The organism is Rhodopirellula baltica SH 1 (assembly GCF_000196115.1).
Lineage (GTDB): Bacteria > Planctomycetota > Planctomycetia > Pirellulales > Pirellulaceae > Rhodopirellula > Rhodopirellula baltica.
In genome coordinates this window covers 2,479,875-2,595,217 of the sequence record NC_005027.1, presented here as the reverse complement: position 1 = coordinate 2,595,217, position 115,343 = coordinate 2,479,875, and the positions used below count along the sequence as shown (strand labels likewise).

Sequence of the window (115,343 nt, the reverse complement as noted above, 5' to 3'; positions counted from 1 at the left end):
GTTGTTTCGTCAATCAAGCGGACCTGCCCGATCGCCCGGAGCAGAACTCGCACGATCAATCCGCCGAACAAGGTGTAAATGAACAACGGAAACGACCCTACGATGCTGGCCAGCGTCAATCGAGAACGCAGTTGAGACTCACCCGCATCGGCAGGTCCGCTGAGTTCCGCCGTGGTCGGTTCGGCGGATTGGGCGACTGAATGCGTGCCAAAAGCCTCCGCGGCCCAGCCCACTCCGGATTGCATCGCAACACCGATGCCCATTGCGAGTGCCAGCCAAATGATTTGCAACAACAACGGATCGATCACGCTTCCATCGATTCGCGCCCGTCCAATTGATGCTGGCTGGGGATTCGTTTCCGCGTGTGGTTCGTCGGACGCTTTTGCGGTTTCGAATGAGTCTGCGGTTTGAGATGCGTCGTTGGGTGAGATCTCGGCGGAACTTTCAACTTGGATCCATCCCAGTCGGACGGCCAATTGGATCCAAATGATGCCTGAAACCAATCCGTAGACCAGTCCACCGGTCGCCATCATGACGCCCAAATCCAACCCCTCGTCCCAGCCGATCGAAGCGTGCTTGAACACGTCGCCCATTGCCGCGGCGGTGCCGTGTCCACCAGCGAAGCCGGTTTCGATCAACATGCCGGCGGAGGATGGTAAATCGAACTGCGGTCCGACCCACAACCACGTGACCCAGAGTCCCACCACGGTTTGACCCAACACGATGATCCAAACCATCAGGCCTTGTTGCATGACGTCTCGAACCAGATGCCGATTGGTCGACGATGGATCTTGGGGGCTTTTACCCAGCAACATCGCGGCGAAAACGACGGCAATCAAGGTTGACGGCCACGGTCCGAGGGCGGACACGATGGGCTGCATCGTGTCACGCTCGTTCCAGTGAAACCACTGGATGACCGCCAATCCGAGAAATCCAGCGATCAAGGATGCGGGAATCAATCCCAAGCGAAACCATGCGACTTGTTGACGCAACCAAACGCCAACGAGCAACAATGCACAAACAAAAACGATGGCGTGAAGCATGGTCCTCAATCCGGTAGTTTCGGGCTCGGTCGACACCGATGCCGCGTGCGTGTGTTTTGCACCGCTGGCCTTCGACCATGGCTCGCACCGAAGGCGTCGCCCCAGTGTCGCCGGTCGTTGAGTGCACGCAAGGTGACGCGAACCGATTGGGGTGCGAGATGGGCAGTGACAAAATCCTGGATTCGCCCTACAACATTCGCTCCGGAGTCCGCCTCGGCGACTGCTTTTCTCCGTCCGCTCCGTCTTTTCGCAACCCAATATGCTCGCAAGAAAACCCCTGTTTCCCGGCGTGATCGAGTTGAACTTCCAAGCCGGTGAAGTGCTTGGGTGCAACGTCTACTTGGTCCATGATTCCGATGAATGGATCCTGATCGACATTGGTTACGAAGAGACCGTCGATGACTTCGTCGAAATCATTCGCGGATTGGACTTTCCGCTCTCGCGTTGCAAAACGCTGGTCGCCACTCACGCCGACGTCGACCACATCCAGGGATTGGCGAAAGCCAAGCAAATTCTGAAGACGACCATCTCGGCGCATCCCAACGCGGTTGAACCGCTGACCACGGGCGACACGCTCAAGACGTTGGCGGTCATCGAGGCGCAAAACCTGAAGATGGCAATGCCTCCCGTTGAGATCGAAAACCAAATCAACGACGGAGACATCATCACCGTCGGCAAAAAAGAAATCGAAGTCTGGCACACGCCCGGGCATACCGACAGTCAACTTGCATTCCGGATCGGCGACGTGTTGTTGTCCGGTGACAATCTTTATCGAGACGGTTGCATCGGCGCGATTGATGCTCACCACGGAAGCGACATTCGCTCGTTCATCAAATCGCTCACCCGCATCCGTGATAGCGATGTGAAGTGGTTGGCACCCAGTCACGGCCCGGTTTTCGCGAAAGACAACGCGATGCTGGACAAAGTCATCGAGCGGGTCAGTGGTTACTTGCACATGGCCGACTTCGGGACGCTCGCGGAAGATTGGCCGCTGATGAACGAATGGGACGACGAGGTCGAGCAAGGCATTTTGCCCGAGGGTTTGCAAACTCCGACGGAGTGATGCCGATGGAGGCGGAACGACCGGATCAGTTTTCTCACGGGACGGTGATTCTGGGTGGCGGTTTATGCGGCCTGATCCTGGCTCACGAGTTGGCCATTTCACTGCAATCTCGACTGGGGTCTGACGCTCCATGCGTATGGGTTGTCGAAGCCCCATGCGATGACGTTCCGCAAAGAGATGAGCAACGACCGATTCGCTGGCTGCGTTTGCTTGGCGGAAAAGCGGACTACCAATATCAAACTCAACCATCGGCCGAGTTGGCTGGTCGGTCCCTTCCTTGGCCACGTGGAAAAGGTTTGGGTGGCAGTGGGCGAATCAACTCGATGATTTGGTTCCCGCCAACTGATGCAGACTTTCAATCGCTAGCCGATTCGCTTGTTGGGGAACAACCACAGAACGCGGATGTCATAGTCGACACGGAGCGACAACTTCGTGTGGCGTTTGAGCGAGCTCGTGAAATCGTTCGTCCCGAGCGTGCTCGTTGGATCAGTCCCACCAGCAGGGCGTTTTTGGATTCCGTTTCGAATGGTTCGGATCAAGACTTTCACGTCTACGATCGGCTGAATCGAAACGGTCGGCGGTGGACGGCCGCGAGTGCAATCTCAGATCTGCAACGTACCGATCCTGAAGCGTCAAAACTGATTCGAATTGTCAGATCCAACGTGTTGTCGGTGCGAATCGAGGGTGACACGGTCACCGGGATTGGTTGGGCTGATGGAGCGACGAGTTCAATTGCAAGCAGCGTCGAAGTCATTTCGGCACTCGGCGCGATCGGATCGCCAACGTTGCTGCATCGAAGTGGAATCGATGATTCAAATATCGGTGGCAACCTGCACGACCATCTGATCATGCCCATGGTTCATTCCCATGATGGCGGTGCGTTCTCCGATGCGGATCCTGAAATGGCGGCTTTGGCAAAGTGGCAACACACCGGTGGTGGTCCGATCGCTTGTAACATTGCCGAGTGTGGTGGCTTAGATGCGGAGCAACGATGGCAATTGCACGTGACACCAACTGACTACCTTCGGTTCCCCAAAGACACTCGGCGCGGGGCGATGACCATCGGTGTCAACGTGACGCGTCCGCTATCGCGAGGCCGCATTCGATGGAGCGATGACGAAACGATTATCGATGCCGGTTATTGGAACGACGACCGTGATCGAGTCGAGTTGCTCGAAGGAGTTCGCTGGGTCCGGGATTTGGTCAAGCAATCGATGCTCGATCAGTGGCTTCGATCCGAAATGATTCCGGGTGCAAAGCGACAAACCGACGATGCCATTTGTGCGGCGATGGCTCGCTATTCACAAACGCTTTATCACCCCGCTGGAACTTGTGCTCTGGGAAGCGTTGTGGACTCCGATTTCTCGGTTCGCGGAATGTCCAACTTGCGAGTTGTGGATGCGTCAGTCTTGGCTGAGCCCACGATCGGTAATCCAACCGCGACGCTAGCGGCGTTGGCGTGCTTCGCCGCGAAACAATTCATCCACCGATAAATTCTGCCAGACGGTGGATCGCTTCGGGTGACGCTGGCGATTTGTATCAGCGAGGTTGTCGACGGTAACGTTTGTTCGATGCGACCAGAGTCACAAACTTGCCTTGCTGCAACGTTCGGCCATCGTCGCTGATCAATTGACGATGCCAAGTGATTTTCGCGGCGCGACGTCCGTGGGCTTCGGTGGATTCGACGGTTGTGACCACGCGAACTCGTTCGCCAAAGAAGACCGGGTTGTCGAAGTTCCAATCGCTGACCGACACCAAAGCCAAAGTCGCGGCACGTGGGTATTCGGTCGACAATCCCGCCAGCACGCTCAATCCCAATAAACCATGTGCTACCGGGCGGCCGAACGGCGACTTCGGCATGAGGCTTTCGCCGTTTTCGTCTTCGTCATGCAGTGGATCAAAGTCGCCGGTCAGTACTGAAAACGCTCGGACATCGTCCGCCGTGATGGTCCGCCAGGGGCTCAGCCACTCATTACCGACTTGCAAATCTTCGCAGTAGAGCGTCTCGGTCGGTTCCGGGGAATCTTTCGCGATGACGACTGGGTCCGGGCGAGTCGCATTCTGCGATGGGATGATCGCATTCTGAATTGGAGTCGAATCGGACATTGGCATCATTCCTTGTTTGAAAGTACTCCACCGTGAACCTCTCGGATCAAAATCCGTCGGTTGGCCCCGCGTCAGCAGCGGCCGGTGCAGATCGTTCAGGCCTCGCAACCATGCGAGTCGAACCCGTGGTTCGCCTAGGCGGCACTTTGGCCGAAAGAATTGCACGAAGCAATTCTGGGACCAGGCATTCGCTTAGAATATGCCAAACGCTGTCCAAGACAATCTGCCTGAGGCGATTGGGCGAACTATGCGGGCACGTTTTGGGTGCGGAAAATCAGTTCGATGACGCCTGTTTGAGGTTTTGGGGCTCGGTCAACCTGCTGCGATTCTGAGCAGCCTCGTGTAGCGGCAATTCTTCAACGATCAAAGAATTCTGACCGCGATAGCCTCGATGGTTGGCGACGGCGTTGCGTTCAATCATACTCTCGTGGATCAAATTTGATCTCCCCCTCCCCTCCCTCCCATTGGATCCCACCTCGATGACAAAATTGCTTTTCGCAAACACCCTGGCGCCCAACAAGTTGACGACGATTGCATTTTGCCTCGCACTGACGTTGGCCAGTGTCGTCTCCGTTCGCGCTGAATCGCCCGTCACGCCACCCGCCGAAAGCGGTTTGACATCGATCTTCAACGGCAAAGATCTGACCGGATGGAGCGGCGATGATCGATTGTGGTCGGTTCGCGATGGCGTCATCCACGGCGAAACCACTCCCGAAAACAAAGCCAATGGCAACACGTTTTTGATTTGGGAAGACGGCAACACAAAGAACTTCGAAGTCCGCTTGTCGTTCCGCTGCAACGCGACGAACAACTCGGGAATTCAGTATCGCTCCAAACACATCACCGACAAATCGGCTCGTAACGAGTGGGTTGTCCGTGGTTACCAGCATGAGCTTCGCAACGAGATGAACTTCCCCAACATCGCGGGATTCATTTACGACGAAGGTGGCCGCCGCGGCCGGATCTGCATGGTCGGCGAAAAGGCAGCTTGGAAAGACGGAAAGAAGCAGGTGCTGGAGAACTTCATGGATGAAGCTGAGTTCCAAAAACTCTTCCAATTGGATGGCTGGAACGAAGTCGTCATCATCGGCAAAGGCAACCACATCCAGCATTTCCTAAACGGAAAGTTGATCCTTGACTTCACCGACGAGCAACCCGAACTGAAATTGCTCGATGGCAAACTTGCGTTGCAACTGCACGCTGGCAAACCGATGTGGGCTGAATTCAAAGACATCCGCTTCAAATCATTGGACTGAAAATGATGACGTTGCAACGCTTTTGCCTCGCAGTTCTCGCTGTGATTTGTAGTGTGCATTCGAACGACTCGAATGCGCAAGAAACGGTCTCTGATTCGATCAATCCAGGAATCAACGATGCTTTCCTGGATCCCGAATTGGACGTCGACGCTTGGTTGCAACGTTTTGAAGTAGAAAGCCGCGAAGTCTACGCGGCCAAAGACCAGATCGTCGCGGCAATGAAATTGAAGCCCGGCGATCAGGTGGCGGACGTCGGCACCGGGACCGGTTTGTTTTTGGAACCGTTCAGCGATGCCGTTGGAAAAGACGGCTGGATTTTCGCGATCGATATTGCTCCGAAATTTATCGAGCGTGTCAGTCGAATTTCCGAGCTCAAACGTCTCGGCAATGTCACGCCCGTCCTCGGATTGCCCGATGACATTTGTCTTCCGCCGAATAGCATCACCGCGGCATTTGTTTGTGATGTCTACCATCACTTTGAGTATCCCGCGAATTCGTTGAAGTCAATCTTCGATGCGATGAAGCCCGGTGGGCAATTGGTTGTGATCGACTTTGAGCGAATCGAAGGCAAGTCCCGTGAATGGACGATGGGTCACGTACGAGCTGGCAAAGAGACATTCCGCAAAGAGATCGAAGCCGCCGGGTTTGTGTTTCGAGAAGAAGTCAAGCTGGATGGCTTTGACGAGAATTACTTTCTGCGATTCGGTCGGCCGTAGTTCGTTCAGAAGCTTTCGGCGTCTCATTTTCGTGCCAGCCCAACACTTCGGATGTCGAAGTGGGGTAAGCTAGACACCTGCGGAAAACGGTGCATCGCACCATCCGCGGTTTGTTGGCACTTTCAATGAGGATGAAGGTTTGACTTCCGAATCGGACCTTCCAAGCGTTACTCAACCTGGCAACACGGGACGTCCATCCGAGACGTCTCAGGTGGACGCAACCATTGCTTCGGGCAAGTCGCTTCCTAAGATCGAAACGCCCGATTGGATTGGGCGTTATCGGGTCGTTCGGCGTATCGGAAGCGGTGGCTTCGGCTCGGTCTTTCATGCGAAGGATGAGTCGCTCAATCGCGACGTCGCAATCAAAGTTCCGCTACGATCATTGGATGACGTCAACGATGAATTTCAGTGGTCGTCCGAAGCTCGGATGGTCGCGAAACTGGATCACCCCAACATCGTTCCGGTTTATGACGTTGGCAAATCGGATCAGTTTCCGTTCTTTGTCGTCTCGCGATTCATCCAAGGCGTCGATCTGCGAGAGCGAATTCTCAAGGGCAAACCGTCGCTTGAGGAAGGGCTGATTTGGACCGCGTCCATTGCCGACGCCTTGGACCACGCACATTCGAATGGCTTGGTCCACCGCGATGTCAAACCGAGCAACATCCTTATCGACACTCAGGATCGAGCCTGGTTGACAGATTTTGGACTGGCGATGAGCGATGACGCGCCGCGTCCAACCCGAGCTGGGTTACTGATTGGAACATATTCCTACATGAGTCCGGAGCAAGCACGCGGGGAAGGCCACCTCGTCGATGGTCGCGCCGATATTTTTGCATTGGGGATCGTGTTGTACGAATTGCTGGTTGGTCGTCGCCCCTTTGGTGGTGGATCCAGCCAGCAGTTGCTGCAGGACATTGTTCGCGCAGAGCCGACGCCGCTTCGCCAGTTCAACCCACAATTGCCGATTGAGCTTGAACGCATTTGTTTGAAAGCGTTGGCCCAACGAGTGTCGGATCGCTATTCGAACGCAGCCGCGATGGCGGCTGATCTACGCACATTTCAATCGAATGAAACCACGGTCGACTACACCGATGATCTATCGGCTGAGTTCGTACCGGTTGCCAATCAGTGGGCACCACCCGGCGTCGAGGCTAACGCGAAGGGAGATGAATCAGAATCACGTGTCATCCCGAAAGGCCTGCGGGCGTTTGATCGCCACGATCGCAGGTTCTTTTTGCAATTGGTTCCAGGAGCCCGAGATGCACACGGAGTTCCTGAAGTCCTGCGTCAGCTCAAAATTCGAATCGATGCTCGCGAAGCCGAAGATGCTTTTCGCGTTGCATTGATTTATGGGCCGTCTGGATCAGGAAAGTCTTCCCTGATGCAGGCAGGATTGGTTCCTCTATTGGATCCAGCGGTCGAAGTCGTTTCGGTGGAAGCGAACGCGAAACACACTGAATCTCGATTGCTTTCGGCACTTCAAAAACTGGATTCGAGCACTGCGGCTGAGTCAACGCTCATCGGTGCGATGTCGTCGCTGCGGAAAAAGGGCGTTAGCGGCGGCAAGAAAGTGCTGGTCATTGTTGATCAGTTCGAACAGTGGTTGCACGCCCACCCAAAAATTCGAGACGAAGTGCTTGTCGATGCAATTCGGCAGTGCGACGGAGCCAACGTGCAATGCTTGCTGCTGATCCGGGACGACTTTTGGATGCCCGCCACGCAGTTCTTTCACGAGCTGGATTTGCGTCTGGTTCAAGATGTCAATTGCATCGCGGTGGATCGTTTCGATTTGCGTCACGCACGCTATGTCTTGACCGAATTTGGGAGAGCGTATGGCTGTTTGCCCAATGATTTGAGTCGTATCACGGACGAGCAAAAGAAGTTCATCGATAGCATCGTTGATGCCGTTCAAGAAAACGGAAAGGTGATCTCGATTCACTTGGCCGTTCTGGCGCAAATGCTGAAGGGACGCGAATGGAACCTGAAGACGCTGGCTGAGTTCGGTGGCACCGAAGGCATCGACATCGGATATCTGCAATCAACGTTTGAAGGATCAAACGCTTCGCCGCACCATCGTCGTCTGCGTGATCCCGCGAAAGCGGTTTTGGCTGAGTTGCTGCCCGAACGCGGCACGAAAATCAAAGGTCAAATGAAAGACGTCGATCGGCTTCAGCAGGTTGCGTCGCTGGATGATGAAAACTTCGAAGAATTGATCGAGGCTCTCGATGGAGAACTTCGGTTGATCACGCCCACGGCGGCGATGGACGGCGTGGAATCCGATTCAACGCTGCGTTGTTATCAACTCACACACGACTTTTTGGTGGAGCCAATCCGTGATTGGTTGACTCAGAGCGATCGTCAAACTGTTCGGGGCCGGGCTCGTCTTCGTTTGAACGATCTCACCGAGTACTGGAAAAGTAATCGCGAGAATCGGTTCTTACCCAGCGGTTTGGAATACATTCGTTTTCTCGCGTTGACCCAGTCGGCACAGCGGACAGAAGACCAGTCCAAGCTGATGGCCGCATCAGCTCGCTATCACGGCACACGATGGGCCTTCGCCGCAATCGTTCTCTTGATCGCGGGACTGGCGGTCACGGCGATTAACAACGACATGTCGAATCGCTTGGCGAAACAACGAACGGATTCAACGGTGTCTCGTTTGTTGGCGGCCGACATGGAAATGATGCCGGACGTGATCAACACCATTCAACTGGTTCGTGACGAGGCACACCCTCGGTTGAAAGCCGTTTTGAATGATGCGTCCAAAACACCTCGGGAAATTTTGGCTGCGAGACTGGCGTTGGTGCAAGACGACTCGACGCAGGTCAAGCCATTGGTGGATGCGATTCCGCAATCGGGGCCGGACACGCTCGGGGTGATTGCCGAGCGACTTCGGTTGCAATCCGATATCGCCAAAAACATGCTCTGGTCACGATATCAATCTCAGGCTTTGGACGAAGATCAACAATTGCGATTCGCTTGGGTGCTGTCTCAGCTGGATGCGGAAAACTCGCTTTGGGAAAGTCATGCTTCGCGATTGGTGGAAGCCATCGTGAATCAAAACCCAACGCGAGTTGGTGAGCTCACACCGGGCTTCACAAAAATTGCCCGACACATTGTTCAGCCCGCATCCAAGTACTTTGACCCGTCAACCGACGCCGACCCATCCGGGCAAGACGGCGATGTTCGATTGAACGCGGCGTTTTTGATCTCGAAATGCATCGAGCCGCTCGATCCCATCCTGAAGGATTTGCTCGTCGTCGCGGAGAAGGACGAGTTTGAGTTGCTGTTGTCAGTGGCGATGGAGAACCCAGGTTACGTCTCGCAATCGCTCAACGATGAGTTGATGTTGGAGGCCGAGCCGAAGTGGATCGACGACAGTCCAGGTGGCTTGTTCAAAGAGGTAGACGCAGGACTGAATGAACAGATTCAATCGCTGGATGGGTTTGTCACCCAAGATTTCGCGATGATTCAGAAATGTCGACTCGATGATTTTGAATCGATCGCTCGTCAGTTGCAGAGCTGTTCCTATCGACCGGCATGCGTCCGCGTTTACGCGATTGGAGACGAGCCGTACTTGGCAGCCGCTTTCAAACGCGATGGGCTGGATTGGAAATTCACTCGCGGCGTTGACCGAGAGTCGATTGATACACTCCAGCAATCAATGCGGGATGATTCGTTCTATCCTTGCGACGTGACTGCCATTCCTGATCATCTGACGTCCAGCGACATCCCAGAATCTGATGCACTGCAGGAGTATGGTGTTCTTTGGACGGAACTCCCCCGCGACACCATTGACGCAAAAATTTACTTGGGGCTTTCTGATTCAGAGCATCAATCAAAGGGGTGGGGGCCGCTCATCGAAGGTGGGTTCGTGCCGAAGTCCAACCTGAAGCGGCGTGATCCCAATGGGAACGATCGTTACAGTTCCGTTCGTCATCGATTGGTGTCACCTCCAATGGCTGAGGACACATGGAATGATAGTCCTTACCATTTTCGATCGCGATTGCAGCTCGAGAAATACCAAACCGACATTCGATTGAATCCACCGGGTGAATTTGACGAAGACACGATCAGCTATTCGGCAGTTTGGTGGAACGGTGGGACCCACGAATCGCGGACACTCAATCGACTGCCTCCGGGCGAGCATTTGGCGGAATCAAAACGTTTAGCGGCAGATGGGTTTCGACTGACCAGTTTGTCTTTGGTGGAGGATAGCGACGAGACCGTCGCGGCGTCTGTTTGGAGCCGTCCGATTGTTTCGGATGAGCAAAAAGACCATGTTGCCAGCCGGAAGGCCAACGCTATTGTCGCGTTGACGCGTCTTGGATCGGCCAATCATCTTTGGAAGGCACTCGAGGACGCGGGCGATCCTCGGTTGCGATCCTTTTTGATCGATCGGATGGCATCTTTGAGTGTGCCGCCGTCTTTGCTGCTGAAACAACTTCGCATTGAATCCAGCATGTCCCGTCGCGTTGCGTTGATTGCCTCGTTGGCTCGGTATCGACCTGAACAGTTGCCAGTTCACGAATTGCGAGCACTCAAGTCGATGATCGAGGAATGGGGAAGCAATGACCCGAACGCATCTCTGCATTCGATTTGTCGTTACCTGGCCAATCGTTGGGGCTGGGATTCGGTCACAAAAAGAATCGATTTCGCGGAATCACCCCAGGTGGATCCCGGATTGCAGCCGGGTGAAGTGAATCTCAGCGATGATGAGTTCTCGCCAATCTGGAACCGGAATGGACAAGGCCAGACCATGGTTCATCTTCGCGGGCCGGTTGATTTTGTGATGGGGTCGCCCGGACACGAATTGTTTCGGGATCACTCGTTGGAAGTTCCCATTCAAACAAAGATTCCACGATCATTTGCGATCTCGGATTCGGAAGTCACCCTGGAGCAATTCCGTCGATTTGATCCCGATGCAAGTTATGCGACCCAGTACACGACCCAGCCCGATTGTCCGATGACCTCAGTTGGATGGTTTGATGCAATTAAATATTGTCGCTGGCTGAGCGAGCAGGAACATGTTCCGGAAGCGGAAATGTGTTACCCATCGATCGAGGAGATCCAGCGAGACTATCAGTCGCCTGGAGGGATCAAGAGACCGAAGAACTTCTTGGAACGCACCGGGTATCGATTGCCAACGGAAGCCGAATGGGAATTTGCATGCCGAGCAGGAACCAACACGCCGCGTTACTACGGGTATGCTCCCGAGCTACTGCCACAATACGCCTGGACGACGGAGAGTTCTGCAAAATCAGCGCAGGTTTTGTTCCGACCGGTCCGGCAACTGCTTCCTAACTCGTTTGGACTTTTCGACACGCTCGGCAATGTGATGGAGTGGTGCGAAACACATGATTCATCACGTCGTCATAACAAACGGATGATTGTCGACAACAGCGATGGTTTGATCGACAACCAATCTGCATATCGAGTCGCTCGAGGCAGTGCGGTTTTCTACATCGCAACGACCATGCGATCGGCCAAACGAGAGCAAGAAAAGCTCTACACGTTCCATCCCTATCTCGGGTTTCGTGTCGCGAGGACATTGAAAATTGACGAAACAGGGGCTAAATGATCACGGCTGAACTTGCTTCAGTTCGTTCCATTCGCCATCCGGTTGTTGCTGATAGACCGTTCCTTTATCGGTGATCACTCGGATCTTGTCATTGATCGTTCTCAGGTCGATCGGTTTCAAATCGTTTTGTGGCAAAGAAACGGTTCGCCAATTGGCTGATTCGGATTCGAATTTGTAGAGCGTTTGATTTTCGGTCAAGACATGTAGGGCGTGGGATTTGACGGCGGCCATCATGCACACCTTTTCATCGTCCAGTGGTGATCGACTCAGATGCGACCAGCTCACACCAGACAGGTCATCGTTCATCTGATAGACGGTCTGATCACGTGCAAGTAGGAATAGGTTCTTGGCGTTGCAAGCCAAACCGTCCACTTTCCACGAAGACGGCGATATGAGCTGGTTGTCTTCGTAGACTTTGCGATCGTTCTTTAGTGAGAAGTGACGCCAGAGAATCGTTGGTGGTGGACCGAATGGATTGGCTGGACCGTCGCTATCTTGTTGAGCCATCCAGGCATCGAAGGGGGCACTTTTCTTGACCTTCAACACGTGGGCTTCTGCGCACCAATTGTTTTGGCCGATTGTCGTGAAGTTGTCGTAGGATGCCCAACAGTATCCCTGGTCTTTCCACTGTGTTCCCCATGAATTCATCAGCAAGAGTGACTTTTTTTGATCGTCATAGCCGACGGCCGTGACGGCGTGGTGGTTCACATCGTCTGACGGATCGTTGGTCCAAAGATAAGGTGAAGACAACGCAGCGTCGTCGCGAAAATCGCCTTTCATTCGAACGACCAAAACAACCGGATAACCCTCGTACAAATACAGCTTGATATCGTTCAAGTTGCGTGCCCGTGCGTTGTCCATCAATTTGAAGGTGTTGGCTTCCACGACGGCGCGGGATGAGATTGGTCCGTTCGGTGTCTCCAGGTTTGCTCGTGATGCACAACCATTCAGCTTTAGAAAGTTGACGGCTTGAAGGATGGTTAGTCCACCTCCGTCGCTGGAGAGATTGTCGTAGACATACTTGGGGCTGAATTGGTCGCTGGCGAACGTTGGTTTGCGTCGACGTTCCTGACCGATTTGGCAGGAGTAGGCCGAATAGGCAACTGCCCAAGCCACACAATCGTTCTGAGATTGTTTGCCCGGCGTTGGAAGATACTCACGCAGGTCGACGCGGTCAGGTAGCTCAATGGAATCGTTCGGTCCCCAATTTTGATCGATCCCCGGTGCTGCGCTATACATCGCATCCGCCGCAGGGACCATCAACACTGAATCGTTGCCCGGCGGGACGTCCGGTAAAGGTGCAACGTTGCTCAGTACGTCGGGCCGGCCAACGGTCTCGGCAGACTCCGTCGTTGGAGCAGAGGGTGCGCGAAGAGCTGCTCTCGTTGGGATTTGGTCGTAAACGTCCTCTGGAATCAGCAGAACACCAGTCTGAGTTTCGGTTTGAGCGGCCAGTTCAACTTGGCAAGAAGAACCGTAGACCAGTGCGAGGCAGAACAACCAGAAACGCAGATGCATAAGTTCACCAAATGGAAGATCGGCGGGAAGAAACGAAAAACGTTGGCCCGTTCTCGCTCAACACATGCTCGGAAACTTGCATGCCGTGTCGAAAAGGAATAGCCTTCCATTCCAGTGGGGCTAACGAACCGTCCATTAGTATCTTATCCGAGGCCAACATCATGAGTAAAAGTCCCGAGCAACTTCGTGCGATGGCTTTGTCAGGCACCATTTCCATTCCGCCTCGGTTTCCTGAGCTCGCCACCATCTCGTTTGAGAAATGCGATGATGGCACTTATCCAATGCTGGTGGTCGCGCATCAAAAGTTGTCGCCGAAGCTTTCAATCAAACGAACATTCTTTCCGAGCGACGTGAAGTCTCTGTTCGTTCCCAAGTCGCCGACGGATGTCGATTTCGATAAGGGAGAGTGGTTCGAAGGCATTCAGCTCGGCCAGAAGGCTCAATTGATGCTGGACCGGACGAAGGTGGAAGGCATTCTCTTCGTTCGAGAAAGCGGGCAATCACTTCTCGAAATGGAAGCTGGCATGACCGCGGCGGAAAGCGCAGAGTTTTACCCGCCGCTTCCGGAGGACCGCTCGGTCAACCACTACAACATGGATCCACCGGGGAATACCGCTGGTTGTCACTGAGGCGGATCGATGAATTCTTTGCCTTCAATCGATCTGGCGTTGCTGACCCGAGACGACGGTCCGCTCCACGATTCGGTTCGCGATGCGATCAACTCGCAGGTCGGTGTTCGATTGAACGTGCACCGCGTCGTTGGGCAGCCTCTCGTTGGCGATGCCAGTCGAATCGCCACGATTGCTCGAACGCGGAATGAGGCGGTCCGTCGATCACGATCTGAGTTTTTGATGTTTTTGGATGACGATGTTGTTCTCGCCAAGGACTGCGTCTCTCGTTTGCACCATGGATTGATTGCGCGATCCAACTACGGAGCGTTTGCGGCTGACTACTTGGGCGAATCATCATCCCATCGACATTCGCGACATGTGGCGATGGGGGCGACCTTGTTTCGCCGATCTGCGTTGCTGCGAGATCCATTTCGATGGGAACCTGGGAAGTGCGAATGTCTTTGCCGGTGCGAAGACATCCGCCGTCGCGGCGCGAGAATCGACTATTTAAGCGGTGCCAGAGCATGGCACTTGTCAGCTCGTCAATCCTGCGGATGCTGCGAGACGGGCAATTTGTCTTCTGTGAAATCTTCAATTGCTTTGGATGATCCCGAAGCGATCAAGAACGCGAAAGTTTTGGTCGCGTTCAATCGCCGCGATATCTACCGTTTCCAGAATGTGTTTCTGCGAACACTTCGAGCTGCTGGCAACAATCAAGAAGTCATCGCGGTCGGATACGGTTTGTACCCGACCGAAATGGATCGAATCCAACGCTTACCGAACGTGCGATTCATTCGCCGGCGGTACAACGGTCAACTTCCTCCCGTCAGACGTCTGGTTGATTTTCGAGACATCGTGTCGGAGCTGCCTGCCGAAACACCAGTGGCATACTGGGATGCGGGCGACGTGTTGTTCCAGGGCCGACTGGATTCGCTTTGGCAGCACACCCAACAGTACCCAGACAAGATTCTGGCGGTCCGAGAGCCTCGCGGTTTTCCTTCTAACAACGCCATTCGCGGATGGACGCGTACGATCGAAAATCCCACGATGCGGCGACGTGCGTTTGAACTGTTTGCTTCCAATCCGTTTCTCAACAGCGGATTCGGCGCCGGAACGGCCCGAACTCTAAGCCGATATTTTGGCGAAGCGATTCTGTTGCGAGACAACGCTCTACGTGGCACCACGGATTGGGGTGACCAAACTGCGTTGAATCTTTATTGCCACAGTGACCCAACACGTTGGATCGAAGTTCCGGAGGACTGGAACTACTGCGTGCACGACCGTCAGCGTGGCGAAGTTCGCGTCATGCCAGATGGCCTTGTCGTCAATCGATCCGGTCATTTGATACCGGTTGTGCACGGGAATGCTCGATCGCTGACACAATTCGCGATTGTTCGATGAGCCGTTTATGAAAAACATTGACGAAGACACACCGACGTTTGTCATCAGCACGCTCGACGAGCAGTCGCGTGACCGTGTCAACCAAGTTGAACAACATTTGCGTCGTGCTGGTTTTCGGAATTCGCAAATCATCCAAGCGAAAACGCCGCAAACGGAAGACTTCGAGCATCGAGGACTTCCGGACGTGTTGCAGGGACGCTGGCGAACGGATTTGCAACATCTTTGGGGAACAGCCGCGTGCACTCTGTCGCACATTCAGTTCTACGATCGAGCCGAACATCAGTTGCCGATCATTATTCTGGAGGACGACGTCACGATTCATCCGGATTTCTTTCGCTTTTTGGATGACGTCGATATCCCCGATGAGATTGAGTGGGACCTTTGTCATCTGTCCTACAACAACCCGCAGTTTTCTAGCCAAGCCAACCTGAATCGGCTTGTCGCTCCGCATCTGCTGATGTGTCCCCCTGACGAAATCACTGGTGCATACAGCTACATCGTCAATCGATCATTTCTTGATCGTTTCTTGCCATCGGTGGAAGAAGTCGATTGGCAATTGGCTCATCAGACCGATGAAATTGCGAGCTATGTCATTGAGCACGATCCTCCACTGACCGCTCCGGATTATCGCTTGGAGAGCGTGCGAATGTCGCTCGATCATGTGTCTTGGCACCAAAACAATCCGACCACCGATTGATCAACCGTTTTCGGCAACGGACTGCGTAGTTTCTCTAACTGCTGCATTTGACGACGTATTTTGCCTCGATTGCCATTTTGAATGCGAAAATTCGCAATGGAATTTCATCTTGGTGCGGTCAAAGGGTTCTGCTAATTTTGGCCTCATCGCCGGTGAGCCAGGAAGGCCCCCGCAAACGGCGATGCGATCTTCACAGAACCGGAAGGGAGTCCGACGTGGAAAACACGCAAAAAACTGGCCTGAGTTCGACTGGGCAGGCCGCACATATCCGCTGGATGATTCGCCGCGATATGCCGGATGTCTTGGGGATTGAGACCAACTGCTTTGAGTTCGCTTGGTCCGAGGATGACTTCATCCGATGTCTCCGCCAACGCAATTGCATCGGCATGGTGGCCGAATGTGATGAACGCGTCGCCGGATTCATGATTTATGAATTGCACAAAAATCGTTTGCACATCCTGAACTTCGCCGTTCACAGCGACTATCGCCGTCGCGGAATCGGCAACACGATGATGCGAAAATTGTTGGGCAAGCTGTCCCAAGAACGTCGCAACCGAATCATGTTGGAAGTTCGTGAGACGAACTTGGAAGCACAGTTGTTCTTCAAGTCGCTTGGCTTCAAAGCCATCTCGGTTTTGCGTGACTTCTATGACGACGCAACCGAAGACGCCTACTTGATGCAGTTCCGCTACCAGCCGACCGCGGAAGAATTGGCAGCACCTCACAATCGAATCACGCGAATGGCGGGCTGATCTCGCTCGAGTTCGCAATTGCTGAATCAATCAAAAGGGTGTTGGCTCGTGAGGGCCAATGCCCTTTTTTATTTCCCGCAGTGAGACTCGCAGCGGATGATATCTGTGTCCGCGATGATCGCAGAGATACGATTTTCTTGCTGGGGCTAAGTCCGAGGTTGAATCGTCCACGCGCGGACGCTTCGAACTCGAACTTCATCGCGACCCTGTTTAATTAGGTCACGATTTTTGGGCGTGGCAACGTTTCTGCCGTAGAGTCCCGCGTCAATGGGAATGCGCTCACCATCGGCACGAAGGTTTTGGTGGTCAGTTGAAAGGCCTGCGCCGGTGTTCGCTTCTCGCGAGAGGATCAAATACATGGGCACGGTTGGTACCAGCTTGGTGTCTCGCACCACGGCTTTCCCGTCGACAAACCAGATCAAGGCCTTTTTGCTCCAGAACAAACCGATTTTGTGCCAGCCTTTGTTGATGTCTGGAACCTCGATCGACGTTTTGCCATCTTCGCGAAGTTCGTTGAATGTTGATGGCGGATCTGTTTTGCCACCGATGCATTTCATCAGCAAAATATTGTTGCGGGGTTCTGCTTCGGGGGATCCCTTCTCGACGACCATTTCGTGTTCGTAGATATCGATCTCCAATCCGTTGGCTGGATCATCGTCGTAAGCCTTGCTCTGCTCTGAAGCTGGCATCAACCAAAACGAATGTCGGTGGGCGAGCGCTTCCATGCCCTCGAAGTTGATTTCGATTTCGAAGAACGTTCCCGGCTGAAATTTGATGTTTGGAGATTCGGTGTCGGTCTTGCCTGGTTGGCCCCAAAATTGGTTCTTGGCGACCAGTTGGTCCGTTCGTTCGACGGGAACTTGTTGGCCGTCCACGCTTTTCAGCGCGAAGGTGTCGAACCAGGAAGTGTGGATTTCGAAGTCCGCAAAGTTCACCTCGCCACGGGCTGCGTCGTTTGGGTCCGGATCGATGTATGCAAAATTTCGCGGTGATTCTCCAGCATCGCGGCTGGAAAAACCATCGATAATCGAGTCAGCAACGTAACCACGTTGGATGAGTACACCATTCTCGACCATCGCAGTCTGTTCCTGATACCGGTCGTACCACGCCGCGTGGCGTCGGCCTTCGCCTTGGCGGTGCTGTCCCGCATTGTTGCTGACGCCCATGTCTTCTCGGCGAAGCAGTCCACCCTCGGGTTTCAAAGCATCTGGTTGAGAGAAATCAACGTTGTAGGTGAGTCGAAACTCGAAGCGTTCACTCGCTCTTTCGTCGTTGATCGTCGGCAGTTCTTCGGCGACCACGGTAGGAAGCAATGAGAACGCGAGGGCGATCGCTCCGAGGGGGCATCGACGCATGGAATGGTTCGCTGTTGGTTCGAAGGTTGTTGATCTGCAATCAGTCGACGAAGGATCGGGTGGCCAAATCACGGCACACTTCAGATCGGTGGATGGAGTCTGAAAGCTCTTTCGTCCCGCGGTTTGATGCCACCCAATGCCGCGTTATCGGGCGGAGGAGACGCGTGTTTTTACTCAGCGATCCGATTGAGATCGAATCTCCGACGACAGTTCTTGGAATGTGTTCAGCCATTTTGCGGTGATCGCTTCTGCGATGCCTCCATCTTCTTTGGCGCGAAGCTCATCCGCGGTTGCTCCCCAGTAGAAACTGATCCAGCCATCGACATGGGGCCGAGATTGACGGACAAAGGTTGTCAATTCATCGATTCCACTTTTCATCGGAAACATCTCTTCAACGACCAGTGGTTTGCCGACTTCGTAAGCCTTCAATGACTTCAATGCATGATCTATTTTCCCTTTTTCGGGATAAAAGTGCACCGATACAAAGTCCAGGTGTTTGCCAACGGTCGGTGAATAGAAGAGTGGCTTTCCCCCGCCAAATGCAAACACCCACGGGATCACGCCGACAGTGATCATCGTGTCGGAGTCCTGTTCGCGGATTGCGTCGACCATTTGGTTGACCCAGGCCTCTGCGATCTGCTCGCGGCTTCTTCCCATGCGGTCCAACGCCAGTCGTTGCACAAAGAACTTGCCACCGAGTTCGCCGGCCAACCAATCTGACTCGGGTTTTTCCCCGGGCAGGATCGGTTCGTTCATCAAGTCGTAACAGAAAACGACGGGGCTTCCTGAACAAACATTTGAAACCTCGGACCAAAACATCGCTTGTGCCTTCCAGCGATCGGCTTCGCTCAGTTCGTTCAACCAGTCGGGAATGTTTGATTTGTGGTAGCAGGCCAAACCGGTGATGTCCAAGTACAGTTGCTTTGAGTCTGCCAGTTTGAGCAGACGTTCGAGTTGCTTGGCTTGAGCTGCTGAAGCTTTCTCGGGTGATTCCATGTAAAGCCCGATTTGCAGATGAATGCGAACGCAATTGGCACCCAGTTGTTTGATCTCTTCAAAGTCCTCAACCACTTTGTCCCACTCATCGATCCAGTACTCGTCTAGCAGACGACCGGACTCGTCGTGGTCGTAGTTCACTCCCCAAATCGCGAAGGGCTTTTCGGAGTCGTCGGTCACAAACATGCGGCCATCGTCGCTGACTCGCAATCGTTTCAGTGGTTCGTCAGCGTGGCTGGAGGCCGTAAACGCCAATGTGATCACCAACGCGATGAGAGCCCTAGAAACGCGTTCGATTTGGCATCGTGAATCATTCATTGGATGAGCCAGTGAGTTGTTGATAGGCGAGAAAGTAACGATGGCCAAATTCGCGATATGCCTCGGCAGAGAAATGGGTTTGGTCGCCTTTATGCCCAAGGCCATCCGAATGGACGAAAACGGTATTGGTCATTCGATCGGGTAAAGTTCGATGCGCTTGGTCGACCAATTTACGGGACTCATCCCAGGGCTTTTCGGTGAATTGCCCGAGTTGCCCAATCACGATGGGGACGTTGGGCGAGCCAAACTCCGTCCGAAATCGTTCAAAGAGTTCGTTAAGTTTGGATTGGTAGGTCTTTGATAGGGCTGGGTTCGAATCCGATTCGCCTTGGTGCCAAAGGATCCCTTTCAATTCGCCCGCCACGATTGCTTGTTGCATCCGCTTCATGCAATCGTCGTAGGGATGCGTGTTGGTTGATTCGTGGAAACCGCCCGGTTGCCAGACGTCCAGCGATGAACCGCCAACAGCGCATGGAATCAAGCCAACCGTCGCCTGCGGATTGTTCTCCGCGTATTCAATTGCGAAAGTCCGGCCGAGTCCCACGCCGGCAATTCTTGGTTTATCAAAATGAAGTGGCGCGATCGCTGGGGCCCATTCACCTGCTTTGTTGAAGACCAGAACTCGTGGGTGAGGTTGTAGGTCTTCGTCGGCGATCTTTCCTCGTCCGGCCATGTTGGACTGACCGGCTAGTAGGAACAGATGAAGTCCCGTTGGTGGAAGCTGTGCCGTTTCGCTGGTATCCGCGCTCGGCGGATTTTCTTCCTGGGCAACTCCGATGGAAGGGAGTGCTAGGGTGGAAAGAAGAGGAAGGCAGAGGACGGAGGCGAGCAGGCGGGGCAAATTGAATGGCATCTTGGGTCCTTTCGAGTGGAAAGGCGATGATACCATTCTCCGTGTCCCACGATGGAATTCGCGAAACGGGGCGAGCTCACCTGGGTCGAACGCTAGATTGCTTCTCCGCCGCGTTCGCCGGTTCGGATCCGGACGCAGTCGTCCATCGGCAGAACGAAGATTTTTCCGTCGCCAATTTCGCCGCTCTCTCCGCTACGTCCGCCTTCCAAGATTGCATCAATGGTCGGTTGAACAAACTCTTCGTTGACCCCGATTTGCAATTGCACTTTGCGTAGCAGGCTGACGCCATAATCGCGGCCTCGCATGGATCCGGTTTGGCCGCGTTGACGTCCAAACCCTTGGCAATCCACGACGGTTAGTCGGTGCACCTCCACGCGAGTCAACGCCTCTTTGATGGCGTCCAATTTGGAAGGCTGAACGATGGCAATGATCAATTTCATGGACGGTACAAACCAGAAGTCGCGTGCGGGCGATTCGAGCAAGCCAATCGAACGGGCAAAGAAGGTGCCCTTTCGGCAATCAGGTCCGCTCCTGATCGCTGACCGAAAGCTGATGGCATCGATCGCCAACCAGTGAATTTAGACGATCGCATGTTTTTCGCGTAGACCGGGTGACAAAGCCACCGTCAGCGCAAAAAAAAGACCCCGATCCGCAACAGGTGAGGCGGACACCTGTCACGGACCATTGGGGCTTCTTCTGGCCCAGGCAAGAGCCGAGAAGTTCAAAAGCACCGCGCTGCGACGCCGCCGGGTGTGTAACGGCACATCCGGCGACATCACTGCGGTGGGTAGAACTAAATCACCGAACCGCCAGCGACGGCGTCCGATGGGTAAGCGTGCATTCCGTGCTCGCTGATGTCCAAGCCTGCTTGTTCTTCTTGGGGCGAGACTCGCAGCATGCCTACAGCTTTGAGAACACCGAAGACGACCGACATCGAGATGAAGGCCCAAGCACAGATCGAAGCGGTTCCGATCAACTGAATCATGAAGTTGGTTGACTCAGATTCGAGGTGAGCGTTTGGCAAGATGCCGAGAGCCATGCAGCCCCAAACACCACAGACGCCGTGGACAGGGAAAGCACCGACTGGATCGTCGATTTTGACTTTGTCCAAAACAACAATGCTGAGCACGACCAAGGCACCGGCAACGGCACCGACGACGATCGACATCGAGTTGCTCATCGCGTCACAGCATGCCGTGATGCCAACCAATCCGCCCAGTGCACCGTTCAGGCCCATGGTCAAGTCTGGTTTGCCGAACAGGCCCCAAGAAACAGCGGTTGCAACGATGACACCTGCAGCTGCGGCGAGTGTTGTGTTCACAGCGATGAAGACGGTTGCGTCAATGTCAGCTGAAGATTGGAAAGCCAGTTGGCTACCAGGGTTGAATCCGTACCACCCCACCCACAGGATGAACACACCCAGAGCAGCGAAAGCGACGTTGTGACCTGGCAATGGAACGCTTTTGCCTTCGGCGGTGTAGCGACCCAGGCGAGGGCCGAGGAAAATCGCACCGGCCAAGCCAGCGAAACCACCGACTGCGTGAACGACGGCCGAACCAGCAAAGTCTTGGAAGCCCATTGCGAAGCTGCCGTCAGCGGCTTGTTCACCGAACTGCATCAACCATCCGCCGCCCCATTTCCAGAAACCGCTAATCGGGTAGATCAAGCCGGTGAGGATGGCGCTGTATATCAAGTAAGCATTGAATTTCATTCGGCCAGCAACAGCACCGGAAACGATTGTTGCGGCGGTGGCGGCAAAGACGGCTTGGAAGAACCAATCGACTTGTGGTGAGAATGTTTGGTCGGGGCTGGAGTCATAGATCCCGGTTCCGCCGAATGCGAAGTACCCGTTCGTGACGTCGCCATAGCTGCCGGGGTACATCAACCCGAAGCCGACGAAGAAGAACAGCAACGCTCCGACGGACAAGTCCATCAAGTTCTTGGAGAGAATGTTGACGGTGTTCTTGGAGGAGTTCAGTCCCACTTCGACCATGGCGAAGCCGGCCTGCATGAAGAGAACCAAAACGGCACAGAGAAACAGGAAGCCATTGTCGAAGGCGTACCCTACTCCCGCGTCCGCCGCGGGTTCCTCTGAATCAGCGTCACCCGCGTCGGCGACTTCTGCAGTATCCGTTGCAGCCGCTGGCTCGTCCTGAGCCGAAGCTACCGACGCGAGTGAACCGCCGATCCCCATCATCCCCACAAGGAGAACCATTGTGAGCCAAGCGAAACGGAACCCTGTCGGCCCGCCGCTAAGCTCTTGTGTTGTAAATGCTGAGATCGAACTCATGTGGTCTTCCTTCTCGTAAGACAGTTGGTGTGACACGACACGTTGCCTTCGGCACCCATTGCCAAAGTGAATCTTTCACCATGCCGAATCGTTTCGAACCAAGTGCTGCGCCGCCGTCCACCGTCCAACTCCTGCCCGGGCCATCCTGAATCGCTCGTGAGTCGTGCGTTGTCCTTTTGGGAAGCACTTCTTTTCGGAGGATGGCTATTGGCACACTTTGGGCCAAAAGCAAAATGGCATTCTTCGAAAAGGTTGTAAGTGACATGTGGGTAACGGTTTAAAAGTTGAAGAAATGTTGGTCCTTTCAATCTGAGCCTCATGCCAAAACTATTCATGCCTAAGTCGCGGGCAGCCGGCAGTGGTCGGAGCCTAGAAAATAAGCAGGCCGTTTGGCCGGTGGAGGGAGGGTGGATGGAAGCGCTTCTGGCGCTTGCGGAAACGGACCCTTCGCTGCACTTGGTTTGGCGACGCTTGGGCGATCCGCCGTCCTGGCGACGCCCCGCGGGATTTGAAACGTTGGCGCGGATCGTCCTCGAGCAGCAGGTTTCGTTGCGCTCAGCAGAGTCCACTCTTCACAAGTTGCAGCAGCTTCTCGAGGGGCCGCTAACACCACGGGGAATCGTCCGTCTTTCGGCTCAGCAAACGCGAGCGTGCGGCGTCAGTCGGCAGAAGCATCGCTATCTGAATCAGTTGGCCGCTGACATCGTGGACGGCCGTTTTGTGCTCGATCGACTTCCTGGTATGTCAGACCAAGAGGCTCGGGATCAGCTGACGGCGCGACTGGGGATCGGCCGTTGGAGTGCGGAGGTTTACCTGATGTCCGCACTGAACCGTCCCGACATTCTTCCTTTTGGCGACCTGGGACTGCTCAAGGGAGTCGAGGAATTGGACGGCGGCCAGTACGACGACTTCGATGCCATTATCCAGAGGGCGGACCGGTGGCGTCCTTACCGGTCAATGGCGACGCGATTGGTTTGGGCTTTGTACCTGGACAACCGTGGACTTCTGAACCTAAACGACGGTTCCAATGTCTAACGAGACGTGGCGATGCCGACCACGGATACGGGCTAAAACCTCCGCCAAGTCGCCTAAGGCACACAAATGACCGAAGCCGTTGCTCTGTGGTGATTGTGACGCCATCTTCACAGCCCCCTCATAATTACGCCTGACAGGGGGCATGCATTCGTTTAAACTATGAACTGTGACGTTGGCATCCAACGTTGCACCCCTCCCGGATGGCTCTCATCCGTCCTCCTCTCTTTTCATCCTACCGATTTGGTTCTCTCCTCATGGAACCTTCCTCCACGCCGGGTCCGGCGCGCAATGCTCGTCGTAGCAATCGCCGTATGCGCCACCCAGACAAAGATGTCGATAAACGTGTTCGCGAATTAGACGCTGAACGCGATCCGCTTTCGTTGCCCGAAGAAATTGTCAGCGAAGTGACGCGTGCTGGCGGTCGAGTCGGCATTCCAGCAAAAGATCAATCGCCCAAGCAAGCGTTGAATATCAACGATTTGCAAAAGCTTGAGCATGACGAGTTGTTGGCTCTTGCCGAAACCGAAGGGCTGCAAGAGATCGCGGCGCTTCCTCGACAAGAGCTCGTCTTCCGTCTGCTGAAAGCGAGAATGAGCGCGAACGGTTTGATGTACGGCGAAGGCACGCTTGAAATCTTGCCCGATGGGTTTGGTTTCTTGCGCAGCGCTCAGTATCACTACCTTTCGTGTCCCGATGACATCTATGTGTCACCCAGCCAAATCCGACGTTTCGGACTGCACACCGGGTCGCATGTCGCCGGGCAGATTCGTCCGCCAAAAGAAAACGAACGCTACTTCGCTCTGCTGCGAATCGAAGCGATCAATCACGCGGATCCGATGCAGCGACAACGGCAGAAACCGTTTGACGATCTGACGCCGCTGCATCCGCGCACTCGCATCGTGACCGAACACGACTCGCAAGAACTCAGCACGCGGGTGGTGGATCTCTTCACGCCGATCGGATTTGGTCAACGTGGTTTGATTGTCAGCCCGCCTCGTGCCGGTAAAACCATGTTGATGCAAAGTCTCGCGCGTGGAGTGCTGAACAACTATCCCGATGCCTATGTCGTGGTTCTGTTGATCGATGAACGTCCCGAAGAGGTGACGGACATGGAACGTGAGATCCAATCGCCGCAGTGCGAAGTGATCAGCAGTACTTTTGACGAGCCTCCGGCGCGACACATTCAAGTCGCTCAGATGGTGGTCGAAAAAGCCAAGCGAATGGTCGAATCGGGAACCGACGTTGTTATCTTCCTGGATTCGATCACCCGCCTTGCGCGAGCTTTCAACAGCGACAGTGATTCCGCAACCGGCAAGCTGCTGACAGGCGGCTTGGACGCGGGAGCAATGCAAAAGCCGAAATCGATTTTCGGCTCCGCACGTAAAGTCGAAGAAGGCGGTTCGCTGACGATTTTGGCAACCGCGTTGGTCGACACCGGCAGCCGCATGGACGATGTGATCTTTGAAGAATTCAAGGGCACCGGCAACTTGGAAATCGTTCTGGATCAAGACTTGGTGGCCCGCCGTGTTTGGCCCGCGATCGACCTGACTCGCAGTGGAACACGTCGCGAAGAGATGTTGCTCGATCAAGAAGAGCATCGCCGGATCGAAACTTTGCGTCGCGATTTGGCGGAGCATTCGCCAGTTGATTCCATGACGGAATTGATCAAACGCATGCGGAAAACTCAAAACAACGCGGAGTTTCTGATGAGCGTTCATCCTCAAGACTGAACGGACGCAGACTCAATTCGCCATCCTCCCAACTCCAATTCTTTCCCAGAGAATTTGAATGCCTTCCATTGATGGAACCACCGGTAACTTGCCCAGCGGACGCGTTGCGATCATCGCAAGCCGCTACAACGCGAACATTTGTGACTCGATGGTGCAGGCGGCTTTGCAATCGCTGAGCGACGCCGGCATCCCTGAAGACAAGCAATGGTTGATTCGTGTACCAGGTGCTTGGGAGTTGTGTTGGGCGGTGGAGCAAGCGTTTCAGCATGCTGACGTGATCGGTGCGATCACGCTCGGTTGCGTGATCAAAGGCGAAACCACTCACGACGAACACATCAATCGCGCCGTCAGTGACACGTTGATGGAGCAAGCGGTTCGAAGCGGTCGTCCGGTGGGCTTTGGTTTGCTGACATGCAATACCGTCGAACAGGCGATCCAGCGCAGCGGCGGAGCGGTGGGCAACAAAGGCCACGAGGCCGCTGATGCGATGCTGGAAATGCTGCGTTTGCAAACCAAAATGCGTTGAAATTCGTGGTTGATTGGAACGTGGGTGTGAGCCACCGCGAATCATACTGCGTTGACTGAAATCAACCGCTGCGATCGGAGCCGTGCATGACTCGTTTGTTCATCCAGTTCTACTGCGGCGTGCTACTGATCTTGATCAGTGCTTGGATCATTCAAGCCTACGTGTTTCGTGGGACTACAGAAGCACAGAATATTTCGGTGATTGAGAGCGCGCTCAGCGGTGGTGCACTGCTGGCTCGCGATGAAATCGCCGCGGGCGGTTTGCAAAACTTAGACGAAACGGTTGCCAAAGTTCAGGCTCGGTTCGATTACCCGGTCGCGGTGGTCGATCGTTCGCAGCGGAAGCTGTCGACGAGATTGTCACAGCGTCTCGACGATGGCGAAGCGGTGTTGTCTGGAGAGAGCATCGAAGTGGCGCTCACTGGAACATCGCTGCTCGTCGAACTTGGTCCGCTCCCGCGTTTTGCCGGCCCTCGACGCAGCGACATTCTTCTCGGTTTGGGAAGTGTGTTTTTGTTGGTCGCCATCGCCATCGCGATTTTAATGCGGCCAATCGCGAGTCAGCTTCGCAGTGTGGAGCGAACGGCGTTGGCCATCGCGGACGGTGACTTCTCCGCGCGGATCAAAGACACGCGTCGTCGTCGAAGTTTTCCGATCGTGGACGCGTTCAACACGATGGCTGAACGAGTCGAATCATTGTTGAGCTCGCAAAAGGAATTGTTGCAGGCAGTTTCGCATGAATTTCGCACACCGCTGGCTCGCATCAAGTTCGCGACCGAATTGGTGCGATCTGCAGATAACGATGAGAAGCGAAATCAGCGAGTTGATTCGATTGATGAAGCCACCGACAAACTGGATGACTTGGTGGCCGAACTGCTCAACTACACTCGCACCGACGAACAATCTCAAGTCGCACCACGCGAGCGTGTCTCAGCTCACAAAATCGCGATGGATGCGATCGGCCAGCATGCTCCATTGCATCCCGACATCATGTTCGATGGGCCGATCGGCTCAAAGGACATTGACTTAGTGACGTACGAAGCTGGGCTGGTTCGGGCGCTGGGGAATCTCATTGGTAATGCTGGCAAATACGCCGTTTCAAAAGTCCGCGTTCGTATCACCAACGAATCCAATCGCGTGCAATTTCTAGTGGAAGACGACGGGCCAGGCATTCCCATTGCCGATCGCAATTTTGTGTTCGATCCTTTTCATCGACTCTCCGGTGATTCCCAGCCTGGCACGGGACTTGGGTTGGCGCTCGTTCGGCGGATTTGTCGCCGCTTGGGCGGCAAGGTCACCATCGAGGACAGTCCCTTGGGCGGAGCCGCGTTTCTGATTGATTTGCCGCAGAGTCTGCTGCCCATGCCAACCAGACCGTTGGACAACTGACAATCCTTTCACGCACATTGTTAAGATGAATGCAGTGGAAGCGAGTTGACGCGACGTGGTTCTCGTCGCAACGAAACGTCCATCAATCCTGAGGCGGTGTCATGAGTACGAAGAAAACCTCATTGCGTCTGCGTCGACGTTTGCTGTTCAGTATCGCGCTGATCGTCTTTGTTGGCGTCCCCGCGTACGTGGAATTCAAGCTTCGTCGACCGGTTGGAGACGGGCCAGCGGGGCCCGCAATTGATGCCGAACCGTTTGCGAGCACTTGGACGGATCATCGAGTTCATTTGTTGGGGATTGGTGACAGTGTCACGCGTGGTCTCGGTGCGAAGTCGAATTCGCATTCCTATTTCGAACGGCTGCGTGTCAACCCAAAGGACGAATGGCCGGACATGGAAGGCAAGCACCTGACCGCGGTTTTGCCGAATCTGTCCGCTTCCAATGTCGCAATCTCCGGTTCGACTTCGCTGGATCACGAACGCATCATCGAGACCGAATTGGAGCCCTTTCCCGACGATGTGTTTGGATTAGTGGTGATGACCTCCGGCGGGAATGATTTGATCCACAGCTATGGTCGCCGCCCGCCGGAAGAAGGAGCCATGTACGGTGCATCGCTTGAACAATCTCAACCGTGGATCGACGCATTCGAATCTCGTTTGAGTCGGATGTTGCGGTCTATCAGCGATCGCTTTCCCGCCGGATGCCAGATCTTTTTGGGCGACATCTATGATCCGACGGACGGTGTTGGTGATGCACCCAGCATTTTCCTCCCCGATTGGCCCGATGGTTTGGCCATTCATGCGGAGTACAACAGCGTCATTGGACGTGTTGCCAATCAGTTCGACCACGTTCACGTCGTTCCGCTACATCAGACATTCCTGGGGCACGGCTCGCATTGCCGCCAATTTTGGCGGAGCACATACGAATGGAACGACCCGACGTATTGGTTTTACACCAACATCGAAGATCCCAACGATCGCGGCTATGACGCGATTCGAAGGGTGTCCTTACGTGCCATTGTCGATCAACGGCATTCGCTAGCTGCCCTGAACGAGCAAACGCCGGAGCAAGGCCTTGAGAAGGACATTGATCCGGCGTCGGTCGATCGCGTGGGGCTGCTTCAGTCAGAGATCGAAACCAAGCTGGTTGGCATGCCTTCGCATTCAAACTTGGCTTCCACTGATTGATCGCTTAGTGAGATCACCCAAATGCTCGCGTCACCTGGGTTGGTCACTGCGATTTGACGTCCACGCGGAAGGAACACGGCGTCGTGATGTCCAAAGTGCCCTTCGATCTGGCTCGGTCCAACCGCGATTGGGGCTCGAGCCTTTGCGTCGGAGTAGTCACCATTTCCATCAGGATCCAAGTCGACCACATAGAGCTGATCGCTTTCCGGTGCTTCTTTGGATTCCGCGAAGCACAATGCGATGGGGCGGCCGCCTGATCCTTTGCCGACGATAGGCGTCTTCAGCGATTGATCGCTGGCCAGTTCCATCGACAATGATTGGACTTTGAGAGTGTCACAAGACGCATCGATGAAACAGAGTTTCGACTGCTCCGCTTTGCCGCTGCTAAAAACAACCGCGTGATCGATCGTCGCGAACGCGCCAGTTCGAAGCGGTTTGCCGTCTGAGTCGGTTCCGATTTCCAAGTGATTCACTGTGATTGAATCTGCCGCATCGTCGACATCCAAATCAGCGCGCACCCAGCACACACCGTCGCTGGGGGCAAAGAAGACTTTGTCGCCGCAATAGGTCGCTCCGTGAAGAATTCCCGTTGGGGATGCGATGCGATAGCCTTTGTCGGCATTCTCCGCTAATCCGACCACATCGACGCGGCCAGCATTCTCGCCTTCTCGGTCGATCCAGGTGCTGTAGGCAACCTTTCCTTCGGCGACCGCCAACGTGATGTGGCCACCACCGCCCTCGTAGAACCGTCCGGCTTCCGTGGGTGACTTCGCATCTCGAACGCTCTTTGAATCCAAAACGGTGAACCCGTTGCGTTGATCGTTCGCCATCACGAACGATGTTCCGTAGCGATACAAATGAGCCGGGTTGCCTTGGCCGCTATTAATCACCTTGGAGTGCACAGATGGTGCTTCGAGAAAACGCCAATGGAAGTGGTCTCCGTGTTCTTCTTGCGTTGCACCAGTTTCGACCGCGACCCATCCGCTGCCGATGTCGCCATTGGCTTCGTCACGCACGCCGACAACGAGCAAGCCGTCGTCGACCTGCATCTGAACCAGTGTTTGGTCATCCGTGTCCAAGTCGGGGAAACCGTTGACGTCTTTTTCAGACAGCGAGTAGCCGTCCTTCGATTTTTGCAAGTCTGCCCACTTCAGCGTGGCGTTGTGGTGATCCTGCCAAAAGAGGCGAGCGATCGTGCGGCCTTCGGCGTGAACGGACGAAGAGCCCATCAGCGAGAGTGCGGCAAAGGTCAAAATGAATGATCGAATGGTCATGATTGTTTGTTTCGGATTTCAGTGTTTGGATACGAGTGATTGAACGGCGCGGCGTGGCAGTTCGATCGTTTGTTGAGGCGATTCGGAGAAAGGTTTGAGTCGAAGCGAGTCGCTGAACTTCTTCATCACAGAAGGATTGAGCATCCAACCGCCGTCGCTGATGGATTCCATCGCGACGACGTAATCCTCCGGTTCAGGACTTGGTAATTCTGTGACGAATGCCAGGCCTCGTTCGTTGGTGATGGCACGAGCGAGCGGCGTTCCGTCGGCGGTTTGCTTCAACAACACCTGCACGTTCGCAAGCGGTTTGCCGTCGTAAAGGATCTTCACATAAGTGTCAGATTCACTTGTTGACGTGGTCGTTGAGGCATCACAGCCAGCAAGAACGACGGCGGCGCACCATGCCGTCCACATGGAGACGCGAGCGATCACGGCCACTGGACAACCTCCCGTCCGTCTCGCGAGAACAACGCGTGATACAAGGTCCGGTCGATTGAATCCGTCATGAAATGAACGCTGCCATCAAGCATCGCGTGCATCGATCCGCCGGTGTGATACGACCGCGACGAATAGAAGCCTCTGCCGTGCATGCCGACGTCGGGGATTCTCGAATTAGGCGTCATGTACCCATTGATCACCGTGGCGTACGGAACGCCTCGAATCCAAGTTGAGCCGCGGTTACCGGTGTACGAGCTGATTTTCGTTGGGAATACCGTCTCCAAATCAGGATTCAGAATCAGCGTTCCGCCATCGAGAAATCCGGGGTTGGGTGCGGTGTTGCCGCTGGTACCGCTCCAATTTGCGATTCGGCGATGTGGACCGGCGGGCGTGGGCTCGGTCAAGCCGCTGGTCTGGTCGCCCATGACCGTTTCGGCCAACAGAACCGTTTGACTGGTACCGTCCAAGCAGTCACGGAATTTCGCCCACGAGTTTTCCCAAACCATTCCGTCGGTTTTATAGCGATCGTCGTAGTTGGTATCTGTGCCGCTGCCGTAGCTGAACATGTAGCTCAGTCCGCCGGAGAATCCAGTTGCCCCGTCGGCAAAGGTGGTGCTGAACTTTGGATCGCCAGCGTCGCTCGCACAAAGAAATGTCGGCACGACGGTTTCAACCGCATCACGGAGATTTGGGTTGAACGCTGCGGCCCACGGAGGCCCGACCAGCAGTGGCTGCTCAAAGTCAATCAGTTCGCTCAGGCCAGCTTGTTCGATGAATGGCAGGACTCGAGCTTGCACGGAATAGCTGCTTGATCCCGTCATGGCAGGGATGCACTTGAACGAGCTCTCATAGTTGTGGGTCGCCAGTGCAATCTGTTTCATCTGGTTGCTGCATGACATTCGTCGTGCCGCTTCGCGGGCGGCCTGAACGGCAGGAAGGAGCAAACCGACCAAGATGCCGATGATGGCGATGACCACCAGCAATTCGACCAGTGTGAACGCACCGCGAGAATGTCTGTCACGCGTGTGGAGTGGTGTGGTTATCATTTGATTCAAATTCAGTGAGTGCGCAGGAAGATTAAAAGGCCCCGCGCGGCGCGCACGTCGATCGACACAGGTTTGGTCGGACCGGGCGCCGCTCGTCGCAAACGCACACGCGGGGCAATGGAAAGCATCGAATTGCGTTTCGAGCCCGCAGTCACACCGAGCAGCAACCACCCTTTTCAGGACGTTGAGCGGTTTCGCATTTGCCAGCATCTGCCCGTCCGCCAAAAGTGATGACGCGACCGAGCAAACAATGGGACGCACCTTCGGTCAGGAAACCGAGGCGCACAGCGAATGCGGAGTGACTGAAACTCAGGCGAGACGCAAAGGCGGGCCACGCAGAGGCGGCCAAGAAATGGACGGATCAACATCCGCCGAATGGCATATCGGCCAAGAAACAAACTCAATCCACTCGCACGCAATGATCGCCTGATCATGATCGATCAAGCCAACGGGAGCGGCGAGTGATTGGCAAATCCAGCATGAATGCGAATCGTGCTGAGATGGGGCGTCTTTGACCAATTCAACCGGAGTTGCGATCGATTCGCCCTGAGGCGAGGCCGGCTGCGTTTCAGTGCAACCATGCAAATGGCAGCATCGTTGATGAGTGTCGTCCGTCGTCGCGAAAGCGTCTGGGTGCTTCGGCGGAAGGAGCTCGCCGTTTCCGGATTCTGCATTCCCGTGAGCTGAATGCCCGTCAGAGACATATCCGTGATCGCAGTGACCATGATGACAGACGTCGTGGTTGCACGTGGCAACATGCAACCAAGCCGGTGCATGGCCAAGCAACAGCGTGACGCTGAGCAAGAAAGTCGTGAATGGTCGGATCGACGGGATCACTGTTCACCCAAACGGGAGACAATTAAATAGGAAATGCAGGTCCGACCAAAGACTCAGATCCGCATACGATACGGAGTTGAGACCGGTTCGACAAGTTCGAAGAATTGCCCCGTGTCCCAATTGGCGAAAGATCATTCGAGGTGAGACCGGTCAGATTGAAGTCCGGATCACGACCATTCTTCGCAAAAGCACCACACCAGGACCAAGCAACAGATCGACGGGCTGAGATTCGGAACTTCCAGGCAGTTGCAACGACTTCGATGCAATCGTCACCGTTGATCAGAGAACCAACGGTTGTAGAGGGCTCACAATGGTAGAGTTGGTTTCGCTTGGGAACGGTCGGGAAACGATTGTCAGGTGTTCTAGCCGGAATCGGCTATGGGACGCTTGGCACAAAATTTACCGGATGCGTCTTTCCCGCTCATTGATTGGGCGAAAAAGGTGACGGTGTACGGCTCTTTCGCCAACGAAGAATGCACAAGGTTTCTACATAACAACGGAGCGGGCGGCAGAGTGGCTCTTTTGTCATTTGCAAAGCCCGTTTCGAGCTATGGACCAGAACACGACAACGCTCGAACAAAGTGTTGAAATGGGCCCCCGTTTCATCGTAGGTTTGCAGAGAACACAATCAGACAAAGCAAAGTCCTTCTTTGGATGCTCATGCAGCTGAGCGTCCATGGTTTGCGCGACTTTTCACTCACAACGAATTTTCGATCGATTTCCACTATGTTCCCTCCCAAACTGTTTCCCGACGTCGAACCTGAGCCCGGCGAGCGTCTCAACACAGAGATGGCGATTTCGGAGTCGTACAGCAGCCGGAACATCACGATCCCTATTCACGTCCGGCGCGGCATCCATGATGGGCCGCGAGTGTTTGTCACCGCGGCACTGCACGGCGATGAACTCAACGGGACCGGAGCAATCCGGCATCTCCTCTCCGACGCTTCGTGGGAACTTCATTCCGGAACGCTGATTCTGGTTCCGGTCCTCAATATCCTTGGGTACGAGCGTCACTCTCGTTATCTACCCGACCGTCGCGATTTGAATCGCTGTTTTCCCGGGTCAAAGACGGGAAGCATGTCCTCGCGGATGGCTCGGACCATCTTTGACCAGCTGATCGAACCGTGCGATTTCGGAATCGACTTGCACACCGCCGCCGTTCGTCGCACCAACTATCCAAATGCTCGAGCGGACTTGTCCAATCCGAAGTGTGCTGAGATGGCAGAGGCATTCGGCGCAGGGATCATCCTGGATGCTCCCGGGCCGGAAGGCTCGCTTCGCCGATCAGCGACTGATCGCGGCGTTCCCACGATCGTCGTCGAAGGCGGTGAAGTTTGGCGAATGGAATCCGCCGTCATCGACTGCATGACGCGTGGTGTCCTCAACGTGCTTCGGAAACTGGAGATGGTCGACGGCGAAATTGATGTGCCGATCAAGCAAACAGTCATCAGCCACACCAAATGGATTCGTGCCGAGCGTGGCGGTCTGATGCAAATGCATGTTGCACCGGGAGAAACGGTCAAGAAAGATCAACCACTGGCAACCAATTGCAGCTTGCTCAACGAGGGCCAGAATCAATTGCTTGCACCATTTTCCGGTGTGGTGTTGGGGGCCAGCACCTTGCCATCAGTCAAGCCTGGTGAGCCCGTCGTCCATATCGGCAAGCTAGGGACTCGGAAGCAGACGAATGCTTATGAAAAACGCTCAGAGAATGATTCCGTTCAACAAGACGCGATTGAACAGTTCTCATCAAGCGTTCATGTCATCGCGCCCGAGTCAATCAACACGGACGAAACGGATTCCTGAATGATCTGCTGTTCGTCGGCATGTTATCGGCAATCCTTTGCGAGACTCGCTTGTGCAAACTCGCGTTGGTCCGAGCCTTGCGAAGTGGCTCACCGCTTCAGTTGGTCAAAGTAGGTTTTCCAGTCCAAATGCTCTCGCCCGGATGCTTGGGCGAAGTGGCTTTCGTTGTCGACCGCACCATTGCGGATTCCTTCGTAAATCCCCGCGATGATTTCCCCAAGGAATTCGCCCAGTTCGGCAGTTCGGTCGGCGCGATATTCGTCGACTGACATCGGACGGTATCTCAGATCAGTTCCGAACGTTTCGTTGAGATATGTCGTCAACTGTTGTTGCGTGATCGCTTCGCCGTGCAGGTTGTAAACCTGCCCGTTGTGCTTTGATTCCGTCAGCATTTTCGCGTAGGCGTCTGCGAGTTCCGACCGCGTCGTGTAGCCGCACTTTCCGTCACCGGCGCAGTTGGCTACTTCGCCGCGTTCTTTGTATTGATCGATGTATTCGACGTCGGGTTCGATGTAGATTCCATTGCGGCCGATCACCCATGCGAGCCCACTGTCACGGACGTCTGACTCCGTTTGGCGATTGCTTTGAACGACGGGTGAGAACGCAGTTCCTTGTTCGGCCCCTTGGATACTGGTGTAAACAATCTTGCTCACACCAGCACGCTTGGCGGCTTCGATCACGTTGCGATGTTGCTGGATGCGTTTCTCGGGAGCGTCCATCCCTGACACCAGTAAGAGATAATCGATACCTTGCAGTGAGTTCTCCAGGTCCGCCGGCGAGTTGTAATCGCCAGGACGGATTTCGATGCCGAGCGAGCTAGCTTTTTCCGGCGTTCGTGCCAATCCGATCACATTGTCGCCGCCGACCAGTTTGACGGAAGCTTCCACAATGGCAGCACCCAGTTGACCGCTGGCGGAAGTGATTGCAATCTTCATCATCGAGTTCCTTGTTGATGCCAGGAGCGTGGTTCACCCGAAGGTTAAGCGATCGTTGGAACGATGCCGCCATCGCTTCGCAGAGCGGCACCGTTGATGGCCGAAGCGAGCGGGCTGGAGACAAACGCGACGAGGCTTGCGATCTCATCGGGATCGATCAGTCGTTGGATCAGCGAGGTGGGACGGTTCTCCGCCATGAATCGCTTTTCGGCTGACTCATACTCTTCGTCTGGAAACAGATCACCGACAAACTTCTGGACGCCCGGTGTCGCTGTCGAACCTGGCAAGACTGAATTCACGGTTACGTTCGTTCCTTGCGTGAGTTGGGCAAGACTTCGCGAAAGAGTGAGTTGGGCGGTTTTCGTCATCGCGTAATGCGCCATTTCTGGTGAAGGCACGATCGCCGATTCGCTGCTGATGAACACGATCCGTCCGGAGTTTTGATCGAGCATACGTTTCAAATAGTGCCGGGCCAATCGCACGCCGCTCATCACGTTGATCTCAAAGATCTCGTTCCATTGATCGTCGGTCAGGTCGAAAAAATCCACCGGCTCAAAGATACCGAGATTGTTGATGAGAATGTCGACGTTGGGATGTTCATCCGTCGTTGTCGCGATGCCTTCCGCGGTTCCGTTGTCGGCGACCAGTCCAACCAACTTCGCATCCGGCAGTTCCTTTTGGATCTCATTGATCGCTTTCTCAACGCTCGATGTGCTGCGAGCGTTGATGATCGTCGTCGCTCCTTCTGCCGCGATTCTTTTGGCAATGGCCATGCCGATTCCGCCGGAGGAAGCCGTGATCAGTGCTGTTTTGTCGTTGAGTCGTAAGTCCATGTGTCATTTGCTTTTGGTTGAATTGCTTCTGAGAGGTGATTCGAATCACCTCGTAGTGTTGGATGTTCATTTCTCATGAGCGTCCGCACGGGGTGCGTCTCGTGACGGGACAGGAGCTATGAACGCGGCAGGAAACGGTAGTCGCTACGATGTTGCCAACTTCCCACACGAACGCCTGTCGCGATTCGAGAGGAAGAATCGTTTCCAAACCCAGCGATGGAATGAGTCTCCGGTTCTGATTGGGGCGACGCTCGTGTTTGCTGTTTCACCCATGAGTGTGCTTGGCCGGTGAGTTCCGGCAGAATTCAAAACAACGGATGAAACTCTCAAAAGGAAGATCCAGAATGAGAAGAAGTCGATGCATCGTGCCAGTGGTGATAGTTGTATCCGCGTGTTGGCTCACCGGTTGTTTTGCCGCTGAAGTGAACAACGCACCTGCCGCATCCGACGAAGGTAACGGAACGGTCCACGACCGCACCGCTTCGCCTCGACCTGCATTCAGTTGGGATCGAGTCCCTTTGTACATGCACATTCGAAAGGCGACCGATTTCACGCCCGAAGAGTTGGACTAATTGAGCGGATTCCCTTTGATCACGTTGGAGAAGACCACGGGGAGTCGGACTCATGGATCCACCGAGGCGGGGTCTCTCGCGGCAGCCAAAGCGATCAAGTCTGTTAACGAGGACACGTGTGTTCTGTACTACCGAAATGTCATGTGCAACTATTCCGGCTACAAGACCAATGACGGGTTGAGGGACATTCCCGGAGCCTTCCTGCAGGGCAAAGACGGCAACCGAAAGCTGCATCGTGGCGTTCGGGAAATCTACGACCTGTCTAATCCTGATGTCCGTCGATGGTGGGTCGATCACTGCGTGGAAATGGCAAGCCACGATGAGATCGACGGGATCTTTTTGGATGGCAACATCAAAGCCCTTGAGCCAGCCTACCTTCGTGCGGAGATCGGAGCCGAGAAGAAGCAGGAAGTTACCGACGGCTACTTCTCGATGATGCAAGATCTGAAGGACCGGATTCCACCCCACAAGATGCTGTTGGCCAATGTCATCCGAGCCAGGCTGACAGATTCTGGCTTGGACACGATGCGGTACTTTGATGGATCTTACTTGGAAGGCATTGAGAGCCAGGCCAATGGCCTGACACGGGTGGAGTATTTGGCGAAAGGGATCGATGCCGTTCAGTCCGCGGCGCGTCAGGGGAAGATCATCGCCATGTCGATTGGCCTGGGTGACGCGGCGCTCACAGGGCTGAAGATTGATGACAGTCGCAAGAAAGTGGCACGGGGCGCCAACATCCAGCCACGTCTGGAGTATTGCTTGGCGCTGTTCTTGATCTGCGCCGAAAAGTACAGCTACTTCCTTCCTCATGATGGATACAGCGTGAACAACAACGACAGCGCCGTGTGACTCACCCGGTTCCCTGAATACGACAAACCCTTGGGGCCACCCAAGGGACCCGCGGTGAAAGATGGCACCGCTTACACGCGAGAGTTTGAATCAGCGAGCGTCTTTCTCGATATCGAAATGCAAACCGCAAAGATCACTTGGAAGGAAAGGAAATGAACTCACGCTCGCACAAAAATTCGCCTGTCTGATCAACCCGTCGGCGATCTCACGTGCCGAATCCTTCGTTCGTTTGAGGTGCATCGAAGAGACGCTGAACAGGGAACGGATCACGAATGGTGGTTGGTTAGATAATGAGGTGCATGGTGATCGTGTCTGGTCTTAGGCGTTGAAGCATGTTTCAACGCTCCCCGATCAAACCGCCGAGCGGTGACACTCGACAGCCTCGGGTTTTCAACCCGAGGGCCCCTGGGCGACCGCAGCACAACAAAGCCGCGGAGCGGCGACAGGTGGTTCGCTCACGCTGTTAATAGCGGTCGCTCCGCCGCCCATCTCCGCTGGTCGAACGAGACGAAGGGGCTACTTTTTTATGCCGATCTTTTGTGGTTGGATTCGGCATCCGCAAACGGCACGCCGTACCAACTTACAAACCCAAGCAAGAAATCGAAACCAAAGTCGCAAGGGAACTCCCCACATCTGAAAATTCGAAACAAGGCCGTCCGAAGTCAGACAGTTTCCGCTTCCGTTTCGGGGCGAAGCAAGAGCGGTCACGGGGCATCTGCCAAGCAACGCCCCCCAGTCTTTTGACGACCCCGTGTCTATTGCTGAATATGATGGTTCCTATAGTGATGCAAACGATTTTCTGCGTGATATGCGTCTCATGAAGAAGTCGCAATTGACGCCGGCGAATGTGTCTCTTCTGAAATGCACGGGATCTTGGTAGACTGGGGGGCAATGAAGTTAGCATGCTGCAACCGCAATGAGCTAAGCACCTCGGCAGGAATGATTGGGTAAAACCTCACGTAGGCGAGTCTCTCTGAGACTCGCAAATGACAGCGTCTCGGAGAGACGCCGCTACGTGATCAAGCCCAATGACTCCCGCTCACGTGCTTAATAGGCAGAAATAGACTGCTTGCAGTAACGAAGCCGAAACTGTCGCCACGCTGAGTGACTGGTGGTGTAACGCAACGGATATAATATGGGCAGAACGCTACAACATACGGGTATTCGCGTGCCACTATTGGTGGCGTACTCACTCGAGGTCGCGGAAGAATGGGATCCAACAAAGAACATCAGGTTCCAGCGGGATGAGGTTCCATACAATAGTAGCTATCGGGCTTGGTGGAGGTGCAGAAAGGATCGCCGGCATTTTTGGCAAGCTAGCGTTGCAACCCGAGCGATTAAGAAACAAGGCTGTCCCTACTGTTCAGGACGGAAGGTGCTTGCCGAGGATTCAATCGTTGCGTTGTTTCCCGACGTTGCTGTTGAATTTCATCCGACCAAGAACGGTGACGCGCGACCGGAGCAGTTCGCGCCGAAGTCGAACAAACGCCTTTGGTGGCGATGTCGGACTGACCCGTCGCATGAGTGGGAATCTGAAGTTGCCAATCGAACCGAAGGCAGCCAATGTCCCCAATGTCGGAAACTCAACAATTCGTTAGCTCGCAAGTCTCCACAATTGGCAGCGGAATGGCATCCAACGAAAAATGGCTCGCTGACGCCAGAAATGTTTTCCAGTTCCAATCCTGAGAGAGTTTGGTGGCAATGTCGTGAAAACCCAGAGCATGAGTGGAGGGCTGCCATCGAAACCCGAAAGCGTGGCAAAGGTAGCTGTCCGGTGTGTCGCTCAGGAACTTTTAGGGCGGCGAATTCATCATCAGGAAAGGTCGCTACACGGCGGGGATTGAACGAAACTGCCCCAGAGCTGTTGGACTACTGGCATCCAACGAAGAACGGGACAACAACACCGGAAAGCGTTTCTCATGGTTCTAAAGAGAAGGTGTGGTGGCAGTGTCCCAAAGATCCTAGCCACGAGTGGCAGGATCCGATCAAAAAGGTTCACGGTCGACAGCGAAAGTGCTTGATGTGTGTTAGCCCAATGAGACAAGGTGTCGTTCGAGCAGAAGAGTCGTTCGGTCACACCTATCCTGAGCTTCTTGCCGAATGGCATCCTACCCTTAATCCTGGCATTGATCCGATGACCGTGTCGCCGGGTAGTTCTAAGAAAATGATGTGGCAATGTTCCAATGAGCCAGAGCATGTCTGGCAAGCTCACGTTTTTCGTCGCACCAAAGGTGCGGGCTGTCCTTTTTGCAGCGGTTTGCGAGCTGATTCAAAAACTTGCTTAGCTGCAGTAGACGCCGAGATTGCTGCGACATGGCATCCGACCCAGAACGGTGACGTGACTCCCGCCGACGTTACTCGTCAGAGCGCAACCAAACGATGGTGGATATGTGATGTCAACTCCGAGCACGTTTGGTTGGAGTCCGTCCAGAATCGCGTTAATCGCCGACAGTGCCCTGAATGCAACAAACTTGCTCGGAAAGGAAAACTTGAAAACGCCCTTGCCCGTGCGATTTCAGAAAACGTAACTTCCTACGCGACCTTCACTGATTCCATCGACAGCTTGTCGCGACTGGCTTTGCTTGAGTCGCCTGACGCGGCGTTGCAGCAGGTTCTGTATCGCCAAGTTTTCGCGGGTGTAGTGGCGTCGATGGAGACATATCTTTCGGATACGTTCATTAACACAGTGGTAGGTTGCAAGGTGTTGCGAAATCGCTTCGCCAGAGCAACTCCTGATTTCGCTGATCGTAAATACAAGCTAGACGAGGTAATTGACTGGGAGATCCACAGCCAAACGGTGGTCAAAAAATATCTCGTCGATCAAGTGTTTCATAACCTGCCAAAAGTTGAGCCACTGTTCAAGAAAGTTCTGAAGGTCAAGTTTCCGACCGGAGACGCATTTGCCGATTTGCAGAGGATCGTGAATGCACGGCATAATATCGTTCATCGCAATGGACGCACAAAGAAGGGGCGGGTTCTTTCGCTTACCGTTCCGGAAATTGATTCCGCAATCTCCAAGGTCCGTAACTTCGTGGAAGATATTGATTCGCAAGTGGCAGAGACGCCATGGAAACCACATCGATCCACAGAGGATCGTTGAGCTGATTGGTAAACAAAAAGCGGAGGTTTTCCGTTTGCGAAATGAGGCGCTTCCGCCGAATCGGTGGGGGGAAACGTCTTGGGACTTGGTTGAAATGGGGGAGCGTGGGTCGACCTCGGCACGGGGCTCAGCAGAATGGGGCCGCCCCTCCCGCCTCGCCTTCGCATCGTCCTGGGCCGGGCCAGTGTCAGGCCGATGCGAAGGCGAGGCGGAAGGGGCTCCAGCAATCACGTCACAAAAAAGATGCATCTTGCCGGACACTGAGCTATTGATGTTGTTGCAACACTTCAGCAACAACCCAGGACCGACAAGATGCAGCTCAAAACTATCCTCAACCGAGCCGAAAAGCAAAAGGGGGTTGTCTACACAAGCATCCGTTGGAGCGAGGACAACCAAGCGATCTGGATCAGCATCAGGCCGCACGCGCGAAGTCGCCCCGTTTGCAGTGGCTGCGGAAAGAAACGCCCCGGATACGACACCCGAGGAGAAAGGCGGTTCGAGTTTGAGCCGCTGTGGGGTTTCCCGGTATTTTTTTGGCTCGGCTCCGCACCCTCGCGTACGCCTGAATGGCTCACACACTCGTTGACACTTGGATGCGTGTTGAGCCCGTTCTGGTCTGTTCGGTTTCATCTCATGGCTTCTGCTCACCTGCTTGATTGCCATGTTGCTGCGTTAGCCAGTTCAAGATGGCTTGGTTGGTTTGCCCTGGTTGTTCTTGCTGGATCCAATGGCCGCAGTCCAGGTTGATCACGTCGGCGTTGGGGACGTATTCGGTCAGTCTTTCGAACTGGGGAATGATGTCTCGGTCGCCATGGATCATCAGTGTGGGCTGCTGAATGATTGGATTGACGTCGGCCAACAATCGCCAGTTTCGATCCAGGTTTCGATACCAGTTGATGCTGCTGGTGAATCCCGTCGATTCAAACGCGGAGATGAAGACGGCCAGTTCATCGTCATTCATCAGCGGCTCGCCTCGTGGCGTTTCTGCTTTGGCAAGGTTGATCATCATCATGCCCGGTTCGGGGGGTGCCGGCGGCACGTTCTTACGGAACAGGTTGCGAAGGAACTGGGACGTGTTTTCGTTCAGCACTGTATCCGCAACCCCGGGACGCCGGTTGAAATGAACGAAGTAGTGGTCGCTCCCGAAGAGTTCTTCCAGAAACTCAATCCAGGGTTTGTCGCCACGCTCTTGGTAAGGCAGCGCGAGGTTGATCACTCGATTCACGCGGCGAGGATGCAACAGAGTCAGCCCCCAAACCACCATCGCGCCCCAGTCGTGACCGACGAAGGTCGCATCGTCGTATCCGAAGTGATCCAGAAGTGCGACAAGGTCTCCCGCCAGATGCTCGAGGTCGTAGGCGGTCACTTCGGTGGGACACGATGAGTTTCCATAGCCGCGCTGGTTGGGCGCGATGACGTGGAATCCGGCTGTGGCGAGCGCGGACATTTGGTGACGCCAAGAGAATGCATGTTCCGGCCAACCGTGACAAAGCACGATTGGGTTTCCGGCGTTTTCTTGACCCGCCTGGAAGACTTCAAGTTCCACACCGTTGATTGAAATCAGAGTGGGTTTGGGAAAAGCGGTCGAGATAGTCATTCCAATACCTGGTTGTTTTGGGGCGGTCATTTCGTTGTGTGTCGCAACTTCGGAATCTGCTTGCGAACACGAGCACGCTTAGCGTAGAACGAAACGGTGCCAAAACGTGTCACCATTGAATGTGGTTTGTGAATTGAGTGCTCGCCCTCGACAAGACGCGATCGTGCGTCTTCTTCGCCGCAACGGAACCATGACGATCGCTGGATTGGTGACAGAGGTTGGGGCATCCCGACGCACTGTGCTGCGTGACATCAGTGCTCTTCGCGACCAAGGTTTTGCCATTCATTCGGAACCGGGACGCGGCGGTGGATTGCAACTCGATCCGCAATCGGTTTTGACCACCGCGAGATTGTCCGTCTCGGAGGTCTTCGCGTTGATCATCAGCGTTTCGGCGATGCGTGCGACCGGGAGTATTCCGTTTCTGGGGCTCGCGGATACCGGGCTCGCGAAAATCGAGAAGGCTTTGCCGACGGACAAGATCCGTGATTTACGCCGACTATTTAAATGTCTGTACGTCGGGACGCTTGCCCCGCAGGTGGACATCTCGAACATGGGGAAGATGACGCCGACGCTGTTGCCCGCATTCGAGACCGCGTTTCTCCGGCGATTGCATCTTCAATTCCAGTACCGAGACGCCAAAGGTGTTGAGACGCGTCGAAAGGTGGAACCGCAAGCCGTGCTGATCTTGCCGCCGCTGTGGTATTTGGTGGCTTGGGATCCTGCTCGTGACGATTTTCGGCACTTCCGAATGGACCGAATCAGCCGCCCGCGATTCGTCGACGGTGAAACCTTTCGGCGACGTCATGTCCCGTTTGAGGATCACGTGCGTCCGGTTCGCGAACCGACGTCGCGTTCATGACAGCCTGGACGCCAGGCTCACTTGGAACGGGGTAAAGAAAAAGCCGAGTTGCGATTGCTCACAACTCGGCTTTTGAAGTGGAGGCGGGGAGGATTGAACTCCCGTCCCGCGATGCATCCACGATGCCGTCTACATGTGTAGTCAAGCTATTTGTGGAATCTCGAAGATTCCTTTTCGCTTCATCGGGCGCTACCTGACAGGCTCCCGAATCCGCTAACTCAAATCTTGTTTAGCGACCCGCGTCTTGAGTAAGACGGGCCACGATCCGACATTGTGACGGACATTCAGGCGACATCGGCGATCCCCATCAGTCCGGGCTACCTGTAATTAGGCGGCCAGTGCAAAGTTTTCTTCTGCAACTAAAAGTTTTTGATCAGCTTTTTACGTGGCCAACTGATCAACCACGACACGCAGGCATACGCTTCTTGACATCCGGTCGATTCCAAGTCGCCCCCTTGCTTCTTCATCAGACGTTCATTCTACCCGAATGGTTCGCTGTTCGTCGTGGGGTTTGTCATGAATTCCAACGCGAATTGTTCACAAAACGTCGGGATACGTCGACAAAATCAACGCTGCAACGCAATATCGACTAATGACGATATTCCGCCACTTTGGCTTTCACGGACGACCAACCGGTCGCCAGCACGCAGTGCGTAGTCCGATTCTGGGCGAACATCGCCGGCACCACGATCCGCGAATTGAACTTCCATGCGATGACCTTCGACCGAATCGGTTGAATGTCGATACAACACCGCTTCCATGCGTCCGAATCGTTTGTCGACCCCGGTTTGCTTGAGCAAGGTGCTGACGAAGACGGATGGGCCCTGTGGGGTCGCACCCGAAGCCGGTGGCAGCGGGAGCACGCGAACGGGCGTTTGGTCGCCGACGATTTGCAACACGATCGAGGAGTTCGCTTTGGCTTCGCGAACTTTGTGATAGACCTCTTCATTGAATGTTCCGGTCGTCATCATTGCCCCGGAACCGACCGTGTCGAAACGCGATTCCGAATCACCGCCACCGGGTGCCAGCCCACTCATTTCGCTGAGTTTGGGTGTTTTGATACTGGGCATTTTCAGTGCGCTGAGTTGCAGCGGAGCACATCCTCCCGCGATGACGGAGAAGGCTGCCACAACACAGGTGAGAAGCAGAGTTCCGCTCAGTTTTTGTTTGGTGGGGCGTGTCATGGTGGGAAGGCTTCGTCAGGCGAAGAATGACCTTGAGGGTCGCGGAAATTAGATCGTCTGGGAAGATAATCGGCCTTCCTTCGAAGTTTCTTGAGCAATCTTTGAACATTTCCTCAACCCGATCAATTTGAAGTCAACGCTCGTGTCGCAGGCCTGGGGCAGGGAAAAGCTGGCCGATTGGTCTGCGATCCATTGATTGAGGCTCGCCTGGACCGCGGTTCGCATCTGCCGACGGCGTGTAACTGGGGTGGCAAACATTCCTGAGGCTCTGGTATCGAAAATCCTCTCGAATCGCTTCCTCCCAGGAGTCTTCTCTTATGTTCGAGTTTTTGAAACGCTTCCCTCTGCGTCGTCGGTCTCCAGTCTCGCCGATTCCTTTGAATCAAGGCGGCGATTCGTCTCGCGATGTGGTCTTGCGGCTGCAGCTTCCACCGGCGGCCGAGGAGCTGGCCACGGCCGTCCAAGCCACTGCCGCTCCGGCATCCATCATGATGCCCAACGCTGTTGAAACTCGAGTGGTTTCCAGCACGATGCCGGCGGATCCCGCACCTGGTTTGGCCACCACTCACCGGCCATCTCGAGTGAGAAGCAGTCACCGTGAACGCATTTTTGCGATGCGGATCGAACATCTGCAGATCTGCAACGAGAAGCGGTGTCGTTTGCTGGCAAAAGTTGGCGTGGTGACTGCGGGCGATTTGGCTTGCTGCAATCCAGACCAGATTTCGCGTCATTACAAATCGCCCGGCCGAGCCCTTCGCTCGATCAAGCGGCTACGGGCTGCGGTCCGTTTGGCCGTTGCCATCGACGGCATGATGCCGCGTGACGCACTAATTCTGGTCGCCATTCATCGCCGCAGCGTCGCATCATTGGCTCGCGAATCGGCGGCTGTGTTGCATCGAGATTTGGAACGATTCTCCCTGAGTAGTCGCGGACAACGATTGGTTGGGCACCGTGGTGTTCCCAGTTTGCGACGAGTGAAGAGTTGGGTTGGACAATGCGAGCAATTGGTCGCTCATTGGATTCAAAACCACCCCGCCGAAACGCAAGTTGCCGCGTAACGGCAATTGGTTTTCGATGCCCTCCGCGTCACTGCATCTTCAGTACCGGCAATCGGCCTCGCGTGTCGATTCGATTGCGAATCGATTCCGGTGTGGCGTCGGCGGGCCGAGGGCGATCGCTTGGTTTCACCTCGGGCGGCACGTAGCGGTCGCCTTGCCGTGAATCACGACGTTCGAATTCGGCTTCGATCTCTCGGCGGATATTTTGTTTGTCGGCGCACCATTTGGGTTCGATCAAATAGTTTGGAGGTGCGTCTCCGCTGACTCGTTCCACAATCACTTCCGGCGGAACGCGTTCCAAGAAGTCGACCACGGTTCGAACGTAGTCTTCGCGTCGCATCATTTCGACTTTGCCGGCCAAGACCTCTTCGCCGAGCGGTGTGCCGCGAACGCTGTACAGGTTGTGAAGCTTGATCGCGTCAAAACCCAATCGCCCAATTTCGACCGCTGATTCCATCATCATCGCGTGGTCTTCGCGGGGAACTCCCAAGATAATGTGAGAACAGCATTCGAAGCCGCGATCACGAGCTCGATCGATCGCGTTGATCATGTCCGCGTGGGTATGAGCACGATTCATCCAAGCCAACGACTCGTCGTGAACGGTTTGCATGCCGAATTCAAGCGACACGTCGTGGTCAACCGCGAGTTCTTGCAAGAGATCGAGAACGCTGTCGGGCACACAATCGGGACGCGTTCCAACGGCCAGACCCACAATTCGATCGTCCGAGTTCAGCGCAAGATCAAAGATCTCACGCAATTGGTCGATGGGGGCGTACGTGTTGGTGGCCGGCTGGAAATAAGCGATGTAGCCGCGGACGTCGCTGTATCTCTTTTGAACTCGTCCAATCTGTTCGGTCAATTGGTCCGCGACCCTCTGCAATCGAATGCGTCGCGATGGGCTGAAAGATCGGTTGTCGCAGAAGTTGCATCCTCCCGTCGTGACCGCACCGTCAACGTTGGGACAAGTGAACCCGGCGTCGATGCTGACCCGCTGAACCCGCCCGCCATGACGTCTGCGCAGAGCCTTCCCGAACGCGTTGAATCGCGCTCCTTCGGCTTGCCATGCCAATCGAGATTGATCGGAAATAGCGGCCGAAACAGGATCTGAACCAGCGGAGTGGTCGGTGGAAGAATGCATTGGCGAATTGTACCGCGGCAACGATCGAAACCAAGCGGCGACGCAGAACTGCAAAGCTGACCACGGTGAGGCAGGTAAGATCGTGGTGTCGACAATTGCGACGCTTTCTCCCGATTTCCGCGATCCTTCCAAACCGAACAAGCGTCAAAATAAGCAGAAAGGGCCACCGATTGTCTTCGAACGCTCCCCGGCGGGGGGTGTGAAGTCTGGTCTGACGCTCACCCCGAGAATACAATGGAGCGTTTCTAGTCATCATCCCCCATCTTTGAAACTCAATGTCACTATGAGTGCTGAAGACGCCCCTCGATTCGCTGGCGCATTCGGACAACTGACGCCTTTGGGCGGCGGCGATCCGATTCCACTGATCAAAGACAAACTGTTGATCGGCCGGCGGCGACACTGTGATATCTGCTTGGACTTCTCGAACGTGTCCAGCCAACATTGCCGAATGACCTTGGAACAGGGTTATTGGTTCATTCGTGACTTGAACAGTCGCAACGGAACGAAGGTTGATGGTCGGGCGATCATGCGGAAGCGTGCCGACCCCAATTGCAAAATCTCGATCGCCAAGCACCATTACACGTTGGAGTACGAACCGCAGTTGTTGGGCGCATATGGCCCGCCACCAGCGGATGATGACTACATCGAAGAGGTCATGAAGAGTTCGTTGATGGATCGTGCCGGCATCAGTCGGCGAGATCCCAAGAAGGGATTCTTCAATCGGAAATCAGAAGACTGATCGGGCGTTCTGATCGCGAACCGCTTGGCGAACGTCGGGCGGTCTGGATCGTTCGGACAACTTCGAAACGAAAAAAGGCACGTGCGAGAGATGCTCGCACGTGCCTTTTTCGATGATTCACTTCATCGTTTGGAACCGGCCTAGCCGGCATTCCAAAACGTTGTCCAGATTAACCGCGACCCAGGGTGGCGGTAACTCGTTTGATCAACGAGCGGACAGGTTGAACGGGTTGGTAGCCGGTCAATTTACGTCGACTCCATCGTCCGTCTTCGGTTTTGCTGTAGAGGATGATTTGCGGAATCATCTTCTCGTTTTCCATCAAAGTCTTGGCCAGTTCTGGTTCCGCGTCGCGGTCGACCAGAGCGACACTGACTCCGTCAAGTTCTCCGCTGTTCTGCATATTCGCGATGGTTGTTTTCTTCAACGTTTCGCAAGCGGGGCACCACGGTGCACCGACCACGACCATCAGAGGCTTGTCTTCCTCCACCGATTTTTTGTAGGCGAGTGTGTAGTTCTGATCTGGCGTCTGAGTCGACGCCTGGTGGGTGGTGTTGGTCGTAACAGAGCCGCTAGGCGCCATTGCGATAGTGAGACCCAAGAACAGTGACAGCATTCCAAGCTTCCTCATACAACGTGTGAAGCGTCGACGGTTGCGGCAACATGCCGGCATTCGAGCTGGGCGACCGATTGACTGACCGCCTCAGAATCCTGAGGGCTGCAGATCATCCGCAAACCACGTCCTAGCTCAAGAAAAGTTCGATGAGTGGTACCGCCGAAACGCTTGTGCTGCGAAGCACGCCAAACCGTTTTCGAGTTCCTCTCGAAGGCTCCAGCGAGTCCGCGTTAAACGCTGAAAGTCGGCTCCAGTCGATAACTTCCTGATCGACGATGGAAATGACCTTGGCCCGAAAGGAAAACGTCTGACGCAGCTGGTTACCCACCAAGGGGGGGTAGCCAAACTGTGCCGATCGCGTTGACCGGACAGGCTGGGCGGGATTCTAGGACTGCAGCAAATGCGTGCAAGTATCCGCACCGTCGTTTTGCAAATTTCGCGTTAAGGCAGGTTCAGGCACCGCTAATCGGTGTCTAAATGGGCCGAATTGCTCGCTGGTGTGTGAAAATAGGCAAGCCTGATCGAGTCTCCGTGAAGATTCGACCAGGCGAACGCGAATTTCTCGCCGGCGAGCAGCCGCTCAGCGGGCATCTGCGGCGCATGCGAATCTGGATTGCTGCGGCTGCTGATTTCACGAATTTGCACGCCACGTTGCCTGCTTTTCGCTTTTCGCGGGTTGAGAAATGAGGGGAATGCTGGCAAGTTCTTCGGCGTTCCTCCCGCCTCTTTCGTTTCCGTGGCTCCGTTCATCGATCGAGCCCGTCCCCATCGCTCGCAAACATGTCCATGCAACCGCCTTCCGTCCCGGCCGTTCCTCCCGATCACCCCGGCCTGGAGGCGTTGCTTCGTCGCATGGGGGAAGCCGTCGGGATCATGGACGACACTGTGTTTGAGAACGACAAGTTCGTCGGCTTCTTTCAATCGTTTCGTCCCGATGGAAATGGTTTGGATGGTGTCTTTGACCAACTCGAATGTGGCGACGAATTGCGGGAACGATTGAGCCATTTGTTCGAGGTCGCCGGAGATGACCGTCGGCCTCAAGGCGGCCGAGATGCTTTTTTCTTGGTTCGTTCGCCCAATCCAATTGATCCAGCCATGGTGGAATCGAAAGCGGTGGATTGGGTGGAACGAGTGACCGAGTTGGCGGAGAAACTTGGGCATCCGGACGCAGCCGAACGTTTGCGTGGGATCACCAAGCATCGAGTTTTGGAAGGCATCCCGCCGAAACATCCCAAGCAGGATCATGAGAAGACCAATTTGCTGAAGGCGTTTCAGGGCGTTGTCGAAAAGTTGGTCACCGACATCGCAATTCCTGATCCGTTTGCGGAAACGCTTCGTGCTCCGTACTACTTTGTCAGTTGCGACGCCGGGGTCCGGGATCACTTGATGTGGCCGCTGTATCGAGATCATGTCGACGTGGAAGAACCGTTCCAGCCCTACTTTGACCTCTGGTCGCACGGTGTGAAATTTCGCGTCTACCAAGAAAATCAGGTTGATTGGTACATGCCACGTCTATAGTGGGCCTGATGTCCTCTTCGCCTTCTCAGCCAAAGTTCTCGAGCACCGATCCCTCGGTACCTGACGCGGTCGTCGTTTCCCATGATGCGACGGAAGCAGACGCGTTTTCAGACGACAACGATCAAGACGGCGACCGCGATCGGATTGGCGAATCGGAACCACCATCCTCCAGTGTTGCTGAGTCTGGATCCGGCGGCGGAGGCTTGGTCACCACGATCGTTTTCGCGGTCGTGATGCTGGCCATGTTCATCAATCCGATTGAACCGAAAACCAGTGCGGAATTCGATCGCGCCACCAGCAGCCTGAACGTGCTGACGCTTGCAAAGCTTGCTCTCGCTGCGGCAGCGACCGGTTTGGGGGGAATCGCGGTGCTGCTCAGTCCGCGAACGCGTCAATTGCTCGGCAGCCTCCCTGGAATCGGCCTGCTCACGCTGGGCGGGCTGTTTTGCGTCACCAGTTTGTTCGCCATCGAAAGCAATGCGATGATCAGTCGCGCATCGGCGATGATCTTTGTCGGCTATTTGTTGTTCACCGCGATGGCTTTGGCAACGCTTGGACCGCGAAAATTGTTGGCGGCCATTGTGGCGGGAACATCGATGTACATGTTGGTGACGTGGGGACTGTTTGTTCTCGTTCCCGAAATGGGCACATTCGAAGAATTCATCAGTGCGACCGAAACGGTGCGTCGGATGGGAGGCACCGGTCACCCCAACAACATTGCGAAAACGGCGATCGCAATTGTGCTGGTTGGTGTGGCGATGTACTTGGGACGCACCGACACGTTGGTCTCGGTCGGAGTTCGTGGTCCGTGGCAGCGACTGGTGCTGATCGCGATCATGATCTTGGCCGCAGCAACCGTTGTTGCGACGCTCAGCCGGACTGCCATGCTTGCCGGGATTGCCGCTGGCGGAATTCTGCTGATTGATCGGCTTTATGGACGGGGTGGATTGGCATTGGGAATCCTAGGGATCGCATCGGCCGCATCGCTCGTGCTCGCGATCTCGTTGTTCACTGGTGAGGGGCCGTTTTCAGAATCCGCGGTCAGCGCGGTCACCAAGAGTGGCGACGTCGAAGAGCTCACATCACTGACCGGTCGAACAACAATTTGGGAAGAAGCAATTGGGTTCATCGTCAAACGGCCACTCACCGGCTACGGCATGGACAGTGCCGCCAGTGTGATGAGCCGTGAAGCAACGGGGACTCACAACTTGTTGCTGCACGTCACATTTTCGGCCGGCGTTGTCGCTTGCTCGGTGATGGTGTTGATGCTGGGATGGTCGCTCGTTTTTGGAGCGACCTCGTCCTATGAATGGATTCGAACCGTGCTGACCTATGTCCTGGTATCAGGACTGGTCGAAGACACGATTATCGAATCGTTCCCGACCACGCTGACGGTTCTTTGGATGGCCGCGTTGTTGGCACCCGCTTTAGCCGGTCGTCCCAAGCCCTGATGCAATCGCGTTGACGCTTAGCAACAAAGCTGGCAACAACGCGTCGGCTTGGGTGTGCTCGCCCATCTTGTTGTAGCTGCGCCAACGTTGCAGCAACGAAATCTGTTGGCGGTGCAGCAAACGCAGCCCTTCACTTCGAAGTGCGATCATTCGCTGAACATTGGGGCGTTGTGATTCCATGGGGCCGCCGTAGACGGCTTCGACCATTTCGCACGCCAGTTTCCATTGAGTTTCGATGTCAGTGACGAAGCGTTCTCGCAAGGCTGGATTTTCGACCAAAGCCGCGTACTGCTTCATGACTTCGATGTCGACCGCCGTGACACTCGTGGCAACGTTGCTGATCAAGTAGTGCAGCGGCGCCCAATCTCGCAGTGCTTCTTTCACCGCGTCGAATTCATCGGGGCACTCCGTTTGAAGTTTCTTCAGTGCCGTTCCAACTCCGTACCAACCTGACAAATAGCAACGCGCTTGGCCCCAGCTGAATACCCATGGGATCGCTCGCAAATCATCCAGTGTTTGCTGGCCGGTTCGGCGAGCCGGACGCGAACCGATGCGACTTTGTTCGATCGCATCGATCGGTGTGGCTTCGCGGAAGAACTCGACGAATCCATCGCTGTGAAGCAGTTCGTGATAAGTGGTCCGAGCCCACGCAGCGAGTTTGACCAACGTTGGTTCGAGTGGGTGATCGGGTTCTTCCGAACGCGAATCGGCGAGTGACTTTCGGGTGACTCCCGCCAAGAACAATTCCAAGTTGTAGATGGCCGTGGGTTCGTGAGCGTACTTCTGCGCGATCGTTTCACCTTGCTCCGTCAATCGCATGTCGCCGGCGATCGTGTGATCAGGAAGGCTTTTGATAAAACGATGTGTCGGGCCTGCACCACGGCTGATTGTGCCGCCGCGACCGTGGAAGAATCTCGCACGAACGCCGTGTGATCGAGCGACTTGGGTCAGCTTTCGTTGAGCGTGTCGCAACCCAACAAGGCTGGCCAAGATGCCGCCGTCCTTGTTGCTGTCGCTGTACCCGATCATGACTTGACCAACCGGAGCGGTCGCTCCTTCACGCTGTGCGATCGCGGTCAAGCTGTTTCGGGTGATCGGGTGTTGAAGGAATCCATCGTAGATTTCCGGTGACCGTTCGAGATCGTCAATCGTTTCGAACAACGGAACAACCGGCAATGGGCAAACGGCACCGGACTCGGTTCGTTGCAACAAGCCAACTTCACGAGCGAGCAGATAAACCGCCAACAAATCGGACGTCTTGCGAGTCATGCTGACGATCAACGCGCCCAATCCATCGGCACCGTGTTTGGATCGATACTGAGTCACAACACGCAAGGCACCCAGCACCGCGTCGGCTTCTTCACCGGCGGAGGAGTCCGGGTGAGTCAACGGACGTGAATTGGCGAGTTCCTCATTGAGGAACTTCATTCGTTTGTCTTCGTCCCAGCTAGCGAACTTCCAATCGGCCATGCCAGCGGCTCGTAGCAATTGTTCAATCGCGGTGTCGTGCTTGGCACTGTTTTGGCGAATGTCCAGCACCGCCAAGTGGAATCCAAACGTCTGAGCGATTCGCATTGTCGGTGCAACGGCGCTCGTGGCGACGTCACCCAAGTCGACCGCGACCAAGCTCTCGTGCAAACAGCGAAGGTCAGCGAGTAATTCTCGCGAACGTTGGTAGGTGTGTTGTTCCTTGCCGCTCATCATGGTTTTCTCGGACGGCAAGCTCGCCAACATCAAGTTGATGAACTGACGCCAAGGCTCGTTCGGGTTGCGAGCGATCGCGGCTGCACCGGCCGGGCCCATCGCGTGAGCTCGCTCCGCAATGCGGGTCAAGAAATCGCTGGTCGGTGGCAACCAGTAAGCGGACACACTGGTCAATCGAGCGAGCTGGATCAGTTCTTCTCGCATCAGTTCGACTGCACCGCGACGCAGTTGCATCAACGTCTCTTCGGTCACCTCGGGAGTGACCAATGGGTGGCCGTCGCGGTCGCCGCCCACCCAGGTTCCAAATGTCAGTCGCGGTAGAGCCAAAGGGTCGGCGATTGCTTTCTCGCTCAAGCCGACTTCTCGCCAAGCCTGACGCAGTCGTTGATCGAGCGGTTGCAGGGCTTTTGGAAAGACCACCGTCAAATAATCCATTACGTTGCGGCGTTCGGATTGCAAATCCGGCTTGTCGAGGTAGATCTCGCCCGTTCGCCACAAAATGCTCAGAACCGATTCGATTGCTTCTTCGTTTTCGGACCGTCGCCATGGTGGAAGATCGGTTTGGTGTCGCAGTTGGAAACGACGGAACAAGCGACGGTGATGGGCCAGAACCGTCGCTCGTTTCGCTTCGGTAGGGTGAGCGGTCAAAACCAGCTCGACACGCATCGAGGGGAGTTCCGCGGCGATCATGTCGGCGGTCCATCCACGATCGATCAATTGCTGCAGGCTCTCGCCCCACAGCGCCGGCAGATCAGCCATCCCTGACTCGGATTCGATTCGATCGCGAAACTGTGCGGCAGAGCTTTGTTCGGCCATGCTCAACAATTGAAACGCGATCGAATACGCCTGTGTGAGCTGAACGGAATCAGCCGGTGCCTTGGCAGGATCGAGTTTGCAGCCGGGGACGGGAAGCAGCTCGGCCAGCTTTTCATCGCCGCCGCGTTGCAGCACGCTTTGCAGTGCCGAGAGCATCCACTGCCAATCACGATTCAGTTGGTCGACGTCGAGAGCGAGAATATTGGCTGATACCATCGTGACAGTTCGTTGAGTTGAAAAGGGAAGAGAGCGGCGGCAATCCAATTGCATGATCGGTGCTCGTACACTCTACGATTTTGCAGACTGAGGGCTGGAGCAACAGTGGCGACGATCGAGTTCTAATGCCTTGGGTTGAATCTTGCCCCCAGGTGAGAAGCTGGGAGCCGAGTGCGCATAAAAAAACGAGCACTGTTCGTGAACAGCACTCGCTCTTGTGTCGGTAAAACGCTGTTTCCAATTCAGATCGGAAACGAACGAATTCCGTTGATTCAGTTGCAGCAAGGATCTGGGCAGCACTTTTTGGCTGCGAAACGAGCCTTGATCTTTGCAAACAAGCCACACTTTGGCTTTGCACATGGGTCGCAGCAAACTGGAGCTGGTTCTGGGCAGCAAACAGGTGCTGGTTCGCAGCAAACTGGAGCTGGAGCAGGTTCGCAGCAAGGTGCTGGAGCTGGAGCTGGTTCGCAGCAAACGACTGGTGCAGGTGCTGGTTCGCAGCAAACTGGTGCTGGAGCTGGCTCGCAGCAAACAGGTTCTGGTGCTTCGCAGCAAACTGGGGCAGGTTCGCAGCAGCTGTTCTTCTTGAAGCAACCGAACAAGCCAGCTTCGGCTTGTGGAGCAACAGCAACGCTGGAAACAGCGAACAGGGCGACAACCATGATCGATCGAATCATCTAAACTCTCCTAGACTAGGTGGAAATGCCTCAAACACGCGCGGAGGCAATTTGGGCAGAGTTTAGGTGTCACGCAGCTTGCGTCAACCATAGCAAATGCACCGTAAAAAACGGTTAAAACGACTTTTCGGGCGGTTTGCTTGCGGTTTTTGAGCGTTTTTACGCGACTGTGCTCCAATCGGGAACACCACCGCGTCAGGATGCCGCACCTGGCACCCTAGGCAATTTGGACGCCCAACTCGCTCGGTTCGGCAAAATTCATGCAGAACGCGTGTCCCGAAGCGGAAATTTTGGTGCCGTCCGGCTGAAATTGCCAGCAGGATCAGGCAGCACGGCAGGTTTAGGCAGCACGGCGGGCCGGCGTTGCATCGCCTTCGCGTTTGGTTGGCTGACCAACACGACGTCGTGGAATCGCGAGCGGTCCACGTTCATCGGCTCCTGCATACGAGTACCAGGCTCGTTCGTCGATCGCATCCAAGATCGAACCGGCAACACGAACAGCTCGAGCCCCCGCGGACCCGTCGACGATCGGTGACGATCCGCTTTCGACGCTGATGACGAAATCATGCAGCTCGTCGAGAATCGCGTTCCGGGGTTGCAGTTCGTTGACTTCGCACTGCAAGTGTTCGCTGAACAGTGTGTCCGCGTACCCGAGTGGATTGTCTGTTTGTTCGTTCAGATCGAACTGGCGAGTCGACAGTGTTTCACTGGCACGCACGGTCGCGAGCGAAGGTTTGCCAAAATCGATTTGTGCAAAACCGGCGGGGCTGAACAGCGTCATGTCGCGGGCGGGCAGTGGGCTGACACGGGATGCTTTCAGGTTGGCCACCATGCCGCATTCAAATTCGATGCGTGCTTCGGCGATGTCTTCGTGATCGCTGACCACGGAAATGCCGCTGGCCGAAATGGATCGTACGGCGGATTGTGTCAGAGATAAAACCAAATCCAAATCATGGATCATCAGGTCCATGACAACGCCGACATCCAAACAACGTCCGGGGAAGCGAGATGCACGAGTCGCTTCGACATATTTCACATCAACGCCAAACTCTTCCAACGCGGTGAAGGCTGGATTGAATCGTTCGACGTGGCCTACTTGAAGCACGACATTGCGTGTCGATGCCATCAATGCCAATCGGCGAGCGTCGTCGGATTCGGCGGCCAATGGCTTTTCAACCATCAAGTGTTTGCCGGCTTTGATCAGCGTCGACGCGATGTCCGCGTGATAGTCGGTGGGAGCCGCGATGATGGCGGCATCGATGTCTTCGATGACATCGCGGTAATCCGAGTGAGCTGCAACGCCGTGCGTGTCGGCGACCGCCTGACACGCGGCTTGCACCGGGTCGCAAACCGCGACGAGGCGAGCACCATCGACTTGTGAAATCAATTTCGCGTGGATTCGGCCCAAGTGACCTGCACCAATGACGGCGACTCGCAATTCCCGGTTCATGCTGCTTTCTTTCTTCTATCTCGGCCTCGGCCGGCACGACCAAGGCAACTGTTGTCTAAACAATCAAACAGGTGCCGCAACACGGGGCGGATTGGACCAGTCGCGAATAATTGATCGCGAGCGGGTTCCACGCCGATACGTTTCCGATACAGCAAACGAAACGCTTGCGTCAACACTGCAATGTCGTCGTCGGTGTAATCGTGACGTTTCAGTCCCACCGTGTTGATGCAGCGAGGACGAGCGTCAGCACCATCGACAATCACAAATGGAGGCACGTCTTGCAAAATGCGAGTCATCGCCCCAACAAAGCTGAGTGTTCCGATCGACACGAATTGGTGAACGCCAGCTCCACCGGCAATCGTGACGTCGTCGGCGATGTGAGCGTGGCCACCGATCATGCAGTTGTTGGCCAGCACAATTCGCGAACCGATGTTGCAGTCGTGAGCGATGTGGGTGCCGGTCATCAAATAGTTGTGGTCGCCAACTCGGGTGACGCCGTCTTCTTTTTCGCTGGCACGGTTGATCGTGACTTGCTCGCGGAACACATTTCCATCGCCGATCTCAACTCTCGTTGGCGTGTTGCGATAGCTGACGTCTTGTGGATTGGTTCCAATCGAAACGTGCGGGAAGATTTGGTTGTCGCAGCCGATCGATGTCACTCCATCGAGCGTGACGTGATCTCCCACTCGCGTGCGGTCGCCCAATTTGACATTGGGGCCGATGACGCAGAAGTGCCCGATTTGGACGCCTTCGCCGATCTGCGCACGAGGATCGACCACGGCGGTTTGAGCGATACTAGCACTCATAGTTGGATCCTTGGTGCGTTATTCTTAGGTTGAGATGCGGTATGGTTTCGAGTCGTTGTTCCGTCGCGATTGATCATGCTGCTCGGTTTCTCCGCTGGCCAGCGAATGGAATCGAGTGGTGCGTCAGTCGTTGCTGGTGAGCCAGTTGTGCGAGTCGGACGGCGACCATTCCGTTGAGCTGATGCCCGCCGCGGACGGAAGAAAACTGTCCTATCAAACCGACGCCCGCGAGCGAAAGATCACCAATTAGATCGAGCGTCTTGTGGCGAGCGCACTCGTTGCGGAATCGGTATTGATTGTCGACCGGGCCGTTGTCGCCGATCACCAAGAGGTCTTGGTGAGTGACGTGCGATGCAACGCCGGAGGCGCGGAGTTGTTGGGCTTGTTCGGCGGTGACAAAGGTTCGAGCCGAAGCGACTTGCCGAGCAAACGTGAGCGGTGTTTGCACGCATCGGAACTTTTGTTCGCGGATGGTGCTGTCGGGACCGTAGTCCAGGCTGTATTCGAAGGTCGATTCGTTGTTGGTGCTGGGCGAAACGTCAACGTATCCGCCGCTGTGTTCGATACGGAACGATTCGCGAATGACCAAGGGCTGCGACGTGGCGGCTTGGATGACCAAGCCCGCTTCTTGCAACGCGTCGACATAGGCCAGTGAGCTCCCGTCCAATCCGGGCAGTTCCTCGGCCGTGATTTCGACTCGACAATTGTCGATTTCGAGTCCGGCCAGAGCCGCCATCAGATGCTCGACCATTTCGAAGGTGGCCGGACCATTGGCAAGGTTCGTTCGGAACGAGATGCCAGTGGCGTATTGGGTGGTGGCGGGGCATTCAGGTTGGCCAGGCAGATCCGCTCGGACGAGCACGATGCCGGTTCCTGCTGGTGCGGGGCAGCATGTGACGCGAACGTCTTTGCCGCTCCAGTAGCCACGTCCGCTGATTTCGCAGCACGACGCGATCGTATGTTCGTTGCGAATCCCCATCACGCTGCGAGCCTCCTTGCACGCGAGCGAAGCCTATCCATCGGCATCGAGATGCTGACAGACCCCATTTTGTTTCTTGGACGACGTCGCGAATCCTTGCGACGCTCAACTGGTGGCTCGAAGCAAGCTCGAGCCACCGTTTGCATGCTTCAGCTGTGATGCTGAACTACTGACGGTTTGGTGTTCCGGCGGGATTCGTAGCGACCAATTTCTTGTCGAGGTAGCCCATCACGGCACCGGTCATGTCGAGTTTTTCGTCGTGATAAACGATGTTTCGCATCACGCCACGAATGACCGATTCACCTTGCTCGAGGTCCATGTCTTCGCTGTTGTAACGCAAAACCAAGTTGATTTTGTGGTACTCGGCGATGGCTTGAACGCCAGCTGAGATGAGTTGGTAGTTGTCGTAGTAGATCTTGGCTTCGCGATCAGCGAGCTCTTTGCGTTTGCGAGCCATGTCCAAACGAAGTTTGGATTCCATGGAGGCAACGCGTTCTTCTTGGGCGGTGTACTCAGGAGAGTTTGGCTGGTAGGTCTTCAGTATTTCAACTGCACCCTTCAGCTCTTCTCGCTTGGAGGTCAGTTCGGTATCAAAGGCCTTCAGGTTGTCTTCGACAGCCTTCACTTGCCGCTTGATACCTTCATTGTTTTTGAAGATGTAGGCGACATCGACGACGGCGATGCGATGCCCTGCGTCTTGGGCCGAAGCTTGCGCCGGTGCCAATACACTGACGGTGGTCATGGCCATGGCGATGGCCGAAAGAACGATGGTTCGCACGTCCGCTACTCCTTGCGTGGTGAATGCGATTGTCTGATTCATGCCCGCTTGAAAGGCTCCGGTTTCCTCACCGAAAACAAGCGTTGCTGCCGGTCATTGTGTCAATCCGCCCCGACCGCTTCAAGACGGATCATGGCGGTTTCAACCGCAGATTGGCATTTTTCTTGGCGTTTTATCTTGCCCGGAGCCGAACGTCCAATTCCATCTCATTTCCGTCTCGCTGGATGGTCAATCGCAGCGAGTCTCCGGGTGACTTCGGTCGAAGTTCGTCCCGCAAATCGTTGATGGTTTGGATCGTTTTGTCTCCGGCCTTGATCAATTGATCGCCCACTTGGATGCCACCTTCCTTCGCAGCACTGGGATCCATCACCGCGGCAACTGCGTTGGTGTCAGGATCCAATTGGATTCCCAAAACCACGGACAATTGACGCCGGATCTGAAAGTCTTTGTTGGTCTGCGTGTACGAAGGTCGCTGCTCCATCGTGGCGACACGATTGGCGGCCTGAGAAACGATATCGGTTATGCGGGTCATCCCGTCCAGGTTTAGTTTCTCAAAATCATCACTTGGACGGTGATAGTCACTGTGCAACCCGGTGAAGAAAAACAAAACCGGCACGCCTGCTTGGTAAAAAGACGCGTGATCGCTGGGCCCATAGCCGGTTGAGACGAGATTGAGTTTGAACGGCCGGGAAGTTTGCTCCATGTCCGAGTTCAAACCTTGAATCAACGATTCGAACCCGTCCGAGGTGCCGGTTCCGTACACCGTCAGCTCGTTGTCCCGAAGCCGTCCGACCATGTCCATGTTCAGCATCGTGACCGTTTTTGACATCGGGAAGCGTGGCTGCGAGCAATAAAATTTGCTGCCCAACAGTCCGCGTTCTTCGCCGGTGAAAGCGATGAAGACGATGCGGCGATGTTCGGACGCATCCGTCAGTTCGCTGACCACTCGTTCGGCAACGGCCAGCATGGTGGCCGTTCCCGAGGCATTGTCGTCGGCTCCGTTGTGGATTTCGATGGTTCCGGGTGCGAGCGAGCCAATGCCGCCCATTCCGACGTGATCGTAATGGGCTCCGATGACGACGGTTTCGTCGGCCAGTCCGCCTTTGCCTTCCAGCACTCCAATCACATTGGGACTGGTGGCGGTCGCGTTGGTCAGTCCAACCCTCAAGCGACCACGCAATCCCGGCGAATCAATCGTCCGCGGTTTGTAGTCCGAGTCGATAGCTGCCTCGACCGCCGCCAAACCGTTTGCGAAAAGAGTTCGTGATTCTTCATTTTCGGATTTGGGTTCTTCGCCGGCGTCAGTGATCGATGCCATTTGCTTTAGCAATCGATCGGCGACCTCTCGAGAAATGGAGGCAACCGGAATCGCGGGACGCGTGGCAGTTTTGCCAGTTTCGGGGTCCGTGATCTTTTCATCGCCTTTTCGAGGTCGCGTGCCCGCTTCCGCAGAACCGAGCAATCCCCAGTTCGCACGGGCCTGCTCACGCTCTCGATTGCTCAGCATTTCCTGAACCTGATCAATCTTCTCGGTGAGTGATGAACGCAGATTTGTCGCCTCGGCGGGCAAGGCATTTCGCTGAGCCAGCAAAGCTTCCAGGCGTCGGTCTTCGGCGGCGTATTGATTGTCGACCGCTTTCAGTGCGAGCTCGACGCTCGCTGGATCGTTGACAAACAGAACGCCAACGGCTCCTTGATCAATCGCGGTGGAGATCTTCGTGTCAAAAAAGGCATGACGAGTGTTCTTAAGGCCATCGAAAGGGCTGTTTGGATCAGCAAAACCAGGTTCCTTGCGAAGCATCATCACAATTTTGCCTTCCACGGATCCCTTGCTATCGGCGGTTATTGCGTCTTGGGATTGCTTCACGGCAGCGTAGTCGTCGTACCCTCGATCGGGAGCTTGGATGCCATAGCCCACCCACACGATGTCCGCTTCGATATCTCCTCGGGTGGCTCCAATCGCGAGCGGCATAAATTGGTCGTCGAGCTGGATCTCGTCTGGTTCCTCCCCCGTGGACCACCATCGCAAACCGTTTTCTTCCGCCGAAGTTGGTTGCGATCCCGTGGCCATTTCAACCGGTTGCATGGGCGAATCGCCGTACAGACGGGTTTCCAAGCCCATTTGGCGGTATCGATCAGCGATGTAGTCCGCCGCTTTCAGGATTTCTGGACCCACGGCACTGCGGCCGGCCAATTCTTCGCTGGTGAGATAACGAAGGTCCTTCGCGATTGAATCCGCTACCAGCAATGCCTGATTTTGGTTCGCGTCGGGTTCGGTCTTCGAGGCGGCTTCGGAGCCTGAAGCTCGGTCCTCGGCAAACGTTTCGACGACATAAAAACAATGTGTCGCGATTCCAACCCCGAGCAACGCGCTTGCCACGCGACTGAGTGAACCTAGCTGGCGAATCGTTTGCGTGAGGCTGTTCCCAAACATGCGGATTGTGTTCCTTCGCGTCATCATTGGCTTCCGGAGGTTGTGGCTGAGATCGTTTCGCGAAAAGGTGTGGGGCACTTCGTTATACATGTTGGCGTCGGTGGATTCTGGACCCGGCCCGGCGGACTTGCGACATGGAATCGAAACTTAGTTTGATGCAACCGAGCATTCTCGTTGCCAAAATGGCCATTCTCTAGATAGAATTGCCGTCTGGCGAAGGCGATGTGATTGCTCCAATGGATCCATTTCCTCCCACCAGTCGCTCACCGGTGGCCGAGACAGCCCTTTGTTTCGGTCACCGGCGCGGGACTGAAGATTTGACACTCCTGTCGTTTCTTCCCCATCCCAATCCAAGAGGTCTTCCTGCGCGTGTCAGCCCAGTCACCGAAATCTTCTCGTGATTCGTCACGAGAATCGCTCTCCTCATCGGCGATGTCATCCCGAGAGGCGGACCCGACCGCTATGGACGCTTCGTCGTCATCCAATCCGGATGATGGCTTACAAGCGATTCGGTTGGTCGATGCCTCGGACGATGAGCCTTACGCCGACGCGGTCGCAAAGATCGAGCGTTGCCAAGAGATATTGGGGTACGACTTTCGTGACCTTGATCTGTTGAGGTCGGCTCTCACACACGCATCCGGTGCATCGCATCGATTGGCCAGCAACGAACGGTTGGAGTTTTTGGGTGATTCGGTGTTGGGCCTGACCGTTTGCGAATGGTTATTCAACGAATACCCAGAGTACAGCGAAGGAGATTTGACCAAAATCAAATCTGCCGTCGTCAGTCGTCGCTCGTGTGGTAAGGTCGCCTGCAAGCTGGGGCTCGATCAATGCTTGATCGTCGGTCGTGGTGTGACCCGCAATCGCAGTTATCCCAAGTCATTGGTCAGTGATGTTTTCGAGGCCGTCATTGCGGCGTTGTACATCGACGGTGGGCCTGAGATCGTTCGTGATCGGTTGAAACTGTGGTTGGCCGAAGAAGTCAACTTGGCCGTCGATACACAGGGATCGGGCAATCACAAATCGGTCCTCCAGCAATTTGCTCAACGCGAATTGTCAGCGACTCCGGTTTACAAGTTGATTCGTGAAACCGGGCCGGACCATCGCAAGATGTTCTTGATGGGTGCGATGGTCGACGACCGCCGTTTTGCTCCCGCTTGGGGAAACAACAAGAAGGACGCCGAGCAACGAGCGGCGGCCAATGCGTTGGCAGAATTGCATAACGCGAAGGTTCCCTATGACAGCGAGCAGCCTCCGGCGTAGTTGGCGGTTTGTCGAGTTGCGGTCCTGAAAGACGCGATGGGGACGAGCGGCGTGCTGTCTGAGTGATCGTAATTCGGGTGAACCGATTGCGTCAGTTCGGTGTCACCGCAGAAGCAGGTTTACGGGTTGCGACATCTTTCTTGCATTGCGACTCTGATGCCGTCTTCATCGCCCTCGCTCCATCGAATTGAGTCATTCCGTGACCACGGAAACCACCGCCGTCAAATCTGTCGCAAAGACCAGTCCGATCCCACTCCAATTTTCGTGGGGAGTGACACTGGCGATCGTGGGAACGTTTCTGTTCGCTCTGAAGTCGATCTTTATCAAGCTCTCCTTCGCCGCGGGAGCTGATGCGACGCTGTTGCTGGCCATTCGGATGGGGATGGCATTCCCGTTCTATGTGATTGTGTTCGCGGTGTTGCTTCGGCGTCGGTGGGCTTTGGTGGCCGGTTCGGATGTCCCAGCTTTTCCTATGCCGATCGTGATCCGTTCACTGTTGCTCGGATTCCTCGGCTACTACCTCGCCTCCTATCTCGATTTGTCGGGACTCGAGTACGTGTCTGCACAACTCGAGAGGCTGACCCTGTTCACCTATCCGGCGATGGTCGCCGCGCTGGCGTGGATGTTTCTGGGGGAACAAATCAACGCAAGAATCTTGATCGCGATCGGTTTGTCCTACGCCGGCGTTTACTTGATGTACGGACAAGAGAAATCGTTCACTCCCGACGCCAACACCGGTTGGGGAGTCTTCTTGGTTTTCCTTGCCGCGCTAAGCTACTCGCTGTACGTGTTGTTCGCCAAACCGGTGATGCAGAAAATCGGTAGCCGTGAATTCACCAGTTTGGCGATGATCGGCTCGACGTTCTTCGTTGCCATCCACTTCCTGATGACGCATTCGATCAATGACTTCTTCGAGGTTCAACCGATCGTTTACGTGTACGGGCTGGTTCTCGCGTTCGTATGCACGGTGATCCCAAGCTTCATGATCAACGAAGCCATTTTGAAGATTGGAGCGACCCGAACGACCGTGATCGGTTCGGTCGGGCCAGTGTTGACGATGTTGCTCGCCGTCATGATTCTTGGCGAACCTTCGTCGTGGAAACACTTCGCCGGAATGGCGATCGCCATTGTCGGCGTCAGTTTGGTTGCCAAGAAGTGAGTTGACCCCGGTCAACTGCACTCGCTCAATTTCAACTGAGTGCAACCACCGTGAATACCAACGCCATGATCGGGACGAGGACAATGGCACCCGCGAGAATCAGGTTGAACAGACCTCGCCATGCGGATCCGAATGATTGAACTTCGGCGATGGTGTTGCACATCAACACGAACGACCATACCGCCAAAACAATCTCGACCAGCGACAGAGCAAGGACCGGAACGATCAATCCTGGGTTCGATTCCAAGCGAGGTGTTTCGCTCGTGAACAATTCCTCTCTCAGGAGCAACAGTTGAGGAATCCAAAGTATCGACGCAACGATGCTGGGGATTGATGCCCAAGTCAAAGCGGTTCGAACCGTTTCACTGGTTCCCTTGCCGCCCATCCATTTGCCGGTAATGGCAACCAGCCAAGCCCCAATCCAAACCCCAATCAGCCCACCGATCGGTCCGAGGATGACGGCGACGGCGATGATCGCAGGCAATGGCAAACGATCGCCAAGGTCACGCATCGAGGCACGGTCCAGCGTCTCGCCAATTCCAGAAAAACATGCCAACAGCACCACGTGCAACGTGGGATCAGTTGAAATAATCTGGCGAACGGTCCTTCGTGGCGAAAGCCAGATGGACTTGAATGGTTTGAAATCACCTTGAGGTTCATATTGGCGGGGAGGCTCGCCAGACTCATTCGCTGTAAACTGAGGTGTTGAATATGGATTTTCGTGCTGACTCAAGGTGCCCTTCTCCAGCTCAAGTAGGTGTTTTTGAATAGCCTACATTGCGAGGAAGGATTGAGTCCATGGCAGCGACTCCCTAAATGACGACCAAGCTGATCAATCAGTTGCCGTCTGAATATTTGGCACCGCAATCTCAACCCAAAACGGACTCGCTTCATCAGGTGAGTTTGCAACTCGTTGAGAGAGCGGCGACAGGACGTTCCATTGCGGGTTGTCCCGTTGAGGATTCACCCGCCGACGATTGTTTCTTAGTGCAATGGTGTGACTGTCTTCGGATCAATAGTCCATGACCTTGTCAGCTTCGATCAGCATCTTTCCGAGCATCGGTAGAGTCGCGATCTGTGCGTTGCGTTTGAGTCCAGGGTCGGTGACATGAGCTGACTTGGCACAATGTGGGCAAACCAAAACTTTGCCACCACCGTCTGCAAACTTCTCGTAGAGTTCCGCCAAAGATGGCGAATCCGGTCCCCAATTGAATTTGAGTTCCTGTTTGCGTTCGGCGATGCGGACTCCCTCCAAATCGACAAACAACGTCACATCGGCGCCGTAGTCTTGCATCAAATTGGCAACCTTCACCGCCATGAAGCAGCGATGCAAATCATCGGTGAAGTGAGACAGGTGCACCACTACCTTTTGCCCGCTTCCATCTACATTGGATGTCTCCTCCGCGTTTGTTGACGGACCAACGGATGCGAGGGCAAGCGAAATAGCGACAAGACCAGTGCGGAACCACTGCTTGGAAAGAGACATGACTGAACTCCTGATGCGAGTTGAAGCGAGGCGAAACAATTCAGTCAAGGATTGGCAAATGACATACCGTCATTGGAAACCCAGGTCGGATCGTTTTGGCAACCTGGAATCTGTGCGTCGGTGGACGCATTGAGTGATCCACGCACACTCGGTTGTGCCAGCACGACCCTGGTTGAAGGTTTGCTTTGTGTGGATCCGTTCGATCAATAGCGACTAGGAGTGATCATGCCGGCTTGGTTTCGTCGATGATTGTGAGCGATTTACCGCTCGCTTTGCGTCAACGCTTCGAAGCCGACGACAACATCCAGCAACTCTTCGGTGATCGCGGTTTGCCGTTGAGTTTTAAAAGCCGTGTTCAGTTCATCAAGTGTTTCTTCGATGTTCTTTTCCGCTGCTTGCATCGCTGCGATCCGACTGGCGTTTTCGCTGGCCAAGGATTCCGCACAAGCTTGGTACAGCGAAACGTAAAGGCTTTCACGTACAAGCCGTGAAAACAACTCTTCACGCTCGCCGCCGAAAGTTGGCAAGCAGGGCGATTCCCATTGCTTGACCGAAAGTTGTTTCAGCCATGCGAAATCGATCGGCAACAGTTGAGTTGTGTTGGGTTGGTACGATCCCGCAGACGATCGCTTGTTTGAGTAGATTCTCAGTTTCGTCAAATTGCGTTGTTCTCGCACCGCTTCCACCGCGGTCAGCAAATCGCTGACGCAGTCCGCGATCTCGGGCACCGTGGTCGGAATCCGAAACGCTTCGTCAATCAACCAACCACTGTCGGTCGATAGAAACGCGACCCTTGCTCCCACAATCCACAATGCCTCGGGAGGCCGCCGGCAGTGCTTGGCATGATGTTCCAAGGCATGCGTTGCGATTTGTTCATTGAATTGACCGCACATGCCTTGGTCGCTTCCAAAGACAATCACGCCATGGTGTGAACCATTTTCGTGCCCACTCGATGGTCGGTTCTGACCGCCCCACTCGCTGGTCTGCAGAGGTTGCAGTCTCTGCTCTCGTAGGATCACTTGCAGTCCTAATTCAATGGTTCGGTTGTAATCCATCAACGCGTCCGCAGCTCGCTGGTATTGGTGTATTCGAACGGCGGCCAACGTTTTCATCGTTGTCACAACTGACTGCAAGTCCGACGCTGTTTCGATCTTTCGACGCAAGAGTTCAAGCGTGGGCATGAACCGCTCCGGCAGCGATGTTGGCGATCTGTCCTACCTGTTGTTTGTCGAGCTTTTTCCCCGACTGCATTTGCGCACACAAATCATTCGCTTGCGACGTCACCGCATCTTGAATCGCACGTTCAATCGTCGGAAGTTGGTCCACGGGAACGCCATCCAATACGCCATTGGTCACCGCTATCAACGAAGCAATCTGTTGCGGCAACGTGAGCGGCTGAAACTGTGTCTGCTTCAATATTTCGCGAATCAATCGTCCGCGATCGAGTGTTGCGCGGGTGTCCTCGTCGAGTTGACTGCTGAAGCGAGCAAATCGTTCCAGTTCTTCGAATTGCGAGTATGTCAATCGCAAGTCACCCGCCACGACTCGGTAGGCGGGCAGTTGAGTTTTGCCACCCACGCGAGACACGCTGCGTCCAACATCGATCGCGGGCAACACGCCCTTTCGAAACAACGTGGGCGAGAGGTAGATTTGGCCGTCCGTGATCGAAATCAGATTTGTCGGTATGTAGGCCGAAACGTTTTGGGCTTCCGTTTCAATGATGGGAAGTGCCGTCAACGAGCCTCCGCCAGCACTTTGGATCAAGTGCGTGGACCGTTCCAGCAACCGTGAGTGAACGTAAAAGATGTCGCCCGGAAATGCCTCTCGACCTGGCGGGCGCCGCAGCAGCAATGACAGGTGGCGGTATGCTCTCGCGTGGGATGTCAGGTCATCGTAGACAATCATGACGTCACGGCCCTGTCGCATGAAGTGCTCACCCATCGTCGTTGCCGCGTATGGAGCAAGGAACTGCAACCCTGGCGGGGCGTCATCAGCACCGATGACCACGATCGTGTGGTCCAAGGCGTCGTGACGACGCAAGTTTTCGATCACGCGAGCGACGCCTGTGCTTCGTTGACCGATGCTGCAATAGATGCAAATCACATCGCGGCCGAGTTGGTTGATGATCGTGTCGATCGCAATTGCAGTCTTGCCCGTTTGGCGATCGCCGAGTAGCAGTTGCCGTTGGCCACGCCCGATCGGAATCATCGCGTCAACAACTTTCAGCCCCGATTGCAACGGAACCGTCACCGGAGCACGTTGCATAATCGGCGGCGCGTCGCGTTCGCAAGGTTCGCGTGGTAGATCATCAAGCGAACGGCCACCGTCCAAAGGCCGACCCACCGGGTCCACCACGCGGCCGAGCAACTGGTCGCCAACGGGTGTGTCCAGCACCGAGTGCATTCGCTCCACCCGCGAACCTGCGGTGATCTGATCGCTGGAATCCAATAACACACAACCGACTTGGTCGGGATCCAAGTTGAACGCGTAACCAAGATGACCACCAGCAAACCGAAGCACTTCATCGACCTGAACGTGTGGCAAACCGTGAACGCGTGCGATCCCGCGCTGGACCTCTTCGACGGTGCCGATTTCGGTGACGGTCAGTTGGCTGGGTTGCGATTTGACCGCTTGATCAAATTGCTGAGCGGCGGTTTCAAGCGTTTCTGAATAGGTGGTCATGATCGATTGGGGGTGCACAGCGGCGAGTCTTGGCGGAAGCGACACGTCATCGTTGAAAGAGTCGATTGTCTCATCCGACTTCGGCACCGTTGCTTACGCCACGTTGGCCTCCATCGTCTTCAGCGTACGTTCGGCGTTCCAAGGCAGACTGTATCCGCCCGCGTCCATCTCGATTCCCGCGATCAACGCAGGCTCAGATTCGAAGCGAACTTCCACCTTGTTTTCAAACACCCGATGGATCGCGTCACGAATTTGATTTTGGTCGCTGCTATCCAGACCTTTGGCAGATCGAACCAAGACCGGGTTCCCTGAATCAGCCAGTTGGGTGGCAATCGCAGCAAGTTGATCCTCGCCCAGCGTCTGCAACTGTTTGACAAATGTTTGGCAAACCCGCTTCTGCAAATCCTCGTCCGCCAGTTGTTGAACCGTTTCTCTCGCCGCCTGAAACCCCATTCGCTGAATGTCACGACGAGTTTGATCGGCCAGGTCTTTTTGGTCTCGTTCAAAGGTGGACGTCCAATGTTCTCGTCGTGTGTCCGCTTCTTTCCGTGCCTCGGCGATCAGTCGTTGACGTTCGTTGTCCGCGTCGGCTTTGGCTTTGGTAAGCAGTTCCTCGCGTCGTTCCTGCAGCAATTGCGTCTGTTTTTCGAGCGACATGCGTTGCTGGTTCGCTTCGACTTTCGCTGTCTCCGCATCAGTCAGACATTGTGTCACTTTCTGTTCCCGTGCTTGCATCGCGCGGACAATGGGTGCGTAAAGGAAGTATCGCAACAACCCAACCAGGACCAGGAAGTTGATGACTTGTGCGGTAAAGGTGAACCAATCAATGCTCATCGCTTTGTATCCCTTCCTACTGCGTCAGCTGGTTCCAGAAGGGGTTTGCGAATAACAAGATCATCGAAACGACAAAGCAGTATATGGCCGTCGACTCGATCATCGCTAAACCCACAAACAGGGTGCGAGTGATCGTGTTGGAGGAATCCGGTTGCTGTGCAATCGAATTGAGAGCCTGTGCCACGGCGCGCCCTTCAGCAAACGCAGGCCCGATCGAACCAATCGCGGTGGTCAGTCCCGCCATGATGATGCTGGCGACGGCGATTGACGTGGTGCTATCCATGGTGTTTTCCTTTGGAATTGAAATGCAAATTCGGTGTTCGGCATGCGAGCGACAGGAGTGCAACCGTTTTGTCGAACACGATCACTTCGCGACTTTGGTTGCCGAAGCGATGTAAACCATTGCCAACACCGCAAAGATGTAAGCTTGGATCATTCCAGTCAGCAGCCCCATCACTTGCATCACGATTGGAACGAAGAGTGGGACGAAGCTGATCAAAATCGCGGCGATCACTGCGCCGCTCATCATGTTCCCGTACAAACGCACAGCCAGTGCCAAAGTCCTGGAAAGTTCGCCAATCAAATTAAAAGGCAGCATCAAAGGAGTTGGTTGCAGGTACCGCTTCAAGTAGTCGCCCACCCCGTGCGAGGCGATGCCGAACACAGGAACAGCCACAAACACACACGTCGCTAGTGCTGCTGTTGTCGACAAAGATCCAGTCGGTGCGACGTAGCCAGGCACGATGCTCAGCAAGTTTGCCACGGCGATGAATAGGAATAGTGTTCCTACGAACGGCATGTACGGCCCCGGATCGTGTCGGCTGACATCTCGGATTTGATCTCGAATGCCGGTGACCAGCACTTCCAAGAGGTTCTGCCAGCGTGGGATTTTGGTATCGCTAGTCAATCGTCGCGTGATCCACCACGAGCCGATGACCAGCAACGCCATCACTAGCCAAGTGAAGGCAAGCGTCACATTGATCTTCACGACCGGCCAAGCTTCCGATTGCCAGAGGATTGATTCGTCCGGTGATATTTGCACGCCGTTCATCGTTCGCTCCCGGGATGCAAAGTTTTTGCGGGCGAAGTTTGTGTTGTCGCAAGTTGAAAGCTAGTGTCACGCTGAGCGATAGTGCACACGCCGACCGTGCGGATGAGCGCGAATCCCATGGCCGCGGCCACCAAGATGCGCCAATCCCCACTTCGTGCCAGCATTGCCAGAACACCCAACACCACCGCCATTCGTAGCAACGCACTGCCGCAAAGCAACAACCACGGCTGGCGAGACGCTGGCAAACGAACTGTGGTCCACCACAACGACGCCACGAAGAACACCGCTGCAGCGGCTCCCGCAAGAAATCCACCTGTCATCGCGACCCATTCATTCATCTTCATTCTCCCGGTTGACCCACCACCAAGCGTTCAAGCAGCCGACCCCGACGCCACCGATCAACAGCATCAACGTCCACGAAAATCGACTCGGCCAATGTTCATCGACCCAGATTCCCATAGCAATCCCAAGCAATGTTGGAATCGCGATGGACCACCCAACCAACCCGAACATGCCCAGTCCAAACCACGCCGAACGATCACCTTGTTGACGCGCGTCGAGCTTGCGAGATTGCTTTGCATCAACGTTGTCTTGAAGCGTTTGTCGTTTGTTCATGGCTTGATTCGTTCCTTACACGACATGATCTTCGGTCAGTGCCATCGTCCGGCGAAGGAAGTCCGCTTCCAACCGCGCGACTGCCGTATGGGCGGCTCGCTGCTGTTCATCCATCTGCGAAAATTCTTCACGCACCAAACGTCGCAGTTCCTCCAATTCCGTTCCATGGGAAGCGGCTTCGGCGGAGACGTAGACATCATTGGCTCGCTTGACCAAGATCCCATTTCCGACGGCTGCAAACGATTCTTTCCCAGTCTCATCAACCCAGCTCAGCAAACCGGGCACCAAAGCGGCCAAGAAGTCGACATGTCGTGGCAGCAAACAAAAACTCCCGTGTGTGCCCTCGGCAACCACTTTGTTGACCGTCAAGTTCAATACGATCTCGTTAGGCGTGTTCAGCGTCAGGTTCATGGCTTGGAACTCGGGATTTTGCCCACCATGTACAGGTCTCGCTCGGGCCGATCTTGAAACTCGTCATTCAGGATTCGTTCGCATCCGTCCAATGTGTCTTCGATACTGACCATGTGTCCCTCGTGACCGGTGAATTGCTGCGTTGTGAAGAAGGGCTGGGTCAAGAACCGTTCCAAGCGTCTGGCCCGATTCACTGTCAAACGATCTTGGCGAGACAGTTCTTCCATGCCCAGCATCGCGATGATGTCTTTCAATTCTTCGTATCCGGCCAACGTTTGACGCACATTGCTGGCGGTTTTGTAGTGCCGATCGCCAACCACACCGGGAAGCATCATCTCTGAGGTCGACTTCAATGGATCGATGGCGGGATACAATCCTTCGCTCGCTCTTTTTCGCGACAAAACGACGGTTGCGGATAGGTGAGCAAAGGTGTGCACCGCTGACGGGTCGGTGAAATCATCGGCCGGAACATAGACGGCTTGCACTGACGTGATCGCCGCATCGGACGTGGTGCAGATTCGTTCTTCGAGCTCCGCTAGGTCGCTTGCGAGCGAAGGCTGATACCCGACACGGGATGGCAATTGGCCCAGCAATCCGGAGACTTCCATCCCGGCCTGCACAAACCGAAAGATGTTGTCAATCAACAGCAGCACATCTTGCTTGGCATCGTCCCGAAAGGACTCCGCCATCGTCAGCGCAGCATGCCCAACCCGAAATCGGGCACCCGGCGGTTCGTTCATCTGTCCAAAAACCATGACCGTGTTGTCGCGAACACCGGCTGCTCCCATTTCGCGGTACAACTCTTCAGCCTCTCGGCACCGCTCACCAATTCCGCAAAACAAACTGATCCCATCGTGACCGCCGACGATGTTGTGGATCAATTCGGTGATCAAAACGGTTTTGCCAACTCCTGCACCACCGAACAGCCCCGCTTTACCACCTCGTTCAAGTGGCGACAACAAATCGATTGCTTTGATACCGGTCGTGAACACTTCCGATTTCGCGATTCGTCGATTGATCGTCGGTGGCGTCTGATGGATGCTGCGGTGTTCGACGGACTTCAAACTTTCACCATCGTCGAGCGTGTTGCCGAACACATCGAGCACTCTGCCCAATAGAGGCTTGCCGACGGGGACTTGCATTGATCGTCCACAACTTCGAACGGGAGTTCCCCGTGACAATCCGCGTGGCGATGTGATCGCGATGGCACGCACGGTGTGTGGGTCGAGTTGGCTGGCGACTTCTGCCACCACATCACCGCTGTCCCCAATCCGCAACTCGCAGTTCATTGCCGGAGGTTCGCCGGGGAAGTGAACGTCAATCACACTGCCGCGAACTGCAACCACATGACCTTGCTTAGGATCACTCGAAGAGAGCGGTTCGTTCTCCATTAAAGCTGTTCCGGTATTGGTGTTGATATCGGACGAAGACGGCAATGGCTGAGTGTGCATATTTGGACATCTCTGGAGTGCTCTCGAGACCAACCCAATGAAAAGCATTCGCCGTGCCGCGATGGAAGGCATTCCAACCGAATGCGAATTGCAACCTCAGATGTCTTTTAATTAGGCAAGTGTGCAGGAATGGTTGGGTTTCATCTTGTGAGCCGTTTGGACGTTAGCCCCGGTTTTGCGTGGGAACGGTGGCTAACGCCAAACGGCTCACATACCCGACGACACCTGCGTACCTGCTTAGTCAGTCAGATAGCTTCGGTCGTTCCACAACCGGATGACTGAATCACTTTGGTCGTGGTGATAGCCAACGATGCTCAACGCCGCCGTACCGAGAAACAGACGTTGACCAGTCTCCGGAGGAAGCCCCACCCAGCAGGCGGCGAAGACTTGCAAAAAGTGCTTGTGAGCGAACAGCAAGCAAGTGTCGTTTCGCTGACGGATTCGCTGGATCACTCGATCGACACGCGTCGCCACGTCCGTCAATGATTCGCCGTTGGGGCAACCATCGCGAAAAAGATTCCAGTCTGGATGCTTTTGGTGAATTTCATTTCTCGTGAGCCCTTCGTATGCACCGCAGTCCCATTCGGCCAGCTCGGTGACGACGCGTGCCCGCTCGCCGTAACCTGCCAGTTCACAGGTTCGTTTGGCTCGCTGCAAAGGACTGGTCCAGACTTCGTTGAAACGGATGCCTTCGAGTCGACCTTGTAGTTGAGTGGCGTTGCGTTCGCCTTTGGGTGTCAGCGGCATGTCTGTCGATCCGGTGTGCTGCCCCGTGATCGTCCACGGCGTTTCGCCATGACGAGCAAGATAAATTTGAGGGAACTGATCGCTCATGACCTGGCGCTCCATTCCCAGTCACGAATCTCGGGCATGTCTTGTCCGTTCTCATTGATGTATCGCCGATGCTCCACTAACTTCTCTTGCATCAAAGCTTTTAGGCGTTGGCCTCGCCCGCCGGTTTCGGGCAAACGATCAATGGCATCCATTACTAAATGAAATCGGTCGAGGTCATTTAGCACGGTCATGTCAAACGGTGTCGTAATCGTGCCTTCTTCCTTGTAACCGCGAACATGAATGTTGGCGTGGTTGGTACGACGATAAGTCAGTCGATGAACCAACCAAGGGTACGCGTGAAAGGCAAAGATCACATGTTTGTTTTTGGTGAACAGAGCATCAAAGTCTGAGTCACTGAGACCATGTGGGTGTTCTGATTTGGGTTGCAGTCGCATCAGGTCGACCACGTTGACGACCCGGATTGTTAGATCGGGCAAATGCTCACGCAAAATGGAAACCGCAGCCAACGTTTCCAATGTGGGGACGTCACCACAACAAGCCATCACGACATCAGGGTCACTCGAGGACTCGTTGCCTGCCCAATCCCAAATTCCAATTCCTTTGGCGCAGTGTTCGGCTGCCTCGCCCATTGTCAGCCACTGCGGCGATGGGTGTTTGCCCGCGACAACGACATTGACATAGTGCTGGCTTCGCAAGCAGTGATCCATAACCGAGAGCAGACAATTGGCGTCCGGTGGTAAGTAGACGCGAACAATTTCGGCCTTCTTGTTGACGACCACGTCGAGGAAACCTGGGTCTTGGTGGGTAAACCCGTTGTGATCTTGTCGCCAGACGTGCGACGCGAGCAAATAGTTCAGCGACGCAATCTTGTGGCGCCATGGCAATTCCGACGTCACCTTCAACCACTTTGCGTGTTGGTTGAACATCGAATCGACGATGTGCACAAACGCTTCGTAGCAATTGAAAAGCCCGTGCCGACCTGTCAGCAGGTAACCTTCCAGCCAGCCTTCGCATTGATGCTCGCTCAACATTTCCAGGACACGACCGGTCGGTGCGAGTGATTCATCATCTTCGACGATCGCGGCGTTCCATTGACGCTGAGTGACATCGAATACAGCTTCCAAGCCATTCGAGATCGTTTCGTCGGGGCCAAAGATGCGAAAGTTTTTGTGCTCTTCGTTCAATCGAACGATGTCGCGAATGAATTTGCCCGTGACGTGCGTGTCACCAATTCCTCGGCAACCGCGTTGGCTAATTTCGACGGCATAGTCCCTGAAGTCGGGCATCTTCAGTCGCCGCAACAAACGTCCGCCGTTGGCATGCGGGTTCGCTCCCATTCGACGATCACCCGTGGGTGCCAAATCCGCGATTTCCTGGCGAAGTCGACCGTTTTCGTCAAGCAGTTCTTCTGGGCGATAGCTGCGGAGCCATTGCTCGATTTGTTTCAGATGCTCGGGGCATTTGGCCGGATCAGACAAAGGCACTTGATGCGAATGAAAGGTCCCTTCATTGCGGACACCATCGACAAACTTGGGACCCGTCCATCCCTTCGGCGATCTCAACACGATCATGGGCCAGCGAGGACGAGATGTGTCGCCAGTTTCGCGAGCATTCTGTTGGATCGATCGGATTTGTCCGATGGCGACGTCCAAGGCTTCCGCCATCGCAGCATGCATTTTCATTGGATCTTTGCCCTCCACAAAAATGGGCGTCCACCCGTAACCTCGCATCAGTTGCTCGAGCTCCTCGTGGTTGATGCGAGCGAGGATGGTAGGGTTCGCGATCTTGAATCCGTTTAAATGCAAGATCGGTAGCACTGCACCGTCAGTCGCTGGATTCAAAAACTTGTTCGAGTGCCATGCCGTTGCCAGCGGACCTGTCTCCGCTTCGCCATCGCCTACCACGCAAGCTACGATCAAATCGGGATTGTCGAATACAGCACCGAAGGAATGACTCAGCGAATATCCAAGTTCACCGCCTTCGTGAATTGAACCGGGACACTCCGGCGACGCGTGACTGGGGATCCCTCCTGGGAACGAGAACTGAACGAACAGCTTTCTCATTCCCGCCTCATCTTGGCTGATATGCGGGTAGATCTCGCTGTAGGAGCCTTCCAAATACGTATTGGCGACGACCGCGGGCCCACCATGTCCCGGACCCGAGACATAGATCATGTTGAGATCATTTTGTTTGATTGTCCGGTTCAAATGGGCGTAGATAAAATTCTGACCCGGCGTCGTTCCCCAGTGACCCAGAAGCATCTTTTTGACGTCCTCAATCCGAAGCGGGCGTTTGAGCAACGGATTGTCGGAAAGGTAGATCTGCCCCACCGACAAGTAATTCGCTGCACGCCAGTAGGCGTCGATCGTTCGCAATGTCTCGTGAGAAACCTGGGTTGACTCAAGTGTTTCAATCATGACGTTGGCTTTCTTGTTGAATGGACGACGTCACTGTTGCTCGGCAATCTTTGTACCACCGCCGTTATGAATCATCTTGCCTGGCAAAAACATCTCCGCTCTTCCGTAGTGAACGATTTACGGAGCACGCGAGACTCTTGCAGCGAACAGCTCTGTGCCAGGTTGTCATTCAACGCACAGTGAATGTGCGTACTGGAGCACTCTTGTGTTGTCAAACGCCGACGAAACGCCCGGGCACGTGAATCGCTTGTGAGTTGTCGCCGTCCGACAGCCACTCATTCAGATTGGCCTTTCACCCACCCGGAAAATCAAATGAGCACTCCAGCGACCACCCACCGGCTTCCCACGGAGCCTGACGCACACGTTCTCTCCCGCCACTTTCGAACTGGAGTACGCATCCTGTTGGCGGCCAGTCTGATCGGGACAATCCTGTCTCTACTTATGTTCCCCGAAGTCGCTTACCTCGCAGCGATTCCGATTCCGTTTCTGTATGCGGTGTTGGCGTTGGCGAACTACTTTGAAGTGCGATCCCGAGCGAGCTCTTTGCGAGAGCGCGATGCGCAACGACTCAGCCAACAAGAGATTCAAGCGGATGTCGAAACCGCAGGTGTGCTTCTGATTTTGAAGGTGCTCGGTGTTCTCGCTGCCGCCGCATTCATCATCGCGGCGGCGTTCTTTGAATGGCAATACGTCGGAATCATCGCGTCCGGGTTGTTCTTTCTGGCGGTGTTGATCAACACCCCCTTCTTACCGCTGTTCTTTGTCGAGGCAGAGCACGATGAGTTGGAACGCCTGAAAGCGAACGATCGAGCGTCAACCTGATTGCCCGCTCAGCTTGGCAGGCCACAACTCAAGCGGTGCTGTCATTGCGTTTGAGCATGATGTCGCAAGCAGCGACGGAGGTCATCGTGGCTGGTGTGATGGATGCTTTGGCGGCGTCGATGAGATTCGCAACTCAGCAGCCCAATGCCGCAGCAACGAACACTCAAACGAGATTGGTGATCACACCGGTTGTGATCTCACGCGTGAGTGGCCGTGAACGCGGGAGGATCGCTGGCAGGGAAACTTTCGTCGCTTGCTTCGTCGATGCAATGGTCAGCGGTGTCATGCGCCACGTCCGATTGCCACTTCACGGCAAGGCGTGCCGCTTCGGCTACTTTCGTGAGCAACTCGGAATATCTTTGGGGCGGTTCGCCGGCCGCAAAATTGTGAGCCTGCGATGCGAAGATCTTTCCTTCGGATTCGTCAGTGGCAAGTGTCCGAGCGCAGCCCTTTACACGTTCACACAGGGACTGCCACTCCGATTGAATAAATGGATCGTTCATTGGATGCCTCACAAGTTGAAAACAGAAACCTGACAAACATGCAAAGTACGAGCCATTCGGCCAATCGGATGCCAATCATCCGCAGACACGTTCATTGACGCCTGATTGCCTGTCGCGACTGAGCACATACGGACGAAAAATGGGCGATAGCACACGCTGTGTGACAGAGAAGAGAATTCATCAGGTTAGCAATCCTCTAAGACTGTTGTTCATCCGGTTTGGTCCTGGGTTTGCTTTCCCTGATTGGCCGTCGGAACACCACGTTCCATTCGAGTCCTCTTCAACAGGAACCCAATCATGTCGCTGGAACTCAACGAGATTGCACAAGGCAGGTATCTTGAAGTTCATGTCTCCGGCAAACTTGACCGCGAAACCTATCAGCAACTCGTACCGCTCGCTGAAGAACAGATCAATCAATACGGCAAGATCCGTGTTTTATTCGCCATGCATGATTTTCATGGATGGGACGCTGGTACTCTGTGGGAAGACATCAAGTTTGATACCAAGCACTTTCGAGATTTCGAACGCATCGCGATCGTTGGCGAACGAAAGTGGGAACGGGGGTTGGCGGTGTTTTGCAAACCGTTCACAACGGCTTCTGTTCGTTACTTCGACGCCAGCGAATTGGAGCAGGCTCGCAAGTGGCTAATGGAAGAGTGAATGGATTTGAATTCGCAACGTCGTGTTTCGCATGTTCGTGAACGCGGTATCTCACCGTCGATTCCAAATCTGGACTCCAATATGAACGCTTGGGAAAAAGCTGAAGGTTCGCCATTCCCACTTGGTGCCAGTTGGATTGCGGAGGAGTCTTCCTTCAATTTCTCACTCTATTCGCGGCATGCCACCGCCGTGCATCTGCTGCTGTACAGGAAGGATGACTTGGTTCATCCAGCTCGAGAGGTGGAGCTGAGCTATTTGTTCAATAAGTCGGGGCCGGTTTGGCATTGCCGTGTCCGCAGTGAACATCCTGATGAGTGGGCATACTATGCCTACCGAGTGGATGGGCCAGCGCCGCAAGGAGGCTACGACCACCACGATTTTGACTTTCAAAAGATTCTGCTGGATCCATTTGCCAGGGGAGTCTTCTTCCCCGAATCGTTTTCTCGCAACGCAGCTCGACGACCCGGTTCCAACTCAGGTCAAGCTCCTCTGGGAATATTGCCGAATCAATTCTGCGAATTCGATTGGAATGAGGATCGCGTATTGCGTCATGGTAGTGACCTGGTGATCTATGAAATGCACGTGCGTGGATTCACAAAGAATCCAAACTCGGGAGTGCCCGAAACGCATCAAGGCACGTTTTTAGGCGTCGTTGACAAAATTCCGTATCTCGTCGAATTGGGAGTGACCGCGGTTGAGTTGATGCCGGTCTTCCAGTTTGATCCGGGCGACGGAGACTATTGGGGATACATGCCCTTGAATTTCTTTGCGCCGCACCATGCTTACGCGACCAACACTACGGCCTGCAATCAAAGAGACGAATTTTGCACGATGGTAAAGGCACTGCATGCGGCAGGCATCGAGGTCATTCTGGATGTTGTATACAACCACACGTGCGAAGGCGGTCATCGCGGACCAACGTATTGTTGGAAAGGAATCGATAGCAGCACGGCCTACATGATGACAGGCAATCCGAACGCTCCATACGCCAACCACAGTGGAACGGGCAACACATTGCACACGGCCAATCGAGCGGTTCGCCGGATGATCGTTGACAGCCTGCGATTCTGGGATTCTCAGATGCACGTGGACGGATTTCGTTTCGATCTCGCATCTGTCTTCACTCGCAACAGTGATGGTTCGATCAATTTGGATGATCCACCCATCGTTAGTGAAATTGGCACCGATTCCGACCTCAGTGACGATCGGTTGATTGCGGAACCGTGGGATGCTGACGGCCAGTTCCAATTGGGTAAGAAGTTCCCCGGGCAACGTTGGATGCAGTGGAATGCTCACTATCGAGACACCATGCAACGGTTTGTCCGTGGCGATTGCGGAATGGTTTCTGATCTAATGACGCGACTGTACGGAAGTTGCGATCTTTTCCCCGATGACCTGCCTCATGCGTTGCAACCACAGTTAAGCGTTAACTACATAACGTCGCATGACGGTAGCACGCTGTACGATTTGACGGCGTACAACGAAAAACGAAACTGGGCCAACGGAAATAACAACACCGACGGAGCCCTTGAATACAGTTGGGATTGTGGTTGGGAAGGAGACGACGGAACGCCATCAGAGATCTTGCAGCTTCGCAAACAGCAAGTCCGCAACTTTTTCTGCTTGCTGATGCTGTCTAACGGAACGCCAATGTTCCGGATGGGAGACGAATTTCTTCAAACCCAACGCGGAAACAACAACCCGTACAACCAAGACAACGAGACGAGCTGGCTGGACTGGGATCGACGCAGCGAGCATGCGGACATCTTCAACTTCGTCCGCGAGGTAATCTCCTTCCGCAAATCCCATCCGTCGATTAGCCGTTCGCGTTTTTGGCGGGGCGATGTTCGATGGTACGGAACGGGGCATTTGGTCGATATGTCCTTGGAATCGAGACAACTCGCCTACTGTTTGCATGGCGAATCACAGGACGATGCAGACATCTATGTCATGATCAATGCGGGGCGCGATTCGGTCGAATTTGGAATCCAAGAGTGGGCGTTCGAGAAGTGGCGTCTCGCCATCGATACCTCGCGCACGTCACTGAGCGAACTTTCCGACGACCCCGCAAATCAATGCGTTGCATCTCCAACATGGAACGTCAACGCTCGATCCATTTGCGTGCTTGTCGAACGGTGAAGCTTTCCTTGTTCCGCCCGTTAACGCTCGTCAGCACCATTTACCGAATCTGGTACGGGGGATTCTCTTTCCAAACACCTGGCCCGCGTAGGTTTGGCCGACTGCTTGCTGGTTACCTGGCTAAATCAACCGATTCAAAAACTGCTAGGCTTGTCCGCACGTGAGCATCTTCAACTTGAGCGATGGAGTTCAAATCGACATTCGCCTGTTGAATAGATTTCGATATCAGCCGAGACTCTTGTTGCTGGCGGGCTGGGAAATGAAGCCCCCTTTGGGATCGGTCCTCGGTTCAGTCATCTTGGTCAGTAAGTGGCTGAAGGGATCAACGAATCTTTCGCGAAAGTTCTCCAGCGTTGGACGACGCACAACAACCGCCGGGCAGAAAATATGAACAATCGTTTGCAACTGGGAATCGCAGGGCTTGCCATCGTTGCGATCACGCTGCACCTGTGGTTGCGTTTTGGGATGACGATTGACGGCGATGTCGCGGGCGTCGCAATTCGTGATTTTCCGTTGTTGATCGCACTCGTTCTGGGCGGCGTTCCTCTGGTTTGGAACCTGTTGGTCAAACTATTTCGAGCCGAATTTGGATCGGATTTGTTGGCCGGCATCTCAATCGTGACCGGCGTGCTGCTGGGAGAATATCTGGCCGCCACGATTGTCGTCTTGATGCTATCCGGTGGGGAAGCATTGGAATCTTATGCCGTACGCAGCGCTTCGTCGGTGTTGCGTGCACTGGCCAATCGAATGCCGGCCATCGCGATTCGACAGGTTGGTGACACAACGGAAGAGATCCCACTGGATGAGATTGCTATCGGCGATACCGTATTGATTTTGCCACACAAAGTCTGCCCGGTGGATGCCACGGTCGTGTCAGGTCGCGGCACCATGGACGAGTCGTATCTGACTGGCGAACCGTATCGCATGTCCAAAACGCCCGGCTCACTGGTGCTCTCCGGTGCAATCAATGGAGATTCGGCGCTGGTGGTTCGAGCGGACAAGCGAGCTGTCGATTCGCGTTACGCCAAAATCATGGAGGTGATGGAGTCGTCACAGCAAAACCGTCCGAAGATTCGTCGGCTCGGCGACCAGCTTGGTGCCTTCTACACACCGCTGGCGGTTTTGATCGGCGTTGCTGCTTGGGTGGCAAGCGGCGACCCGGTGCGATTCCTTTCTGTGATGGTGGTCGCCACGCCATGCCCTTTGTTGATTGCCATACCGGTTGCAATTCTCGGTGCGATCTCTCTGTCGGCTCGGCGTTCGATCATCATTCGCGACCCTTCGGTCTTGGAGCAAGTCGATCGCTGCAAGACGATGATCTTTGACAAAACGGGAACGCTGACTTACGGCCGACCCAAGTTGGTCGAGCAATTAGTTGATCCCAATCAGGATGCGGCTCGTGTACTGACGTTGGTCGCCAGTCTCGAGCGTTACTCGAAGCATCCATTGGCAGAGGCAATCGTTTCGGCCGCCGCACAAAGCGAAACGTCATCATCAGATACCTTGCTCAGCGTTTCCGAAATCAGCGAACCTCCCGGTGCGGGACTTCGCGGAATCGTCGATGGCCACGAAATGCAAATTACCAGCCGCAAAAAACTGCTTGCCAAAGGCGGCGGCTGGGCGGAACGCTTGCCCGAACAAAGTGGCGGGTTGGAATGCGTGATCCTGATCGACGGAGAATACGCAGCCACCTATCGGCTACGCGATTCACCGCGAAGCGAAGGCCATTCATTTGTCGATCACTTGGATGATCGCCATGGCGTCAATCGAGTCATCTTGTTGTCTGGTGATCGCACGTCGGAGGTGCAATATCTAGGCGAACAAGTTGGTATCACCGAATGCCTGGGCGATCAAAGCCCCGAAGACAAACTTCGATTCGTGACCGAGCAAACCAAGGCGGCCAAAACTGTTTTCGTCGGGGACGGAATCAACGATGCTCCTGCGTTGATGGCCGCAACGGTCGGCATCGCGTTCGGACAAAATAGTGATGTGACCACGGAAGCTGCCGGTGTGGTCATTTTGGATTCGTCGCTCGCCCGTGTGGACGAGCTGATGCATATCAGCCGGCGGATGCGAAGAATCGCTCTGCAAAGCGCTGTCGGTGGCATGACGCTAAGTGTGATCGGAATGCTGATCGCCTCCGCTGGGTATCTTCCGCCGGTCGCGGGTGCGATCGCTCAAGAAGCCATCGATGTGGTAGCGGTGCTGAATGCGTTGCGGGTTGCTTGGGCTCCAAAATCTCTGACCGATTTCTAATGCTTCCCCGGATTCAAAGCGAACGTTTGATCGGTGAAGCTTCGTTACCGCGTGATGATTGATTTTGGGCTCTTGCGTTTCAGCATCTTCGACTGTTGAACGTGAATGCCCACATTTTCGCGAGAACTATGCTTTGCCATTGATTCGAACTTGATCGGCCAATGTCCCGGCTTCGTCCCGTCCCGATGCGATGACGACTTTGCTTAGAGTTTTTCGTCTATGGTCCGTTGTTTTCGGGACGATGTGGCGAGGCGTCTCAATGTGATGGTCGCTTGAACGTTTTATCATTCATGCCGTCTTGTCATTGCTCTCCTGAATTGGGTTTCGGCTGGGGAAGTGCAATTCAACGGGGAACGTTTTGAGTTGTTGTGAATAGACGGGTATTAAATATCGTCTCAACGATTCGTCCTGCACCAGATTGGCATTCCGTTCCGTTGCGAAGCTGCGAGTTTGGGGAGTGGCTTGTTTGTCTGTTGTTTGACGCCCAGTAATAAATCCCCTTGCGATCTTTTTCTTGAGGTCCGCGCGAGTCCCAGTTTGGTTCTCGATCGTTTTGCACACATCCGACCAATCAACGGAGACTTCATGCATCGAAACGCTCCGGTGTGAGGCACCCAACCATTCAGGCGGCCACCGTTGGCGACCACGTGGTACAGATTAGCGGTTCGTCGTTTCGATCGAACTCGGCGAAGCGAATATTCTCGAGTGGGCAACCGCATTTCGCTGAAACGAGGACGAAGCTCGGGCGAACGTTTGCACGCTCGGACCAATGTCGCAAAACGATCTGCAAAATCATCGACTCGTTCCCAATCTGTGTATTCGTAGTCCTGTTCGAAGCTCGTTTCTTCCCCGGACCGCTGAGCAATTCGGTGCATGATTTGTCGTTTCAGCCATCCGTATTTGGAATACTTGAGAGCACCCGCGAAGCAGTCCATGACTGGTGGTATCCACTGTGTCGATTGCAAGAACTCGTTGGCCAACCTTTCTGCTTCGGCGCGTTCTTTTCGTTTCTTGCTCGCGGACGCCAAGCTCACCGAGAAAAATGCGGTTGGTATTTCGCGAAGAAATGCGAGATTGTGTTCGATGAAGAAGCGAATGCGAGGATCGTGGCGTCCAAAGTGCATTGGCGATCCAATCAGCACTGCGTCATACGCTTCGACTTGAATTTCAGTCGCCGAGTGTTGAACGACATCCAAGACATCGCTTGGCATGGAATGTTCTAGCAAGCGTCGATGGATTCGTTCGGCAATCTGTTCTGTTTGTCCTTCGTGTGACGCGAAGACAATGAGGTTACGCATGATTGTTATCCAAGCTGTTGGGCGATGCCGTAAATGGTGCGTGGCTTCATCCAGATTGCCTTCTGGATTAGATCGAATGCTTTGGTGGTGCCAAAGGTTCGACCGGACCGTTGTGAATCAACGTCAATTGTTCGTGCGACACAGATCGCTACCGTCTTCGCGCTCCTGCGTATTCAGCCTCGATGTCTCGCACTGAGTTTGGTTCGCAGTTTGCGTACCCAGCATCCCGGGAAATAGGAGGAAAAGCGATTCTCGCTCACCCGCGTGCTTTGTTTTTGAAAGCGTTTTCAATGGCGTCGCTGAAAACAACCGCTTTCGCGTTTCCGTCGTTTGTAACTGAACTGCAGGCTCAGCACGAACCGGTGAATGATTTTCCATGCAAACGATTCCGCAGTGATGAACAATCCGGAAATCACTGCACATCTCAGTGTGCATCAACGCACTCTCTCTCTGCGTATTCGTCCACGCACTTCCTCTGTGTGGTGCCACCCACCAAAAAAAGCTGGCTGACAGAAACTCGTTGTTCGCCGAATGACAACTGCCATGCTGCAGGCACCCAATTGAATTCCCCATTTCTTTTGAATGGTGCCATCCACTTAAAGTTCCACCTACCAAAGCGCCGATCCGGCAGGTGTCTGCTCTATCGACAGTCCATCGCTGACGGAGCCGCTCCGGTCGTCATGCACTTCCGCCATTCAACTTTCAGCCGGGTTTGATACCCGCCTCATGCTTGCGAATGAGTCCCAGAGTTTGCTGGGAGTGAACCGTTAACCGGTTCTTTTCAGGCTGACCGAGGACCTCCGTTGGCTACTGGTTAGCTAACGAATGCTTGCCGCGGTTTGTGGAGATGAGGATCGGGAGACGCGAGGCAATTTGGGACGTCGCCATCGTTTGCCGTTTGCTGATTCATTGTGCACAAACTGCCAACGCAGAACGTCGCTTTTGGCAGGTCTGATTGAGTTCAGTCTTGTGATTGTCAGGAGAGGTTGCAGGTGATTCCTGAAGGTTGATTCGTTGGGATTAGCCAAAGCAACCCGCTGCTTGGACTTGACCGCGGTGATGGTGGCGACCGGTGCGTTCAGCGTCCGCCTTGAGTGAATCAGGACGGCCGATGCAGCTCGTTTTACCGAAATACTTCTGCCAATCCCACACCAAATCACGCCACATCGAAGCCTCAATTCCGATCTCGGACAGAGTTTTTGCGAGACGCTCGGGCAATTTGCCGGCTTGGTTGACAACCGCCTGGGCTGCCGTCCAGTCCAGCAGTCGTTTGTAGTCACTCCAGCGAATGTTCAAGAATCCGCGGTCACTGCTGCGAAATCCTTTGGTGTGCATTTGTGGTTCATTCGAGAGATCCGATTCGCGTAGTGTCAAAGGACTCAACCATTCATCACGTCGAATGCGTTTGCCGGTTGGATTGCGCCGTTTCGCCTTGCGTTTTTGTTGAAGGGCTTCGACTGGTGTCTTTCGGATTTCACGACCGGCTTTTTCGGTGGGAATCGGCTTGAGGTCAAATGCTGCAGAAGGGATTCGTTCACCTTTTCGAGCTTCGATCCGATCGTAAGCGCTGGTGTGTGGGCTTGTCTCAGGCGTTTCCGACATAGCGGCGCGGACCGGGTTCAGATCAACGTACATGCTGCACGCGAGCAAACCAGCTTCGTCGACGATTCGTTGTGCCTTGAAGCGACCTTCCCAGAACCTGCCGGTGCACTCGTCCTGTTTGTTCGCCATCCTAGCAATCGGCTCCGCTAAGGCTCGCATGAACCAGGAGATGTCAGACAAGCGACTTCGGACTTCGGCCAGTCGCTCTTTGTTGCGAACCAGCATCTGAACGTCGTTTTCGGTGGGTTCGGCCAAGTGTTCTTCCATGCGACGCCCTGGAAAGACACGCAGCCACCGAATGGCAACGTCCTCGTCAGTCCACTGGGCACAAACATCCGGACGATTGCGGAGGATCTGGTGCATGTGGTTGCTCATGATGGCATAGGAAAGCACATCGACTGCAAAAACTGAAGCGAGAGCTTCCATCCGTCGGCGAATCCAATCCTTGCGGAACGAGTAGTCCCTGCCACTCGCGTGGTCCAAACCCGCGAGAAACGTACGGCGGACGCATCGTTGGACCACGTGCACAATTCCAACTTCAGCGGGATCAAACTGTTCACATCGTTGAGGCCGTGGCATCGCTCGGTTCTCCAAGGAATCGTCAAGAGAAAGACATCATACGCAAAGCGGCAGTTTAGTCAACAGGATGGTGGGTGGCACCATACGGAAGGGAAGGGGAGAGAGTTTGGGGATTCAACGAAAAAGCGGCGGGCTCTTGAGAGAGCGCCGCCGCTTGTGATGGATTGGTCGTGTTTGCCGAGTCAATGGTTCAACGTTCGGCTTGCTTCATGAAACGGATGCTTCGTTTTAGTTGGCGTTGCGGTTGATCGGTTCCTCAACGACAAAGGCTTTTGGGAAGTCGGCGGCATCGGAACCGCCTTGTTCTGACCAGCGTTTGTTGTTTGATCCACCGCGAGGTTGGTTCATGGGGATGTCCATCCCACCCTCGTCTCCGAGCATCGCGTAGAGCTGATCTTCCATCTCCTTGGCGACTGATTTGTAGTCCGGATCGTGAATCAGATTGTTCAGCTCGTCGGGATCGGTTTGCAAATCATACAATTCGTCGGTGTCCCAAAGCCCGTAGTAGGTGATGTATTTGAAGCGATCACCTCGCAAGGCAAACTGGGTGGGGGTTTGCGGGAAGTTCTTTTCCCAGTAGTAGACGTACAAAAAGTACTTCCGCCAATCGGCGTCGCGATTGTTGGGTAGATCAAGGAAGCTTTGACCATCCATGTATTCCGGTGTCTGCAAACCTGCGGCGTGCAAAATGGTCGGTCCGACGTCGATGTTTCCAACGACGTTTTCGATTGGTTGGCCACCGTCGAACAGATTGGGGCATTGCATCAGCATCGGAACGCGAATCGAGGCTTCGTAAGAGACACGTTTGTCAATCAATCCGTGCTCGCCCCACATGAACCCGTTGTCGCCCATGTAAATGATCAACGTGTCATCATGGATTCCCATGTCCTTGAGCTGCTGTAGCACACGGCCAACGCTGTCATCGACAGCCAACACTGATTCGCAATAGCGACGGTACAGATAGTCCAGTCCCTTGTCGCTGTGGTACGAGAAATCAATTCCGTGCCAGCTGTTTTTCTGATCACGGACCCAGCGGGGCGTGTTTTTGTCAGCGGATAGTTCTTTTCCCGTCGGCAAAAAACTGAGGTCTTCATCCGCATAGCGACCCTGGTGTCGTTCAGCGGGAGTGAAATTGGAATGGACAGCCTTGTGAGACAGGTAGAGAAAGAATGGCTCGTCGTCGTCGCGTTCTTTCAACCAGTCCACTGCGTAGTCGGTCAATTCATCGGTGATGTAACCCTTTTGCTTCACTCGTTCGCCGTTGACGTTGAGCGTGTACTTGGGACCGGGCGGCAAATAATTTCCTTGCCCACGAAAACTGACCCAGTGGTCAAAGCCCGGACGCGGGTCGTCGTGATGCCCGCCCATGTGCCATTTTCCGACAAAAGCGGTGTCGTATCCGGCTCGTTGCAAATACTGCGGAAAGAACAACGTGCCGTCAGGTACCAAACGGTTGTTGTCGATCACGCGGTGCTTGTGGGTGTACAAACCAGTCAAGATGGACGCACGGCTGGGTGAGCACAAGCTGGTCGTGACAAACGCGTTCTTGATATGCGTGCCGTTGGCCGCGATCGAATCCAAGTTTGGGGTTTCTAGGAACGGGTGACCAGCACAACCCATCGCGTCAAATCGATGGTCATCGGTCAAGATGAAGACCACGTTGCGTGGCTCAACTCCATCGCGTTTGGGTGTTTGAGGAAGCTCGTCGGCAGCTTGTCCAACGGCTCCGCTGATAGCCACGCCTAGCAACGCGGGAAGAAACGAGCGGACTAGTGAAAGTGCGGTTTGCATGTTCGACAATTCTTTGGGGCGAGGATGTGGGGAGGCCGCCATTGTAGTCGAATTGCGGGGCGAATTTCGCTGTCACGAAAGCGAACGAATACGGATCAATACGAACTCGTTTGCTGAACGACCAATATGCAGTTGAGCAATCTTGGGCCAAGCCATCCAAGACCGATTACTGACGCCCAGCGGCATCCCAAATCGCTTGGTCTGCTTCTTGAATGATCGGATCAAATTGCTCGAGCTCGACCGCGTTGTTGCCTTGTTCGTGTTTGCGAAACAGAAACAAATAGGTCTCGTTTTGCGGTCGATAACGATGGAAGAAAAACTCGTTTTTGCGAGCGATCGCTTCCAGCAACAACTCCCGTTCGGGGCTCTCGGTCAACTCTCTCGTGACCGCAAGATTGGACGTTGCATCATCACCCGTCACTGATTCATTCAGCAAAGCGGTTGCCAGCAGATGTGCCAATTCGCGATAGCCGACGTTGTTGGGAAGCATGCGATCGTCTGTTAACTGTTGATCGCTAGGTTTCCAATTCAATTCCACCAATGCCAGCGATTGGGCTCGTGCGACATTGCGTAGCATTTGCTCAAACGCTTCCAGCCCCGACTCATAGTTGGGGCGCCGGTCACCGGGCATCGCCACAGGAGTGAGCAAGATGACTCGTGTTTGTCGTTGCTTCAGGTCATCCACCAGCCTCATCAAGTCTGTTTGGATTCGTTCGGAGTCCTCAGCAAACTTGCCTGCTTCGGATTGTCCGTACCAAATCAAGGCAACGGTCGGATCGGCTGCATCAATGTCTGCTAGACGCCTAGCGCGTCCGGCTTCGATGTTGTCGAAACGTTTGCGCGCGATGGCCGAAACCGTGTCCCCGGACCAGCCCAGATTGCGGAACGACAATTTCCAATCGGGGCGTTGTGTCTGCAGGGCTGCTTCTAATTCGTCACGCGGTTGCATGCGTTCGACGAAAGTGCCACCGATGACTGCCACCCGGTCGTTTGGGCGAAGCAGCGAGCTGCCTTCTTCGGCCATCGAGGTGCTGCCACACGCTCCAATGAGAAACGCAAACAAAACGAGAGCCGAAATCTTCTTTGCCATGGAACCTTCCTCTGTGTCCAATTCGTCGTTGCCTCGCACGAATCGATACAAGCATCCACCCGCGATCGCACCCACAATGGGCGCGGTCAAATACAACCAGAGCAGATTGTAGTGGCTGGACATCACAGCGGGACCCAGGCTGCGAGCCGGATTCATGGAAGCTTTAGTGAGTGGTCCGGCAACGAAGGCTTCCATTGCAATCGTGGCACCGACCGCCAAGCCTGCGGTGATCGATTTTTCCTTTGCGCCAGTGGACACGCCGAGCACCACCCACATCAAAATCGTCGTCATCATGAACTCCACCGCCCAAGCCGATCCTGTTGGCAAGGATGCCATTGTTGCGCCCAATTTGACGTCGTCCACGCCAAACACGATTCCCAGCGAACCGGCGGCAAGCAAAGCACCGACGCACTGGGCGACGACGTAGGCCGCAGCGTCAACAATCGGAAAACGACCGACGCTGGCAAACGCGATCGATACAGCGGGGTTCATGTGAGCCCCTGATAAATCACCGATGGAATAGATCATCGTCATCACAATCAATCCCCAAACGGTCGCCACACCGACATGAGTCAGCATGCCAGTTTGGTTGTCAACGACCATTGCACCGCAGCCGATCAGCACCAAGCAATAGGTGCCAATGACTTCGCAAACGCATCGTCGAGTCAAAGAGAGTTGCATCGCTGGTAATCAAGCTCGGGTGGTCGGGAGGGGAACGACGTCTTCGATGGAATGGGCATCGACGCGTAGCATCAGCAATCGATCGATTCCGAGAGCAACGCCGCTGCATGCGGGCAAGCCTTGCCGCATTGCTCGCAACAATGTTGTCTCGACGGCCAAGGCGGGGCGGCCATGAGCCATTCGAATTTGATTGTTGTGTTCGTAGCGTTTCTTCAGCTCGTCAGCGTCCAGCAGTTCGTCGTAACCGTTGGCAAGTTCAACGCCGCGGTAGAACAGTTCGAATCGTTCAGCACACTGAGGGTCATCTTGGCAAGGTTTGGCCAAAGCGGCTTGAGTCAGCGGGTACCGAGTTAAAATGGTTGGCGTGTCGTTGGCAAAAACCGGCTCGATCCGCTCGCTTAGCAAGACGTCCAATAAAGCGTCGCGATCGAGTCCGATCGACTCGGCAAGCGATGAGTCCATCTCATCGACCAAACCATGCAGGTCAACGATGGGGACTTCAATCGGATCGAACCCCAGATGTTTCGCAAACGCGTCGCGGTAGGTCACCGTTTTGAACGACGGCGATTGGAGTACTTCGACGGCCAAGTTGCCCAGCAACTCGATCGCGGATGCCGCATCTCCGCCGACTTCGTACCACTCCAGCATCGAAAATTCGACGTTGTGTCGAGCCCCGGTTTCGCCCTTTCGAAACACCGGCGTGATCGCGTAGATCGACGGAGCCCCCTCCGCTAGCAAACGCTTCATGGCGGATTCAGGGGACGTCTGCAAATAAAACTTCGTCGGGGAATCAAGCTCGCCGAATAGTCCGACCTGAGACGATTCGACCTCAATCGGATCCAAAAAAGCGTCAACAACGCAGTCGCGACTCAAGCACGGCGGTTGGACTTCGATGAACCCTCGATCGTCAAAGAACCGTCGAATTTCACGAAGCATCTCGGCTCGCTGTCTCAGCCGGACCGCCAAACTCGGTTTGGACGAAGCGTTCATTTCGCTTCTGGTCGTATTTTTGCCTTGCTGATTGCCTCTCAACAATCCGGCAGCGGTCACCTCGCGGACCGAATCGGCATCGATTTCAGACGAGAACGCGGATGGATCTGGCATGGACGACAGGCGAACGAGGCTTGCAGGTGACGGAAGTGGCGAACCGACGGCCAAGAATATGCTCAATGCGAGCGTTTTCCACCCGGTCAATCGCGGTGCACACCCCAAGAATATGGGCATCCAAAGAACAATTACACAACCGTTACACGCTTTTACACGACACGTGACGTCGAAACCGTCCAGCGTTGCTATTCTTCCGGCGGAAACGAGACGTCGGTCATCTTTTGGCTGCGTCCCACGACTTATTTAACGCACCACGAGACCAGGATCGTTCTCTGATGTCGACCGTTGTTGAACCCAAGAAAAACCGTGGCCCAGGCAAGAGCAAGGGCAACGCTGACCAACCCAACACCCACGTACCTGAATCCACGACGTTGGAATTGCCTCAAACCGGCGGAAAGCTGCGTTTGGATCAACCACAAGCCGAAGACGCTGACGGTTTCTCGTCGCTGGTCGCTCAGAAGGCTGCCAAGAAACGCGATTTGGCAAAACCAACCAAAGCAGACCGAGTCCGAGCATCCAACATCAGTTGGTGGGCCGTCGGATGGTTGGCGATGGCTCACATCGTTTGCTTGGCCGCACCGTTCACATTCACGTGGACCGCTTTGATCACCGCTTTGGTGTTGCACTGGGTCGCTGGCAGCCTCGGGATTTGCCTCGGCTATCACCGCTTGCTGACCCACACTGGCATGAAGACTTACAACTGGGTGCGATACGCGTTCGCTGCCATTGGCTGTTTTGCCGGAGAAGGATCGCCTCTTGATTGGGTCGCCGACCACCGAAAACACCACGCACACAGTGACCTCGAAGGTGATCCGCACTCGCCTCACGACGGTGGAATTTGGAGTCACATTTTCTGGCTCGCTTTCCACACGCACAACGGTGACCGCGACGCTTATCTGACTCGTTGGGTTCCTGACCTGTACAAAGACCCAGCGATGCGAGCCTTTGACATGTTGTTCCTGCCAATTCACATCGTTGCTTCGTTTGCCTTGCTCGGCATCGGCTATGCTTTCGGCGGTTGGGAACTCGGCGTCTCGATGTTGGTTTGGGGCATGTTCGTCCGCTTGGTCGCTGTTCTGCATGCGACTTGGATGGTCAACAGTGCATCGCACATGTGGGGCTACCAGAACTACGAAACCACCGACGATAGCCGCAATAACTGGTTGGTCGCGATCGTGGCTTACGGTGAAGGCTGGCACAACAACCACCACGCTTACCCACGTATGGCCAAGCACGGTCACAAGTGGTGGGAATTCGACATCACTTGGCAAGCGATCAAACTGCTCCGAGCCGTGGGACTGGTTTGGGATGTGGTCGATTACCGCACCGTTGCTGAAAAGAAGGCTCGCGACGCAAAGCAATCCGCCGCAGCTTAGTGCTTCGAAGTCGGATCGAGTTCGGTCCGATCCATCGCGACGCAAAGTCAAATCACGAAAAGCCGACCTTTCACGAGGTCGGCTTTTTTCGTGCGCCGACGCAGCTCAGGTGCAGATGGCAGCTGTTCGATCTCTTCGCGTCAGATGAAATGCCGAGCTCGTATTTGAACGACCCGTAGTTTTTTGACGGAATGTCAAAAATGACATCTTGTCAAAAAGAGGCGTTGGACGATCATGGGAGTATGAACCAAGCGACCATTGAAAAAGCGACGGCGAGCATGACGCCGAAGCAACTCGAGATTCAGCAACGAGAATCACGCATTCTCGATAAAGCCTTTCCGATGCTGCGAAGCGGCGGAGTTGGCGCAATCAATATGAACGCCATCGCGAAAGAGATGGGGTGCACTCGTGGCACGATCTACAACCATTTCGCCAACAAAGAAGAGATTTTGCTCGCGCTCGCGACGCGGTCGGTTCGCCGTCGAATTGCGTTGTTCCAGTTTGCGATGGAAAGCCAAGCGGAGTCTCGCGACCGTTGTGCGGCGGTTGGAATTGCGGTCGAAGTTTATGCCGACTACATGCCCGACGAATTCGCGATCGAGCAAATCATTCGGCACGACGTCGTGTGGCAAAAGACATCCGAAGGCAGACGTGATGTGTTGTCGGATTGCGAGCAATTGTGCATTGGTTCGCTCGGCCAAGTAGTGCAAGCCGCTATTGAAGTGGGTGATCTAAAGCCGCAACGTGGTCAAACGGCGTCGGAACTGACTCAGCAACTGATCTTCGGCCTGTGGTCGCTCAGCTACGGTGGATTGGTTTTGGAAGCGACCAGTCCATCGCTGAAAGCGGCTGGGATTGATGACGCGCGAATGACCATCCGCCGCAACGGAAACCTTTTGCTGGACGCTGTTGGTTGGCAACCGCTTTTCAACGCTCGTCGATACAACGCTTGGTCAAAACGCTTGCGTCCAGTGTTGATCGAAACCGCAAAGAAGATTCGGCAATTGCCTTGCAATAGCGAACAAGATTTTGCCCTCGCCACTGAGTCCGCATCATGAACGCACCATCGCACTCCATCCAACGACGCTCATTTTGGAACGCTCGGTCATTCGGGGTGATTGCCTTCGTTGTGGTGATCGGAGCGGTTCTATCGGCTGCGTTTGGACCGGGTGTCATCGGGTTGGATCCCGCTCCGGCAGACGACGGATCGATTGGGTTGGAAACGCCGCGTCTGCATGTTCGCGTGGTTCAAGCCCAATCGATTGAAGGTCCGGAGTTGTTCCACCGATACCGCGGTGATGTCATCGCTCGTCGCGATAGTTCACTCGCGATGCGACGCGGTGGACGATTGCAGGATGTTGCCGTCCACGAAGGCGATCTGGTCAATCGCGGCGATGTTTTAGCGCGGATCGATGTTGCCGATCTGCATGCCGCTGCCGCATCCGCCGACGCGGAAATTGCAGCGGCGGAGGCTGCGTTGGAAGAGGCAACCGCGGGGCCTCGGTACCAAACCATTCGAGCAGCCGAAGCCAGAGTTCAGCAACTCGAAGCCCAATGGACCGCTGCGAAAAATCGATTCGAGCGTCAGCGATCCCTGCGTAGTCGCGGAGCCGGAACGCAGCAAGAATATGACGATGCCAAATTCGCCACGGATGCTCTCGCCGCAAATCAAATGTCGGCGAAGGCTGAGCTTGATGAGCTGAAGGAAGGAACGCGGCAAGAACAAATTGCGGCCGCGAGGGCAAGATTGCAATTGGCGAAGGCTGCTCGTCAGCGCGTCGAAGTGGATTTGTCCGACAGCCAAATTGTGGCTCCATTTGATGGGGTGATTGCATCAAGGTTGTTCGATGAGGGATCGATCATCGGCCCCAATCAACCCGTTTTGCGAATCTTGGAATCGCCGCCGGTCCACGCGACGTTTGGAGTTCCAGCCGATGTTTCGGATTTTTTGAAACTGAACGATCGGTTGCGTGTTTCCGTTGGCGAAGCCGGACCCGACAGTTCTCAACCGGCTCGTGTGATTCGTATGCAACCGCAGATCAATCCCGTCACGAGGACTCGCGTTGTCGAAGTGGAGCTGGAAGCCGACGACACAGTCGCTGCGGCCGAGTCCATTGGCTGGATCGGCAAGACAGCAACCCTTTGGGTGCCTTGGGCGAAGACGCGAACGCAGCAAGATGATTGGATCGCACACAACGATGGAGTCGACCGGGTGCCGATTTGGGTGCCAACATCCGCCTTGGTTCGTGGTGTCCGAGGATTGTGGTCGGTCTATGTAGCCGAACCCACGCTGGGTTCAGATTTAAGTGCTGACTCCGCCAACACCACACTTGATGGTAATGACACAAACGTCGTCGCCATCAGTCGAAGAGATGTCAAAATCATTCGAACCGCCGGCCAGATGTCCTTGGTTTCAGGGTCGGTTGCGGGAACGGAGGCGATTGTGGTGGAGGGGACTCAGCGGGTTGGACCGGGAGTCCGTGCGGTTGCGGTTTGGGAATCGGAAGCGTCTTCGTTGTCATCTCAAGAGACGGCAGCACGATGAGCGAGCAGGTTTCTTCCGTGAAGGACAACATGGTTTCCAATCAGACTTGGTTGGAACTTGCTGCGAAACGGTTTTTCAACGACCGGCGTTTGCTTGTTCTGATCCTTGCATTGATCTTGGTCGCGGGGCTGAGCAGCCTGGCGATTTTGCCGCGAATGGAAGATCCAGTTCTGGCCCGTCGTGTGGCGTTGGTCAACACTCGATTGCCCGGTGCGGGCGCCGAACGCGTCGAAGCGTTGATCACGGAGAAGATCGAAGACCGACTGCGAGACATTGAAGAAATCAAAGAGCTTCGATCGGTAAGCCGTGTTGGAATCAGCACCGTTTCGATTGAACTTCACGACGAGGTGACCGAAACGGATACGGTTTGGTCGCGGGTGCGAAGCCGGATTGAAGATTCGCTCCCCAGTTTGCCGCCCGGTGCATCGCGTCCCGAATTTGATGAGTTGGATGTTCGCGCTTATGCCTTGATCGTTGGGCTGACCTGGCACGGTGACGGTCCCGCGGACACCAGGTTGCTGCGGCGTTTGGCGATCGACCTGCAAGACCGAATGCAGAATGTGACCGGCACCGATTCGATCGATCGGTTTGGCGATCCTGGAGAAGAAATTGACGTACGGTTGGATCCACGCAGGCTAGCGGCGATGGGATTGACTCCGTCGGACGTGGCGTCGCGATTGGCGTCGTACGATGCGAAAGGGACCGCTGGTCAGTTAAGAAACGCTCCGATGCAAATGCTGATCGAAGTCGGCAACCAATATGATGCGACCGAGCACATTGCCTCGATCCCCATTCGTTCCGGCGACGGAATCGACATTCGGCTCGGTGAACTCGCGCAAATTCAGCTGGCTGTGCCGGATCCGCCGGCAACGGCTTCGTTGATCGAGGGTCACGAAGCGGTTGTGTTAGGCATGATGGTTCGTCCTTCCTATCGAATTGACACGTGGACCGAGGATGCGGAAGCCGTTTTGGCTGAAGTCGCTCTGACGTTACCTGATGGTGTTCGTCTCGACACGGTGTTGCGGCAACGTGATTATGTGGACGATCGTTTGAAGTCTTTGACCGGCAATCTATTGATGGGGGCCATCGCCGTCGCTTGCGTGATTTGGTTGTTGATGGGGTGGCGATCAGCATTGATTGTGACGCTGACATTACCACTCGCCAGCTTGATGGTCTTGTTTGGGTTGCGTGTCGTTGGCATTCCAATTCATCAGATGTCGATCACCGGTCTGATCATTGCGTTGGGCTTGTTGATCGACAATGCGATCGTTGTGGTCGATGAGGTGCAGGCTCGTTTGCGGAGCGGCATGTCGCCTTCCAATGCGATGACGAGCAGCGTTTCTCACTTGGCAATTCCATTGCTCGGTTCGACGCTCACGACCGCACTCGCGTTTGCACCAATCGCTTTGATGCCCGGGCCAGCAGGTGAGTTTGTGGGCTCGATTGCGATCAGCGTGATCATGGCAATCACGTCATCGTTGTTCTTGGCTTTGACCGTCATTCCAACGATCGCATCGCGAGTCCTGGCCAGTTCTTACAGCGTGGTTGAGAGCGAAATTCGGTCCTCTGCACCCCGGCTTCGGTGGTGGACCAATGGAATTCGATTGCCGCGGGTGACTCGAATGTTTGAATCCGTCGTTCGCTTGTCGGTGCGGCGTCCTGCGATCGGGCTGGCTATTTCTTTCGCATTGCCTGTGCTCGGTTTCGGTCTGGCTCAAACATTGGAAGAACAGTTTTTCCCACCCAGCTCACGCGATCAATTTCATATCACCGTGGAAGGCGACGCGACATCGTCTTTGGCGACAACACGAAAGACCGCGGAAGTGGTCGACGCGATGGCCCGTGAGATGGGGGCCGAACGGATCGACTGGTTCTACGGCGAAAGTGCTCCGCAGTTTTACTACAACGTGATCGCGAATCGACGCGGCACCGCGAACTTCGCACAGGCGCTCGTGCGAATGCCTGAAGGTCAAACGCCCACTCCGGTCATCCGCGAATTACAGAAGCGACTGGACCAACGCATTCTTTCCTCCCGCGTGTTGGTGCGGCAGCTTGAACAAGGTCCTCCTTTCGCTGCCCCAATCGAAGTCCGATTGTTTGGCCCCGACTTGAACGTGCTGCGTCAGATTGGTGAAGACGTCCGCGCACGTTTGACTCGGATGGATCACGTGGTTGCGGTTCGAACGGATCTAGCGGAAGTCTTGCCGCAACTGACACTGGATATCGATGATGCAGCGAGTGCTCGCGCTGGGGTGACGCCGAGTGAGGTCTCTCGCCAGCTTTCAACCGCGTTGGAAGGCCAGCGTGGTGGCAGTGTTTTACAAGGCAACGAAGAACTGCCGATCATCGTTCGTGTTCAGGCCGATGATCGAGGCGACTTGGCCAGTCTCGAGAGCATGGACTTGGTACTCGCCTCAAGGGTTTCTTCAGAGGGTGACCTTTCTCCGGCTCAGTTGATTCCCGTTTCCGCGTTCGCGACAACGAAGCTGCAGCCTGAATCGGCTGCGATTCCGCGGCTGAATCGGCGGCGAATGAACGAAGTCGCTGCTTTTTTGGATGCGGGTGTGCTTCCTAGTTCTGTTCAGCGTCGGCTGGAAGCGGATTTGGAATCGGATCCGTTGGAATTGCCCGCCGGTTATTCAATGGAATTCGGCGGTGAAGCGTCTAAGCGGGATGACGCGGTCGGCAATCTTTTTTCGACGGTCGGTGTGTTGGCGGTTTTGATGCTGGCAACGCTGGTGTTGTCGTTCAGTTCGTTTCGGATGGCAGGCATCATTTCGGTGGTCGCCGTCCTGTCGATCGGCTTGGCGATGGCTGCACTTGCGATCAGTGGTTATTCGTTCGGATTCATGGCGATCATCGGCACCATGGGGTTGATCGGTGTCGCCATCAACGACTCGATCGTGGTGTTGGCGGGAATTCGAGCCAATCCGAAAGCGTCCGCTGGCGACATCGAAGCAACGGTTGCGGAAACCATGCACACGTCTCGGCATGTGGTCGCGACGACACTGACAACCATGGCGGGCTTCACGCCGTTGATTCTGGATGGTGGAGGTTTCTGGCCACCGATGGCGGTTTCGATTGCCGGAGGCGTCGCCGGGGCAACTTTGTTGGCGTTGGTCTTGGTTCCGACGCTTCATCAGCGATTGCTACGAGCACCCTGCGGCGAAGAGCGTTCCGCAGTCACGGTCTGAACGCCCGCGTGTAGATGCTAGCGTCCATGAATAGGACCTAGCCCTCGCGGGACGAAAACGATGCCGAACGACAGGTTGTGATTTTGGTCGAAGGCTCGTATTGTCCGGCCAGTTTCTTTCCTTGGGGCTTCGGAGACCATGAACCCAATTCTCGTTCTCCTGTGTGTGATTGCCTTGGGCCTGCTGGTTGGCCGCGTTTCTTTTCGCGGCATCTCGCTGGGCACATCAGCGATCCTGTTTGTCGCTTTGCTTGCCGGGCATTACGGATGGACCATTCCAACCGGCTTCGGAACGCTTGGTTTGGCGTTGTTTGTCTACTGCGTCGGAATCTCGGCCGGGCCCACTTTCTTTCGCGGTCTTGCGTCACACGGCCGAGCCATGGCGATCACCGGATCCGTCATTGTTTTGACCGGTGTCGCGGTGACGTGGACGAGCGCACGTCTGTTGGGATTGCCCGCCGAATTGGCTGGTGGGTTGATGGCCGGTGCGATGACCAGCACGCCTGCTCTTGGTGCGATCACCCAATCATCGAGCGATCCCGCTGCCGTTGCGGTTGGTTTTGGTGTCGCCTACCCGATCGGAATCATCGCGGTGGTGTTGTTCGTGCAAATCGCGATCAAGCTGTTTGCTAAACCAGGCGACAGCGATGGCACCGATTCCGCATCGGAAACATCGGGCCAATCGAGTGCCGAAATCGCCGAGTCCAACAGCATTGGAAGGCGAGTCGTTCGCATTGCCAATCCAGTTGTCTCGGGCAAGCGTCCCAGCGATATCGTCGCCTTCGCGGATTCGCCATGCCAGATGTCGCGAGTTCAACGAGAAGGTCGTTGGCGTCCCACGCCGCCGGACTACCAATTCGAGATTGGTGATGACGTCATGTTGGTTGGCGGAGCGTCTGAGATTCGCCGAGTGTCAGAAACACTGGGTGAATTGCAAGACACGGCGGAACCAGTCGTCGATGCGGATCGCGAACGTCGGTACGTCGTCGTGACATCACCGGAAATTTACGGTCGGACGCTCAAAGAATTGCGTTTGCGATCGAAATATGGTGTGACGATTGTTCGAGTCCAGCGTCACGATGTGGAATTCGTTCCGTCGGCCCGCACTCGCATTGAGTTTGGTGATGGCTTGGTCGCTGTTGGTGAACCGGATGCACTGGCAAAGATTGCAAACGCCGTCGGGCATCGCCCTCGCACGGTGAACGAAACCGATCTGTTGTCTCTTGTCGCTGGCATTGTGCTCGGAATCTTCGTCGGCAACCTGTCGCTTCAGATCGGCGAATTTTCGATGTCACTGGGAATTGCCGGTGGCCCATTGATGGTGGGGCTCATCCTTGGGCACTTTCGACGGCTCGGACCCATTCGGGGATCGTATCCTCCCGCAGCGATGCTTTTGATGACAGAAGGTGGCTTGGCGTTGTTTCTTGCGGATGCAGGATTGAACGCGGGTGCCAACGTTGTCGAGGTGTTGATGGAACGCGGAGCAATGCTATGCGTGGCAGCCGCAGCGATCGCGATCATTCCATTATTGGTTGGCTTCGCCGGATCAAGGTATTTCGGAGGCCGAACGTTGTGGCAATCGCTCGGTGCGACCTGTGGCGGAATGACGTCCACGCCGGGATTGGCTGTGTTGACGGGAGCGACCGATTCCAGCCAACCGGCAACCAGTTACGTCGCGGCTTATCCGGTTGCACTGGTCTTGATCACGGTTGCCGCACCATGGTTGGTCGAACTGATCGGCTGATCTGGTTACCAGAGATCTGTTTGCCTGAGTACAGATATGGTTACCAGAGTAGAGATCTAGTGAACTGAGTAGATCGGCACGATCATCGCCGCGTGATTTTCCACCGCGGCTTTGATGGACCAAGTGAAACGTCGAAGTCTGCTCTCACTCAGTCTCGGCCATGTCACGGGCGTGGTAGCTACTTCGCACAAAGGGGCCACTGGCGACCTTTTTGAATCCCATTGATTTGGCGATGTCGGCCAATTCATCGAATTCTTCTGGCGGAACATAGCGAACGACGGGCAAGTATTTCTCGCCCGGTTGCAGGTACTGGCCCAACGTCAGGAAATCGACATCGTGTTCGCGAAGATCTGACAGAGCGTCGAGCAACTCGCCTCGTTCTTCGCCCAATCCAAGCATCAAACCGCTCTTGGTTTTGACTTCGGCGTCGTAGCGTTTGACTTGCCGCATCATTTCCAACGTCCAAGCATAGTCACTCTTTGGACCGCGGACTCGGCGGTAAAGACGTGGCACGGTTTCCATGTTGTGATTGAACACGGTCGGTTTTGCTTCGATGACCCGAGCCAACGCTTCCTTGCAGTGCACAAAGTCAGGCGTGAGGACTTCGGTGGTCGCCCCGGTGCGTTCCCGAACTGCGATGACGCAGTTGTGGAAATGGTCGGCACCTCCGTCGGGCAAGTCATCTCGCGTGACGCTGGTGATGACAACGTGCTTCAGCCCCAATCGTTCGGCCGCTTTGGCGATGCGATCTGGCTCATCGACGGCGGGGGCAGCCGGTGGGCGTCCACGGCTGACGGCACAGAAACCACATGGGCGGGTACAAACATTCCCCAGAACCATGAACGTCGCCGTTTGCTGGCTGTAGCACTCCATCCGGTTGGGGCACTTGGCGTTGTCGCATACGGTTTCCAACCCGTATTCTTCCATCAACGAATCGGTCAAATGATTCGAGTTGGATTTGGGGATGGGCCGCTTGAGCCAACGTGGCAACCGTCCCGTCGAGCTGACGTCGGTGCCCGCAGGCATTTCTGGTTCGGCGACAACTGGCAATCGAAAAGCCATCGGCGTCTGTCCGGATGAAAGGCAAAAAATCAAAAATCAATGATCGGCAGCGAATCGAACCGTTCCGAGGAACCGTCCGTAACCCAAGCCGACTCTGGTCAGTGTAATGACCATTCATTGTAGTGGTCCGGGCGGAAATCGAAAATGGTCGCCCCATCCTGCTTTTGTGGGTTCCCGATACAATCACGACCATGTCAAAGAACAAAAGTAAAAAGCAGCCCACCTTGACTGAGGCTGGCGCAAAAAAAGCGGCCGGTAAGAAGTCTGGGAAGGGCAAAGGCAAAAACGCGAAAAAGAATCAACCGAACATCACGCCGGTCGCTGAAAACCGCAAAGCCAAGTTCCGTTACGAGATTCTCGACAGCGTCGAGTGCGGCATGATGCTGATGGGCAGCGAAGTCAAATCGATGCGAGAAGGCAAGCTTTCCCTCGACGAGGCTCACATTCGGGTGACCAATGGCGAGTTGTGGTTGGTCGGTTCCGATATCGCTCACTACAACAACGCGGGAATGTGGAACCATGATCCACGCCGGCCTCGCAAATTGCTGGTGCACGCCAAAGAGTTTGACAAATTTGCAGGTCGCGCATTCGAGCGGGGGCTGACACTGATCCCGCTGCGGGTGTACTTCAGTGAACGAGGCCTTGCCAAATGCGTGATGGGTTTGGTCAAAGGCAAAAAACTGCACGACAAACGTGAGACGATCAAAAAACGCGAATCCGACCGCGGGCTGCAACGAGCCATGCGGCGGAAGTAATGAACTGCCATCCGGCGAAAGTTAACAGCGACATGCTAGCGATTGAGAACCTGATCAAACGATTCGATCAACCGGGTGGAGGCGAACTGACGGTGCTGGATGTGCCGCAGTTCAACATCGCGGTGGGCGAGCAAGTTGCCTTGATCGGACAAAGCGGTGGCGGCAAGACGACTTTGTTGCACCTGATTGCTGGCATGCTGACGGCGACCTCCGGTTCGATTCGCATCAACAATTTGGAACTCACTCGGTTGAGTGAACAAGGCCGAGATCGTTTTCGTGCCGGAACGATTGGCTACGTCTTCCAAACATTCAACTTGTTGCCCGCGTTCTCAGCACTTGAGAACGTCAAACTCGGCATGTCGTTTGGCAGCGGCAGTGTCGATGCAACTCGAGCGTCGGATCTGCTCGATCGAGTGGGATTGTCCGATCGAGCCCACTACCGGCCGAATCAATTGTCGGTCGGGCAACAGCAGCGCGTCGCAATCGCGAGGGCTCTCGCAGGGCGTCCGAAACTTCTGCTTGCCGACGAACCCACCGCCAATGTCGATCCGGCCAGTGCCGACACGGTGTTGAATCTGATTATCGACTCCTGCCGTGACGAAAACATCTCATTGTTGATGGTCACGCACAGCATGGACGTCGCTCAACGTTTTCAGCGTTGTGACAAACTCGAAGACATCAACCGAGCCTTCTCGCCGCTGGGGGCCGGAACATGAGCCTGTTATTCATCGCGTGGCGAAACTTTCGCTACCGAGCTTTGTCGAGTTTCTTGACCACGTTGTCGCTGACGTTGGGCGTCGGGTTGGTGGTTCTGGTGATGTCGGTTTATGGCATCATCAGCGAAGCCTTCGTTCGAAATGCGTCGGTGGGATACAACTTGGTCGTCGGTCCCAAAGGCAGCACGCTGCAGTTGACGCTCAACGCGGTCTACTACCTCAGCCAACCGATCGAGAACCTACCCTACACGGAATACATGGAGTTCTATCCGAAAGAGAAACGGGCGGAGATGGTCCGTACCTTCGGAGGTGATCCCGCTCTTGGTGAACGCGATGGTGTTTACGCGGGATTCATGACGGATGGCTATGCGATCCCGCTCGCACTGGGCGATTATTTCGGTGAATTCCGCGTGGTTGGGACGACACCGGACTTTTTCGAATTGTTGAAACACGGTCCCGATGCCGATCAGCCGTTCACGTTTGAAGAAGGTCGGAACTTTGAGTTCCACAACGAAGAGAACAGCTACTTTGAATGTGTGCTTGGTTCTCGCGTGGCCGCTCAAATGGGGATGCGAGTCGGTGATGTGATGAAACCCACTCACGGGGACCCGGAAGGCAAAGGCCACGGACAAGGTTTCCAAATTGTCGGTGTTTTGGATCCCACCGGGACACCCAACGACCGAGCCGCGTTTGTGAACCTGGAGGGTTTTTACTTGCTCGAGGGACACGCGAAACCGATCCCGGATGACGCTGTGATTGTGTTGCCCGAGTCCGCCGAAACGGCTGGTCCAGACGATCCATTGTTGCTGACGATCCCCGAACGCGAAGTCACGTCTATCTTGGTTCGCAATGGGAATTTGATGATGGCTCCCATGCTTCAAAATCGAATCAAAGAGAGCGTGCGGGCGGAAGCGGCAACGCCGATCGGAGAGATCAACAAATTGATGACGATGATCGTTGGCCCGCTCATGCAAGCCTTGCTGGCCATCACGTTGATCACCTGCGTTGTTGCCGCGGTCGGTGTATTGGTCGCGATCTACAACTCGATGAACGATCGCAAGCGGGACATTGCGGTGATGCGTGCCTTGGGTGCTCGCCGCGGCAGTGTGACATGGATCATCCTGTTCGAAAGTCTCATCATTGCCTTGGTTGGCGGCATCGCTGGCTGGGTGCTGGCTCATCTCGGAATCCTCGCCGCCAGCCCATTGATCGAAGCGAGGACAGGGGTGCAGGTTGGTTTCTTCTCGATGAGTACCTATGAGCTTTATCTGTTGCCATTGGTCATCGGATTGAGTTTGCTTGCTGGGATCGTTCCCGCCGCATCCGCTTACCGCACCGATGTGGGGACCAACCTGTCGGCCTAGACCATCGTCTAGCCGCTCGGTTGATGCAGTCAGGTGTGCTCACGACCTCGGTGATCGGCTCCATGCTGTTGTCGCCGAGCTCCGATCGTAGGCAAAGCCGACGGGCGACAATCGACCTCGTTGAGAATGCTAGACTGGCCGGTCCTACCTCCCACCATTGAGAATGGACCACCATGAACTGCTGTCCCGCCCGCCGAGTCTCTTGTTGTCTCTTCCTCGCGTCGATCACGGCGTTTTCCGTTTGCTCGTTCGTGATTCAGCCGAGCGTCTCCGCGGCTGACCCGATCGGAGATGGCGTTGCCGACGACACGACGGCAATCCAAAAGTGGATTGACGCCGAACATGATGTAAGCCTTCCTGCGGGAACCTACCGCATCACGCGGCCGCTTCGAGTTGACCTGAAGAGCAACGGTTCGATCGCGTTCAAAGGGATGGGGCGAGTTCGAATCGTGATGGCAGGGGCCGGTCCTGCAATTCAAGTCGTGGGCACGCACGCTGGAACTGCCGACCCAAAGACGGTAACCGATGAAGTTTGGGATCGGCAGAATGCTTTGATCGTTTCCGACTTGGAAATCGTCGGCGAACATCCGGATGCCGATGGAATCGAACTTTCGGGAACGATGCAGCCCACGCTTCACAACCTGACCATTCGCAAGTCACGACACGCGATTCATTTGGTGAATCGCAATCGCAACGTGATCGTCAGTGATTGCCATCTCTATGAAAACTCAGGCGTCGGATTGTTCTTAGACGCCGTCAATCTGCACCAGATCAACGTCACGGGAAGTCACATCAGCTACAACGCTGGAGGCGGGATTGTCTTACGCGGCGGCAACGTTCGTAACTTGCACATCACCGGATGTGACATCGAAGGCAACATGGGACCCGCCGATGCCGCGTCTTCCGCGAACGTTTGGATTGTCAGTGGATCGGGATCGATCGGCGAAGTTGCCATCACGGGTTGCACGATTCAGCACACCCATCAGGGAAAGGATTCCGCCAACATCCGGATTAATCTGCACAGCGAGGCCGTCAACGGCACGGATGAACGGCGACACGGCAATGTCACCATCAGTGGTAACATCCTTTCCGACGCTCAAGTGAACATTCACTTGCGTCATCTGCGGAGTGCAACCGTCACGGGCAACACCATGTGGCAGGGTTTCCACAGCAACCTTGTGATGGAGCACTGCGAATCAGTGACGCTCGCGTCCAACGCGATGGACCGGAACCCTCGCTACCACTTGGGACGCAACTCGGTCGCCAAACATGGCGTTCAACTAACCGACTGCCGCGATTGTGTTCTTTCCGCGAATGTGATCCGAGGTGTCCGCGAGCGTCCCGCGGTGTTGGAAATGACTCGTTGTCAGCGCATCCTGATACAGGGCGGACTGTTTTCTGACGACACGGTACCAGCCATTCTTGCGGTGGAGTGTTCGGACTGCTTGATCCAAAACAACATCACCCGCGGGGGCGATTCGCCGATTGTTTTGCGAGATTGTAAGAGCATGCGGACGGATTGATTGACCGCGTTCTTTTGGCGGGTTGCTCGGTCCCTGACGTGTTTTGGGCAAGTCATTCTCGCGGAGAACTTTTTCTCGAAAGTCGCGAGAATTTGCGGCAGGTTGCTTCGGGGACTCAAATAGGTAGTCATGTCCCCATCCCACGACCCGCCGATGCAAGCTCCGCAGCGAGCGTTGACCGAGAGCGATTTTATGCGTCTCTTTGTCAAGCACGAAACCGCTCTCCGAGCGTTCGCAAGGTCGATCCTGCCCAACTGGAATGCGGTCGATGATGCAATCCAAGAAGCCAGTGTGACGATGTGGCAAAAGTTTTCGCAGTTGAATGGCGAAGACGGTTTTCTTCCGTGGGCCAAAGTGATTCTGCGTTTCAAATGCCTCAACGCGGTCACCGGTTTGCGACGCGATGGCCGGCTACTCAGCGATGAAGTGCTCAAGCAAATCGCGGACGAAGCGGAAGCGATTGAGGCAGAACGAATCGCCGAAATTCGATCCGCTCTTCAAGATTGCATGACCGAATTCTCTCGGCCGCACCAGGAATTGTTGATGGCACCGTACCAGGGCAATGTGCAGCTCACCAAGCTCGCAGACGACTGCGGCAAAACCGTCAACGCGTTTTACAAATTGCTGGGACGACTCCGCGTAAAGCTCTCGGCGTGCGTCCAGCAACGTTTGCAAATGGAGGCGTCCTGAGATGAATCCAGATGAACTGATTCAGCGATACATGATGGGAACGCTTTCCGAATCCGAAGTGATCGAACTGGAAAGCCAACTCGCCAACGACTCGAACTTGCGTAAACAATTCGTGATCGCGGCGGCCACCGACACCGGGTTGCGTGATCTGGCGATTCAAAATTCGATGGAACCGCCGGTCGTCGTTGGTTCCACAACCAATCGAAACATTTGGTTGATCGGTTGGTGTGCGATGGCAGCGTCATTGTTGCTCGCGATTGTTCTCACGACAGGGACGAACGAGCCACAACCAATCGCGATTCTCAGTACCAGCGAAAACGCCGCGTGGGAAAGTGTTCTGCCGACGACGGTTGGATCCAATTTGGTCGCCGGCGAAATGAAGTTGATGACCGGGATCGCAACCGTGGAGTTTGGATCGGGAGCCAAGATGACTTTCGAAGCTCCAGCCCAGTTTGAACTGGTCGATGCGATGCGGGTTCGCATGGTTGACGGTGCCGCCGTCATCGATGTGCCTGAGTCCGCACACGGTTTTGTGGTCGAAACACCCGGTGGATACGCGGTCGATCACGGAACCCAATTCGCGGTCTCGGTAAAAGAGTCAACGCAAACATCGGATTTCGAAGTGCTTCAAGGTGAAATTTCGGTTCACCATCCTGCAAGCGGCGAGGAAGTCCGATTGTTCGATGAAGAGTTTGCTTCGCTGTCAAATGACGTTCTGTCAGCGCATCCCGGATTGTCGTCCGAACAGGAATACGACCAATCCAACGCCGCTGGTCCACAGCTGCTTCGCATCGGAACCGAAGGTCGCGCTAACTACGTCATTCGGAACAATCGACGAGGCAAGTGGATTCACCCTGAGATGCTGATGGTGAAACGAGCGGACAGTCGTAAGTGGGATATGCGAGCGTTCTTTTCAATGAACGTCAGCGGCGTGGATCTGAATTCAGTCACCACCGCTCGTTTGCGTTTGAATCAGGTTCCCAGTGGGAAGGGCTTTGCTTCTCGATTGCCAAAACTCAACACGTTCGCGATTTATGGTGTGACCAATCCGTCCAAAGAAGTTTTAAAAGACGAATCGACCTGGGAAGACGCTCCAGACATCACCGACGGAATACTGCTCGGCAAGTTTGATGTTCCCCGCAGTCAACAGACCGGAACGTTTGGCATTCAATCCGGTGTGTTGTTGGAATTTCTGCGAAGCGACGCAGATGGAAAAGTGACCTTTGTCTTGATTCGCGAATCAGGGCTGATCGAAGGCACCGACCGCGGTTTGGTCCACGCATTTGCCAACGATGCCCACCCCGAAGTGTCCGGGCCGTTGCTGGAGTTCACCTTGGATTGACTTTCGATTCGACTGCGGCACGCCACCCAAATCACACTGCTTCGCCGGTGTACTCACCGTCCTCCCCGCCTGACTTGCATCCCCATGCTCATTCAACGAATTTCGTTCGCTTTGCTTTTCACGGTCACCTGCCACGCTGCGGTCGCAGAAGAGCGTCCCAGCACTGAGATGCCGAGTCGTCATGCAGAGCTTTTGGAAAGCCACTGCTTCGATTGTCACGACAGTGCGACCAAAGAAGCCAACATTGACTTGGAAAGCCTGTCGATGAACGTGGCCGAAAACATGGCGACGGCGGAGCTTTGGTCGAAAGTTTTGGGAGCGTTGAACTCCGGGGAGATGCCGCCGGAAGATTCAGAGCCTCTGCTCGACGCTGACAAATTGGCGTTCTTGGAAGACTTGTCAGAGAAGATGGTCACCGCGAGGCGAATCCTGAGCGACTCGGGCGGCGACATTGTGATGCGGCGTCTGAATCGTCGTGAGTATGCCAATACGGTGGAAGCGTTGTTAGGTGTGCGACCGGACGTCACCACGTTGCCGGACGATCAAGCCACGGCGGGATTCGATACCGCAGGAGCCTCGCTGTTTTTGTCCAGTGACCAAATCGAACAATATCACGCAACAGCGATTGAGAATTTAAAGCTCATCTTGTTGTCTCGAAGACACCCCACCGCGAAAACCGTTCGCATCGAACCGGAAGAGTACTACACGCAGCACTACGCCGACGCGGCTGAGCAAATGCGCGACATGGGCAAACGTGCCAACGCTTTCCTGTCGCAATCAGAAAAGCCCGCTTCTGAGTTTGGATTGTTGGATGAATACCAAGCCAAGAAGCAAAAGGTGCAAGAGTGGCTGCCGTTGATGGAGAACTACTTGGCCCGTCCGGAGACACAAACCGGGATCACGTTGATCATGACGATCAAACAAGGCGGGTACACAAAAGTCAAATTGCCAACCCAGCATCCCGATGCGGACGGCAAATACCTCGTGAAGGTCCGGGCCGCCATGTACCCCGATGCCGATGAGCGGCACCATTACTTGGAATTCAGTTCGGGATTGGGAACCGGTCGTAAACTGTTGGGGTGGCGCAAGGTCACCGCCTCGATGGAAGATCCTCAAACGATTGACTTTGAGTTCACGCACGAACCCGGTGCCAAGCAACAAGTTTGGGTTCATCAACGTTCTCATCAAGATCGAGGCGACAAGAACCTGGCGACGCTGGACATGTGGGACAATGGAATCGGCACGCCTCCTGGGATCTGGATCGATTGGGTCGAGTTGCATGGGCCTTTGCCCTCGGATCAAACCATCGCCATCGAAACTGCTCGTGATTCAATCTTGTTTGAACGACCAAACGACATGGATGAGTCGGAGTACGCTCGCCAAGTCATCCGGCGTTTTGCGGCGCGGGCTTTTCGCGGATCTCAGCCTGACGAAGGTTATCTGCAGCGTTTGAACCAGCACTATCAAACGGCACGCGATCAAGGCCAACCGTTTACTGAAGCGTTGATCTCGCCGCTCTCGATCGTGTTGGCTTCGCCAAGTTTTCTGTATCAGGTCGAACAATCGGAATCGGCGAATGGTCGCGAATTGTCACCCAGCGAACTGGCGGTGAGGCTGTCCTACTTCTTGTGGTCAGCACCTCCGGACGACGAACTGTTGCGGCTGGCGGAATCGGGCCGGCTTTCCGATCCATCGATTTTGGCATCTCAAACCGAACGTTTGCTTCGAGACTCTCGCTCTAGAGCATTCATCGAAGGTTTCGTTCATCAATGGTTGCAGATGGAACGACTCGACATGTTCCAATTCGACGGAGTCGACTTTCCAAATTTCGACAATGCCGTTCGCGAGAACGCTCGGCAGGAACTGTTTGAAACGTTTTCTCACTTGCTCGAGAATGATTTGCCGCTCGACAAACTATTGAAGGCTGATTTCGTAGTCATCAACGATTTGTTGGCGGGATACTATGAGATCGAAGGCGTCGAGGGGCATGAGTTTCGCAAGGTTTCGGTTCCGCAAGATTCACTCCGTGGTGGCTTGCTCGGTACCGCCGCGGTGTTGGCGATGGGATCGGACGGCCAGCGATCATCGCCAGTTGAACGCGGTGCTTGGGTGCTTCGTCACTTGCTGAACGATCCGCCTCCGCCAGCCCCACCGAATGTTCCTCAACTCAGCCGATTGGCCGGCGAGACATTGCCGGCGCGTGAGTTGGCTCGTGCTCACCAGGAACAACCTCAGTGTGCCAACTGCCATCAGAAAATTGATCCGATCGGGTTTGGACTCGAAAACTTTGACGCCGCGGGCCGGTGGAGAGATCAGGAAGTGATTGGGGTGGGCCGGCGTCGCTATGGTCGTTGGGACGACGAAGTCCGTTTCGACATTGAACCGTCCGGCAAACTGCCAATCGGACAATCGTTCGCGAACTTCTTTGAATTGCGGGACGCGGTTGCACAGCACAAAGACGCATTCGTTCGCGGGTTCACGGAGGCCTTGATCGCATACGGTCTCGGCCGTCCGTTCGGGTTCACCGATCAGGAACTCGCGAACCAAATCAGCTCTCAAGCAAAGCAGCACAACCATTCGATCCGCCAGTTCATTCACGCACTGGTTCAGTCCCCCGAATTTCAAACTCGCTGAGCAGAACACGGTAAAAGGGGTCAGGTACCTTTTTTCAATTGCTCATCGAATCACTCGCCGGCTACATGCCTTTTCCGCTTTTGCATCTCCAACAAAGCATCACTCATGAGATCCATTCTTCCATCCCGTCGTGGCTTTCTTCGCAGCAGCAGTGCCTTGATCGCACTGCCAATGTTGGAGTCGTTTGGATTCAAACGCTTTGCGAGTGCGGCGACGGCGGCGGTCGCTCCCCCGAAACGCATGGTGTTCTTGGGGATGGGGTTTGGTGTCACCGCCGATCGCTGGTACCCCGACACCACCACGGTGGGCGAGAACTATGAGTTGCCCAAGATCCTTCGTCCGCTTGCCAAGCACCAGAAGGACATCACGATCGTTCAAAACCTAATGCACCAATACTCTGCGGACGGTCACTCCGGAAGCACGTTTTGGCTAACCGGGGCAAACCGTTATGCGATTCCCGGCCAGAGTTTTCACAACACGGTTTCGGTTGATCAGGTTGCCGCCGAAGTCCTCGGACAACAAACGCGTTTCACTTCGATCCAGCTCGCCGCTCAAGGTGCCGCGAATGATGGTCACGGTCCTGGCGGATCGCTGGCGTGGAACCGCTCGGGAAAACCGATTGCCGGTTTGGAGACTCCTGTGGCTGCATTTCATCGCTTGTTTTCCGTCGACAAAACACCGCTTGAGGTTCAGCAGCAACGTCTGACCGAACAACGCAGCGTCCTCGACACGGTGCTTTCAGATGCCAAGTCAATCCACCGGAAACTCAACACTTCTGACAACGCGAAATTGGACGAATACTTTCAATCCATTCGCGAAATCGAAGTCCGATTGTCCAAGGAAGAAAAATGGTTGGGTGTCGAAAAGAAGCGGCCTCAGGATGCGATTCGTGAACCCGGCGAATCACTGGAGGGCGTCGAAGAAATTCGCATGATGTACGACATCATGGTCGCGGCGATGCAGGTCGATGCAACGCGAGTGTTCACGTATCGGATGCCGGTCAATTCGATGATCTCCAGTCTCGGCGCGACGATGAGCGCGCACAGCATGAGTCATTACTCCGAGGGTGAACGCCGGACCGTGTCGCAGAATCGTGACACGGCCCATGCACGCTTGTTATCGGAGTTCATGGACAAGCTAAAGGCGAGCACGCAACCGGATGGTTCCAGCCTCTTTGACAACGTCGCGATCACGTTGGGGACCAACCTCAGTTCGGTGCACACTCTCAAAAACTGCCCCACACTGATCGCGGGTGGAGGTGCGGGGTTCCGCCATGGCCGTCACTTGGTGATGGACGACCCAAAAACGCCACTGTGCAATTTGTGGCTCAGTACCTTGCGTGGTGCGGGCATTCGAACAGACACATTCGGTGACTCGACGGGTATCATTGAAGAACTTTTCGACGCGTGAGTTCTGCTGAATTCTGAGTTTATTCCCGCCGTCGCTGACAATCCCCTCGATCGCGATCTCGTCATGCCATCATTCCATCCGTTTCCGATCCGCATATTTTTGTTCACGGTGGTCGCAACATTGCTTGGTGGACAGTTCGTTTCGGCGAGCGACTGTCCCAACATCGTCTTGATGATGTGCGATGACTTGGGGTGGGGCGACACGGGGTTCAATGGCAACACAATTATCCAAACGCCCGAATTGGATGCGTTGGCAAACGAAGGAACGGTGCTCGATCACTTTTATTCCGTTGGTCCCGTTTGTTCGCCAACTCGGGCATCGTTCTTGACCGGGCGGCACTACTTTCGGATGGGAATTTGGACGGCCAACAAAGGTCACTTGCCATCGCAGGAATTTACCCTGGCTCGAATGCTGAAAACCCGCGGCTATGCGACAGGGCACTTTGGGAAGTGGCACCTCGGCACACTCAGTCGCACGGTGTCGGCAAAGGGAAAGGGACGGCGACCGGATCTTCACTACGCCCCGCCGTGGGAACGAGACTACGACGCGTCCTTCGTGACGGAGTCCGCCGTGTGCACGTGGGATCCCGGCATTGGCAAACGAGCTCGCAACAATCCGTACTACGAGAATGGCGTCGCGACGGATGAGAACGTCTTGGGGTGCGATTCGCGAGTCCTGATGGATCGAGCTTTGCCGTTCATCGAGGCCGCCGCGGAACGCGACCAACCCTTTCTCAGTGTGATTTGGTTTCATGCTCCGCACGAGGATATCCAAGCCGGTCCAGAGTACTTGGCGAAGTATGAAGGGCACGGCGAGGCAGCCCACTACTATGGATGTATCACCGCGGTGGACGATCAAGTCGGACGCCTTCGCAAAAAGCTCGCTTCGCTTGGCGTTGCCGACAACACGTTGTTGTTTTTCTGCAGCGACAATGGTCCCGAAGGAGGAGAGCCCAGCAACCGGATGAAGACACGTCGTGCCGGCAGTGCAGGAGAGTTTTCCGGTCGGAAACGAAGCGTATTGGATGGTGGTGTTCGAGTCCCCGCGTTTGTTCACTGGCCCGGGCAGATTCCGGCGGGTGTTCGTCTCAATGCCCCATTGTCGGTGATGGACTTGCTTCCCACCGTTGCCGCGATCACGGGAGCTGAAACTCTACCGAATCGTTTGCTGGATGGCGAAAACGTATTGCCGATTTGGAAAGGCGAACAAGCACAAAGAGAAAAGTCGATTCCGTTTCGCTACGGACAATTCGCTTGCTTGGTGAGGGGCAAACACAAGCTGATCATCGAGTCACCAAACGACGACTCCAAGGATCGGTTGTTCGATCTCAGCAAAGATGTCTCGGAATCAAACAACCTTGCGAATCAAAAGCCGGAGTTGACCGCATCGATGAGAACGGAACTGCTGGGGTTTCTGGAGTCGGCGAAGGCCAGTCACGCTGGTGAAGAGTACGAGGGCAATGATACAAAGCCCGTCGAGAAGTGGCACCCGCTTGGAAAGGCGGGGCAACGTGGGAACGCCACGCCCAACCGCTAGTCCATTCGCAAAACCAGTCGGTTGAACCGTCAGACGCTAGGCCGTTTTCTCACGCGTGAACGTGGTGTAAACGACCGCAGCGATTGCGGCCGCCATGGCAAACCCGGCCCAGCCGTGCAGTTCCACCAGTTCATGCATGGTGTCGGTCGAGGCGACCGGCAACATGCAAACGAACATGGTCGCGATGGTTGCAATACCAAAGACCAGCAAGGTTCGAAACGCCCCCATCTCCAAGGCTGATTCCGTTGCCGGTTGCCGCCGCATCAACAATCGTGTGATTGCATTAACGGGAAGCAGCACCACGACGGCACCACTGGCCATCATATGAAAACGCAATGTCGCACCGCCCAAGTGGCCACCCCACAATGTCGGTAGCGCCGTGGCGACTAAGGCACCCGTGGCGATCACCAACACTAGCAGCGACACGTTTCGAATGAGAGACAACAAGGTAGGCGACTCCGGGGACCAATCAGAAACAAAACAACTCAAACAACCTTTTGGCGACGTCTATTCGTGCTTTCGCCATCGTCTACTCGGTTCGCGAACGAACCGCTGGCAGGCAGCTTCCCGCGATTGCCAGCAACAACAAGATCAACGAGGTGGCGGTCAGGACTTTGAACATCTTGCGGCCCCCAAACAATTGGTTCCATTCCAATCGTGTTGCCTCATCCAGTCCTTGAATGCTGGCCATATTGATAGGCTCGGCGGTAACCGGTGCGGGACCTTTTGGAGTGACCGTTGACGTGAACACCAATCCATCATCGGAATGACATTCCAGACAACCGGTGGCCCCGAGAGCCCAGCCTGCCGGTCGAACGTTGTGGGCCATTGGCCAGCGAACCATTTCGACCGCATCTCGGTTTTCGACTTCCACTTCGACCAATGAACCTTCCTCGTCGCCACGAGCGAAAACGAGTCCGGTCGAAACGTACACCGCCTGTTCGACCTCCATCGTCTTTTCAATCGCCTCCAACCCGCTCGCTACCTTTTCGTCGAACTCCTCGCGTCCTTTTTCCGACAGTTCCTCGATGAAATCCTTGCGAACCCGAAGAGCACGACGGGTATTGGTGTAGACCTCCTCGGGCGAAAGCGGCGTGACCTTTCCGTCGACCAGTTTGCCCCAGTAAGCCGGCCACATCGCGCGGTGCGGCGTCACCAATCCATTGCTCTCGGCCTTTGCAAAGACGGGGCCTTGAATCGACGGGAGTTCCAATCCGCTGCGGTGACCTTTTTCGCCCAAGCCATGGGCCAGCGACGTCATCATTCCAATTGCTTTTTCACCTGGAATGGGACCGCTGTGACAGGCCGTGCAGCTTAGCTTTTCAAAGTGGACCGGCGGCAAACCTTCGTGTTGAGGGTATGGGGATCCGAGACGACCTGCCCGAAATGCAATCTGGGTCAACGACAGTGCATCATCATGGTCTTCGGAGTGCGCCTCGCCAGCAAATTCAGAAACGCCCATGTGGCAACCGCGGCAACTCAACGTGGTCGCCGCTACACCAGCGGGATGTTGTTCTCCTTCGAAGCCACGAACGGTCTGATGATCGATCCCATTTCGATGGCAATCGACGCATTTCATACCAGCTCGCAAGTGCACGTCTTGATCGTGATTCCACCGAGCGTCGATGCCCGAGTCGGATACCGTCCGCTGGCTGTGGCACTGATAGCACGAGTTGTTCTCGGGGACGCGTACCAAGTCAAAGAAGACCGTTCCGTCGATGCCGAATCGTCGATCGTCGTACTGAACCTTTGGCAGTTTGGCTTGGACCTTTTCGTCCTCCAGATCAACGCCCGCCTTCATTCGCGAAACGGAACCGGACACCTCGCCGATTCGGATCGCCGCGGTGGGGGCCCAAGCGAAGTTCTCATCTTCGATTGTTTCTCGTCGACGCTCGAAATCGTACGCTCCCGACTTTGCATGACAGGCCATGCAGTCAATCTCCAGCGACCCGGTCAGCGGCCATCGAGTTGGCTCGGATGAATTCTCGGCTAGTTCCGATGTATTTGGATCCCAACTCGCTGCTACTCCGCCCCCGGGAATCCGAGCACCAAATTTTTGCGTCATCTCATGAGTTGAAATTCCAATTTCACTGGGACTAAAGCGTCCTTCCCAGTCTCGATAGGAAAGCGGCAACTGAGTCCCCGTGCGGGCATCTGTCCATATCCACGGCTCACCCGGACGACCGTCGGACCGAACGGTTTCGGTTTTGGCGGGCTCGGTGTCCTTTTCTGATTGCTCGACGGATTTTGAGTTGGTGGCTGTTTCGTCGGTATCGGCTTGCGACTCTGATGATGCCTCGACGTTTGATCGTTGGCGTTCGACCTCGCTGGCGAAAGCATTGAAGTGCCAACCGTGCGAGATCGTTTCAAAGTCGTGGCATCGTCCGCAGGTCTTTTCAACCGAGTAGGGCTCCGTCGAATCAGCCGAAATCTTGCGGTTGTTGCGGTCGTAGAGATCAATGTGGTGCAAGAAACGTTTGTCACTATCGCTGTGCGCGTACTTGCTCGAACCCGCCGCATCGACACGCGGAGCAATCCATCCGAATGCCGCGAACGATACGAAAGTCAAAACGCTCCAACGCAGGCAACTGCGATTCAATCGACTCACATCCATCCCCAGAACAAAACCACACGCCCGTTACACAACGTCCAAAAAACCAATGCGAGCGATCGCATCTGGAATCAAGTTTGCAGGCCGAGAAATCGCGAAAACGATCTCGTCACCGAGCCCGAAAAGATAGCAAATGAAAGTCGATCTGTCCGGCTTGCCACCGCAAGCAAATCTCGGCATACTGTCGCAGGTCGTGGCAGCCGATTTCGAATTGGCTGCCCGCCATCTTTCCAACGCATCCGTAGCTCAATTGGATAGAGCATCGGTCTTCGGAACCGAGGGTTGGGGGTTCGAATCCCTCCGGGTGTACTCAAAAACACCGTGTTTTCCGCATTCAAACGGCAGCGACTCGACTCGCCGGGTGGACTTGGAACCATCCAAATACACCCCAAAGGGAATCAGCAGGTGGTTTTTGAGCGGGGCCAAAGCATGTTGCCCGGGAAGTCTGAACCCGAAAGATTGGCCGAGGCTCGGCCTGGTTTTCCACTCTTCACCCACGCTCGTAGCAACTGGGCATTGCGGTAACTTGGCATTGAGCGTTGACTGCGCCTGGCCGACCGTGTCAGCCACCGGTCGCGATGCTCACCGAGAATCAGAAGGATTGGAAAGCCGCCACGCCCGCCTGCTGACTCTTTCTCGGGCGATTGAACCAGCAAACTTCCTAGGAGCAAACTCTTGGCGAACGGATTCCGTGGACCGGCCACGGCTTCGTTGGCTCATGCGAATAAATTGACAGCGACGTCGGTGCACATCTCAGTCGTTCGGCACGACAAAGCTCAAGTGATGGGCAGCGTGCCATTGCTGCATCAAAAGCCATTGCTCTCGGGTGAGTCGTCCCAGCATTGGGTAGTGCGATACAAACGGAGTCGACGGGTCCATGAGTGTCTCCGCGAGCGAGTAGAACCGTTTCGCACACGCGTCTTCATCGAGGTCCATCGCTGGTTGAAGCTGCTCCGGCGCCTTCCCACGTAGCTTGGATGGTTTGCCTTTCCGCATCGTCGGCATGAACATCCATTTCATCACCGGCCGCATCAATGCCGGGAACGTGAAGTCGGCACCGTCAATCGTCATCTGCATCGACAAGTTCAGATGATCGAGTATCTGCGCCAGGCTCCAAGTGCCAACGAGTTCGTAGCCTCCTTCACGCAAGCGAGCGATGTCGGTACACGCGGCGCCCAGGTCGGGGTAACGAAGATCCATGCGTCGTGTGGCGATCTTCGACTCGTGTTCAGGTTTTCGGAGCATGCGTTTGAAACACCTTTCTTGTTGGTTGGAACGTCTGCAGCATGCTAACACCTCTCTTGTCGCAGTTGTAGCCAGGTGATGTTTTCCGGAGTCGGCTGGCTCACCCGAGAGCATCGCTTTCCGTGGTGTCATCTCCGGCAGTTCGGTTTCGCTTTCTCATCGCGCGCCCCGTGTCCGCGGATTTGATGCCTGGATAGATAGCAGTCCATCTTCAATTCGTTTCAGTGGATATCGATGTTCCTACCCTAAGGTACCGACGCTCCTGTCTATCACTATCCGGTGGCGACGATCGGTATCATTGCTGCCAACACGGGGTTGTTCCTGCTGACAGGAATGGGGGAATACGGCGCTCACGATTGGCTGATTCTCGAATTTGACCGCATCAATCCGTTTCAGTGGGTGACCAGTGCGTTCATGCACGCGTCCTGGTCCCACTTGATTGGGAACATGGTTTTCTTGTGGTGCTTCGGCCTCGTCATCGAGGGCAAATTGGGTTGGCAGAGGTTCAGCCTGCTCTATCTGGGGCTGGCGCTCTCCGACGGAGCGATCGGGCAGATTCCGATGTTCATGTTCAGCGACGGTCAGGGCGGTGCACTCGGTGCGTCCGGTGTGATCTTTGCGTTGCTCGCTGTGGCGGTGATCTGGGCTCCGCAGAATGACATCCACTTCTTTTACATGTGGAGTTGGTTCTATTGTGGCACGATCGACATCCCAATCAGCGTCGTCGCGATCTTGTACTTTGCGATCGAATTCCTGCAAGTCGCTTGGACGGGAAT

The 115,343-nt window shown here is 55.0% G+C and carries 94 protein-coding genes, 1 tRNA gene, 1 other RNA gene and 2 pseudogenes (2 of these 98 cut by a window edge); 50 read left to right on the top strand and 48 right to left on the bottom strand.

From position 1 onward, the window contains the following. Positions 1–1,043, bottom strand: the 5' portion of a protein-coding gene (locus RB_RS10135) for a sodium/glutamate symporter (RefSeq protein ID WP_164921823.1). The gene continues 460 nt to the left of window position 1, outside the view; the window shows 1,043 of its 1,503 coding nt (coding positions 1–1,043); its start codon is at positions 1,041–1,043; its stop codon lies off the left edge, out of view. Positions 1,044–1,302: 259 nt separating this feature from the next. Here RB_RS10135 and RB_RS10125 point away from each other — a divergent pair, with 259 nt between their 5' ends. Both RB_RS10125 and RB_RS10120 read left to right on the top strand, forming a co-directional pair. Further along, entirely contained in the window at positions 1,303–2,106 is an 804-nt protein-coding gene (locus RB_RS10125) for an MBL fold metallo-hydrolase (RefSeq protein ID WP_008667138.1), read from the top strand. Between the two features lie 5 nt (positions 2,107–2,111). Continuing rightward, positions 2,112–3,599, top strand: coding sequence for a GMC family oxidoreductase (locus tag RB_RS10120; RefSeq protein ID WP_231846373.1), 1,488 nt, complete (start codon positions 2,112–2,114; stop codon positions 3,597–3,599). Positions 3,600–3,645: 46 nt separating this feature from the next. Here RB_RS10120 and RB_RS10115 read toward each other — a convergent pair whose 3' ends face one another. After that, positions 3,646–4,212, bottom strand: coding sequence for a MaoC family dehydratase (locus RB_RS10115; protein WP_231846372.1), 567 nt, complete (start codon positions 4,210–4,212; stop codon positions 3,646–3,648). Positions 4,213–4,691: 479 nt separating this feature from the next. On the opposite strand from RB_RS10115, the gene RB_RS10110 reads away from it, so the two are divergent. From RB_RS10110 to RB_RS10100, 3 genes are all read left to right on the top strand, one after another. Further along, a complete protein-coding gene (locus tag RB_RS10110) occupies positions 4,692–5,468 on the top strand; it encodes a 3-keto-disaccharide hydrolase (RefSeq protein ID WP_164921820.1) in 777 nt (258 codons plus the stop codon). 5 nt (positions 5,469–5,473) lie between these two features. Then, a complete protein-coding gene (locus RB_RS10105) occupies positions 5,474–6,184 on the top strand; it encodes a class I SAM-dependent methyltransferase (protein ID WP_011120235.1) in 711 nt (236 codons plus the stop codon). A 139-nt stretch (positions 6,185–6,323) separates the two neighbouring features. After that, positions 6,324–11,765, top strand: coding sequence for a bifunctional serine/threonine-protein kinase/formylglycine-generating enzyme family protein (locus tag RB_RS10100; protein ID WP_011120234.1), 5,442 nt, complete (start codon positions 6,324–6,326; stop codon positions 11,763–11,765). Here the strand turns inward: RB_RS10100 and RB_RS10095 are convergent, their stop codons facing one another. Further along, complete coding sequence (locus RB_RS10095) at positions 11,766–13,283, bottom strand: C1 family peptidase (protein ID WP_011120233.1); 1,518 nt, start codon at positions 13,281–13,283, stop codon at positions 11,766–11,768. A 161-nt stretch (positions 13,284–13,444) separates the two neighbouring features. Here RB_RS10095 and RB_RS10090 point away from each other — a divergent pair, with 161 nt between their 5' ends. The 4 genes from RB_RS10090 (at position 13,445) to rimI (ending at position 16,744) form a co-directional block, all read left to right on the top strand. Further along, on the top strand, positions 13,445–13,912 hold the full coding sequence (locus tag RB_RS10090; RefSeq protein WP_007334104.1) for a hypothetical protein: 468 nt from the start codon (positions 13,445–13,447) through the stop codon (positions 13,910–13,912). A 9-nt stretch (positions 13,913–13,921) separates the two neighbouring features. After that, positions 13,922–15,295, top strand: a complete 1,374-nt coding sequence (locus RB_RS10085) for a glycosyltransferase family 2 protein (protein ID WP_011120232.1) — start codon at positions 13,922–13,924, stop codon at positions 15,293–15,295. 7 nt (positions 15,296–15,302) lie between these two features. Further along, complete coding sequence (locus RB_RS10080) at positions 15,303–15,992, top strand: glycosyltransferase family 25 protein (RefSeq protein WP_164921819.1); 690 nt, start codon at positions 15,303–15,305, stop codon at positions 15,990–15,992. A gap of 275 nt (positions 15,993–16,267) precedes the next feature. Next, the gene (gene rimI, locus RB_RS10075) at positions 16,268–16,744 is read left to right on the top strand and encodes a ribosomal protein S18-alanine N-acetyltransferase (RefSeq protein WP_007327259.1); all 477 of its coding nucleotides are present in this window, start codon (positions 16,268–16,270) and stop codon (positions 16,742–16,744) included. A 146-nt stretch (positions 16,745–16,890) separates the two neighbouring features. Here the strand turns inward: rimI and RB_RS10070 are convergent, their stop codons facing one another. The 4 genes from RB_RS10070 to RB_RS10055 all read right to left on the bottom strand — a co-directional run bounded on the left by RB_RS10070 (position 16,891) and on the right by RB_RS10055 (position 20,706). Further along, complete coding sequence (locus RB_RS10070; protein WP_164921818.1) at positions 16,891–18,099, bottom strand: glycoside hydrolase family 16 protein; 1,209 nt, start codon at positions 18,097–18,099, stop codon at positions 16,891–16,893. 174 nt (positions 18,100–18,273) lie between these two features. Next, the gene (locus RB_RS10065) at positions 18,274–19,413 is read right to left on the bottom strand and encodes a cellulase family glycosylhydrolase (RefSeq protein ID WP_164921817.1); all 1,140 of its coding nucleotides are present in this window, start codon (positions 19,411–19,413) and stop codon (positions 18,274–18,276) included. Beyond that, positions 19,406–20,266 (bottom strand): sialate O-acetylesterase, encoded by an 861-nt coding sequence (locus RB_RS10060; RefSeq protein ID WP_164921816.1) that lies wholly within the window; start codon positions 20,264–20,266, stop codon positions 19,406–19,408. The genes RB_RS10065 and RB_RS10060 overlap by 8 nt, the downstream gene beginning before the upstream one ends. A 92-nt stretch (positions 20,267–20,358) precedes the next feature. Then, complete coding sequence (locus RB_RS10055; protein ID WP_007327264.1) at positions 20,359–20,706, bottom strand: P-II family nitrogen regulator; 348 nt, start codon at positions 20,704–20,706, stop codon at positions 20,359–20,361. Between RB_RS10055 and RB_RS27745 the strand changes: the two genes are divergently transcribed. Continuing rightward, entirely contained in the window at positions 20,705–20,842 is a 138-nt protein-coding gene (locus tag RB_RS27745) for a hypothetical protein (protein ID WP_007334110.1), read from the top strand. The genes RB_RS10055 and RB_RS27745 overlap by 2 nt on opposite strands. Before the next feature lie 217 nt (positions 20,843–21,059). On the opposite strand, the gene RB_RS10050 is transcribed toward RB_RS27745, so the two are convergent. Beyond that, positions 21,060–22,463, bottom strand: coding sequence for an ammonium transporter (locus tag RB_RS10050; RefSeq protein WP_164922808.1), 1,404 nt, complete (start codon positions 22,461–22,463; stop codon positions 21,060–21,062). Positions 22,464–22,967: 504 nt separating this feature from the next. On the opposite strand from RB_RS10050, the gene RB_RS10045 reads away from it, so the two are divergent. From RB_RS10045 to RB_RS10025, 5 genes are all read left to right on the top strand, one after another. Then, entirely contained in the window at positions 22,968–23,591 is a 624-nt protein-coding gene (locus tag RB_RS10045; protein WP_007337759.1) for a DNA-3-methyladenine glycosylase family protein, read from the top strand. Positions 23,592–23,902: 311 nt separating this feature from the next. Further along, complete coding sequence (gene rho / locus RB_RS10040; RefSeq protein ID WP_164921815.1) at positions 23,903–25,321, top strand: transcription termination factor Rho; 1,419 nt, start codon at positions 23,903–23,905, stop codon at positions 25,319–25,321. A 58-nt stretch (positions 25,322–25,379) separates the two neighbouring features. Then, positions 25,380–25,847, top strand: coding sequence for a 6,7-dimethyl-8-ribityllumazine synthase (gene ribH, locus RB_RS10035; protein ID WP_011120220.1), 468 nt, complete (start codon positions 25,380–25,382; stop codon positions 25,845–25,847). Between the two features lie 86 nt (positions 25,848–25,933). Continuing rightward, positions 25,934–27,235, top strand: coding sequence for an ATP-binding protein (locus RB_RS10030; RefSeq protein ID WP_011120219.1), 1,302 nt, complete (start codon positions 25,934–25,936; stop codon positions 27,233–27,235). Between the two features lie 101 nt (positions 27,236–27,336). Next, a complete protein-coding gene (locus RB_RS10025; protein ID WP_011120218.1) occupies positions 27,337–28,422 on the top strand; it encodes an SGNH/GDSL hydrolase family protein in 1,086 nt (361 codons plus the stop codon). On the opposite strand, the gene RB_RS10020 is transcribed toward RB_RS10025, so the two are convergent. From RB_RS10020 to RB_RS10005, 4 genes are all read right to left on the bottom strand, one after another. Continuing rightward, complete coding sequence (locus RB_RS10020) at positions 28,356–29,696, bottom strand: hypothetical protein (RefSeq protein WP_011120217.1); 1,341 nt, start codon at positions 29,694–29,696, stop codon at positions 28,356–28,358. The two genes, RB_RS10025 and RB_RS10020, sit on opposite strands and share 67 nt — an antisense overlap. Positions 29,697–29,714: 18 nt before the next feature. Then, on the bottom strand, positions 29,715–30,134 hold the full coding sequence (locus tag RB_RS10015) for a hypothetical protein (protein WP_011120216.1): 420 nt from the start codon (positions 30,132–30,134) through the stop codon (positions 29,715–29,717). Continuing rightward, positions 30,125–31,180: a DUF1559 family PulG-like putative transporter gene (locus RB_RS10010; RefSeq protein WP_164921814.1), complete on the bottom strand. Its 1,056-nt coding sequence runs from the start codon at positions 31,178–31,180 to the stop codon at positions 30,125–30,127. The genes RB_RS10015 and RB_RS10010 overlap by 10 nt, the downstream gene beginning before the upstream one ends. 309 nt (positions 31,181–31,489) lie before the next feature. Then, positions 31,490–32,017, bottom strand: coding sequence for a hypothetical protein (locus tag RB_RS10005; protein ID WP_011120212.1), 528 nt, complete (start codon positions 32,015–32,017; stop codon positions 31,490–31,492). Positions 32,018–32,743: 726 nt separating this feature from the next. Here RB_RS10005 and RB_RS10000 point away from each other — a divergent pair. Next, on the top strand, positions 32,744–33,823 hold the full coding sequence (locus RB_RS10000) for a succinylglutamate desuccinylase/aspartoacylase family protein (RefSeq protein ID WP_037227959.1): 1,080 nt from the start codon (positions 32,744–32,746) through the stop codon (positions 33,821–33,823). Positions 33,824–33,912: 89 nt separating this feature from the next. On the opposite strand, the gene RB_RS09995 is transcribed toward RB_RS10000, so the two are convergent. Both RB_RS09995 and RB_RS09990 read right to left on the bottom strand, forming a co-directional pair. Beyond that, a complete protein-coding gene (locus tag RB_RS09995) occupies positions 33,913–34,761 on the bottom strand; it encodes an SDR family oxidoreductase (RefSeq protein WP_011120208.1) in 849 nt (282 codons plus the stop codon). Positions 34,762–34,802: 41 nt separating this feature from the next. Continuing rightward, a complete protein-coding gene (locus RB_RS09990) occupies positions 34,803–35,591 on the bottom strand; it encodes an SDR family NAD(P)-dependent oxidoreductase (protein ID WP_011120207.1) in 789 nt (262 codons plus the stop codon). Between the two features lie 344 nt (positions 35,592–35,935). On the opposite strand from RB_RS09990, the gene RB_RS28070 reads away from it, so the two are divergent. The 5 genes and pseudogenes from RB_RS28070 to RB_RS28740 form a co-directional block, all read left to right on the top strand. Next, positions 35,936–36,163: a hypothetical protein gene (locus RB_RS28070; RefSeq protein ID WP_231846369.1), complete on the top strand. Its 228-nt coding sequence runs from the start codon at positions 35,936–35,938 to the stop codon at positions 36,161–36,163. Then, positions 36,164–37,012 (top strand): putative glycoside hydrolase, encoded by an 849-nt coding sequence (locus RB_RS28065; protein ID WP_276664699.1) that lies wholly within the window; start codon positions 36,164–36,166, stop codon positions 37,010–37,012. It begins immediately after the preceding gene. 1,135 nt (positions 37,013–38,147) lie between these two features. Beyond that, positions 38,148–38,372: pseudogene (locus RB_RS28540) on the top strand (zinc-ribbon domain-containing protein); the annotation flags it as partial. 15 nt (positions 38,373–38,387) lie between these two features. Continuing rightward, entirely contained in the window at positions 38,388–40,112 is a 1,725-nt protein-coding gene (locus RB_RS09980; protein WP_231846367.1) for a zinc-ribbon domain-containing protein, read from the top strand. A gap of 312 nt (positions 40,113–40,424) precedes the next feature. Further along, positions 40,425–40,646: pseudogene (locus RB_RS28740) on the top strand (ISL3 family transposase); the annotation flags it as partial. 97 nt (positions 40,647–40,743) lie between these two features. Here the strand turns inward: RB_RS28740 and RB_RS09975 are convergent. Continuing rightward, positions 40,744–41,739 carry an alpha/beta fold hydrolase gene (locus RB_RS09975; RefSeq protein ID WP_011120198.1) on the bottom strand — a complete coding sequence of 332 codons (996 nt, stop codon included), beginning with the start codon at positions 41,737–41,739 and terminating at the stop codon, positions 40,744–40,746. Between the two features lie 76 nt (positions 41,740–41,815). Here RB_RS09975 and RB_RS09970 point away from each other — a divergent pair, with 76 nt between their 5' ends. Then, positions 41,816–42,568: a helix-turn-helix transcriptional regulator gene (locus RB_RS09970; RefSeq protein WP_011120197.1), complete on the top strand. Its 753-nt coding sequence runs from the start codon at positions 41,816–41,818 to the stop codon at positions 42,566–42,568. A gap of 75 nt (positions 42,569–42,643) precedes the next feature. Here the strand turns inward: RB_RS09970 and ssrA are convergent. Together ssrA and RB_RS09960 are read right to left on the bottom strand one after the other, a co-directional pair. Beyond that, positions 42,644–43,023, bottom strand: a transfer-messenger RNA (tmRNA) gene (gene ssrA, locus RB_RS09965). 111 nt (positions 43,024–43,134) lie between these two features. Next, entirely contained in the window at positions 43,135–43,752 is a 618-nt protein-coding gene (locus tag RB_RS09960; protein WP_011120195.1) for a hypothetical protein, read from the bottom strand. Positions 43,753–44,069: 317 nt separating this feature from the next. Here RB_RS09960 and RB_RS09955 point away from each other — a divergent pair, with 317 nt between their 5' ends. Continuing rightward, complete coding sequence (locus RB_RS09955; protein ID WP_011120193.1) at positions 44,070–44,810, top strand: DUF4332 domain-containing protein; 741 nt, start codon at positions 44,070–44,072, stop codon at positions 44,808–44,810. A gap of 28 nt (positions 44,811–44,838) precedes the next feature. Here RB_RS09955 and RB_RS09950 read toward each other — a convergent pair whose 3' ends face one another. After that, entirely contained in the window at positions 44,839–46,089 is a 1,251-nt protein-coding gene (locus tag RB_RS09950) for a TIGR01212 family radical SAM protein (RefSeq protein WP_164921812.1), read from the bottom strand. A gap of 142 nt (positions 46,090–46,231) precedes the next feature. Between RB_RS09950 and RB_RS09945 the strand changes: the two genes are divergently transcribed. Further along, positions 46,232–46,687, top strand: coding sequence for an FHA domain-containing protein (locus tag RB_RS09945; protein WP_007327289.1), 456 nt, complete (start codon positions 46,232–46,234; stop codon positions 46,685–46,687). Positions 46,688–46,856: 169 nt separating this feature from the next. Here RB_RS09945 and RB_RS09940 read toward each other — a convergent pair whose 3' ends face one another. Both RB_RS09940 and RB_RS28060 read right to left on the bottom strand, forming a co-directional pair. Next, a complete protein-coding gene (locus tag RB_RS09940) occupies positions 46,857–47,300 on the bottom strand; it encodes a thioredoxin family protein (protein ID WP_037202311.1) in 444 nt (147 codons plus the stop codon). A 462-nt stretch (positions 47,301–47,762) separates the two neighbouring features. Then, entirely contained in the window at positions 47,763–47,945 is a 183-nt protein-coding gene (locus RB_RS28060) for a hypothetical protein (RefSeq protein ID WP_231846366.1), read from the bottom strand. A gap of 141 nt (positions 47,946–48,086) precedes the next feature. Between RB_RS28060 and RB_RS09925 the strand changes: the two genes are divergently transcribed. After that, positions 48,087–48,818: an apolipoprotein acyltransferase gene (locus tag RB_RS09925; protein WP_231846365.1), complete on the top strand. Its 732-nt coding sequence runs from the start codon at positions 48,087–48,089 to the stop codon at positions 48,816–48,818. A gap of 8 nt (positions 48,819–48,826) precedes the next feature. Then, positions 48,827–50,269, top strand: coding sequence for an O-antigen ligase family protein (locus RB_RS09920; protein ID WP_164921809.1), 1,443 nt, complete (start codon positions 48,827–48,829; stop codon positions 50,267–50,269). Here the strand turns inward: RB_RS09920 and RB_RS09915 are convergent. Beyond that, complete coding sequence (locus RB_RS09915; RefSeq protein WP_037227969.1) at positions 50,246–53,005, bottom strand: phosphoenolpyruvate carboxylase; 2,760 nt, start codon at positions 53,003–53,005, stop codon at positions 50,246–50,248. The two genes, RB_RS09920 and RB_RS09915, sit on opposite strands and share 24 nt — an antisense overlap. Before the next feature lie 358 nt (positions 53,006–53,363). On the opposite strand from RB_RS09915, the gene RB_RS09910 reads away from it, so the two are divergent. After that, a complete protein-coding gene (locus RB_RS09910; RefSeq protein ID WP_007335122.1) occupies positions 53,364–53,594 on the top strand; it encodes a hypothetical protein in 231 nt (76 codons plus the stop codon). A 428-nt stretch (positions 53,595–54,022) separates the two neighbouring features. Here the strand turns inward: RB_RS09910 and RB_RS09905 are convergent, their stop codons facing one another. The 5 genes from RB_RS09905 to RB_RS09885 all read right to left on the bottom strand — a co-directional run bounded on the left by RB_RS09905 (position 54,023) and on the right by RB_RS09885 (position 60,207). Further along, positions 54,023–55,132: a Gfo/Idh/MocA family oxidoreductase gene (locus tag RB_RS09905; RefSeq protein ID WP_011120182.1), complete on the bottom strand. Its 1,110-nt coding sequence runs from the start codon at positions 55,130–55,132 to the stop codon at positions 54,023–54,025. After that, entirely contained in the window at positions 55,129–55,938 is an 810-nt protein-coding gene (gene lpxA / locus RB_RS09900) for an acyl-ACP--UDP-N-acetylglucosamine O-acyltransferase (protein ID WP_007328498.1), read from the bottom strand. The genes RB_RS09905 and lpxA overlap by 4 nt, the downstream gene beginning before the upstream one ends. A gap of 73 nt (positions 55,939–56,011) precedes the next feature. Further along, positions 56,012–56,920: a UDP-3-O-acyl-N-acetylglucosamine deacetylase gene (gene lpxC / locus RB_RS09895; RefSeq protein ID WP_011120181.1), complete on the bottom strand. Its 909-nt coding sequence runs from the start codon at positions 56,918–56,920 to the stop codon at positions 56,012–56,014. A 163-nt stretch (positions 56,921–57,083) separates the two neighbouring features. Further along, positions 57,084–57,737 carry an OmpH family outer membrane protein gene (locus tag RB_RS09890; RefSeq protein WP_007335125.1) on the bottom strand — a complete coding sequence of 218 codons (654 nt, stop codon included), beginning with the start codon at positions 57,735–57,737 and terminating at the stop codon, positions 57,084–57,086. 130 nt (positions 57,738–57,867) lie between these two features. Next, positions 57,868–60,207 carry a M28 family peptidase gene (locus tag RB_RS09885; protein WP_164922806.1) on the bottom strand — a complete coding sequence of 780 codons (2,340 nt, stop codon included), beginning with the start codon at positions 60,205–60,207 and terminating at the stop codon, positions 57,868–57,870. Between the two features lie 291 nt (positions 60,208–60,498). On the opposite strand from RB_RS09885, the gene rnc reads away from it, so the two are divergent. Continuing rightward, positions 60,499–61,392 (top strand): ribonuclease III, encoded by an 894-nt coding sequence (rnc, locus tag RB_RS09880; protein WP_011120177.1) that lies wholly within the window; start codon positions 60,499–60,501, stop codon positions 61,390–61,392. Between the two features lie 199 nt (positions 61,393–61,591). Beyond that, on the top strand, positions 61,592–62,551 hold the full coding sequence (locus tag RB_RS09875) for a DMT family transporter (RefSeq protein ID WP_164921808.1): 960 nt from the start codon (positions 61,592–61,594) through the stop codon (positions 62,549–62,551). A gap of 31 nt (positions 62,552–62,582) precedes the next feature. Here RB_RS09875 and RB_RS09870 read toward each other — a convergent pair whose 3' ends face one another. The 13 genes from RB_RS09870 to RB_RS09805 all read right to left on the bottom strand — a co-directional run bounded on the left by RB_RS09870 (position 62,583) and on the right by RB_RS09805 (position 74,293). Then, positions 62,583–63,284: a Yip1 family protein gene (locus RB_RS09870; protein WP_011120174.1), complete on the bottom strand. Its 702-nt coding sequence runs from the start codon at positions 63,282–63,284 to the stop codon at positions 62,583–62,585. A gap of 279 nt (positions 63,285–63,563) precedes the next feature. Next, positions 63,564–64,037 carry a DsrE family protein gene (locus RB_RS09860; protein WP_037229002.1) on the bottom strand — a complete coding sequence of 158 codons (474 nt, stop codon included), beginning with the start codon at positions 64,035–64,037 and terminating at the stop codon, positions 63,564–63,566. 260 nt (positions 64,038–64,297) lie between these two features. After that, positions 64,298–65,218: a F0F1 ATP synthase subunit gamma gene (locus RB_RS09855; protein ID WP_007340302.1), complete on the bottom strand. Its 921-nt coding sequence runs from the start codon at positions 65,216–65,218 to the stop codon at positions 64,298–64,300. Continuing rightward, on the bottom strand, positions 65,205–66,719 hold the full coding sequence (locus tag RB_RS09850; RefSeq protein ID WP_164921807.1) for an alternate F1F0 ATPase, F1 subunit alpha: 1,515 nt from the start codon (positions 66,717–66,719) through the stop codon (positions 65,205–65,207). The genes RB_RS09855 and RB_RS09850 overlap by 14 nt, the downstream gene beginning before the upstream one ends. 93 nt (positions 66,720–66,812) lie before the next feature. After that, positions 66,813–67,553 carry a F0F1 ATP synthase subunit delta gene (locus RB_RS09845; RefSeq protein ID WP_011120169.1) on the bottom strand — a complete coding sequence of 247 codons (741 nt, stop codon included), beginning with the start codon at positions 67,551–67,553 and terminating at the stop codon, positions 66,813–66,815. Between the two features lie 16 nt (positions 67,554–67,569). Further along, positions 67,570–67,836: a F0F1 ATP synthase subunit C gene (locus tag RB_RS09840; protein WP_007328511.1), complete on the bottom strand. Its 267-nt coding sequence runs from the start codon at positions 67,834–67,836 to the stop codon at positions 67,570–67,572. A gap of 81 nt (positions 67,837–67,917) precedes the next feature. Further along, the gene (locus RB_RS09835) at positions 67,918–68,604 is read right to left on the bottom strand and encodes a F0F1 ATP synthase subunit A (RefSeq protein ID WP_007328512.1); all 687 of its coding nucleotides are present in this window, start codon (positions 68,602–68,604) and stop codon (positions 67,918–67,920) included. Further along, positions 68,601–68,942: an N-ATPase subunit AtpR gene (locus RB_RS09830; RefSeq protein ID WP_007335135.1), complete on the bottom strand. Its 342-nt coding sequence runs from the start codon at positions 68,940–68,942 to the stop codon at positions 68,601–68,603. The genes RB_RS09835 and RB_RS09830 overlap by 4 nt, the downstream gene beginning before the upstream one ends. Beyond that, the gene (locus RB_RS09825) at positions 68,935–69,219 is read right to left on the bottom strand and encodes an AtpZ/AtpI family protein (protein ID WP_011120167.1); all 285 of its coding nucleotides are present in this window, start codon (positions 69,217–69,219) and stop codon (positions 68,935–68,937) included. Before RB_RS09825 ends, RB_RS09830 begins: the two co-directional genes overlap by 8 nt. Positions 69,220–69,234: 15 nt before the next feature. Beyond that, on the bottom strand, positions 69,235–69,630 hold the full coding sequence (locus RB_RS09820; protein WP_011120166.1) for a F0F1 ATP synthase subunit epsilon: 396 nt from the start codon (positions 69,628–69,630) through the stop codon (positions 69,235–69,237). Next, positions 69,627–71,081 carry a F0F1 ATP synthase subunit beta gene (gene atpD, locus RB_RS09815; RefSeq protein WP_164921806.1) on the bottom strand — a complete coding sequence of 485 codons (1,455 nt, stop codon included), beginning with the start codon at positions 71,079–71,081 and terminating at the stop codon, positions 69,627–69,629. The genes RB_RS09820 and atpD overlap by 4 nt, the downstream gene beginning before the upstream one ends. Positions 71,082–71,318: 237 nt before the next feature. Further along, entirely contained in the window at positions 71,319–71,915 is a 597-nt protein-coding gene (locus tag RB_RS09810) for a histidine phosphatase family protein (protein WP_164921805.1), read from the bottom strand. Further along, positions 71,912–74,293, bottom strand: a complete 2,382-nt coding sequence (locus tag RB_RS09805; protein ID WP_011120163.1) for a phosphoketolase family protein — start codon at positions 74,291–74,293, stop codon at positions 71,912–71,914. Before RB_RS09805 ends, RB_RS09810 begins: the two co-directional genes overlap by 4 nt. Positions 74,294–74,605: 312 nt before the next feature. Between RB_RS09805 and RB_RS09800 the strand changes: the two genes are divergently transcribed. The 5 genes from RB_RS09800 (at position 74,606) to RB_RS09780 (ending at position 80,673) form a co-directional block, all read left to right on the top strand. Then, positions 74,606–75,115: a hypothetical protein gene (locus RB_RS09800; RefSeq protein ID WP_231846363.1), complete on the top strand. Its 510-nt coding sequence runs from the start codon at positions 74,606–74,608 to the stop codon at positions 75,113–75,115. A gap of 56 nt (positions 75,116–75,171) precedes the next feature. Beyond that, entirely contained in the window at positions 75,172–75,651 is a 480-nt protein-coding gene (locus RB_RS09795; protein ID WP_164921804.1) for a hypothetical protein, read from the top strand. Between the two features lie 264 nt (positions 75,652–75,915). After that, positions 75,916–76,278: a SpoIIAA family protein gene (locus RB_RS09790; RefSeq protein ID WP_164921803.1), complete on the top strand. Its 363-nt coding sequence runs from the start codon at positions 75,916–75,918 to the stop codon at positions 76,276–76,278. Beyond that, on the top strand, positions 76,279–78,417 hold the full coding sequence (locus RB_RS09785; RefSeq protein ID WP_011120158.1) for a glycogen debranching protein: 2,139 nt from the start codon (positions 76,279–76,281) through the stop codon (positions 78,415–78,417). It begins immediately after the preceding gene. 387 nt (positions 78,418–78,804) lie between these two features. Then, positions 78,805–80,673: a heavy metal translocating P-type ATPase gene (locus RB_RS09780; RefSeq protein ID WP_164921802.1), complete on the top strand. Its 1,869-nt coding sequence runs from the start codon at positions 78,805–78,807 to the stop codon at positions 80,671–80,673. A gap of 395 nt (positions 80,674–81,068) precedes the next feature. On the opposite strand, the gene hemG is transcribed toward RB_RS09780, so the two are convergent. The 5 genes from hemG to epmA all read right to left on the bottom strand — a co-directional run bounded on the left by hemG (position 81,069) and on the right by epmA (position 88,818). Continuing rightward, a complete protein-coding gene (gene hemG / locus RB_RS09775) occupies positions 81,069–81,971 on the bottom strand; it encodes a menaquinone-dependent protoporphyrinogen IX dehydrogenase (protein ID WP_011120154.1) in 903 nt (300 codons plus the stop codon). A gap of 1,020 nt (positions 81,972–82,991) precedes the next feature. Then, positions 82,992–84,152, bottom strand: coding sequence for a hypothetical protein (locus tag RB_RS09770; protein WP_164921801.1), 1,161 nt, complete (start codon positions 84,150–84,152; stop codon positions 82,992–82,994). A gap of 228 nt (positions 84,153–84,380) precedes the next feature. Next, positions 84,381–85,985, bottom strand: coding sequence for a sulfatase family protein (locus RB_RS09765; protein ID WP_011120149.1), 1,605 nt, complete (start codon positions 85,983–85,985; stop codon positions 84,381–84,383). Between the two features lie 124 nt (positions 85,986–86,109). Beyond that, the gene (locus tag RB_RS09760; protein ID WP_011120148.1) at positions 86,110–87,714 is read right to left on the bottom strand and encodes an aquaporin; all 1,605 of its coding nucleotides are present in this window, start codon (positions 87,712–87,714) and stop codon (positions 86,110–86,112) included. Positions 87,715–87,723: 9 nt separating this feature from the next. Next, positions 87,724–88,818 carry an EF-P lysine aminoacylase EpmA gene (gene epmA / locus RB_RS09755; RefSeq protein WP_164921800.1) on the bottom strand — a complete coding sequence of 365 codons (1,095 nt, stop codon included), beginning with the start codon at positions 88,816–88,818 and terminating at the stop codon, positions 87,724–87,726. A gap of 278 nt (positions 88,819–89,096) precedes the next feature. Between epmA and RB_RS09750 the strand changes: the two genes are divergently transcribed. The 5 genes from RB_RS09750 to RB_RS09730 all read left to right on the top strand — a co-directional run bounded on the left by RB_RS09750 (position 89,097) and on the right by RB_RS09730 (position 97,679). After that, the gene (locus RB_RS09750; RefSeq protein WP_164921799.1) at positions 89,097–90,197 is read left to right on the top strand and encodes an acyl-CoA desaturase; all 1,101 of its coding nucleotides are present in this window, start codon (positions 89,097–89,099) and stop codon (positions 90,195–90,197) included. Positions 90,198–90,439: 242 nt separating this feature from the next. Then, positions 90,440–91,255 (top strand): TetR/AcrR family transcriptional regulator, encoded by an 816-nt coding sequence (locus RB_RS09745; protein ID WP_037228279.1) that lies wholly within the window; start codon positions 90,440–90,442, stop codon positions 91,253–91,255. Continuing rightward, positions 91,252–92,742, top strand: a complete 1,491-nt coding sequence (locus RB_RS09740; RefSeq protein ID WP_011120143.1) for an efflux RND transporter periplasmic adaptor subunit — start codon at positions 91,252–91,254, stop codon at positions 92,740–92,742. Before RB_RS09745 ends, RB_RS09740 begins: the two co-directional genes overlap by 4 nt. Further along, entirely contained in the window at positions 92,739–95,936 is a 3,198-nt protein-coding gene (locus RB_RS09735) for an efflux RND transporter permease subunit (RefSeq protein ID WP_164921798.1), read from the top strand. The genes RB_RS09740 and RB_RS09735 overlap by 4 nt, the downstream gene beginning before the upstream one ends. A gap of 138 nt (positions 95,937–96,074) precedes the next feature. Beyond that, positions 96,075–97,679 carry a permease gene (locus RB_RS09730; protein ID WP_007327627.1) on the top strand — a complete coding sequence of 535 codons (1,605 nt, stop codon included), beginning with the start codon at positions 96,075–96,077 and terminating at the stop codon, positions 97,677–97,679. A 144-nt stretch (positions 97,680–97,823) separates the two neighbouring features. Here the strand turns inward: RB_RS09730 and lipA are convergent, their stop codons facing one another. Further along, a complete protein-coding gene (gene lipA / locus RB_RS09725; RefSeq protein ID WP_008665013.1) occupies positions 97,824–98,774 on the bottom strand; it encodes a lipoyl synthase in 951 nt (316 codons plus the stop codon). 89 nt (positions 98,775–98,863) lie between these two features. Between lipA and smpB the strand changes: the two genes are divergently transcribed. The 9 genes from smpB to RB_RS09680 all read left to right on the top strand — a co-directional run bounded on the left by smpB (position 98,864) and on the right by RB_RS09680 (position 110,711). Then, positions 98,864–99,496 carry an SsrA-binding protein SmpB gene (gene smpB / locus RB_RS09720; RefSeq protein ID WP_011120141.1) on the top strand — a complete coding sequence of 211 codons (633 nt, stop codon included), beginning with the start codon at positions 98,864–98,866 and terminating at the stop codon, positions 99,494–99,496. Further along, positions 99,496–100,212, top strand: coding sequence for an ABC transporter ATP-binding protein (locus tag RB_RS09715; protein ID WP_011120140.1), 717 nt, complete (start codon positions 99,496–99,498; stop codon positions 100,210–100,212). The genes smpB and RB_RS09715 overlap by 1 nt, the downstream gene beginning before the upstream one ends. Next, the gene (locus RB_RS09710; protein ID WP_007327631.1) at positions 100,209–101,576 is read left to right on the top strand and encodes an ABC transporter permease; all 1,368 of its coding nucleotides are present in this window, start codon (positions 100,209–100,211) and stop codon (positions 101,574–101,576) included. The genes RB_RS09715 and RB_RS09710 overlap by 4 nt, the downstream gene beginning before the upstream one ends. Positions 101,577–101,749: 173 nt before the next feature. Continuing rightward, a complete protein-coding gene (locus tag RB_RS09705) occupies positions 101,750–103,099 on the top strand; it encodes a right-handed parallel beta-helix repeat-containing protein (RefSeq protein ID WP_011120139.1) in 1,350 nt (449 codons plus the stop codon). A gap of 153 nt (positions 103,100–103,252) precedes the next feature. Then, positions 103,253–103,789 (top strand): sigma-70 family RNA polymerase sigma factor, encoded by a 537-nt coding sequence (locus RB_RS09700; protein ID WP_164922804.1) that lies wholly within the window; start codon positions 103,253–103,255, stop codon positions 103,787–103,789. Between the two features lies 1 nt (position 103,790). Next, positions 103,791–105,131, top strand: a complete 1,341-nt coding sequence (locus RB_RS09695; protein ID WP_011120137.1) for a FecR domain-containing protein — start codon at positions 103,791–103,793, stop codon at positions 105,129–105,131. Between the two features lie 84 nt (positions 105,132–105,215). After that, complete coding sequence (locus RB_RS09690; RefSeq protein WP_011120136.1) at positions 105,216–107,765, top strand: DUF1592 domain-containing protein; 2,550 nt, start codon at positions 105,216–105,218, stop codon at positions 107,763–107,765. A 105-nt stretch (positions 107,766–107,870) separates the two neighbouring features. Then, entirely contained in the window at positions 107,871–109,175 is a 1,305-nt protein-coding gene (locus RB_RS09685; RefSeq protein ID WP_011120135.1) for a DUF1552 domain-containing protein, read from the top strand. A gap of 63 nt (positions 109,176–109,238) precedes the next feature. Then, positions 109,239–110,711 carry a sulfatase family protein gene (locus RB_RS09680; RefSeq protein ID WP_011120134.1) on the top strand — a complete coding sequence of 491 codons (1,473 nt, stop codon included), beginning with the start codon at positions 109,239–109,241 and terminating at the stop codon, positions 110,709–110,711. Positions 110,712–110,747: 36 nt separating this feature from the next. On the opposite strand, the gene RB_RS09675 is transcribed toward RB_RS09680, so the two are convergent. Continuing rightward, positions 110,748–111,158 (bottom strand): hypothetical protein, encoded by a 411-nt coding sequence (locus RB_RS09675; RefSeq protein ID WP_164921797.1) that lies wholly within the window; start codon positions 111,156–111,158, stop codon positions 110,748–110,750. 82 nt (positions 111,159–111,240) lie between these two features. Continuing rightward, entirely contained in the window at positions 111,241–113,325 is a 2,085-nt protein-coding gene (locus RB_RS09670) for a hypothetical protein (RefSeq protein ID WP_164921796.1), read from the bottom strand. 232 nt (positions 113,326–113,557) lie between these two features. Here RB_RS09670 and RB_RS09665 point away from each other — a divergent pair. Beyond that, a tRNA-Arg gene (locus RB_RS09665) sits at positions 113,558–113,631 on the top strand. 444 nt (positions 113,632–114,075) lie between these two features. Here RB_RS09665 and RB_RS09660 read toward each other — a convergent pair. Beyond that, a complete protein-coding gene (locus RB_RS09660) occupies positions 114,076–114,567 on the bottom strand; it encodes a DUF1569 domain-containing protein (RefSeq protein WP_007338801.1) in 492 nt (163 codons plus the stop codon). Positions 114,568–114,846: 279 nt separating this feature from the next. Here RB_RS09660 and RB_RS09655 point away from each other — a divergent pair, with 279 nt between their 5' ends. Further along, a protein-coding gene (locus RB_RS09655) for a rhomboid family intramembrane serine protease (RefSeq protein WP_011120130.1) crosses the window boundary here: on the top strand, positions 114,847–115,343 show its start. The gene runs 691 nt beyond the window's last position; 497 of the gene's 1,188 nt are visible here — the first part of the coding sequence; the start codon lies at positions 114,847–114,849; its stop codon lies off the right edge, out of view.

Excerpts from the sequence above, each read along its gene's own strand:
- RB_RS10125 (WP_008667138.1), top strand. The coding sequence starts at position 1,303 with ATGCTCGCAAGAAAACCCCTGTTTCCCGGCGTGATCGAGTTGAACTTC.
- RB_RS10120 (WP_231846373.1), top strand. The coding sequence starts at position 2,112 with ATGGAGGCGGAACGACCGGATCAGTTTTCTCACGGGACGGTGATTCTG.
- RB_RS10115 (WP_231846372.1), bottom strand. The coding sequence starts at position 4,212 with ATGTCCGATTCGACTCCAATTCAGAATGCGATCATCCCATCGCAGAAT.
- RB_RS10110 (WP_164921820.1), top strand. The coding sequence starts at position 4,692 with ATGACAAAATTGCTTTTCGCAAACACCCTGGCGCCCAACAAGTTGACG.
- RB_RS10105 (WP_011120235.1), top strand. The coding sequence starts at position 5,474 with ATGACGTTGCAACGCTTTTGCCTCGCAGTTCTCGCTGTGATTTGTAGT.
- RB_RS10095 (WP_011120233.1), bottom strand. The coding sequence starts at position 13,283 with ATGCATCTGCGTTTCTGGTTGTTCTGCCTCGCACTGGTCTACGGTTCT.
- RB_RS10090 (WP_007334104.1), top strand. The coding sequence starts at position 13,445 with ATGAGTAAAAGTCCCGAGCAACTTCGTGCGATGGCTTTGTCAGGCACC.
- RB_RS10085 (WP_011120232.1), top strand. The coding sequence starts at position 13,922 with ATGAATTCTTTGCCTTCAATCGATCTGGCGTTGCTGACCCGAGACGAC.
- RB_RS10080 (WP_164921819.1), top strand. The coding sequence starts at position 15,303 with ATGAAAAACATTGACGAAGACACACCGACGTTTGTCATCAGCACGCTC.
- rimI (WP_007327259.1), top strand. The coding sequence starts at position 16,268 with ATGATTCGCCGCGATATGCCGGATGTCTTGGGGATTGAGACCAACTGC.
- RB_RS10070 (WP_164921818.1), bottom strand. The coding sequence starts at position 18,099 with ATGCGTCGATGCCCCCTCGGAGCGATCGCCCTCGCGTTCTCATTGCTT.
- RB_RS10065 (WP_164921817.1), bottom strand. The coding sequence starts at position 19,413 with ATGAATGATTCACGATGCCAAATCGAACGCGTTTCTAGGGCTCTCATC.
- RB_RS10060 (WP_164921816.1), bottom strand. The coding sequence starts at position 20,266 with ATGCCATTCAATTTGCCCCGCCTGCTCGCCTCCGTCCTCTGCCTTCCT.
- RB_RS27745 (WP_007334110.1), top strand. The coding sequence starts at position 20,705 with ATGGACGGTACAAACCAGAAGTCGCGTGCGGGCGATTCGAGCAAGCCA.
- RB_RS10055 (WP_007327264.1), bottom strand. The coding sequence starts at position 20,706 with ATGAAATTGATCATTGCCATCGTTCAGCCTTCCAAATTGGACGCCATC.
- RB_RS10050 (WP_164922808.1), bottom strand. The coding sequence starts at position 22,463 with ATGATGGGGATCGGCGGTTCACTCGCGTCGGTAGCTTCGGCTCAGGAC.
- RB_RS10045 (WP_007337759.1), top strand. The coding sequence starts at position 22,968 with ATGGAAGCGCTTCTGGCGCTTGCGGAAACGGACCCTTCGCTGCACTTG.
- rho (WP_164921815.1), top strand. The coding sequence starts at position 23,903 with ATGCGCCACCCAGACAAAGATGTCGATAAACGTGTTCGCGAATTAGAC.
- ribH (WP_011120220.1), top strand. The coding sequence starts at position 25,380 with ATGCCTTCCATTGATGGAACCACCGGTAACTTGCCCAGCGGACGCGTT.
- RB_RS10030 (WP_011120219.1), top strand. The coding sequence starts at position 25,934 with ATGACTCGTTTGTTCATCCAGTTCTACTGCGGCGTGCTACTGATCTTG.
- RB_RS10025 (WP_011120218.1), top strand. The coding sequence starts at position 27,337 with ATGAGTACGAAGAAAACCTCATTGCGTCTGCGTCGACGTTTGCTGTTC.
- RB_RS10020 (WP_011120217.1), bottom strand. The coding sequence starts at position 29,696 with ATGACCATTCGATCATTCATTTTGACCTTTGCCGCACTCTCGCTGATG.
- RB_RS10010 (WP_164921814.1), bottom strand. The coding sequence starts at position 31,180 with ATGATAACCACACCACTCCACACGCGTGACAGACATTCTCGCGGTGCG.
- RB_RS10000 (WP_037227959.1), top strand. The coding sequence starts at position 32,744 with ATGTTCCCTCCCAAACTGTTTCCCGACGTCGAACCTGAGCCCGGCGAG.
- RB_RS09995 (WP_011120208.1), bottom strand. The coding sequence starts at position 34,761 with ATGATGAAGATTGCAATCACTTCCGCCAGCGGTCAACTGGGTGCTGCC.
- RB_RS09990 (WP_011120207.1), bottom strand. The coding sequence starts at position 35,591 with ATGGACTTACGACTCAACGACAAAACAGCACTGATCACGGCTTCCTCC.
- RB_RS28070 (WP_231846369.1), top strand. The coding sequence starts at position 35,936 with ATGAGAAGAAGTCGATGCATCGTGCCAGTGGTGATAGTTGTATCCGCG.
- RB_RS09975 (WP_011120198.1), bottom strand. The coding sequence starts at position 41,739 with ATGACCGCCCCAAAACAACCAGGTATTGGAATGACTATCTCGACCGCT.
- RB_RS09960 (WP_011120195.1), bottom strand. The coding sequence starts at position 43,752 with ATGACACGCCCCACCAAACAAAAACTGAGCGGAACTCTGCTTCTCACC.
- RB_RS09955 (WP_011120193.1), top strand. The coding sequence starts at position 44,070 with ATGTTCGAGTTTTTGAAACGCTTCCCTCTGCGTCGTCGGTCTCCAGTC.
- RB_RS09945 (WP_007327289.1), top strand. The coding sequence starts at position 46,232 with ATGAGTGCTGAAGACGCCCCTCGATTCGCTGGCGCATTCGGACAACTG.
- RB_RS09940 (WP_037202311.1), bottom strand. The coding sequence starts at position 47,300 with ATGCTGTCACTGTTCTTGGGTCTCACTATCGCAATGGCGCCTAGCGGC.
- RB_RS09925 (WP_231846365.1), top strand. The coding sequence starts at position 48,087 with ATGCAACCGCCTTCCGTCCCGGCCGTTCCTCCCGATCACCCCGGCCTG.
- RB_RS09920 (WP_164921809.1), top strand. The coding sequence starts at position 48,827 with ATGTCCTCTTCGCCTTCTCAGCCAAAGTTCTCGAGCACCGATCCCTCG.
- RB_RS09915 (WP_037227969.1), bottom strand. The coding sequence starts at position 53,005 with ATGGTATCAGCCAATATTCTCGCTCTCGACGTCGACCAACTGAATCGT.
- RB_RS09910 (WP_007335122.1), top strand. The coding sequence starts at position 53,364 with ATGGGTCGCAGCAAACTGGAGCTGGTTCTGGGCAGCAAACAGGTGCTG.
- RB_RS09905 (WP_011120182.1), bottom strand. The coding sequence starts at position 55,132 with ATGAACCGGGAATTGCGAGTCGCCGTCATTGGTGCAGGTCACTTGGGC.
- lpxA (WP_007328498.1), bottom strand. The coding sequence starts at position 55,938 with ATGAGTGCTAGTATCGCTCAAACCGCCGTGGTCGATCCTCGTGCGCAG.
- RB_RS09890 (WP_007335125.1), bottom strand. The coding sequence starts at position 57,737 with ATGAATCAGACAATCGCATTCACCACGCAAGGAGTAGCGGACGTGCGA.
- RB_RS09860 (WP_037229002.1), bottom strand. The coding sequence starts at position 64,037 with ATGTCTCTTTCCAAGCAGTGGTTCCGCACTGGTCTTGTCGCTATTTCG.
- RB_RS09855 (WP_007340302.1), bottom strand. The coding sequence starts at position 65,218 with ATGCCCACGCTTGAACTCTTGCGTCGAAAGATCGAAACAGCGTCGGAC.
- RB_RS09850 (WP_164921807.1), bottom strand. The coding sequence starts at position 66,719 with ATGACCACCTATTCAGAAACGCTTGAAACCGCCGCTCAGCAATTTGAT.
- RB_RS09845 (WP_011120169.1), bottom strand. The coding sequence starts at position 67,553 with ATGAGCATTGATTGGTTCACCTTTACCGCACAAGTCATCAACTTCCTG.
- RB_RS09840 (WP_007328511.1), bottom strand. The coding sequence starts at position 67,836 with ATGGATAGCACCACGTCAATCGCCGTCGCCAGCATCATCATGGCGGGA.
- RB_RS09835 (WP_007328512.1), bottom strand. The coding sequence starts at position 68,604 with ATGAACGGCGTGCAAATATCACCGGACGAATCAATCCTCTGGCAATCG.
- RB_RS09830 (WP_007335135.1), bottom strand. The coding sequence starts at position 68,942 with ATGAATGAATGGGTCGCGATGACAGGTGGATTTCTTGCGGGAGCCGCT.
- RB_RS09825 (WP_011120167.1), bottom strand. The coding sequence starts at position 69,219 with ATGAACAAACGACAAACGCTTCAAGACAACGTTGATGCAAAGCAATCT.
- RB_RS09820 (WP_011120166.1), bottom strand. The coding sequence starts at position 69,630 with ATGAACCTGACGCTGAACACGCCTAACGAGATCGTATTGAACTTGACG.
- atpD (WP_164921806.1), bottom strand. The coding sequence starts at position 71,081 with ATGCACACTCAGCCATTGCCGTCTTCGTCCGATATCAACACCAATACC.
- RB_RS09810 (WP_164921805.1), bottom strand. The coding sequence starts at position 71,915 with ATGAGCGATCAGTTCCCTCAAATTTATCTTGCTCGTCATGGCGAAACG.
- RB_RS09805 (WP_011120163.1), bottom strand. The coding sequence starts at position 74,293 with ATGATTGAAACACTTGAGTCAACCCAGGTTTCTCACGAGACATTGCGA.
- RB_RS09800 (WP_231846363.1), top strand. The coding sequence starts at position 74,606 with ATGAGCACTCCAGCGACCACCCACCGGCTTCCCACGGAGCCTGACGCA.
- RB_RS09795 (WP_164921804.1), top strand. The coding sequence starts at position 75,172 with ATGATGTCGCAAGCAGCGACGGAGGTCATCGTGGCTGGTGTGATGGAT.
- RB_RS09790 (WP_164921803.1), top strand. The coding sequence starts at position 75,916 with ATGTCGCTGGAACTCAACGAGATTGCACAAGGCAGGTATCTTGAAGTT.
- RB_RS09785 (WP_011120158.1), top strand. The coding sequence starts at position 76,279 with ATGGATTTGAATTCGCAACGTCGTGTTTCGCATGTTCGTGAACGCGGT.
- RB_RS09780 (WP_164921802.1), top strand. The coding sequence starts at position 78,805 with ATGAACAATCGTTTGCAACTGGGAATCGCAGGGCTTGCCATCGTTGCG.
- hemG (WP_011120154.1), bottom strand. The coding sequence starts at position 81,971 with ATGCGTAACCTCATTGTCTTCGCGTCACACGAAGGACAAACAGAACAG.
- RB_RS09770 (WP_164921801.1), bottom strand. The coding sequence starts at position 84,152 with ATGCCACGGCCTCAACGATGTGAACAGTTTGATCCCGCTGAAGTTGGA.
- RB_RS09765 (WP_011120149.1), bottom strand. The coding sequence starts at position 85,985 with ATGGCGGCCTCCCCACATCCTCGCCCCAAAGAATTGTCGAACATGCAA.
- RB_RS09760 (WP_011120148.1), bottom strand. The coding sequence starts at position 87,714 with ATGCAACTCTCTTTGACTCGACGATGCGTTTGCGAAGTCATTGGCACC.
- epmA (WP_164921800.1), bottom strand. The coding sequence starts at position 88,818 with ATGCCAGATCCATCCGCGTTCTCGTCTGAAATCGATGCCGATTCGGTC.
- RB_RS09750 (WP_164921799.1), top strand. The coding sequence starts at position 89,097 with ATGTCGACCGTTGTTGAACCCAAGAAAAACCGTGGCCCAGGCAAGAGC.
- RB_RS09745 (WP_037228279.1), top strand. The coding sequence starts at position 90,440 with ATGAACCAAGCGACCATTGAAAAAGCGACGGCGAGCATGACGCCGAAG.
- RB_RS09740 (WP_011120143.1), top strand. The coding sequence starts at position 91,252 with ATGAACGCACCATCGCACTCCATCCAACGACGCTCATTTTGGAACGCT.
- RB_RS09735 (WP_164921798.1), top strand. The coding sequence starts at position 92,739 with ATGAGCGAGCAGGTTTCTTCCGTGAAGGACAACATGGTTTCCAATCAG.
- RB_RS09730 (WP_007327627.1), top strand. The coding sequence starts at position 96,075 with ATGAACCCAATTCTCGTTCTCCTGTGTGTGATTGCCTTGGGCCTGCTG.
- RB_RS09715 (WP_011120140.1), top strand. The coding sequence starts at position 99,496 with ATGAACTGCCATCCGGCGAAAGTTAACAGCGACATGCTAGCGATTGAG.
- RB_RS09710 (WP_007327631.1), top strand. The coding sequence starts at position 100,209 with ATGAGCCTGTTATTCATCGCGTGGCGAAACTTTCGCTACCGAGCTTTG.
- RB_RS09705 (WP_011120139.1), top strand. The coding sequence starts at position 101,750 with ATGAACTGCTGTCCCGCCCGCCGAGTCTCTTGTTGTCTCTTCCTCGCG.
- RB_RS09700 (WP_164922804.1), top strand. The coding sequence starts at position 103,253 with ATGCAAGCTCCGCAGCGAGCGTTGACCGAGAGCGATTTTATGCGTCTC.
- RB_RS09695 (WP_011120137.1), top strand. The coding sequence starts at position 103,791 with ATGAATCCAGATGAACTGATTCAGCGATACATGATGGGAACGCTTTCC.
- RB_RS09690 (WP_011120136.1), top strand. The coding sequence starts at position 105,216 with ATGCTCATTCAACGAATTTCGTTCGCTTTGCTTTTCACGGTCACCTGC.
- RB_RS09685 (WP_011120135.1), top strand. The coding sequence starts at position 107,871 with ATGAGATCCATTCTTCCATCCCGTCGTGGCTTTCTTCGCAGCAGCAGT.
- RB_RS09680 (WP_011120134.1), top strand. The coding sequence starts at position 109,239 with ATGCCATCATTCCATCCGTTTCCGATCCGCATATTTTTGTTCACGGTG.
- RB_RS09670 (WP_164921796.1), bottom strand. The coding sequence starts at position 113,325 with ATGGATGTGAGTCGATTGAATCGCAGTTGCCTGCGTTGGAGCGTTTTG.
- RB_RS09660 (WP_007338801.1), bottom strand. The coding sequence starts at position 114,567 with ATGCTCCGAAAACCTGAACACGAGTCGAAGATCGCCACACGACGCATG.